General features: G+C 74.0%; 95 protein-coding genes and 1 pseudogene (1 of these 96 cut by a window edge). 47 read left to right on the forward strand and 49 right to left on the reverse strand.

Annotation, left to right across the window (positions count from 1 at the left end; all coding sequences use genetic code 11):
• Positions 1-131 precede the first annotated feature (131 nt).
• From ACFXGN_RS22355 to ACFXGN_RS22365, 3 genes are all read right to left on the reverse strand, one after another.
• Positions 132-506 carry a hypothetical protein gene (locus ACFXGN_RS22355; protein WP_384861899.1) on the reverse strand — a complete coding sequence of 125 codons (375 nt, stop codon included), beginning with the start codon at positions 504-506 and terminating at the stop codon, positions 132-134.
• A 235-nt stretch (positions 507-741) separates the two neighbouring features.
• Positions 742-1,290 (reverse strand): hypothetical protein, encoded by a 549-nt coding sequence (locus ACFXGN_RS22360; RefSeq protein WP_384861902.1) that lies wholly within the window; start codon positions 1,288-1,290, stop codon positions 742-744.
• Between the two features lie 551 nt (positions 1,291-1,841).
• Positions 1,842-2,054 (reverse strand): hypothetical protein, encoded by a 213-nt coding sequence (locus ACFXGN_RS22365; protein WP_384861905.1) that lies wholly within the window; start codon positions 2,052-2,054, stop codon positions 1,842-1,844.
• Between the two features lie 147 nt (positions 2,055-2,201).
• On the opposite strand from ACFXGN_RS22365, the gene ACFXGN_RS22370 reads away from it, so the two are divergent.
• Together ACFXGN_RS22370 and ACFXGN_RS22375 are read left to right on the forward strand one after the other, a co-directional pair.
• Complete coding sequence (locus tag ACFXGN_RS22370) at positions 2,202-2,666, forward strand: MarR family transcriptional regulator (RefSeq protein ID WP_384861908.1); 465 nt, start codon at positions 2,202-2,204, stop codon at positions 2,664-2,666.
• Between the two features lie 357 nt (positions 2,667-3,023).
• On the forward strand, positions 3,024-3,833 hold the full coding sequence (locus ACFXGN_RS22375) for an inositol monophosphatase family protein (protein ID WP_384861911.1): 810 nt from the start codon (positions 3,024-3,026) through the stop codon (positions 3,831-3,833).
• A gap of 286 nt (positions 3,834-4,119) precedes the next feature.
• On the opposite strand, the gene ACFXGN_RS22380 is transcribed toward ACFXGN_RS22375, so the two are convergent.
• The 3 genes from ACFXGN_RS22380 to ACFXGN_RS22390 form a co-directional block, all read right to left on the reverse strand.
• The gene (locus ACFXGN_RS22380; RefSeq protein WP_384861915.1) at positions 4,120-4,626 is read right to left on the reverse strand and encodes a pyridoxamine 5'-phosphate oxidase family protein; all 507 of its coding nucleotides are present in this window, start codon (positions 4,624-4,626) and stop codon (positions 4,120-4,122) included.
• Positions 4,627-4,706: 80 nt separating this feature from the next.
• The gene (locus ACFXGN_RS22385; protein ID WP_384861918.1) at positions 4,707-5,732 is read right to left on the reverse strand and encodes an acyl-ACP desaturase; all 1,026 of its coding nucleotides are present in this window, start codon (positions 5,730-5,732) and stop codon (positions 4,707-4,709) included.
• A 228-nt stretch (positions 5,733-5,960) separates the two neighbouring features.
• Entirely contained in the window at positions 5,961-6,365 is a 405-nt protein-coding gene (locus tag ACFXGN_RS22390) for a hypothetical protein (protein WP_384861921.1), read from the reverse strand.
• 297 nt (positions 6,366-6,662) lie between these two features.
• On the opposite strand from ACFXGN_RS22390, the gene ACFXGN_RS22395 reads away from it, so the two are divergent.
• The 4 genes from ACFXGN_RS22395 to ACFXGN_RS22410 all read left to right on the forward strand — a co-directional run bounded on the left by ACFXGN_RS22395 (position 6,663) and on the right by ACFXGN_RS22410 (position 10,539).
• Positions 6,663-7,988 carry a globin domain-containing protein gene (locus tag ACFXGN_RS22395; protein ID WP_384861924.1) on the forward strand — a complete coding sequence of 442 codons (1,326 nt, stop codon included), beginning with the start codon at positions 6,663-6,665 and terminating at the stop codon, positions 7,986-7,988.
• Positions 7,989-8,175: 187 nt separating this feature from the next.
• Positions 8,176-8,763 carry a hypothetical protein gene (locus ACFXGN_RS22400; protein WP_384861927.1) on the forward strand — a complete coding sequence of 196 codons (588 nt, stop codon included), beginning with the start codon at positions 8,176-8,178 and terminating at the stop codon, positions 8,761-8,763.
• Positions 8,760-9,449: a vitamin K epoxide reductase family protein gene (locus ACFXGN_RS22405; RefSeq protein WP_384861930.1), complete on the forward strand. Its 690-nt coding sequence runs from the start codon at positions 8,760-8,762 to the stop codon at positions 9,447-9,449. Before ACFXGN_RS22400 ends, ACFXGN_RS22405 begins: the two co-directional genes overlap by 4 nt.
• Before the next feature lie 388 nt (positions 9,450-9,837).
• Positions 9,838-10,539, forward strand: a complete 702-nt coding sequence (locus ACFXGN_RS22410) for a response regulator (RefSeq protein ID WP_384861933.1) — start codon at positions 9,838-9,840, stop codon at positions 10,537-10,539.
• A gap of 511 nt (positions 10,540-11,050) precedes the next feature.
• Here the strand turns inward: ACFXGN_RS22410 and ACFXGN_RS22415 are convergent.
• Positions 11,051-12,667 (reverse strand): GAF domain-containing protein, encoded by a 1,617-nt coding sequence (locus ACFXGN_RS22415; RefSeq protein ID WP_384862329.1) that lies wholly within the window; start codon positions 12,665-12,667, stop codon positions 11,051-11,053.
• Between the two features lie 375 nt (positions 12,668-13,042).
• On the opposite strand from ACFXGN_RS22415, the gene ctaD reads away from it, so the two are divergent.
• The 3 genes from ctaD to ACFXGN_RS22430 all read left to right on the forward strand — a co-directional run bounded on the left by ctaD (position 13,043) and on the right by ACFXGN_RS22430 (position 15,868).
• Entirely contained in the window at positions 13,043-14,659 is a 1,617-nt protein-coding gene (gene ctaD / locus ACFXGN_RS22420) for a cytochrome c oxidase subunit I (RefSeq protein WP_384862332.1), read from the forward strand.
• The gene (locus ACFXGN_RS22425) at positions 14,659-15,096 is read left to right on the forward strand and encodes a hypothetical protein (protein WP_384861936.1); all 438 of its coding nucleotides are present in this window, start codon (positions 14,659-14,661) and stop codon (positions 15,094-15,096) included. The genes ctaD and ACFXGN_RS22425 overlap by 1 nt, the downstream gene beginning before the upstream one ends.
• Before the next feature lie 118 nt (positions 15,097-15,214).
• A complete protein-coding gene (locus ACFXGN_RS22430) occupies positions 15,215-15,868 on the forward strand; it encodes a hypothetical protein (protein ID WP_384861940.1) in 654 nt (217 codons plus the stop codon).
• Positions 15,869-16,021: 153 nt separating this feature from the next.
• Here the strand turns inward: ACFXGN_RS22430 and ACFXGN_RS22435 are convergent, their stop codons facing one another.
• Positions 16,022-17,374, reverse strand: a complete 1,353-nt coding sequence (locus ACFXGN_RS22435) for a low temperature requirement protein A (RefSeq protein ID WP_384861943.1) — start codon at positions 17,372-17,374, stop codon at positions 16,022-16,024.
• Positions 17,375-17,836: 462 nt separating this feature from the next.
• On the opposite strand from ACFXGN_RS22435, the gene ACFXGN_RS22440 reads away from it, so the two are divergent.
• Positions 17,837-18,124, forward strand: a complete 288-nt coding sequence (locus tag ACFXGN_RS22440) for a WhiB family transcriptional regulator (protein ID WP_384862334.1) — start codon at positions 17,837-17,839, stop codon at positions 18,122-18,124.
• A 476-nt stretch (positions 18,125-18,600) separates the two neighbouring features.
• Here ACFXGN_RS22440 and ACFXGN_RS22445 read toward each other — a convergent pair whose 3' ends face one another.
• Positions 18,601-18,747, reverse strand: a complete 147-nt coding sequence (locus tag ACFXGN_RS22445) for a hypothetical protein (protein WP_384861946.1) — start codon at positions 18,745-18,747, stop codon at positions 18,601-18,603.
• A gap of 593 nt (positions 18,748-19,340) precedes the next feature.
• Here ACFXGN_RS22445 and ACFXGN_RS22450 point away from each other — a divergent pair.
• On the forward strand, positions 19,341-20,927 hold the full coding sequence (locus ACFXGN_RS22450) for a GMC family oxidoreductase (RefSeq protein WP_384861949.1): 1,587 nt from the start codon (positions 19,341-19,343) through the stop codon (positions 20,925-20,927).
• Between the two features lie 43 nt (positions 20,928-20,970).
• Here ACFXGN_RS22450 and ACFXGN_RS22455 read toward each other — a convergent pair whose 3' ends face one another.
• Positions 20,971-24,345 (reverse strand): pyruvate carboxylase, encoded by a 3,375-nt coding sequence (locus ACFXGN_RS22455; RefSeq protein WP_384861952.1) that lies wholly within the window; start codon positions 24,343-24,345, stop codon positions 20,971-20,973.
• Positions 24,346-24,788: 443 nt separating this feature from the next.
• On the opposite strand from ACFXGN_RS22455, the gene ACFXGN_RS22460 reads away from it, so the two are divergent.
• A complete protein-coding gene (locus ACFXGN_RS22460; protein WP_384861955.1) occupies positions 24,789-26,393 on the forward strand; it encodes an alpha/beta fold hydrolase in 1,605 nt (534 codons plus the stop codon).
• 64 nt (positions 26,394-26,457) lie between these two features.
• Here the strand turns inward: ACFXGN_RS22460 and ACFXGN_RS22465 are convergent, their stop codons facing one another.
• Complete coding sequence (locus ACFXGN_RS22465; RefSeq protein ID WP_384861957.1) at positions 26,458-28,134, reverse strand: acyl-CoA dehydrogenase family protein; 1,677 nt, start codon at positions 28,132-28,134, stop codon at positions 26,458-26,460.
• Positions 28,135-28,400: 266 nt separating this feature from the next.
• A pseudogene (locus ACFXGN_RS22470) lies at positions 28,401-28,937 on the reverse strand (TetR/AcrR family transcriptional regulator); the annotation flags it as partial.
• A 163-nt stretch (positions 28,938-29,100) separates the two neighbouring features.
• Here ACFXGN_RS22470 and ACFXGN_RS22475 point away from each other — a divergent pair.
• A complete protein-coding gene (locus ACFXGN_RS22475; RefSeq protein WP_384861960.1) occupies positions 29,101-31,257 on the forward strand; it encodes an NAD-binding lipoprotein in 2,157 nt (718 codons plus the stop codon).
• Positions 31,258-31,338: 81 nt separating this feature from the next.
• Here the strand turns inward: ACFXGN_RS22475 and ACFXGN_RS22480 are convergent, their stop codons facing one another.
• The 8 genes from ACFXGN_RS22480 to ACFXGN_RS22515 form a co-directional block, all read right to left on the reverse strand.
• Positions 31,339-32,583, reverse strand: a complete 1,245-nt coding sequence (locus tag ACFXGN_RS22480) for a cytochrome P450 (protein WP_384861963.1) — start codon at positions 32,581-32,583, stop codon at positions 31,339-31,341.
• A complete protein-coding gene (locus tag ACFXGN_RS22485; RefSeq protein ID WP_384861965.1) occupies positions 32,580-33,809 on the reverse strand; it encodes a cytochrome P450 in 1,230 nt (409 codons plus the stop codon). The genes ACFXGN_RS22480 and ACFXGN_RS22485 overlap by 4 nt, the downstream gene beginning before the upstream one ends.
• Entirely contained in the window at positions 33,806-34,435 is a 630-nt protein-coding gene (locus ACFXGN_RS22490) for an ATP/GTP-binding protein (RefSeq protein WP_384861968.1), read from the reverse strand. Before ACFXGN_RS22490 ends, ACFXGN_RS22485 begins: the two co-directional genes overlap by 4 nt.
• Positions 34,416-34,769 carry a DUF742 domain-containing protein gene (locus tag ACFXGN_RS22495; protein ID WP_384861971.1) on the reverse strand — a complete coding sequence of 118 codons (354 nt, stop codon included), beginning with the start codon at positions 34,767-34,769 and terminating at the stop codon, positions 34,416-34,418. Before ACFXGN_RS22495 ends, ACFXGN_RS22490 begins: the two co-directional genes overlap by 20 nt.
• Positions 34,766-35,167, reverse strand: coding sequence for a roadblock/LC7 domain-containing protein (locus tag ACFXGN_RS22500; protein ID WP_351790508.1), 402 nt, complete (start codon positions 35,165-35,167; stop codon positions 34,766-34,768). The genes ACFXGN_RS22495 and ACFXGN_RS22500 overlap by 4 nt, the downstream gene beginning before the upstream one ends.
• Positions 35,164-36,948 carry an ATP-binding protein gene (locus tag ACFXGN_RS22505; protein WP_384861973.1) on the reverse strand — a complete coding sequence of 595 codons (1,785 nt, stop codon included), beginning with the start codon at positions 36,946-36,948 and terminating at the stop codon, positions 35,164-35,166. Before ACFXGN_RS22505 ends, ACFXGN_RS22500 begins: the two co-directional genes overlap by 4 nt.
• Positions 36,949-37,435: 487 nt before the next feature.
• Positions 37,436-37,660, reverse strand: a complete 225-nt coding sequence (locus tag ACFXGN_RS22510) for a ferredoxin (RefSeq protein WP_384861976.1) — start codon at positions 37,658-37,660, stop codon at positions 37,436-37,438.
• A 13-nt stretch (positions 37,661-37,673) separates the two neighbouring features.
• Positions 37,674-38,864, reverse strand: coding sequence for a cytochrome P450 (locus tag ACFXGN_RS22515; protein ID WP_384861979.1), 1,191 nt, complete (start codon positions 38,862-38,864; stop codon positions 37,674-37,676).
• A gap of 572 nt (positions 38,865-39,436) precedes the next feature.
• Here ACFXGN_RS22515 and ACFXGN_RS22520 point away from each other — a divergent pair.
• Genes ACFXGN_RS22520 through ACFXGN_RS22540 form a run of 5 tightly spaced genes read left to right on the forward strand, consistent with a single transcriptional unit; the run spans position 39,437 to position 43,768 of the window.
• A complete protein-coding gene (locus tag ACFXGN_RS22520) occupies positions 39,437-40,936 on the forward strand; it encodes a sensor histidine kinase (RefSeq protein WP_384861982.1) in 1,500 nt (499 codons plus the stop codon).
• A 1-nt stretch (position 40,937) separates the two neighbouring features.
• The gene (locus ACFXGN_RS22525) at positions 40,938-41,345 is read left to right on the forward strand and encodes a roadblock/LC7 domain-containing protein (RefSeq protein WP_351790494.1); all 408 of its coding nucleotides are present in this window, start codon (positions 40,938-40,940) and stop codon (positions 41,343-41,345) included.
• Positions 41,342-41,698 carry a DUF742 domain-containing protein gene (locus ACFXGN_RS22530; RefSeq protein WP_384861986.1) on the forward strand — a complete coding sequence of 119 codons (357 nt, stop codon included), beginning with the start codon at positions 41,342-41,344 and terminating at the stop codon, positions 41,696-41,698. The genes ACFXGN_RS22525 and ACFXGN_RS22530 overlap by 4 nt, the downstream gene beginning before the upstream one ends.
• Positions 41,679-42,302, forward strand: coding sequence for an ATP/GTP-binding protein (locus ACFXGN_RS22535; RefSeq protein WP_384861989.1), 624 nt, complete (start codon positions 41,679-41,681; stop codon positions 42,300-42,302). Before ACFXGN_RS22530 ends, ACFXGN_RS22535 begins: the two co-directional genes overlap by 20 nt.
• Entirely contained in the window at positions 42,299-43,768 is a 1,470-nt protein-coding gene (locus tag ACFXGN_RS22540; protein WP_384861992.1) for a cytochrome P450, read from the forward strand. The genes ACFXGN_RS22535 and ACFXGN_RS22540 overlap by 4 nt, the downstream gene beginning before the upstream one ends.
• Before the next feature lie 57 nt (positions 43,769-43,825).
• On the opposite strand, the gene ACFXGN_RS22545 is transcribed toward ACFXGN_RS22540, so the two are convergent.
• Positions 43,826-44,854 carry a hypothetical protein gene (locus tag ACFXGN_RS22545; RefSeq protein ID WP_384861995.1) on the reverse strand — a complete coding sequence of 343 codons (1,029 nt, stop codon included), beginning with the start codon at positions 44,852-44,854 and terminating at the stop codon, positions 43,826-43,828.
• 329 nt (positions 44,855-45,183) lie between these two features.
• On the opposite strand from ACFXGN_RS22545, the gene ACFXGN_RS22550 reads away from it, so the two are divergent.
• Complete coding sequence (locus ACFXGN_RS22550) at positions 45,184-46,596, forward strand: amidase (RefSeq protein ID WP_384861998.1); 1,413 nt, start codon at positions 45,184-45,186, stop codon at positions 46,594-46,596.
• A gap of 279 nt (positions 46,597-46,875) precedes the next feature.
• On the opposite strand, the gene ACFXGN_RS22555 is transcribed toward ACFXGN_RS22550, so the two are convergent.
• Positions 46,876-47,388, reverse strand: coding sequence for a DUF6328 family protein (locus tag ACFXGN_RS22555; protein WP_384862001.1), 513 nt, complete (start codon positions 47,386-47,388; stop codon positions 46,876-46,878).
• Between the two features lie 968 nt (positions 47,389-48,356).
• Here ACFXGN_RS22555 and ACFXGN_RS22560 point away from each other — a divergent pair.
• Positions 48,357-48,797, forward strand: a complete 441-nt coding sequence (locus ACFXGN_RS22560; protein ID WP_384862004.1) for an ATP-binding protein — start codon at positions 48,357-48,359, stop codon at positions 48,795-48,797.
• 349 nt (positions 48,798-49,146) lie between these two features.
• Here ACFXGN_RS22560 and ACFXGN_RS22565 read toward each other — a convergent pair whose 3' ends face one another.
• From ACFXGN_RS22565 to ACFXGN_RS22575, 3 genes are read right to left on the reverse strand one after another with little or no spacing between them, the layout of a single operon-like run.
• Positions 49,147-49,641, reverse strand: a complete 495-nt coding sequence (locus ACFXGN_RS22565) for a hypothetical protein (protein WP_384862006.1) — start codon at positions 49,639-49,641, stop codon at positions 49,147-49,149.
• On the reverse strand, positions 49,638-51,161 hold the full coding sequence (locus ACFXGN_RS22570; protein WP_384862010.1) for an ATP-binding protein: 1,524 nt from the start codon (positions 51,159-51,161) through the stop codon (positions 49,638-49,640). Before ACFXGN_RS22570 ends, ACFXGN_RS22565 begins: the two co-directional genes overlap by 4 nt.
• Positions 51,158-51,853 carry a response regulator transcription factor gene (locus ACFXGN_RS22575; RefSeq protein WP_384862013.1) on the reverse strand — a complete coding sequence of 232 codons (696 nt, stop codon included), beginning with the start codon at positions 51,851-51,853 and terminating at the stop codon, positions 51,158-51,160. Before ACFXGN_RS22575 ends, ACFXGN_RS22570 begins: the two co-directional genes overlap by 4 nt.
• A 133-nt stretch (positions 51,854-51,986) precedes the next feature.
• On the opposite strand from ACFXGN_RS22575, the gene ACFXGN_RS22580 reads away from it, so the two are divergent.
• The 4 genes from ACFXGN_RS22580 to ACFXGN_RS22595 are packed head-to-tail and all read left to right on the forward strand — an operon-like array spanning position 51,987 to position 55,685.
• Positions 51,987-52,634, forward strand: coding sequence for a hypothetical protein (locus tag ACFXGN_RS22580; protein WP_384862016.1), 648 nt, complete (start codon positions 51,987-51,989; stop codon positions 52,632-52,634).
• Positions 52,631-53,731, forward strand: a complete 1,101-nt coding sequence (locus ACFXGN_RS22585; RefSeq protein ID WP_384862019.1) for a peptidoglycan-binding protein — start codon at positions 52,631-52,633, stop codon at positions 53,729-53,731. Before ACFXGN_RS22580 ends, ACFXGN_RS22585 begins: the two co-directional genes overlap by 4 nt.
• Complete coding sequence (locus ACFXGN_RS22590) at positions 53,728-54,477, forward strand: ABC transporter ATP-binding protein (protein WP_384862022.1); 750 nt, start codon at positions 53,728-53,730, stop codon at positions 54,475-54,477. Before ACFXGN_RS22585 ends, ACFXGN_RS22590 begins: the two co-directional genes overlap by 4 nt.
• The gene (locus ACFXGN_RS22595; protein ID WP_384862025.1) at positions 54,474-55,685 is read left to right on the forward strand and encodes an ABC transporter permease; all 1,212 of its coding nucleotides are present in this window, start codon (positions 54,474-54,476) and stop codon (positions 55,683-55,685) included. The genes ACFXGN_RS22590 and ACFXGN_RS22595 overlap by 4 nt, the downstream gene beginning before the upstream one ends.
• 38 nt (positions 55,686-55,723) lie before the next feature.
• Here ACFXGN_RS22595 and ACFXGN_RS22600 read toward each other — a convergent pair whose 3' ends face one another.
• The 4 genes from ACFXGN_RS22600 to ACFXGN_RS22615 all read right to left on the reverse strand — a co-directional run bounded on the left by ACFXGN_RS22600 (position 55,724) and on the right by ACFXGN_RS22615 (position 59,974).
• Entirely contained in the window at positions 55,724-56,164 is a 441-nt protein-coding gene (locus ACFXGN_RS22600; protein ID WP_384862028.1) for a MazG-like family protein, read from the reverse strand.
• A gap of 434 nt (positions 56,165-56,598) precedes the next feature.
• On the reverse strand, positions 56,599-57,972 hold the full coding sequence (locus tag ACFXGN_RS22605; RefSeq protein WP_384862030.1) for a DEAD/DEAH box helicase: 1,374 nt from the start codon (positions 57,970-57,972) through the stop codon (positions 56,599-56,601).
• Positions 57,973-58,052: 80 nt separating this feature from the next.
• Entirely contained in the window at positions 58,053-58,256 is a 204-nt protein-coding gene (locus ACFXGN_RS22610; protein ID WP_030218719.1) for a cold-shock protein, read from the reverse strand.
• 272 nt (positions 58,257-58,528) lie between these two features.
• Positions 58,529-59,974 (reverse strand): glyceraldehyde-3-phosphate dehydrogenase, encoded by a 1,446-nt coding sequence (locus ACFXGN_RS22615; protein ID WP_384862033.1) that lies wholly within the window; start codon positions 59,972-59,974, stop codon positions 58,529-58,531.
• 142 nt (positions 59,975-60,116) lie between these two features.
• On the opposite strand from ACFXGN_RS22615, the gene ACFXGN_RS22620 reads away from it, so the two are divergent.
• Entirely contained in the window at positions 60,117-63,023 is a 2,907-nt protein-coding gene (locus ACFXGN_RS22620; RefSeq protein ID WP_384862036.1) for a BTAD domain-containing putative transcriptional regulator, read from the forward strand.
• A 189-nt stretch (positions 63,024-63,212) separates the two neighbouring features.
• Here ACFXGN_RS22620 and ACFXGN_RS22625 read toward each other — a convergent pair whose 3' ends face one another.
• The 3 genes from ACFXGN_RS22625 to ACFXGN_RS22635 form a co-directional block, all read right to left on the reverse strand.
• Complete coding sequence (locus tag ACFXGN_RS22625; RefSeq protein WP_384862039.1) at positions 63,213-64,088, reverse strand: peptidoglycan-binding protein; 876 nt, start codon at positions 64,086-64,088, stop codon at positions 63,213-63,215.
• 191 nt (positions 64,089-64,279) lie between these two features.
• Entirely contained in the window at positions 64,280-65,311 is a 1,032-nt protein-coding gene (locus tag ACFXGN_RS22630; RefSeq protein WP_384862042.1) for a serine hydrolase domain-containing protein, read from the reverse strand.
• A gap of 302 nt (positions 65,312-65,613) precedes the next feature.
• Positions 65,614-67,353 (reverse strand): VanW family protein, encoded by a 1,740-nt coding sequence (locus tag ACFXGN_RS22635; RefSeq protein ID WP_384862045.1) that lies wholly within the window; start codon positions 67,351-67,353, stop codon positions 65,614-65,616.
• 515 nt (positions 67,354-67,868) lie between these two features.
• Here ACFXGN_RS22635 and ACFXGN_RS22640 point away from each other — a divergent pair.
• From ACFXGN_RS22640 to ACFXGN_RS22680, 9 genes are all read left to right on the forward strand, one after another.
• A complete protein-coding gene (locus tag ACFXGN_RS22640; RefSeq protein ID WP_384862048.1) occupies positions 67,869-69,479 on the forward strand; it encodes an alpha/beta hydrolase in 1,611 nt (536 codons plus the stop codon).
• A 76-nt stretch (positions 69,480-69,555) separates the two neighbouring features.
• Positions 69,556-70,317, forward strand: a complete 762-nt coding sequence (locus tag ACFXGN_RS22645) for an IclR family transcriptional regulator (RefSeq protein WP_384862050.1) — start codon at positions 69,556-69,558, stop codon at positions 70,315-70,317.
• 45 nt (positions 70,318-70,362) lie between these two features.
• A complete protein-coding gene (locus ACFXGN_RS22650) occupies positions 70,363-70,692 on the forward strand; it encodes a putative quinol monooxygenase (RefSeq protein WP_384862052.1) in 330 nt (109 codons plus the stop codon).
• 270 nt (positions 70,693-70,962) lie between these two features.
• Complete coding sequence (locus ACFXGN_RS22655; RefSeq protein ID WP_384862055.1) at positions 70,963-71,997, forward strand: LacI family DNA-binding transcriptional regulator; 1,035 nt, start codon at positions 70,963-70,965, stop codon at positions 71,995-71,997.
• A 171-nt stretch (positions 71,998-72,168) separates the two neighbouring features.
• The gene (locus ACFXGN_RS22660; RefSeq protein ID WP_384862057.1) at positions 72,169-72,462 is read left to right on the forward strand and encodes a hypothetical protein; all 294 of its coding nucleotides are present in this window, start codon (positions 72,169-72,171) and stop codon (positions 72,460-72,462) included.
• 513 nt (positions 72,463-72,975) lie between these two features.
• A complete protein-coding gene (locus tag ACFXGN_RS22665) occupies positions 72,976-74,049 on the forward strand; it encodes a phosphatase PAP2 family protein (RefSeq protein ID WP_384862060.1) in 1,074 nt (357 codons plus the stop codon).
• Positions 74,050-74,092: 43 nt separating this feature from the next.
• Positions 74,093-76,318 (forward strand): NADP-dependent isocitrate dehydrogenase, encoded by a 2,226-nt coding sequence (locus ACFXGN_RS22670; protein ID WP_384862063.1) that lies wholly within the window; start codon positions 74,093-74,095, stop codon positions 76,316-76,318.
• A gap of 94 nt (positions 76,319-76,412) precedes the next feature.
• Complete coding sequence (locus ACFXGN_RS22675; protein ID WP_384862066.1) at positions 76,413-76,697, forward strand: hypothetical protein; 285 nt, start codon at positions 76,413-76,415, stop codon at positions 76,695-76,697.
• 106 nt (positions 76,698-76,803) lie between these two features.
• Positions 76,804-77,331 (forward strand): RNA polymerase sigma factor, encoded by a 528-nt coding sequence (locus tag ACFXGN_RS22680; RefSeq protein ID WP_384862069.1) that lies wholly within the window; start codon positions 76,804-76,806, stop codon positions 77,329-77,331.
• A 362-nt stretch (positions 77,332-77,693) separates the two neighbouring features.
• Here the strand turns inward: ACFXGN_RS22680 and ACFXGN_RS22685 are convergent, their stop codons facing one another.
• On the reverse strand, positions 77,694-79,631 hold the full coding sequence (locus ACFXGN_RS22685) for a BTAD domain-containing putative transcriptional regulator (RefSeq protein ID WP_384862071.1): 1,938 nt from the start codon (positions 79,629-79,631) through the stop codon (positions 77,694-77,696).
• Between the two features lie 111 nt (positions 79,632-79,742).
• Here ACFXGN_RS22685 and ACFXGN_RS22690 point away from each other — a divergent pair, with 111 nt between their 5' ends.
• From ACFXGN_RS22690 to ACFXGN_RS22700, 3 genes are all read left to right on the forward strand, one after another.
• Complete coding sequence (locus ACFXGN_RS22690) at positions 79,743-80,621, forward strand: alpha/beta fold hydrolase (protein ID WP_384862074.1); 879 nt, start codon at positions 79,743-79,745, stop codon at positions 80,619-80,621.
• 115 nt (positions 80,622-80,736) lie between these two features.
• On the forward strand, positions 80,737-80,997 hold the full coding sequence (locus ACFXGN_RS22695) for an SDR family oxidoreductase (RefSeq protein ID WP_384862077.1): 261 nt from the start codon (positions 80,737-80,739) through the stop codon (positions 80,995-80,997).
• Positions 80,998-81,487: 490 nt separating this feature from the next.
• Entirely contained in the window at positions 81,488-81,766 is a 279-nt protein-coding gene (locus ACFXGN_RS22700; protein ID WP_384862336.1) for a CAP domain-containing protein, read from the forward strand.
• On the opposite strand, the gene ACFXGN_RS22705 is transcribed toward ACFXGN_RS22700, so the two are convergent.
• The 4 genes from ACFXGN_RS22705 to ACFXGN_RS22720 form a co-directional block, all read right to left on the reverse strand.
• Complete coding sequence (locus tag ACFXGN_RS22705; protein ID WP_384862080.1) at positions 81,717-82,652, reverse strand: CAP domain-containing protein; 936 nt, start codon at positions 82,650-82,652, stop codon at positions 81,717-81,719. The two genes, ACFXGN_RS22700 and ACFXGN_RS22705, sit on opposite strands and share 50 nt — an antisense overlap.
• A 150-nt stretch (positions 82,653-82,802) precedes the next feature.
• Positions 82,803-83,675, reverse strand: a complete 873-nt coding sequence (locus ACFXGN_RS22710) for a universal stress protein (protein ID WP_384862083.1) — start codon at positions 83,673-83,675, stop codon at positions 82,803-82,805.
• A 147-nt stretch (positions 83,676-83,822) separates the two neighbouring features.
• Entirely contained in the window at positions 83,823-85,067 is a 1,245-nt protein-coding gene (locus ACFXGN_RS22715; RefSeq protein WP_384862087.1) for an acyl-CoA dehydrogenase, read from the reverse strand.
• Positions 85,068-85,382: 315 nt separating this feature from the next.
• Entirely contained in the window at positions 85,383-85,838 is a 456-nt protein-coding gene (locus tag ACFXGN_RS22720; protein ID WP_384862089.1) for an RrF2 family transcriptional regulator, read from the reverse strand.
• 427 nt (positions 85,839-86,265) lie between these two features.
• Here ACFXGN_RS22720 and ACFXGN_RS22725 point away from each other — a divergent pair, with 427 nt between their 5' ends.
• Positions 86,266-86,388 (forward strand): hypothetical protein, encoded by a 123-nt coding sequence (locus ACFXGN_RS22725; RefSeq protein WP_384862092.1) that lies wholly within the window; start codon positions 86,266-86,268, stop codon positions 86,386-86,388.
• A gap of 311 nt (positions 86,389-86,699) precedes the next feature.
• Positions 86,700-87,590, forward strand: a complete 891-nt coding sequence (locus tag ACFXGN_RS22730) for a glutathione S-transferase C-terminal domain-containing protein (RefSeq protein WP_384862095.1) — start codon at positions 86,700-86,702, stop codon at positions 87,588-87,590.
• A gap of 424 nt (positions 87,591-88,014) precedes the next feature.
• Here the strand turns inward: ACFXGN_RS22730 and ACFXGN_RS22735 are convergent, their stop codons facing one another.
• Both ACFXGN_RS22735 and ACFXGN_RS22740 read right to left on the reverse strand, forming a co-directional pair.
• Entirely contained in the window at positions 88,015-88,551 is a 537-nt protein-coding gene (locus tag ACFXGN_RS22735) for a GNAT family N-acetyltransferase (RefSeq protein ID WP_384862098.1), read from the reverse strand.
• A gap of 997 nt (positions 88,552-89,548) precedes the next feature.
• Positions 89,549-90,118 carry a YdeI family protein gene (locus ACFXGN_RS22740; RefSeq protein ID WP_384862101.1) on the reverse strand — a complete coding sequence of 190 codons (570 nt, stop codon included), beginning with the start codon at positions 90,116-90,118 and terminating at the stop codon, positions 89,549-89,551.
• 209 nt (positions 90,119-90,327) lie between these two features.
• Here ACFXGN_RS22740 and ACFXGN_RS22745 point away from each other — a divergent pair, with 209 nt between their 5' ends.
• Positions 90,328-91,242 (forward strand): squalene/phytoene synthase family protein, encoded by a 915-nt coding sequence (locus ACFXGN_RS22745; RefSeq protein WP_384862103.1) that lies wholly within the window; start codon positions 90,328-90,330, stop codon positions 91,240-91,242.
• 133 nt (positions 91,243-91,375) lie between these two features.
• Here the strand turns inward: ACFXGN_RS22745 and ACFXGN_RS22750 are convergent, their stop codons facing one another.
• The 4 genes from ACFXGN_RS22750 to ACFXGN_RS22765 all read right to left on the reverse strand — a co-directional run bounded on the left by ACFXGN_RS22750 (position 91,376) and on the right by ACFXGN_RS22765 (position 96,104).
• The gene (locus ACFXGN_RS22750) at positions 91,376-91,966 is read right to left on the reverse strand and encodes an RICIN domain-containing protein (protein WP_384862106.1); all 591 of its coding nucleotides are present in this window, start codon (positions 91,964-91,966) and stop codon (positions 91,376-91,378) included.
• 327 nt (positions 91,967-92,293) lie between these two features.
• Positions 92,294-94,927, reverse strand: coding sequence for a class IV lanthionine synthetase LanL (lanL, locus tag ACFXGN_RS22755; protein WP_384862109.1), 2,634 nt, complete (start codon positions 94,925-94,927; stop codon positions 92,294-92,296).
• 2 nt (positions 94,928-94,929) lie between these two features.
• Positions 94,930-95,112, reverse strand: a complete 183-nt coding sequence (locus ACFXGN_RS22760) for an SflA family class IV lanthipeptide (protein WP_384862111.1) — start codon at positions 95,110-95,112, stop codon at positions 94,930-94,932.
• Between the two features lie 425 nt (positions 95,113-95,537).
• Positions 95,538-96,104, reverse strand: coding sequence for a DUF4291 domain-containing protein (locus tag ACFXGN_RS22765; RefSeq protein ID WP_384862114.1), 567 nt, complete (start codon positions 96,102-96,104; stop codon positions 95,538-95,540).
• A 351-nt stretch (positions 96,105-96,455) separates the two neighbouring features.
• Here ACFXGN_RS22765 and ACFXGN_RS22770 point away from each other — a divergent pair, with 351 nt between their 5' ends.
• On the forward strand, positions 96,456-96,698 hold the full coding sequence (locus tag ACFXGN_RS22770; RefSeq protein ID WP_384862117.1) for a DUF5133 domain-containing protein: 243 nt from the start codon (positions 96,456-96,458) through the stop codon (positions 96,696-96,698).
• 246 nt (positions 96,699-96,944) lie between these two features.
• Positions 96,945-99,326 (forward strand): ATP-binding cassette domain-containing protein, encoded by a 2,382-nt coding sequence (locus tag ACFXGN_RS22775; protein ID WP_384862120.1) that lies wholly within the window; start codon positions 96,945-96,947, stop codon positions 99,324-99,326.
• A 383-nt stretch (positions 99,327-99,709) separates the two neighbouring features.
• Here the strand turns inward: ACFXGN_RS22775 and ACFXGN_RS22780 are convergent, their stop codons facing one another.
• A complete protein-coding gene (locus ACFXGN_RS22780) occupies positions 99,710-100,966 on the reverse strand; it encodes a D-alanyl-D-alanine carboxypeptidase family protein (protein WP_384862123.1) in 1,257 nt (418 codons plus the stop codon).
• A gap of 747 nt (positions 100,967-101,713) precedes the next feature.
• Between ACFXGN_RS22780 and ACFXGN_RS22785 the strand changes: the two genes are divergently transcribed.
• The 3 genes from ACFXGN_RS22785 to ACFXGN_RS22795 all read left to right on the forward strand — a co-directional run bounded on the left by ACFXGN_RS22785 (position 101,714) and on the right by ACFXGN_RS22795 (position 106,066).
• On the forward strand, positions 101,714-103,657 hold the full coding sequence (locus ACFXGN_RS22785; RefSeq protein ID WP_384862339.1) for an NAD-binding protein: 1,944 nt from the start codon (positions 101,714-101,716) through the stop codon (positions 103,655-103,657).
• Between the two features lie 249 nt (positions 103,658-103,906).
• On the forward strand, positions 103,907-105,208 hold the full coding sequence (locus ACFXGN_RS22790) for a cytochrome P450 (protein ID WP_384862125.1): 1,302 nt from the start codon (positions 103,907-103,909) through the stop codon (positions 105,206-105,208).
• A 105-nt stretch (positions 105,209-105,313) separates the two neighbouring features.
• Positions 105,314-106,066, forward strand: a complete 753-nt coding sequence (locus tag ACFXGN_RS22795) for an SMI1/KNR4 family protein (RefSeq protein ID WP_384862128.1) — start codon at positions 105,314-105,316, stop codon at positions 106,064-106,066.
• A 182-nt stretch (positions 106,067-106,248) separates the two neighbouring features.
• Here the strand turns inward: ACFXGN_RS22795 and ACFXGN_RS22800 are convergent, their stop codons facing one another.
• From ACFXGN_RS22800 to ACFXGN_RS22820, 5 genes are all read right to left on the reverse strand, one after another.
• The gene (locus ACFXGN_RS22800; RefSeq protein ID WP_384862131.1) at positions 106,249-106,512 is read right to left on the reverse strand and encodes a hypothetical protein; all 264 of its coding nucleotides are present in this window, start codon (positions 106,510-106,512) and stop codon (positions 106,249-106,251) included.
• 117 nt (positions 106,513-106,629) lie between these two features.
• Positions 106,630-107,106 carry an NUDIX domain-containing protein gene (locus ACFXGN_RS22805; protein ID WP_384862134.1) on the reverse strand — a complete coding sequence of 159 codons (477 nt, stop codon included), beginning with the start codon at positions 107,104-107,106 and terminating at the stop codon, positions 106,630-106,632.
• A gap of 53 nt (positions 107,107-107,159) precedes the next feature.
• Positions 107,160-108,362 (reverse strand): FAD-dependent oxidoreductase, encoded by a 1,203-nt coding sequence (locus ACFXGN_RS22810; RefSeq protein ID WP_384862137.1) that lies wholly within the window; start codon positions 108,360-108,362, stop codon positions 107,160-107,162.
• A 109-nt stretch (positions 108,363-108,471) separates the two neighbouring features.
• Complete coding sequence (locus ACFXGN_RS22815) at positions 108,472-109,908, reverse strand: FAD-dependent oxidoreductase (protein ID WP_384862139.1); 1,437 nt, start codon at positions 109,906-109,908, stop codon at positions 108,472-108,474.
• The gene (locus ACFXGN_RS22820; RefSeq protein WP_384862142.1) at positions 109,905-111,464 is read right to left on the reverse strand and encodes an FGGY family carbohydrate kinase; all 1,560 of its coding nucleotides are present in this window, start codon (positions 111,462-111,464) and stop codon (positions 109,905-109,907) included. The genes ACFXGN_RS22815 and ACFXGN_RS22820 overlap by 4 nt, the downstream gene beginning before the upstream one ends.
• 303 nt (positions 111,465-111,767) lie before the next feature.
• Here ACFXGN_RS22820 and ACFXGN_RS22825 point away from each other — a divergent pair, with 303 nt between their 5' ends.
• Together ACFXGN_RS22825 and ACFXGN_RS22830 are read left to right on the forward strand one after the other, a co-directional pair.
• Positions 111,768-112,742, forward strand: coding sequence for a hypothetical protein (locus ACFXGN_RS22825; RefSeq protein WP_384862145.1), 975 nt, complete (start codon positions 111,768-111,770; stop codon positions 112,740-112,742).
• Between the two features lie 72 nt (positions 112,743-112,814).
• Positions 112,815-114,280 carry the 5' portion of an amino acid permease gene (locus ACFXGN_RS22830; protein WP_366444482.1) on the forward strand. 64 nt of this gene lie beyond the right edge of the window, so the window shows 1,466 of its 1,530 coding nt (coding positions 1-1,466); the start codon lies at positions 112,815-112,817; its stop codon lies off the right edge, out of view.

Here is a 114,280-nt window from a genome sequence, read left to right on the forward strand (position 1 = left end):
AGCTACCTCGCCGGCCTCCACCTCCGCGCCGCGATGATCTGGATCGACGACCTCCTGAAGGTCGCCGACTGATCACAACATCACACAGGCCCTAGACGAGTCATTCCGATGTGATCAGTGGTCATAAGCGGTTAAGGCTCGTATAACGGGCTTGGAGGCGAAGCCTTGTCCGTGATCACGAGCAGGCTCGGCCGGTCCGTGGCCAGGTGCGGTTCGCGGTCCGGCATCGCCGACAGCACCTCCCGCTCGTCCAGCTTCGGGTTCGCCAGTGCCCACAGGACGGGCATCCCGGTCGGGGTGCACACCAGGAACAGTCGCAGGCCCCAGAAGAACCGGGAGTGCGAGGCGCAGTACCCGTATCCGGCCCAGCCGGCCATGCCCGAACGCTTCACCGCCGGACGCGAGCGGCCACACTCCACCGGCGTGGAGTCGATGATCCAGCGGTTGTCGAACCAGAAGTACGTATCGACGGCCAGTAGCCATATTGCCTTCTTGACCAGCGGCAACGCTGCCCGCAGTCGCTTGTTCCAGCCTGGCTGCCCTGCCTGGGCACGTACGGGAACATCGCGCCCAGCCGGGAGTTCACGAACCGCAGCCAGCACGACTCCGATGTGAAGCCCAGCAGATCCCGTCGTCGATCTTCACCTACAGTGCGGTCAGCAGGGCGTCCAGGTTGTTCGTCACACAACGATCTTGGACGCCCGGTCCGCGTTCCCGGACACACCATCAGCAGAAGCCCGTTTACAGGCGGGTGGCGGGGAGTGGTTCCACATCGAACGGGCGGGGCCCGAAAGAGCCGATGGATCGATCGCGCACCAGCGGTAGCACCGCGCGGAGGTCTGCGCCGAGGTAGTGCAGGGAGCCGAAACCGCGTGACTCCCAAATGGGGAACTCCCCGCCCGTGTCGCGTGACGCGCTGTTCCACAACAGGGCATCACCGTTCTCACTCCACGCGAAGACTTCCAAGGTGGCAGCCAGGGACCAGTTGCCGTCTGGTTCCACCATCCAGTCGAACGCTTCGCTCTCTCCGTCCCGATAGCTCGCGCGGAAACGCCTCGTTAGCTGGGCGCCCCGACCGTGCAAGCCGTCGGCGTATCCCGGGCGGACCGGCGGGTAAACCAACCACAGTCCGAAGGCGCGCCCCCACCCCACGTGGCGAACGAACGCACGATAGGAAGCGGGGAATCCCTCACCATCGGCGAAGCGGTATCCATCGAGGGACTCGAAGTCGATGTGCTCGATCGTCGGTGAATCCCGAAGACGCAGCTCGGCCATCGCATCACTGATCATGTCGTGGATGCTAGCGATCGCACAGAACCGGAGCAGCAGTTGCCGGACACTTCCTCAGCTTCGCGGACCAAGACAAGACAGCGGATGACCGCCTCAAAACGAGTGATGACCGCGAGAGCGCCAGGCCATACGCCAGCATGGGGAACAACTCGTCCAGGCGAGATCGCTGCGCTCGCCCGGCCCTGACGCCGCCCGTGGAAGCAGCAGTAGGCCTGCCTCGACCGGCTCCTGCCGTCTGCCGTCCGGCCGTACCCGACGGCGCACCCATCCACGTGATCCAGGGCAACCTGTTCGCGCCCAAGGCGAGACGATCCGCCGCTGAGGGAAGAGGGAAGAAGAAGCGCGTCGAGCTGTGCTCCGCCCCGACCTGCCGACGCGGCTCGACCGGCCCGGCCGGGGCCCGGCGGTAGCCGTCCACCCTGGTGGCGGCTGGAGGGGTGTTGGGCCAGGGGCGCCCGGCTCTGTCGGAAGCAGCGGACCGCAGGAGGCCGGGAGAGAGTGCCCCGGGTAGTCCCGAAAACGCCTGTAGGTGCGCACGGTAGTGGCAGGCTTCAGTAGCTCACGACCTGCCGTTGAGTGCGTGCGGAGTAAGCGGAATCGTCCACGATGAGCTGCCCCGTGAGCGAGGTGGCCGCAGGTGTCCGGCGCGGCGACTCACGGAGCTCGTCGCGGGTGACGACCAGGGTCTCCAAGGCGTACTCGACGGTCAGCCGCGCGACGATGGGGACGACCCATGGGTCCGTGGAACCGACGGCCCTTTCCACGTGACGCTGCCTGACCGCCCCGTCGCAGTGCCTTGAGCGCAGGGCAGCGCAGGAGCTGCTGCGGACGATGCCTCATCCGTCTTGACCTCAGTCGAACTTGAGGTTTTACGGTGATCCCGTTCTGTCGGTCGCCAGAAGGAGGGGCACGTGAACGTCACGCTCAGGGAGTACTCGCAGGAGGAGCTGGCCGCGCAGCCCGTCGCCGCGTGGACCGGTCAGGCAAGCCGGTTGGTGGTGGGAGCCATCCGCGCGCAGTTGGCGGTGGAGGACCTCACGCAGCCGCATTGGTGGACGCTCAACCACGTTGCCGCGACGCCCGGCAGGTGGACGCGCGCGACTCTGATCGAGCGGCTGGCGAAGTGGGACGACCTCGGGATCGACTTCAACGGTGTCTTCGACGACCTCGTCGCCCGTGGCTGGCTGACGGAGGACGCGGGGCTCATGACTTTGAGCGAGGCGGGGGAGGACGGGCGCGTCCGGGCGAGGGAGCGCCACGCGCGCGTGCTTCAGCAGGTGCACGAAGGCATCGGAACGGCCGACTTCGTGACCACGATCAACGTCCTGCGCCGCATGGTCGCCAATCTGGGCGGTGACGGCAACCTGCCCGACTGACGGGAGCCTCGGGCTGCCGCGCGTGGGAACGTCGGTCCTCCCGCTCGGCGGTGACCGGTAGGCCGTCTGCCGCACGCGCGCGTGGGAGCGTCTCGGAGCGACTGGTGCGATCACCGCGTCGGGGCGGTCATGGGCGGCCCCGCTCACCGGGCTGGTTCCGCCTCGGTCCCGTAAGGCTGATCACGGCACTGCGTCGGGAAGGGGCCCACCTGGTCCGTCTCGTGCCGTGATGACGAGGCGGGAGTTCACCGGACCGCGGCAGAGGCTGCCCGCATCGCTGGTGCGATCCTCCCGGCGTCTACGGGATCGGTCCGGCGGGCGCGGGTCCGCGCTCTTGCCGTCGATATCCTGCGCGGCATGGTCAACTCGTACGCAACCCTTGACGATGCCGAGGTCGCGATAGCCGCCGCGCGTGCCGGTGCGGACGTCGTGCGCGACATGTACGGCCAGCGGCTCACCCGTATCGACAAGGGCGCAGGGGACTTCGCCACCGCCGCCGATGTGGAGGCCGAGAGGGCGATTCTCGACGTCATCCACGCCGCCCGGCCCGATGATGCCGTCCTCGGTGAGGAGGGCGGGCGTCGGGGTGCCGCCGGGGCCGAGCGCCAGTGGTTGGTCGACCCCTTGTGCGGCACGCTGAACTACGCCGTCGGCAACATGCTGGTCGCCGTCAACGTGGCGCTGCGCGGCGGTGCGGCGGCGGTGGCCGACCCGTTCAGCGGCGAGGTCTTCTTCACCGACGGTGAGACCGCCCAGGTGCGGCACGACGGTTCGGACGCCCGGCTGGTGCCCACGCCCGACACTCGGCTCGTGGATGTCAATCTGGACCCGCCGTTCCCCGGCGCGCCCGGTTTCCGGGCCGTGGACCTGCTGGCCCACCCCGGGTTCGTCGAACGGTTCCGGCCCCGGGTCGTGTCCACGACGCTGGCGTTGGCCTGGGTCGCCGCCGGTAAGCGCGCCGCGTACGTCACGGACGGCGGAGACCTGTCCGGGAGCGTGCATTTCGCCGCCGGTATCGCCCTGTGCCGGGCGGCCGGCTGCGTGGTCACCGGGATCGACGGTGCCCCGACCGGACCGGCAGGCCACGGACTCGTCGTGGCCGCCGACAGCGAGACCCACCGGCTGCTGATGTCGATGATCCGCAGCCGGGGCCGGGACCGCGCCTGAAGGACCGGCCCCCACGTCGGCCGCACCGTCGGCGTTCCGGGTGGGAACCGTACAGAGCAGCCACGGCCACCTCCCGAGCCGACAGCCGACAGCCGACAGCGGGCAGAGCGAGAAGCGGCATCAGTCGCGGTCCGCTCAGAGCCAGCGCCGTCCGACCCGTACCTGGCGGGGACGGTCCCGTGGCGATCCCGTGGCGATGCCGCTGGAGCCGGTGCCCGGCCTGTCCAAGTGCTTCCGCCTCGGGTCCTGTCGTGGCGGGTGTGGTCCGCGCCCGGAGGCCTGCGGCTCATGGGGACGGTCGGAGGGCCTGGCCCGGGACCCCCTCCCGTGGGTCGATCAGCCGGATGCCGGTCACCAGGTCGGGGTGGATGCGGACGACCTGGTCCATGTGCTGGTCCGACCAGGGTTCCAGCAGGGAGCGGTAGCGGGCCGCCTCGGTAGGGTCGGTCACCAGGTGGCAGTAGCCCGTGACCACCGTGCTCCAGCCCAGCCGGGTGGCGGGGTCGATGTGGTCGGCCTCGTAGGCGACGACGACACCCGGAGTGCCCGCCTCCCGGGCGCCGAGCGTCAGGGCGGAGCCCTCGTGCGTACGGATGACGATGTCGCCGCCCTCCAGCAGATGGTTGACCGGACGGATCGCCGGAAGCGCCTGCCGGGTGAACACGATCCTGCCCAGGGGCACACTGCCCAGCAGGCGCAGCGCCTCGTCGGCGGCGAGTTCGATCGTCCGGCGCGGTCCGACCGGGGATGCCCCGGTCGTCCGGTCGTCCGGGTGGGCCGGTGCGTCGTTCAACGGGTGTCCTCGGGGAGTGCGGTGCGGGCGGAGGCTCCAGTAGACGGCGGGACCGGGAGCGGCGGAAGGGCCGTTCGGCCTCACGTGCCGCTGCCGCCGGGGGCCCCGGCACGCCCGGAGGATCCGGCCCGTCCGCCCCGCCCCGCCGCCTCGCGTCGCGTCATGATCGTGGCCCGGCGTTCGTCGAAGCGTGCCGCCCGCGTGTCCAACGAGCCCAGGAATTCACCCAGTTCCTGCTGCGCCCTGAGTCCCTCCGGGCCGAGACCGGACAGGCCCAGGACCTTGAGGTGGCGCAGGACCGGCTGGAGCACGTCGTCGTGGTGGACCCGCAGGTTGTAGACCCCGCCCAGCGCGATCTCCACGGCGGCCCGTTCGAAGCCGGGGAGGCCGTGGCCGGGCATCCGGAACCCGCTCACGACGTCGGCGACGGCACGCACGGCCCGGTCGGGGGCGATCTCCAGGGCCGCCGCGAGCAGATTGCGGTAGAAGATCATGTGCAGGTTCTCGTCGGCGGCGACCCGGGCGAGGAGGCGGTCGCAGACCGGATCGCCCGACCCGCGCCCGGTGTTGCGGTGCGAGACGCGGGTGGCGAGCTCCTGGAAGGCCACGTACGCCACCGTGTGCAGCGCCGAGTGCCGGTTGTCGGAGGCGAATCCGGCGGACATGTGGGTCATCCGGGCTCGTTCGAGCGCCACCGGGTCCACCGCGCGGGACGCGAGCAGGTAGTCCCGCATCACCAGGGAGTGCCTGGCCTCCTCGGCGGTCCACCGGTGGACCCAGGTGCCCCAGGCCCCGTCCCGGCCGAACAGGGCGGCGATCTCGTGGTGGTAGCTCGGCAGGTTGTCCTCGGTGAGCAGGTTCACCACCATCGACACTTTGCCCACCGGCGTGAGCGGCGACTGCTCCGGAGCCCAGGGTTCCCCGTCCAGGACGCCGTCGAAGTCCCGCCCCCGGCCCCAGGGAACGTACTCGTGGGGCATCCACTCCTTGAACACGCCGAGGTGGCGGTCGAGTTCCCGTTCCACCACCTCCTCCAGGTCCTGGAGGAGGCGCACGTCCGGCTTCGGGACGTCCTGGGCGGAACGGGACGGGGGAATCGTGGTCACGGGAGCATCCGGTCTGTCGCTGCGGAACTGAACCTACGATTCCGTAAGTTACGAGTCGGCGCGACGGTCCCGCTGGGGCCGTTCGGCCCCATGGAGGCCGGACGACCGGGGCCGTCCGGCCCCGGTCGATGCTCCCTGTCCCGGTCGATGCTCCCTGTCCTGGTGGGTGCTCCCCGCCCCGGTCGGTGTTCCCCGCCCCCGGTCGGTGTCCCCGCCCCGGTGGGCGGATCAGCGGCGCGAACGCGTCAGGGCGGTGACCAGGGCGCCCACGGCGAAGACGGCCCCCAGGCTGCCCAGCGCGACCATGCCCACACCGATGACGAAGAGTCCGCTGCTGTCGTCGGACCAGTCGACGGCGGACGCGACGGCCAGTCCCGCCGAAGTGCCGAACGCGGCGGCCGTGACCCGCCGCCGGTAGGCCGCCCAGCAGACCGGTACGAGCAGGGTCAGGACGAGCCCCGCGACCTGCCACACCTCGTACGGTCCGGACACCGACCCGTCGGGGTGCACATCACGGTGCTGGTCCCAGCCCAGCCACGCGGCCCATGCCGCGACCGCCACCACGGCCGTCACCACGACTGTCACCACGGCCGTCACGGCGAAGGGTACGGACTTCTTCGTCTTCTCTTCCATGGCCTGAGCTTCGCCTCTCGTCCGGCTCCCGGGCAGAGCGTTCGTACCCATGTCCATCTGAGTATCCGCCAGGGCCGAACGGCCCCTCCGCGCGGGCCGCCCGGCACCGGCCGGACGGCGCCGTCACGGCGGTGCGACACTGACGTGCCATCAGGTCGCGGCACCCCGCCGCCACCGCTCCCGCCGCCCGGTCGTGCCCCTCCGGCCCGCTCACGGCCCGGAGCCCGCGTGCCGCCCCCGGCCGCGCGCGCCCGCCGGGACAGGCGCGCCCCGACAAGATCGACAGAAACCACACCCATGCTCCGACAGCTGTCACCCCCGCCCGCGACACCGGGCGACGCGTACGACGAGTACCACGCCCTCCTCGCACGTCAGGACGCGATGCGGCTCCGGCGGCGACTGCTGGCCCCGGCCCGCCCGGCGGCGCCGGGGCCGGACCGTGGACCGGTAGACGCCGGACCACGGGGGCCCGGACGCGCCCACGACCACGACAGCGCCGCCGACCTGCGGACGATCCGTCACCATCTGCGGCTGGTGACCCCCTTCAGCACTCTCATAGGCCACCTCTACGAGGCCATGTTCGACCAACACCCCTATCTCCGGGGCCTGTTCCCCGAGTCGATGGACTTCCAGCGCGCCCATCTCGAACGGGCTTTCTGGTACCTAGTCGAGCACCTGGACCGGCCGGACGAAGTGGCCGCCTTCTGCGCCCGCATGGGCCGCGACCACCGCAAACTCGGCGTCAGGCCAGTGCACTTCGAGGTCTTCGAAGCGGCCCTCGCCCAGGGTCTGCGCCGCAGCGCGGGCGACCGGTGGACCGAGGAGCTCGAAGGGGCCTGGCTGCGGATGGTGCGGTTCGCCGTCGCGGCCATGGTGGACGGTGCGGACGAGGCCATGGGCGAACCCGCGTACTGGAACGCGACGGTCACCGGGCACGAACCGCGCGGCCCCGGCGTCGCCGTGCTCCGGGTCCGCACCGCCGAGCCCTTCCCCCACCGGGCCGGGCAGTACACGAGGGTCGAGTCCCCGCTGCTGCCGCACACCTGGCGGCCGTACTCCCTCGCCCGCGCTCCCCGGCCCGACGGAGAGCTGGAGTTCCACGTCCGCCAGACCGGTCCCGGCGGGGTCAGCGAGGCGCTGGTGGCGGGGACCCGCGTCGGCGACCCGCTGCGGCTGGGCCCCGCGCAGGGGGTCATGACCCTCGACGCGGACCTGACGCGGGACGTGCTGATCGTGGCGGGCGGCACCGGCTGGGCCACCGCAAAGGCCCTCCTGGAGGAACTGGCCGGGCGCAGGCCCGCCGGACTCTCCGCCCATGTCCTGCTCGGCGCCCGGACGGCGGCCGAGCTGTACGACACGGCCGCCCTCGCCGAACTGAGCCGTACCTGCCCGTGGTTGAGGATCGTCCCGGTGATCGGAGAGGGCCCAGGGGTGGGCGAGGACCGTTCGGTCGCGGAGGCGGTCGCCCAGTACGGCGACTGGTCGGAACACCTCGCCTATGTGAGCGGCCCGCCCGCGATGGTGACCGCCACCGTCCGCCGTCTGGCCGCCATGAACCTGCCCGCCGACCGCGTCCGCCACGACCCGGTCTCCGACATGGCGCCGCTCCCTCCCCTCGGATGACGGATCGTCAAGAGGGTGGGGGAGATCGTCAGGGGGTGGATCTCCTTCTGGCAAGTGGCCCGTATCCGGGGGCCGTTCGGCCCCTGCCGGGCCCCACGCCCGTGCCTGTTCACTGGGCGACGGCCTCGCGGGGCCCCTGGGACGGCAGTCGACGAACGCCCGGACGGCCGGGCGGCGAGGAGGAACGATGATCACGGCGGTGGGGCACGAGAACCTCCCCCCGGACACCTTGGCCCTGGTGGAGCGGGAACTGCGCGTCCGCGTGGAGCGGTACGCGGGCCCCGCGCCCGGCCTCGTACGGGCGGGGGCGGGGCTGCCCGCCGCCTTCGGACGCGCGGTCCGCGCGTCGGGACGACGGCTCGTCGTCGTCCTGCCCGCCTGCGGACTCGTCCCGGCGGCCGTGCCGCCCGGCCGACCGGACCCGCTGCGGGAGGTGACGGAACTCGCCGACGAGGTGAGGCCGCTGGCCTACGACCCGGCCGACCGGGACGCCCGGGTACGCGCCGACGAGACGCTGGTCGCCCACAGCGAACGGCTCCTGGCCGTCTGGGACGGTTCCCCCACCGACGGGCGCGACGCCACCGCGCACCTGGTCGCCTACGCGCGGGCACACGGAGTGCGGGTGGAGGTCGTGTGGCCGGTCGGCGCGGTACGCGGGACACCGGGGCCCGCCACCCCCCGCCCCGCCCGTCCTGACGCCCCTCGCCCCGCCGCCCCTCGATCCGCCTCCTCTCGCCCCGCCCGTCCCGCCGCGCCCACGGAGGGCACACGATGACCAGCGTCCTGCACTCCGCACCCACATCCGCACCCACATCCGCACCCACATCCGCACCCGTCCCCGCTCCCTCCATCGACGACGAGCACCTCCCGCCCCTCCGGGGGACGGGAGCCACCCGCGCCTTCGCCTGGCTCCTGGTGGTCACCGGCGCGCTCGGGCTGCTCGCCTCGTGGGTGATCACCCTCGACAAGTTCCTGCTGCTCATGGACCCCGGCTTCGCCCCCTCCTGCGACATCAGCCCGGTGATCTCCTGCGGCGGCGTCATGCGCAGCGAGCAGGCGTCGGTGTTCGGGTTCCCCAACCCGATGCTCGGCCTCGTCGCGTACGGGATCGTCGTCGTGATCGGGGTCGGCGTGCTCTCCGGCGCGCGGTACGGGCGCTGGTTCTGGCTCGGACTCCAGTTCGGCACGCTGCTCGGTGCGGGCTTCTGCATGTGGCTGATGAGCCAGGCGCTGTACGAGATCGGCGCCCTGTGCCTGTGGTGCTGCCTGGCCTGGGCCGCGACGATCGTCATGTTCTGGTACACGACGGTGCACAACCTGCGGCACGGTGTGCTGCGCGCGCCGAGACCGCTGGTCGCCGCCGTGGTGGAGTTCCACTGGTTCGTGCCGGTCGTCTGGTGCGGTGGCGTCCTGATGCTGATCGGGACCCGTTTCCAGGACTACTGGACCACCCTGCTGTGAGGTGGTCGGCCCGGGAGCCCGAGCGCCGTCCGGTCCGGGGGACGCCGGGCCGCGCCGGGGCGGACGTCCCGGGTCGCGCGCTTGAGCCGATCATGGACCGTGCCCGGCCGGACAGGGCCGTTCGGCCCTGGGGACCGGGGCCGAACGGCCCGGAGGCCCTGTTGCCATACTGACGCTCGTTCCGTGCACGGCCGCCCTGTCGTGGCCCGGCCCGACGGCCGTCGGCCCCACGGCGTCCGTCCTGCCCCTGCCCAGGAGTTCCGGTGAACCGTCACCTGCCCCGTACGACCTCCCGCGCGGCCCTCGCCGCGCGCCCGCCCGCCGCGCGCGGCTCCCTGACCGGCCCTGCGGCGTCCGTCCCGTGCCGTGCGCCGCTGGCGGGGACGACGTGCTGACCGCCGAGGCGCCCGCGCCGGTGCGGGTCTTCCTGCTGGACGACCACGAGGTGGTACGCAGGGGAGTCCGGGACGTCCTGGAGGCGGAGCCGGACATCGTGGTCGTCGGCGAGGCGGCGACCGCCCGTGAGGCACTGGCCCGCGTGCCCGCCTCGCGGCCGGACGTGGCGGTGCTCGACGTACGGCTCGGCGGTGCGACCGGCGGTGACCACGAGGGCGTCGAGGTCTGCCGCGAACTGCGGGCCGAACTCCCCGGGCTCGCCTGTCTGATGCTGACGTCGTTCGACGACGACGAGGCCCTGTTCGACGCCATCATGGCCGGTGCGGCCGGATACGTCCTCAAGCAGATCGGCGGCTCGGACCTGGTCGCCGCGATCCGCACGGTCGCGACCGGTACCTCGCTCCTCGACCCCCGGATGACGAGCCGGGTGATGGCCCGGATCCGCGAGCCCAAGCCGGAACCGAAGTCCACCCGGCCCGCCGAACTCGACCGGCTCTCCCCGCGCGAACTGGAGATCCTCGACCTGATCGGCCTCGGTCTGACCAACCGGCAGATAGCCGAGCGGCTCTTCCTCGCCGAGAAGACGGTGAAGAACCGGGTGTCGTCGATCCTCGGCAAGCTGGGCGTGGGCCGACGCATCCAGGCGGCGATGATCGCCGAACGGCTCCGGGAGACACCGGGCGGTCACGCCTGATACGGGAGACGCCGGGCGGCCCCGTCCGATCCGGGCGGGCTGATCCGGGAGTGGTCCGATCGGCCGGAGCCGGAGCCGGAGCCGGAGCCGGAGCCGGAGCCGGTCGGCCTGGACGGCCCGTTACGTTTGCGGCCTGTCGTCCGGTCCATCGGGTGCCGTCCGCGAAGTGGCGGCCCGTCTGACGTGGCCCACTCGACCGGGCCCGTCCGCCTGGTCCGCCCCAGGGCTTCGCCCACTCGACGTGGCGCGCGACTGGGGACGTAACGTCTGGCCCGCTGGACCGGGGCGCCCGGTCGGCGTGCCCGACGCGGACCGCCCGACGGGGGCGCTTGCACCGCCCCGGTCGGCCTGGTCCGTCCGATCCGGCCCGTGACACCGGGCCCGTCCGCCCCGGGCCCGTACGACCACCCGCCCCCGTCCGTACACCCGCCCGCCTCGGCACGGCGGAGCCGGAGCCGCCCCGGCCCCCGCCGCTTCCGTCCCCGCCCCCGGGCCGGGCGTCGCGGTGGTGTCACTCCGTGGGCAGCGGCGCGCTCCAGGTGATCCGCGTACCGCGCTCCCCGGCCGTGTCGAGGCGGACACTGCCCCGGCACTGCTCCGCGCGCGAGCCCATGTTGAGGAGTCCGCCGGTCGGCCGGGCCGACCCCAGGCCGACCCCGTCGTCCGTGACGGTGAGGACGAGCCGGTCGGCGGTGTCCGGGACGGAGAGCGCGACCTCCGCGCGGCTCGCCCCCGCGTGCCGCGCGGTGTTGCTCAGCGCTTCCCCGGCCACGGCCAGCACATGCTCGGCGAGCGCCTCGGGAACGGTGCTGTCGACCGGTCCCGTGATGCGCAGCGCGGGCGTGAACCCCAGGTGCTGGGCGGCCAGTTGGACCGTCTCCGCCATGCGTCGGCGCAGTGCGGGACCGGCCCGGTCGTCGTCCGCCGTGCGCAGTTGCAGGATCGTGGAGCGGATGATCTGGATGGTGGCGTCGAGATCGTCCACCGCCCGGGTGACCCGCTCGGCGGCCGGGGCGTCGGCGATGGTCCGGGTCGCGCTCTGGAGGGTCATGCCGGTGGCGAACAGACGTTGGATGGCGACGTCGTGGAGGTCCCGCGCGATGCGGTCGCGGTCGTGCAGGACGGTCAGTTCCTCCGACTCCGCGCGCCGCCGGGCGAGTTCGAGCGCGATGGCCGCCTGATCGGCGAAACCGCTGAGCAGTTCGGTCTCGGTGGCGTCGAAGCCCTGTCTGCCCGCCGTACGGCTCAGCCGCAGCGCCCCGCACACGGCGTCGTCGACGGGGAGCGGTACGGCCACCACCGGCCCGTGCCCCGACCCGGCGGCCCCGTCGAGGGGCAGCGCCCGGGGATCGGTCCGTACGTCCGTGGTCACGACCGGCAGCCGGGTCCTGGCGGCGAGCCCGGCCAGCGAACCGGTGGCCGGGAGGACGGCTCCGCGCACGGCGTCGGCGGTGTCGCCGTACGCCACGTGGACGGTCAGGTCACCGGCGGCGCCGGAGGGCAGCAGCACGGCGGCGAGGTCGGCGTCGGCGACCTCCATGGCGCGCCGGGCGATCAGCCGCAGGACGTCGTCGGGTCCGGTGCCCGCGAGCAGGGCGCGGGTGATCTCGCCCAGCGCTTCGAGACGGCGCTCCCGGCGTCGGCTGTCCCGGTAGAGCCTGGCGTTGTCGATGGCCACGCCGGCGGCGGCCGACAGGGTCGTCAGGACGGCCTCGTCGTCCGCGTCGAAGGCGCCGCCACCGCGCTTCTCGGTCAGGTAGATGTTGCCGAAGACCTCGTCGCGCACACGGATGGGGGCGCCCAGGAAGGTCCGCATCGGCGGGTGGTGGGCCGGGAAGCCGAAGCTGCTCGGGTGCCGGGTCAGGTCGTCGAGGCGCAGCGGCGCCGGATGGTGGATCAGCTCGCCGAGGATGCCGTGGCCGCAGGGCGCGGGGCCGATGAGGGCCGCCAGTTCCTCCGCCATGCCGACGGGCAGGAACCGGGAGAGCCGCTCGTCGTCACCGATCACGCCGAGCGCCCCGTACTCGGCGTCGGTCAGGCCGACGGCCGCCTCCACGATGCTCCGCAGCACCTGGGGCAGTTCCAGGTCGCGGCCGAGGTCCATGACGGCGGCGAGCAGCTCGCGCATCCGCTCGGGGACGTCGATCCCCGGCCACGCGGGGGCCGGGTGCGGGGGTGTGTCGGGCATGTCCGCAGCCTACGGGCCCCCCGGACGGCGCGACCGGCCGGGGCCGAACGGCCCTCCCGGCGCACCGGGGTCGGGTACCGGTCGGCCCTGCCGGGCCGTGCCCGGGGCGCGTGAACATGGCCCGGCGGCCGGGAAGCGCCGAGGAATCCCCCGTACGCGGACGCTTCCCGGCCGCCTGTTCTGAACGTGAGCGGAAGTGGAGGTCGTCGTCCGGTGGACGAGGCACAGAGCACGCAGGTCGAGGCCGAGACCCGGGCGGGTCGCCCGGAGCGCCCCGACGAGGGCGGTTCCCGCCCTCCGGCCGGACCCACCTGGGTGGCCTGGCTGACCACCACCGACCACAAGCGGATCGGGACGCTCTATCTGTGTTCCGCGCTGTTCTTCTTCGTCGTCGGGGGTGTCATGGCCCTGATGATGCGGGCGGAGCTGGCCCGCCCCGGCACCCAGATCATGTCGAACGAGCAGTTCAACCAGGCGTTCACGATGCACGGCTCGATCATGCTGCTGCTCTTCGCCATGCCGCTGTTCACCGGCTTCGCCAACTGGATCATGCCGCTCCAGATCGGTGCCCCCGACGTGGCGTTCCCCCGTCTCAACATGCTGGCGTACTGGCTCTACCTCTTCGGCTCGCTGATCGCGGCGGGCGGCTTCCTGACCCCCGGCGGGGCGGCGGACTTCGGCTGGTTCCTCTACGCCCCGCTCTCCGACGCCGTCCACTCGCCCGGTCTCGGCGCCGACATGTGGATCATGGGCGTCGCCCTGTCCGGTTTCGGCTCGATCGCGGGCGCGGTCAACTTCATCACCACGATCATCTGTATGCGCGCCCCCGGCATGACGATGTTCCGCATGTCGATCTTCACCTGGAACGTGCTGCTGACCTCGCTGCTCGTGCTGATGGTCTTCCCGGTGCTCGCCGCGGCGCTGTTCGCCCTCGAATGCGACCGGAAGTTCGGCAGTCACGTCTTCGACGCGGCCAACGGCGGCGCTCTGCTCTGGCAGCACCTCTTCTGGTTCTTCGGCCATCCCGAGGTGTACATCCTGGCGCTGCCGTTCTTCGGCATCGTCTCCGAGGTCATCCCGGTCTTCAGCCGCAAGCCGATGTTCGGCTACATCGGTCTGGTGGCCGCGACCATCGCCATCGCCGGTCTGTCCCTGACGGTGTGGGCCCACCACATGTACGTCACCGGTGGCGTGCTCCTGCCGTTCTTCTCCTTCATGACGTTCCTCATCGCCGTACCGACCGGTGTGAAGTTCTTCAACTGGATCGGAACGATGTGGAAGGGCTCGCTGTCCTTCGAGACACCGATGCTCTGGGCCGTCGGCTTCCTCATGACGTTCACCTTCGGTGGTCTGACCGGCGTCATCCTGGCCTCGCCGCCGATGGACTTCCACGTCTCCGACTCGTACTTCGTCGTCGCGCATTTCCACTACACGCTGTTCGGCACGGTCGTGTACGCGATGTTCGCGGGCTTCCACTTCTGGTGGCCGAAGTTCACCGGCAAGATGCTCGACGAGCGCCTCGGCAAGATCACGTTCTGGACCCTCACGGTCGGCTTCCACGCGACCTTCCTCGTCCAGCACTGGCTCGGCGCCGAAGGAATGCCCCGCCGCTACGCCGACTACCTGGCCGCCGACGGCTTCACCGCCCTCAACACCGTGTCCACCGTCGGGTCCTTCCTCCTCGGTCTGTCCTTCCTGCCGTTCTTCTACAACGTCTGGCGGACCGCCAAGTACGGCGAGAAGACCGAGGGCGACGACCCCTGGGGCTACGGCCGCTCCCTCGAATGGGCCACCTCCTGCCCGCCGCCGCGCCACAACTTCCTCACGCTGCCCCGCATCCGCTCCGAATCGCCCGCGTTCGACCTGCACCACCCCGAGGTCGCGGAACTCGACCGGCTGGAGAACAGGCCGCACGAGACGGCGGCCCCCTGATGGGCGCGGCCGTGCTCGCCCTCGGCGTCGGAGCCTTCACCGCCTCCGGCTGCGTCTGGTACGTCCCCGCCCTCGTCGACCTCCGGGCGGGCGCCGACCGCCCGGTCTCCCGCCGCCTCGCCGCCGCGTCCTGCGTCACCGGCTGGGCCACGGCCGCCGTCCTCGTCCCGCTGCTCCTCCTGGGCACCCCCGTCCGGCCCCTGCTGGCCCTCGCGGCGGCGGGCGTCGGCGGGGGCGTGGCCCTCCGCGTCCGGGCGGCGGCCCGCCTCCGGCACGAGACGCGGGAGACGGCCGTGTGCTGGGCGGCCCTCGGCCCTCCGGCACTCCCGCCCCCTCCCCTCCGCCGCCGGATTACCACCCTCCGCTGGACCGGAGCGGGCCTCCTGGCCGCCGTACTCACAGCCACTCTGGTGATGGCCCGGGGCCTCCTGGCCTGAACGACGCCGGGCCGTACGAGCACGGGGCCCGCCCCCGGGCCCCGTTAGGCTCGTCCGGACCGGTCCCGTCCTCTCGGCGGGAGGGGCGGGGAGACAGAGGGGCGGGTGGACGACGGTGGTGGAGTCCCATCCCCTCCTGGCGTTCTTCCTGGACGCCGCCGACGGACGGTTTCCCCCGGCGGACGGCGGAGTGACGGTGCTTCCCGCGCTGGCCGGGGGACTGGAGTGCTCGGTCGCCTTCACCGGACACGCCGTCGTCGCCACGGCACTCACCGAGCGGGCCGTGCGCGAGCGCGGGCCGGACGGTTTCGGCGGATCGCTCGCGCCGGACTTCCTGCGGGGGCTCGCCGGACCCCGGGGCTGGATCGACACCGTCGACGTCACCCTCATCGCCCGTGGCACCGGCGGCCCGCCCCGCCTGCCCGGACTGACCGGCGCGGACGACCACCCCCGCGTCCGGCACGCCCGGGACGTACGGACCGGAGTCGGGGTCCACGGTGACGAACGCGGCCTCGTCACCCTCGCCGACGGGCTCGCGGGGCGGCGCGAACTGAGCGTCGAACTCCACCACGGGCCGGACGGCGGCCGGGGCCGTGGACGGTCCCTGATCGCCGACGCCCTCTCCCTGGTCCCGGCGGGCGCACCGCTCTTCGCCGCCGTGGCCCCGGGCAATGCCCGCTCCCTCCGCGCCTTCCTCGCCTGCGGATTCGTCCCGGTGGGCAGTGAGGTCCTGCTGCGCCCCGAAGGTGCCAGGGGCCTGGACGGCACGTAGGGGCAGCCGCCGACCCCGATCGGACGGGCCTCGATCAGACGGCCTCGATCGGACGGGCCTCGGGGAGATGGAGCCGTCCCAGGCCGAAGGAGGCAGGCCCGGCCCCCGACGTCCGCCCCGGAGCGCGTGCCGTGAGTGACGGCCTCCCCTCCTCTACGGCCCTTCCGGGGCCTCTCGCCGCTCCGTCGGCCGGTCGTCGTCGCCGGTGCCGTTCCGGCGGCGGGCGCGGCGCTCGTAGAACCAGGGCCAGCGGGTCACCAGGACGAGGGACCAGACCAGGGTCGTGGGCGACCAGTCGGCGCCGGACGCGGCGAGCGGGAGCGGGACCACGACCATGGGGAGTCCGACCGCCAGGGCCCAGCGGGTGCCCCGGCCCGACACCACCCCGGCGAGCAGACCCACCGCGAGGAACACCGCGATCCCGCCGCACAGCAGCCACCGCGTCCCGTGCGGCAGCCGTCCCTCCGCGTGCTCCACGGCGCCGCCGAGCGAGGCCGCCACGGCGGCGAGCGCACCGGTGGAGACACAGTGCAACGGCAGCGCGAAACGCGGGGCCAGCACCCCGAAGCCCAGCAGCGGCACCCCGCACGAGCGGCGCACCGCGAGCGCCCACAGCGACAGGAGCAGGGCGAAGGAACCCGCGGCCATCGTGCACAGCCCGCGGTCCCACTCCGCTTCCGAGGCCGCCTCCACGCCCAGCGCGATGCCCTCGCCCAGCACGATCAGCGTGAACAGGCCCAGCCGCTCGTCCAGATGGCCCGGATCGAAACGAGCGGCCACCGGCCTCGGCCGTGACGCCCGGTCGTGTCCCCGCTCCCGGCTCCCGCCTCCGGCCTCGTCCCTGCCTTCACCCCCGTCCCGCTTCCCGGTCCGGGTCCGGGTCCGGTTCCGGATCCGGCCGTCGTCCCGGGCACGGCCCCCCTCGTGCTCCTCCCAGTCCTTCTGGGCCCGTGCGAGGACCTGGCTCCGCGACCGCGCGAACGTCAGGGCCAGGTCGACGGCGAGTCCGGCGGCCCACAGCCAGTAGCGGGCCGGTGCCCCGGCCCACACCGACACGAACCACGGGGTGACGCCCGCCGTCACCTGGGCCGCGGGCCAGTCGGCGACGACCTCGCCGCGCCTCCGCCACGCCCGTGAGGCGAGCACCCGGACGATCACATAGGCGAGCGCGAAGGCGGTGGCGTGGTCCGTCCGGACCCCCGGGACGGCGGCGGCCATCACCGCGAGCCCGAACATGCCGGTCAGGACGGTCCGGGTGTGCACCTTCTCGGCGGCGACGTTCCCGTAGGTCGTGAAACACATCCACGCCGTCCAGAACGCCAGGTACAGCAGGCAGTAGAGCCCGAGGTCCGCCCGGCCGGGGCTGCCGTGCAGCAGATGGGCCAACTGGGCGACACCGGCGACCGCGATCAGGTCGAAGAACAGTTCCAGCCAGGAGGCGTGCCGCTCGGACAGGGCGGGGGAGTCCGGATGCCGCTCGGACGGGGTGGAAGGCGCGGAGGTCATACCCGCGCATATCGGCGGAACGCCCGTCGACCTTCAATGAGCGCCTCTTGGCCCCCCGCCCGGCGCGTCCGACCCCGCTCGCCTCCCGCTCGGTCCCGAGTAGTCCGTGCGCGTCCCCGCCCGAACGTCCCTGTCTTTCAAGGCCCTTGTTCGACCCCGTTCGGCTCTGCCCGGTCGTACAGGTGGAGTTGGGTGTCCGTACGGCCGGAGGGCGGGCAAGGGCGCCGGGCGCCGGGGGGAGAGAGGGAGGGAATCGGGTGTCGAATTCGTCCGCCGATATCGGTTTTGATCCCATGTCACGCCTCCCGAGGTGACGGATATCGACTCTAGGTGTCACCCGATGTGGCGAAGTACGGGGCGAGAAGTGGACCTGTGGCACGTGCCTCCGTAGCGTGCCTGCTCTGTCGGACGCCGTCGGGGACGGCGCATCGGAGGAGGGGGAGCGGAGTGGAAGGCACCTGGATGTCGTCCGGGTCGTGCCGCGCGGTGAGCGCGGACGATCTCTTCGTCGAGGGGGCGGCCCAGAACCGGGCCAAGGCGGTGTGCACGGGATGCCCCGTGCGCGCCGAATGCCTCGCGTACGCGCTGGACGGGCGGATCGAGCACGGGGTATGGGGCGGGATGACCGAGCGCGAACGCCGGGCCCTGCTCAAGCGCAGGCCCACGGTGGGGTCCTGGGCCGGACTCCTGGAGGCCGCCCGGCGCGAACACGACACCGGTTCCGCCGGTGCCGAGCGCTACAGCGCCTGAGCGGGTGCCACGACCGGCCCGAACCCGTCGTCAGCCGTTCGTGAGGAACTCCCGGGCCCATGGGGCCCGGTGCTCGGCCACCACGGGGTGGCGGTGCCGTCGAGACGCGCGTCCAGCGCGCCCGGCACCCCGGACCCGCCGGACGGCCGGAGGGCAGCAGCCGCGCCGGATCGATGCCGTCGCGGCGGGCGACGAGGACCACCGGGTGGGACGGCGTCGGCGCCCGCGAGGCGGAAGGCACCGGTCGCGCCGGACACCGCCGGTCCCAGCGGGCGGATACCGGACCGGCGACATGGACCGGGCGGCGGACCTCGTCCGCGAAGGGGATGCCGTCCCGGGTTCCGGAGGCGAGTTCACGGACGAGACGCCCGTACGGGCAGCCGCCTTCTTCGTTCTTCGCGCTCGGCGTTCCCAGACAGGGCGAGACGCAGGTGCGCGGAGCCGCCGTCGCCGATGAGCCGACGAGCTACGGGCCGTCACCGCGTCGGCGTGGGGACACGTACCGCCGTCTCGGCCATGGCCTTCGCCACCCCGTACGGCATCACCGGATCGGGTGAATCCGCCTCGGCACACCATGCGTACGTATGTACGTCCCGCCCCGAGAACACCGCGTCGCCCGACATGTGCACCAGACGGATGCCACGCTCGGCGGTCAGCCGGGTCAGCCGGGTCAGCCGGGTCAGCCGGGTCAGCCGGGTCAGCCGGGTCAGCCGGGTCAGCCGGGTCAGCCGGGTCAGCCGGATCGGCCGTACGCCCAGTCGGCCCCACCGCTGGAGGCGTTGACCACCGCGCCGGGTCCCGCCGCGTCCCCGAACCGCGCCGGGGCGTTCCCGATCACGCGGGTCGAGAAGGTGCCAGGACGGGCGGGCGGGCTCACCCGGACGGGAACGGAAGGCCGGGGCCGTGATCCGGTCGGCGGGCCCCGGTCCGGCGTACCGGCTCGGCGCCCGGGAAACCCTTGGCCCCGACGACCAGCACCGTCACGTGCGTACGAGTGGGCGGACGAAGAGGCAGACCCGACGGCGGACAGGGTCAACCGGACGAGACCAGGGGTCATCCAGCCGCTGACATAACGTCAATCCGCTGTGCCGACACGCCCCGACACGCCCGCCGGACCGCATTCACCGCCTTCCCGCCCTGCCGGTACCGCCCCCTAGGATGCGGTCGACATCGCCCGGACCTCGCCACGCCGAGGCAGAGTCGTGCAGGAGCCGCCATGCCCACCCTCGACGTCGACTACGTGGTGGTCGGAGCAGGCACGGCCGGATGCGTCCTGGCCGAACGCCTCTCGGCCGACCCCGGGGTCACCGTGGCCGTGCTCGAAGGGGGCGGCCCCGACCGGCACCCCGCGATCCGCGTCCCGCTCGCCTTCTCCCGGCTCTTCGGCACCCGCTACGACTGGCAGTACCGCACCCTCCCGCAGACCGGACTCGACGGCCGCTCCCTGCACTGGCCGCGCGGCAAGGGCCTCGGCGGCTGCTCCCTCCTCAACGCGCAGGTATGGGCCCGCGGCCACCGGGACGACTACGACTCCTGGGCCGCCGAAGCGGGCCCCGCCTGGTCCTACCGGGAGACGCTCCCCTACTTCCACCGCGCCGAACGCCGGTCCGGCACCAACTCCGACCGCGCCTACGGCGACACCGGAGCCCTGTGGATCGAGGAACTCCGCTCGCCCAACCCCACCACCACCGCCTTCCTGCGGGCCTGCGGGGAAGCGGGCCACACCCGGCTCCCCGAGACCAACGCCGCCGACAACACGGGCTACGGCCCCAGCCCGGTCACCCAGCACACGGGCCGCCGGTTCAGCTGCGCCGACGCCTATCTGCGCCCCGCCCGCCGCCGCCCCAACCTCAAGATCCTCACCCGGGTCCTGGTCCACCGCCTCACCCTGGACGGCGACCGGGTCACCGGAGTCACCGCGACCGACCGGCGGGGCGGGGAACTGCACGTGACCGCGCGCCGCGAAGTCGTCCTCACCGCCGGGGCCGTCGGCAGCCCCCACCTGCTCCAGCTCTCCGGGATCGGCGACCCCGAGGCCCTCACCGAGGCGGGCATCACCCCGCGCGTCCCCCTCCCCGGCGTCGGCCGCAACCTCCAGGACCACCTCTCCGTCATGCTGGTCTCCCGCTGCCCCCAACCCGTCACGCTGGCCGCCGCCCAGTCGCCCCGGGCCCTCGCCGCCTACCTGCTGCGCCGCAGGGGCCCCCTCACCTCCAACATCGGCGAGGCCCTGTGCTTCGTCCGCACCCGCCCGGACCTCTCCGCACCCGACATCGAACTCGGCCACATCCCCGCCCCCTACCTCAGCCGCGACGCCGAACCCTCGACCGAACACGGCACCTCCCTCGCCGTCGTCCTGCTGCGGCCCCACAGCCGGGGAACCCTCCGGGCGACCTCCGCCGACCCCACCGTCCCTCCCGCGATCGACCCCGGCTACCTCACCGACCCCGCGGGCGCGGACCTCGCCACCCTCATCAGGGGCGTACGGGCCGCCCGGCACATCCTCGAAGCCCCGTCCCTCGCGCCCTACATCGGCGCGCCCTGGGCACCCGGGCCCGACCTCGCCGACGACGAGACCCTCACCGCCCACATCCGGCGTACCGCGGACACGACCTTCCACCCGGTCGGCACCTGCCGGATGGGCACCGACGACTCCACGGTCGTCGACCCCGAACTGCGCGTCCACCACCTCCGGGGGCTGCGGGTGGCGGACGCCTCCGTCATGCCGTCCCTCGTCCGGGGCCACCCCCAGGCCCCCACCGTCATGATCGCCGAGCGGGCGGCCGAGCTGATCGCACGGTGACCGCCGGGGCGCCCGGAGCACGGGGCTCCGGGCGCCCCGGGGTTCAGACGATCTCGACGAGCAGGTCGCCGCCCTCCACCTGCTGGACCCGGGTGACGGCCAGCCGGGACACCCGGCCGCCCCGCACGGCCGTGATCGAGGCCTCCATCTTCATCGCCTCGATCGTGGCCACCGTCGTACCGGCCCCGACCTCGTCGCCCTCGGCGACCGTCAGGGTGACCACGCCCGCGAACGGCGCGGCCACGTGCCCCGGGTCCGACCGGTCGGCCTTCTCGGTCGCCGGGAGGTCCGCCGCCGCGGCCCGGTCCCGTACCTGGATCGGCCGCAACTGCCCGTTCAGGGTGGACAGGACCGTGCGCATCCCGCGCTCGTCGGCCTCGCCCACCGCCTCCAGCTCGATGAGCAGCCGCACGCCGGGCCCGAAGTCGACGGCGTACTCCTTCCCGGGGCGCAGCCCGTAGAAGAAGTCCTTGCTGTCGAGCACACTGGTGTCGCCGTACGCCTGCCGGTGCGCCTCGAACTCCTTCGCCGGGCCGGGGAAGAGCAGCCGGTTCAGCGTCGTCCGCCGGTCCTTGTCCAGTCCCTCGCGGTCCTCCGGGGTCAGCTCGCGCACCGGCCTGGGCCCGGCGCGGCCCTCCAGCGCCCTGGTGCGGAACGGCTCGGGCCAGCCGCCGGGCGGGGTGCCCAGCTCGCCGTGGAGGAAGCCGACGACCGAGTCGGGGACGTCGTAGCGGTTCGGCGCCGCCTCGAAGTCCTCGGGCGCCACCCCGGCGCCGACGAGGTGCAGTGCCAGGTCGCCGACGACCTTCGACGACGGCGTGACCTTCACCAGCCTGCCCAGCATCCGGTCGGCGGCGGCGTACGTCGCCTCGATGTCCTCGAAGCGGTCGCCGAGCCCGAGGGCGACGGCCTGGGTGCGCAGGTTGGAGAGCTGCCCGCCGGGGATCTCGTGGTGGTACACCCGCCCGGTCGGCGAGCCGAGGCCCGCCTCGAACGGGGCGTAGACCTTGCGGACGCTCTCCCAGTACGGCTCCAGGTCGCCGACCGCCCGCAGCCCGAGGCCGGTGGGCCGCGCGGAGTGGTCGGTGGCGGCGACGATCGCGGACAGCGAGGGCTGCGAGGTGGTCCCGGCCATGGACGCCACCGCGCCGTCCACCGCGTCCGCCCCCGCCTGGACCGCCGCGAGGTAGGTGGCGAGCTGGCCGCCCGCGGTGTCATGGGTGTGCAGGTGCACCGGCAGGTCGAACTCCCGCCGCAGCGCGGAGACCAGGGTGGCGGCGGCGGGCGCGCGCAGCAGCCCGGCCATGTCCTTGACCGCCAGGACGTGGGCACCGGCGGCGACGATCTCCTCGGCCAGCCGCAGATAGTAGTCCAGGGTGTAGAGCCGCTCCGCCGGGTCGGACAGATCGGCCGTGTAGCAGAGCGCGACCTCGGCGACCGCCGTCCCCGTCGCCCGTACGGCGTCGATGGCGGGCCGCATCTGCCGGACGTCGTTCAGCGCGTCGAAGACGCGGAAGACGTCGATGCCGGTGGTGGCGGCCTCCTGCACGAAGGCGTCGGTCACCTCGGTCGGATAGGGGGTGTAGCCGACGGTGTTGCGGCCCCGCAGCAGCATCTGCAGGCAGATGTTCGGCACGGCCTCGCGCAGGGCGGCGAGCCGCTCCCAGGGGTCCTCCGCGAGGAACCTCAGGGCGACGTCGTAGGTGGCGCCGCCCCAGCACTCCAGGGACAGCAGTCCCGGCAGGGTGCGCGCCACGGTCGGGGCGACGGCCAGCAGGTCCTTGGTGCGCACCCGGGTGGCCAGGAGCGACTGGTGGGCGTCGCGGAAGGTGGTGTCGGTGACGCCCAGCGTCGGCGACTCGCGCAGGTCCCGCGCGAAGCCCTCGGGGCCCAGCTCGGCGAGGCGCTGCCGGGAACCGGCCGGGGGCTCGCCCGGGGGCAGCGGGGGCAGCTTCTCGGTGGGCGCGATCAGTTCGGGCCGGGGGCCGTGCGGCTTGTTCACGGTGACGTCCGCGAGGTACGTGAGCAGCTTCGTGCCCCGGTCGGCCGAGTGGCGCGCGGTGAGCAGGTGCGGTCGCCGCTCGATGAACGAGGTGGTGACCCGTCCGGCACGGAAGTCCGGGTCGTCGAGGACGGCCTGGAGGAAGGGGATGTTCGTGGACACGCCCCTGATGCGGAACTCTGCCACGGCCCGCCGCGCCCGGCCGACGGCTGACTCGAAGTCCCTTCCCCGGCAGGTGAGTTTGACCAGCATCGAGTCGAAGTGGGCGCTGACCTCCGTACCGGCGTGGGTGGTGCCGCCGTCGAGGCGGATGCCCGAGCCGCCGGGGGAGCGGTAGGCGCTGATCATGCCGGTGTCCGGGCGGAAGCCGTTGGCCGGGTCCTCGGTGGTGATCCGGCACTGGAGCGCGGCGCCGCGCAGGACGACGGACTCCTGGGTCAGGCCGAGGTCGGCGAGGGTCTCCCCGGCGGCGATGCGCAGCTGCGACTGCACCAGGTCGATGTCGGTGACCTCCTCGGTGACCGTGTGCTCGACCTGGATGCGCGGGTTCATCTCGATGAAGACGTGACGGCCCTCGGGGTCGAGGAGGAACTCGACGGTGCCCGCGTTGCGGTAGCCGATGCGGCGGGCGAACCGTACGGCGTCGTCGCAGATCCGCTGCCGCAGCTCCGGGTCCAGGTTCGGGGCGGGCGCGAGTTCGACGACCTTCTGGTGACGGCGCTGGACCGAGCAGTCCCGCTCGTACAGGTGGATGACGTCGCCCCGGCCGTCGGCGAGGATCTGCACCTCGATGTGCCGGGGGTCGACCACCGCCCTCTCCAGGAAGACGGTGGCGTCTCCGAAGGCGGACTCGGCCTCGCGGGCCGCCGCCTCGACGGCCTCGCGCAGCGCGGCAGGGTCCGCCACCCGGCGCATCCCGCGCCCGCCGCCGCCCGCGACGGCCTTGACGAAGAGGGGGAAGCCGATGTCCCCGGCGGCGGCGACCAGTTCGTCCACGTCTGTGGAGGGCGCCGAGGAGCCGAGCACGGGGACGCCCGCCTCCCGGGCGGCGGCCACGGCCCGCGCCTTGTTCCCGGTCAGCTCCAGGGTCTCCACGGACGGGCCCACGAACGTGATGCCCGCCGCCTCGCAGGCGCGGGCGAGTTCCGGGTTCTCGGACAGGAAGCCGTAGCCGGGGTAGACCGCGTCGGCGCCCGCCCGGCGGGCCGCCCCGATGATCTCCTCGACGGAGAGGTAGGCCCGCACCGGGTGGCCCTGCTCCCCGATCTCGTACGCCTCGTCGGCCTTCAGCCGGTGCAGCGAGTTGCGGTCCTCGTGGGGGAAGACGGCGACGGTGCGCGCCCCCAGTTCGTAGCCCGCGCGGAACGCGCGAATCGCGATCTCGCCGCGGTTGGCTACCAGCACTTTGCGGAACATTTCTGATCCCTTCACCCTGCCGGTGACGAGCCCCACGGTGTCGGCGACACCTCCGCGCGGGCGCGTACGGCTGGTCGTTCCCGTGTCGCGTCCGGCGGGCGGCCGGCTCGTTCCGTCACGCTACGGGCTGCCCGAGGGCCGTCTGAAGGTTCCGGTGAAGTGACATGGATCATCGCGCCCGGCGTCCCCCGAACGGCGCCCGGGAGAACGGCGCGGGCGCGGGAGCGGGACCGCCCGGTGTCCGCCCTCCCCGGCGGACCGTCCGTCAACCCCGATGAGGATCGGGCCAGTTGGGTTCTCCGTCTCGGGGACCATTCCCCCGGACCTGGTCTACTCCTCTGGTCGGAGAGGAAGGAGGACCGCCGGGGGATTACCTCCCACCACCGGATACGAAAAAGTGTGCGGGACCGATCCATCCGTCCGTCGCAAGGATCTGACCCACTGTGCGAAGCAGACGAATAGCATCCGTCGTGGCCATCAGCGCCGTCGCCGCGCTCGTACCCGCGCTCACGCCCGCTGTCGCCTCCGCGAACGCCCCGGCCGCCACGATCTCTCCGAGGACCGCCGCCGCCGCGTCCCTGGCCGACTTCACGGGGCAGAAGCCGCGCTGGAAGCGCTGCAACCCCCAGGACCCCGCCGCCTACCAGTGCGCCACGATCAAGGTGCCGCTCGACTACACCCGGCCGAACGGCAGGACCCTCGACATCGCGATCTCCCGGGTCAAGGCGACCAGCGCCCGGGACCGGCGCGGCGTGCTGCTCCTGAACCCCGGCGGCCCCGGCGGCTCCGGGCTCGACATGCCCCTGTACATGGGCTCCGAGCTGCCCGACTCGGTCAAGAAGCAGTACGACCTCATCGGCTTCGACCCCCGGGGCGTCGCCCAGAGCTCCCCCGTGAGCTGCGGCCTCACCGCCGAGGAGGGGAACTGGCAGCGCCCGTACAAGGCCGAGAAGTTCGCCGCGGACGTCGCCTGGGCGCGGACCGTGGCGGAGAAGTGCCGGGCGAAGAGCGGCGCCGTCCTGCCCCACCTCACCACCCGCAACACCGCCCGCGACATGGACGTGATCCGCGCGGTGCTCGGCGAGAAGAAGATCTCGTACCTGGGGTACTCGTACGGCACCTACCTGGGCGCCGTCTACACGCAGCTGTTCCCGCGGCGGGCCGACCGGTTCGTGCTCGACAGCGCGGTCGACCCCGCGCGGATCTGGCGCGGCATGATCCAGGTGTGGGCCGAGGGCGCGGAGCCCGCGTTCACCCGCTGGACCGGCTGGACCGCCGAGCGCCACACCACGTACGGGCTCGGCGCCACCCCCGCCGCCGTCCGCCAGACCTTCTGGGACCTCGTCGCCCGCGCCGACCGCGAGCCGATCGACGTCGAGGGCACCCTGCTGAACGGCGACGACATCCGCTCCATGCGGGCCGCGTTCTTCAGCCCCGAGTGGGCCGCCGACCTGGTCATGCAGCTGAAGCGGGCGGCGGAGAAGGGCACCCCCGTGACGGCCCCGCTGCGCCCGGCGGCGGCTCCCGCGCGGGCCGCCTCGGCGTACGCGGTCACCGTGCCCGAGGACAACATGTACGCCTCGTTCTGGTCCGTGGTCTGCGCCGACACCCGCGCCTGGCCGCGCGACCCGGAGCAGTACCGCCGGGACGCGATCCGCGACAAGGCCAGGTACCCGCTGTACGGCGACTTCGTGTCCAACATCATGCCGTGCGCGTTCTGGCAGCAGGGCGCCGAGCCCGCCACCAAGGTCGACAACAAGGTCGGCGCGCTCATCCTGCAGAACGAGTGGGACTCCCAGACCCCGCTGGTCAGCGGGCAGGGCCTGCGCCGGGTCATGAAGGGCGCCCGGATGGCCACCGTCCTCGACGGCCAGGGACACGGCGTCTACGGCACCAAGTCCTGTGCCGACGCGTACGCCACGTCCTATCTGACGACCGGTCGGCTGCCCGCCTCGGACGTCACCTGCCGGACGGTGCCGCAGCCGGTCAGGAACGACCTGAGGGCGCCCGTCGCCCCGGTCCTGCCGATCCCGCAGGACCGCTTCTGAGCACCTTCCGGTGACCAGCCCTGACGCGGGGCCCTCCCTTCCGGGGGAGGGCCCCGCCTCCGTTTCAGCCCGTGGCCCCCGGCAGCCGGGCGATCACGCCCGCGAAGTCCGTGCCCGGGGACAGGGTGCCGAACGCCAGACCCCGGTCACCGGCCAGCCGGGAGGCGCAGAACGCGTCGGCCACCGCGTGCGGCGCGTGCCGCACCAGCAGCGCGCCCTGGAGGACGAGCGCCAGCCGCTCCACCACACGGCGGGCGCGCAGCTGGGCGTCCTCGGTGAGGACCAGTTCGCCGCGCAGCTCGCGCCAGGCCGCGTCCAGCCGGGCGTCACCGCCCGAGGCGGCCCCGACCTCCGCGCGGAAGGCCTCCAGGGACTCCGGCTCACGGGCCAGCGCCCGCAGCACGTCGAGGGCGTTGACATTGCCCGAACCCTCCCAGATGCCGTTCAGCGGGGCCTCGCGGTAGAGGCGGGGCATCCCGGAGGCCTCGTCGTAGCCGTTGCCGCCGAGACATTCGAGCGCCTCGGCGACGGCGGGAGGCTGACGCTTGCACACCCAGTACTTGCCGACGGCGGTGGCGAGCCGCAGGAAGGCCCGCTCGCCCTCGTCGCCCCGCTGGGCCCGGTCGGCGGCCCCGGCGAGCCGCAGGGCCAGCGTGGTCGCCGCCTCGGACTCGACGCCCAGGTCCGCGATGACATTGCGCATCAGCGGCTGGTCGACGAGCCGGGCGCCGAACACCTCGCGGTGCCGGATGTGGTGCGCGGCCTGCGCGAGCGCCGCGCGGGTGCCGGACGCGGAACCGAGGACGCAGTCGAGCCGGGTCATCGTCACCATGTCGATGATGGTCCGCACGCCCTGGCCCTCGGCCCCGACCGCCCAGGCCACGGTGTCGTCGAACTCCGGCTCGCCGCTGGCGTTGCTGCGGTTGCCCAGCTTGTCCTTCAGCCGCTGGACGCGGAAGGTGTTGCGGGAGCCGTCGGGCAGCACCCGGGGGACCAGGAAGCAGGACAGACCGCCCGGCGCCTGCGCCAGTACGAGGAAGAGGTCGTTCATCGGGGCGCTGGTGAACCACTTGTGGCCGCGCAGCCGCCACGTGCCGTCCGCCGCCTCCACCGCCGTGGTGCTGTTGGTACGGACATCGGTGCCGCCCTGCTTCTCCGTCATGCCCATCCCGGCGAGCAGCCCCCGCTTCCTCGCCGGGGCGCGCAGCCCGGGGTCGTACACCCGGCTGGTCAGCAGCGGCTCGTACAGCTTCGCGAGCGCGGGCGCGGCCCGCAGGGCGGGGACGGCGGCGTACGTCATCGACACCGGGCAGCCGTGGCCCGCCTCGGCGGTGCTCCACACCATGAACCCGGCGGCACGGGCCACATGGGCACCGGGCCGGGGGTCGGCCCAGGCGGCGCCGCCGAGGCCCTCGCCGATCGCCTCCCGCATCAGGGAGTGGTATGCGGGATGGAAGTCGATCTCGTCGACCCGGTTGCCGTACCGGTCGTGGGTGCGCAGCTCCGGCTCGTGCCGGTTGGCCTCCTCCGCCCACCGCTGGACCTCCTCGGAGCCCGTACGGCGGCCGATCCGGTGCAGGTCGTCCAGACACCAGCCGGCGCCCTCGCGGCGCACGCCCTCCAGGAGGACGGCGTCGTCGGCGACGTCGTGTCCGACGAGCGGCGGGACCTGGTTGGTGACGTCATGGGTGCGCGCGGTGGGCTCGCTGCGCGGCGGGGGTGTGCCGGTGGTCGCGGTCATGACGGGTCCTCCTGGTTCGACGGGCGCGGTGGGACGGGGCGGGCACCGGCGCAGCGCAGGGCGAGGGCGGTGAGTTCGGCGAGGAGCGTGTCGAGGGCCGCGCCGGTGGCGGCGCCGTGGCCGGAGGGGCCGCCGGTCGTGCGGCCGTGGGTGGTGGAGCGGCCGGGGGTCGGGCCGTCGGCGGTGGGGCGGTCGGTGGTGGGGCCGGGCGGGGTGACGGGCGCGCCGAGGCCGGGCGGGGCGAGGCCGGGCGGGGCGCCGGGCGCCTCGCCGACCGCGCCGAGCGGGTCCACGAGGACCTCGCCCACGGCGCCGGTCAGCGCGGCGGCCGTGATGTGCGGGTCCTGCGGGGGCAGCAGCCCGGCGGCCACGCCCTCGCGGACCACTTCGGCGAAGAGCGCGCGATAGCGGCGGCGGAACTCCAGCCGCTCGGCGCCGAGCGCCGGTTCGGCCGGTGCCGCGAGCAGGGCGTAGGCGAGACCGGGGCGTTCCAGGGCGCGCTGGGCGAACACCCGGACGCCGCGGGCCAGTCGCTCGACCGGATCGCCCTCGCCCCGCAGCACCTCGCCCAGCACCTCGGCCTCACGGCCGGAGGCGCGCCGGAACACCTCCACGGCGAGGGCCGCCTTGGAGGGGAAGTGCTGGTAGACGGAACCGGCGGCGATGCCCGCCGCCTCGGCGACCGCGGTCACCGAGGCGCCCGCCCAGCCCGCCCCGGCCACGACTTCGGTGGCCTGGGCGACCAGACGCTCACGGGCGGCCCGGAGCCGTTCGAGCTCGGCGGGTGTCTTGCGGTAGGCCACATCAAGGAGTGAACCACCGTTCAGTCCTTCGTGCCAGCCCCCGGACCACCCCGCTCGCACGCCTGACCGGGCCGTCCCCCGGTCCCTCGTCCGGTGATCCGAAGGGATGAATGTGCCCCGATGGCGCTTTCGCCGGACCGGGACGGGGCGCCACCCTGCTGACGTGCGCAGACAAGGCAACAAGGTCGTCCCCGCCCAGCGGAGCGCCGCACCGCCGACCGGGGGACGCCCGGACCGGGACCCGGCCGCGCCCCCGGAACGCCCCGCCCCGCGCGGCCACGTCGAAGCCCGGCTCCGCTACTGGTTCGACAGCACGCTCACCCGGGGGACCCCCGCGCTCGTCGGCTGGCTCGCCCTCGCCTGCCTCGCCCTCGTGGTCCCCGTCAGCGCCCTGCTCGTCTGGACCGACCACCGGACCCCCGCCACCTTCGGCAGCCGGGTCGCGGCGGTCTGGCGGAACACCGGACAGACCCTCCGGCTGGGCGGCGAGGTCGGCCCCCCGCTCCGCGTCGCCCTCACCGTGGTCCTCGCGCTCATCGCGCTCTTCTACGTCTCCACCCTGGTCAGCCTCATCACCACCGGGATCACCGAACGGCTCCTCGCGCTCGACCGGGGCCACGCCCGGGTCGTGGAGAGCGGCCACACCGTCGTCCTCGGCTGGTCCGAGCAGATCCCGACCGTCGTCCGCGAACTCGTCACCGCCCACGCCCACCGGCGCCGGGGCGTCATCGCGGTGCTCGCCGACCGCCCCAAGGCCGAGATGGAGGAGGAGTTCCGCGCCACCCTCGGCTTCACCGGCCGCACCCGGCTCCTCTGCCGCAACGGCCGTCCCACCGACCCCGTCGCACTGGACCGGGTCAGCCCGGCCACCGCCGAGTGCGTCCTCGTCCTGCCCCGGGACAGCCCCGGCGACGACGCCGAGGTCGTCAAGACCCTGCTCTCCCTCACGGCGACCGTCGGCGAGGACCACCCGGTGCGCGTCGTCGCCGCCGTACGGGGCGACCGGTACCTCGGCGCCGCTCGGCTCGCGGGCGGCGCCCGTACCGTCGTCCTGGACGCGGACGACATCTCCGCGCGGCTCCTCGCCCAGTGCGCCCGGCAGCCCGGACTCTCCCTCGTCTACGAGGAGTTGCTCGACTTCGCCGGACACGAGTTTCACACCGCGCGGGAACCGGGACCGCCCGGCCTGAGCTTCCGCGAGGCCGCCGCGCTCTCCCCGGTGTCGGCCGTCGTCGGCATCGCCCGCGCCGACGGCACGGTCGCCCTCAACCCGCCCGGCCGCACCCCGCTCCTGGACGGCGACGCGCTGATCGTCCTCGCCGAGGACGACGACACCACGTACTGGACACCCGCCCCCGCCCCGTACGACCCGACGGCGATCCTCACGCAGGACCCCGACCCGGCTCCGTACGACCCGGCGGCGATCGGTACCGGAGACGCCGAGTCCGCTCCGTACGACCCGGTGGCGATCCGTACCGGGGACTCCGTGCCCTCCCCGTACGACCCGGCGGCGGTGCGCGTCGGCGTGCCCGCCCCCGTCCCCGTGCCCGCCCCGGCGGGCCGTCGTCCCGAACGCTTCCTGCTGCTCGGGTGGAACCGCCGCGCCCACCGGATCGCCACCCGCCTCGCCCGGCACGCCCCGCCCGGCTCCCGTCTCGACGTGGTGGCCGAACCGTGCGCCGCCTCCGGGGTCGGGGACCTCGCCGGGACCGTAGGCCCGGGGCTCTCCGTCCACCACCGGCCCGGCGACCCGACCTCGGGGACCGTCACGGACGCCCTGGACCTCACCGGGTACGACGCCGTGATCGTCCTCGCCCCCGAACCCCGCCCCGGCCACGACGACCCGGACGACCGGACCCTCGTCACCCTGCTCCATCTGCGCGCGCGGGAGCGGACCGGGGAGCCCGGGGAGCGGAGGACGGGCGGCCTCCGGCACGTGCCGGTCGTCACGGAGATGGCCGACGACCGCAACCGGCGCATCGCCCCCCTCGCCCCCGGGGCCGACTACGTCGTCAGCGGCAGACTGATCGGGCTCCTGATGACACAGATCTCCCAGAACCCGCGACTGGCCCCGGTCTTCAGGGAACTGCTCGGCGAGGGCGACAACGCCCTCCACGTCCGTCCGGCGGACGCCTATGTCGTCACCGGCCGGGAGTTCTCCTTCGCGACCGTCGCCGAGGCGGTCGCCCGCCGGGGGGAGTGCGCCCTCGGCTACCGCACCCGCGGCCTCGCCCACGGCGTACGCGTCAATCCGCCGAAGTCCCTGGTCCGTCACTGGTACCCGGACGACCAGATCGTGGTCCTCGGACCGGAGGAGTGAGCGCCACCGGCCGGGAAGGGACCCGGCCGGTGACACCCACCCCGCCGCCGTATGACTCCGGGGGCGGCGCTCCCGGGACCGTCAGCCCAGCAGGACCGGCAGGTCGAACAGGTCGTTCTGGGTGACGACCGGCTTGTTCCGCAGCTCCTCGCGCGGCACGGCGAGCCGCAGACCGGGGAAACGCGCGTAGAGCGCGGGCAGCGCCACCGACGCCTCCAGACGGGACAGCGCCGCACCGGGGCAGACGTGCGGGCCGTGTCCGAAGGAGATGTGCCGGTTGGGCGTCCGGGTGACGTCGAAGTCGCCCGCCGTCGGGCCGTGCTGCCGCTCGTCCCGGCCGATCGCGCCGTGCGAGACGATGATCGCCTCGCCCTTCGGCAGCACCCGGTCGCCCACCTCGATGTCCTCGGCGGCGAACCGGATCAGCACGTGCGAGGTCGGCGTCGCCCAGCGCAGCGTCTCCTCGATGACGTCCTCCCACGGCACCTCGCCGGCGAGCACCCGCTCCCGCTGCTCGGGGTGGGTCTCCAGGGCGACGACCGCGTTCACGATCAGACCGATGGTCGTCTCGTGACCGGCCGCCACCATCAGCTGGAGGGTGTTGGTGATCTCCTCCGTGGTGAGCCGGTCGCCGTCCTCCGACGCCTCGATCAGCGCGCTCGTCAGATCGTCGCCCGGCCGCTCCTTCTTGTCCGCCACGATCCCGGCGAAGAGCGTGCCGAGGTCCGCCATCATCCCCGGCACCTCCTCCGGCGGCGTCTGCGTCGAGAAGAACTTCTCGAACAGCGCCTTCATCCGGGGGTGGTCGGCCGCGTCCACGCCCATCAGCTCGCCGACCACGTTCATCGGCAGCGGGTACGCGAACTCCGCCTTCAGGTCCACGACCTCGCCCGCCGGACGCTCCGCGAGCCGGTCCAGCATCCCGGTCGTCAGCGCCTCGATCCCGGCGCGCAGCCGCTCCACCCGGCGCGCGGTCAGCGCCTGCGCCACCAGGCTCCGCAGCCGCCGGTGCTCCTCGCCGTCCACCGTCAGCATGGACCGGCCCGGGTTGGCCAGGCCGATCAGCGGCCAGTCCAGCGGGATCTCACCGCGCTGCCAGGCACCCCAGACCTCGATGTCCTTGACGAGCCGGGAGTCCGTGAGCAGCTTGCGCGCCTCGGCGTGACGGGTGACGGCCCAGCAGGGCACCCCGCCCGGCAGCACCACACGGGCCAGCGGCCCGGCCGCGCGCAGCCGGGCGCCCTCGCCGTCCAGGTCGGTGACGAACGGGTCCAGGGTGATGACCTCGTCGCCGGGCGCGGCGGTGGGATCGTACGGGCAGCTCATCCGATGGCTCCAAGCGCGGGGGTCGGGGTGTACGTCACGGGGAGCGCGGTCAGACCGCGCAGCCAGGGGGAGGGGCGGCGGGACAGGGCGTCCGCCGGGACGGCGAGGTCCACGTCCGGCAGCCGGTCGAGCAGCACCTCGATCCCCGTCCGGGCGATGGTCTCGGCCACCTCCTGGGCGGGGAACGGGCAGCGGTGCTCGCCGTGTCCGAAGGACAGATAGGCGTTGTTGCCGCCGGTGAGCGCCCCGGCGTCGGCGCGCACGTGCGGGTCGGAGTTGGCGGCGGCCAGGCCCAGGAGCAGCAGGTCGCCGCGGCCGATCCGGCGCCCGCCGAGGTGGGTGTCGCGGGAGGCCCAGCGGCCCGCCACGTTCTGGGTGGGGGTGTCCTCCCACAGGACCTCGTTCATCGCCTCGCCGACGCTGTGCCGGCCGCCGGAGAGCGAGGCGGCGAACCGGTCGTCGGTGAGCATCAGGCGCAGCGAGTTGCCGATCCAGTCGGCGGTGGGCTGGTGCCCGGCGGCCATCATCACCATGAGGTCCTGGGCGACCTCCTCGGTGTCGAACCCGGCGGTGTTGCCGATCATCCGGGAGGCCACGTCGTCGCTCGGCTCCGCCGCCTTGGCGGCGAGCAGCGCGAACATCGACTCGCCCAGGTGGCGCTGGCCCTCCAGGGCCCCCTCCTGGCCGTTGATCATGTCGTTGAGGGCGGTGACGAGTCCGGGACCCTGCTCGTCGGAGAAGCCGTAGACGCTGGCGAGGACCCGGACCGGGAGGAGCGTCGCGTACTCGGCGACGATGTCGCACGAGCCCTTCCCGCAGAGCCCGTCGATCAGTTCGTCGGCGAACCGTTCGGCGCGCTCGCGCAGGACGAACGGGTCGATCGCCTCCAGCGCGCCGGAGATGACGGCGGCCCGCTCGCGGTGCCGTTCGCCCACGGTGTAGAGGATGGACCGCTGCTTGCGGCCGATCATGGGGAGCAGCGGCCAGTCCGCAGGGATGGCGTCCCACTGGTTCCACAGGTCGGAGTCGCGGGAGAAGAGCACCGGGTCGCTGGTGACCTGGTGCAGTTCGCGGTAGCCGAGGACCAGCCAGGCGGGCACGTCGCCGTCCAGGACGACCGGGGCGACCGCTCCGTGGTCACGCCGGATCTGCCGGTACAGCTCGGCGGGGTCGGTCTGGAACCGGGGTCCGCCCAGGGGGACGGGCGGGGGCTCGGGATGGGTCACGGGGCGGGCTCCGGTATCGGCGGGGACGTCGGCCGGGGGGTCGAGGCGACGACGGTGCGCAGGTGCTCGACGAGCGCGATGAGGACCTGCTTGCTGGACTCGCGGGAGCGGGCGTCGCAGAAGACCAGCGGGACCTCGTCGGCGAGGTCGAGGGCCTCGCGGATCTGGTCGGGGGAGTGGGTGCTCCCGCCGAAGTCGTTGCAGGCGACGACGAACGGTGTCCCGTGGTGTTCCAGGCGGTCGATCGCGTACCAGGAGTCCGCGAGGCGACGGGTGTCGACGAGGACGACCGCGCCGAGGGTGCCGGAGAACAGCCGGTCCCACAGGAACCAGAACCGCTCCTGTCCCGGCGCGCCGAACAGATAGAGGATGTTGCGGACGTCCAGCGAGATCCGGCCGAAGTCGAAGGCGACGGTGGTGGCCGTCTTCGCGGCCACGCCGACGGTGTCGTCGACGGCCTCGCCCGCCTGGGTCATGGTCTCCTCGGTGTTCAGCGGACGGATCTCGCTGACCGAGCGGACCAGGGTGGTCTTGCCGACGCCGAATCCACCGACGACGACGATCTTCAGTCCGTTGTCGGCGGTGCTGTGCAGGGTCTGGCGCTGTTCAGAGGTTACGGAGTCCAACGAGCACCTGCTCCAGGATGTCGTGATCGGGAAGGCGGTACGACGAGCGGGGGTGCCGCACGTGGATACGGCCGGTGTCGTGCAGGTCTGCCAGGAGGATCCGGGTGATCGACACGGGCAGTCCGAGCTCGGCGGCCACTTCCACCACGGCGGTGGGGAAGCGGCACATGCGGAGTATCGCGGCGTGCTCGGACTGCATACCGGGCGCCGGATCGCTCTCGGAGACCACCAGGGTCACCAGGTCGAAGGAGTCCGAACCGGTCCTGCTCCGGCCGCCGGTGAGGGTGTAGAGCCGGTCGGGGGAGTCGTCCCTGCCCGGCCTGCCGCGGCTCATCCCCGGGGCCTTGCCACCAGGTGCTCGCCGAGCTGTTCGACGAGTTCGGACATGTTGTGGCCGACGAGTCCGGCGTCGGCGTCCTCGTCGGCGACCAGCGCGAGATGGGCGCCCTCGCCCGCCTCGACGATGAACAGGATGCCGCCGTAGAACTCGGCCATCGCGGAGCGGACCCCGCCGGTGCCGTCGCCGAACTCCACGGAGGCACCGTGCGACAGGCTCTGGATGCCCGCCGCGATGGCGGCGAGCTGGTCCGCCTGGTCGACGGAGAGCTCGGCGGTACGGCAGAGCTTCAGGCCGTCTCGGGAGAGCACCAGGGCGTGACGGGTGCCCGGGGTGCGTTCCAGCAGGCCCTCCAGGAGCCAGCTGAGCTTCTCGTCGGTGGTGGTGCCGGTCATCGGGAGGTGCCTTCCGGGTGCGGGGAGTTCGGGGTGTCGTGCGCGGCCGGGGCTTCGTCGCCGTCGGCCGGGTGGGCGGCTCCGGCCGGGGAGACGCCGTCGGTCCCGGGGCCGTCACCGGGGGTGGGGGCGCCGGGGCTCTCCGGGCGGTCGCCGGTCTCCGCCGCGCCGTCACGCTCGCCCCCGGTGGGGGCGTCCGGCTGGGCGGCGGCGCGGACCGCCTGACGGAAGCTGCCGAAACGGGTGGCCGCCCCGGCCGCCGCGCCGGTGCGGGGCGCCGCGGCCTTGCGCGGCTTCGGGGCGGCGTCCGGCCCCTCGGGGTGGGCGGCGGCGAGGGCCCGGCCGCGGCGGCGCTGCGGCAGTCCGCTCTCGCCGAAGCGCGGGTGCTCGCCGGTGTTCTCGGCACCGGCGTCGGGCGTGCTGCCGGGCTCGGTGCGCGGCGCGGGTATCCGGACGACGGGCGCGGCCGGGTCCGGGGCGGTGCGGCTGCTCGGTGCCGGGGTCCCGGCGGTCTCCGGGGCGGTGCTCAGGGCGGTGCCCGGGGCCGGGCTTGCCTGGGTCTCCGGGGCGTCGGCCGGGTTCCCCGCGGCCTCCGGCGCGGTCCGCGTCTCGGCGGAGGCACGGCTGATCAGTTCCTGGGGGAGCATCAGGAGGGCGCCGGTGCCGCCGCGCGCGGAGGGGCGGAACGACACGGTCAGGCCGTGCTTGCGGGCCAGTCGGCCGACGACGGCGAGGCCGAGCCGGGTGCCGGAGAGACCGGCCAGGTCCTGGGTGACCGCTCCGACGGCCGACTCGGCACGGCGGAGCTGGACGTCGCTCATGACGAGGCCGCTGTCCTCGACGGCGATCATGACACCGGCCGGGACCTCCTCCACGTACACATGGACCTCGGCGGTGGGCGGCGAGAAGTTGGCCGCGTTGTCCATGAGTTCGGCCAGGGCGTGCATGACGCCCTCGGCGGCGTGTCCGGCGACGGCCGCGTCGCTGCTGGAGTGGAGACGGACGCGCTGGTAGCCGCCGATCCGGCCCATGGCACCGCGCAGGATCGACTCCATGACGATGGGACGGGCCCAGCGGCGGCCGGACCGGGCGCCGGTGAGGACGGCGACGGAGTCGGCGAGACGACCGGCCTGGGCGGTGCGGTGGTCGAGGTGGAGCAGGTCGGTGAGGACGTCCTCGTCCGCATGACGGTGCTCCATCTCGCGCAGGTCGGCGAGCATACTGGTGGCGAGGGCCTGCATACGCCCGGCGGCGTTGGCGGACGCGGCCATGGCGGCGGAGCGGCCGGACTCGGCGCGGCGCAGCCGGAGCCGGGCGCCTTCGGCGTCGGCGGCCCGTGCGCGGGCGAGCGCGGTGGTCTCGGCGGTGTGGGCCCGGACGAGTTCCTCCAGGCGGGCCGCCTGGGCGGCCGACGCGTCGGCGGTCTCGGACCGGTGGCGCTGTTCGAGCCGCGCGGTCTCCGCCTCGAACCGTTCCTTGAGTGCGGTGGTCTCGCGTTCGGCGGACGCCTTGGACTGGGCCGCGTACGTCTCCCAGGAGGAGAGTTCGGCGGCGAGCCCGGCGGCGCGGCGGCCGTGCGCGCGTGAGGTCCGCGCGTACCAGGTGACGGCGAACGCCGCCGCCGACAGCAGCAGGACGCCGCAGGCGGCGATCCAGGCGAGGGCGGTGCGGACACCCGGCGGCGCGGCGGTGACCGCGGCGGCGGCGATGGCACCGCCCGCGGCGGTCGTCAGCGACGAGGTGATCAGGGCGGGGCGAAGGGGGGTGGGTGACGCCGACATCAACCAGACTCTCGGGGGAGCGGGCACACGGGGAAGGGAGTCGCAATGTCGGCACTATAGATGCGTTGTTGATCAATACGGAACTCGATCGACCGGATCGACGCCCTTTGCTTGGCCTATGTTTCCCCTATGCGTCCAAGAAGGTCCGCACTTGTTCATTCCATGCTGAAGTTCCTGCTCAGGGAGGGTTCCTGAGCCCTCGTCCGGCCCGTTGGTACGGACCATCGGAAGGCTCCGGCCGGTTCGGGGCCCGGTCCCGCCCACGTACGAGACGGCCCGCCCCGTGTGCGGCGCGGCCCCGCCCCGTGTGTGACACGGCCCCGCCCGGCCCACGGGCGCGGTTCCGCCCGGCGCACGGCGTTCCTCCCGCCCGCGCACGCGGGGGTGCGCGGGGCGGGACCCGGAGAACGGCCGGGATCAGACTCCGGGGAACGGCCGGGATCGGGCGGGGAGAACGGCCGGGATCGGGTACGGAGAACGGCCGGGATCAGGCCCCGGGGGCCTCGGCCTCCTCCTCATCCAGCGTGATCGCCTGCACCGGACAGGCGCGGACCGCCTCGTCGAGCAGGGCGTCGTCGGGGTCCGGCCCGCCGCCCTCCCGTTCCGGCAGGACCGTGCCGAACCCCTCGTCGTCCTGGGTGAAGAACTGGGGCGACGTCAGGGCGCACTGCCCGGCGCCGATGCAGAGACCGCCGTCGATCGAGACGCGCATCGGGGAGCTCCTCTCACCAGGTGACGGGGAGCGCGAGCATCCCCTGGATCGTGTCCCCCGGTTTGAAGGGGATCTCCTCGGCGGGCGCGTCGAGCCGCAGCCCCGGCAGCCGCCGCAGCAGCGTCCCCAGCGCGATCTCCAGCTCCGCCCGCGCCAGGTTCTGCCCCAGGCACTGGTGGATGCCGAAGCCGAACGCCACGTGATGGCGGGCCGAGCGCCCCCAGTCGAGGGCGTCGGGATCGGCGTAGGCGGCGGCGTCCCGGTTGATGACCGAGGTCGAGAACACCACGCCCTCGCCCGCGCGGACGACCGTTCCCCCGACCTCCACGTCCTCGCGGGCCACCCGCAGCAGCCCGTCGGCGATCGACAGGAACCGCAGCAACTCCTCGACGGCGGTGGGCAGGAGCGAGGGATCGGCCCGGAGCTCGGCCATCCGTCCGGGATGCCGCAGCAGGGTGTACGTGCCCAGCGAGATCATGTTCGCCGTGGTCTCGTGCCCGGCCACCAGCAGGATCGAGGCGAGCTGCACCAGTTCGTCGCGGTCGGGCCCGCCGTCCGCGCCGCCCAGCGAGACGAGGTCGTCGAGGACGCCGTCGCCGGGCTTCGCCCGCTTCTGGTCGATCAGATCGCCCAGGTACTCCTCCAGCCGGGCGAGGGCGTCGGTGGTGTCCTCGCCGGTGGGCCCGCGCAGCAGCCGCCGGGACTGCTCCTCGAAGAACTCGTGGTCCTCGTACGGGACGCCGAGCAGCTCGCAGATGACGATCGACGGCACCGGCAGCGCGAAGGCGCTCACCAGCTCGGCGGGCGGACCCTGCGCCTCGACGGCGTCGAGCAGCCGGTCCACGGTCTGCTGGATGCGGGGCCGCATGTTCTCGGCGCGCCGCAGCGAGAAGCTCGGGATCAGCATCCGGCGCTGGGTGTTGTGCTCGGGGTCGTCCCAGCCGAGCAGGGCCGCGCGACGGCGGCGGCGCACCGTCTCGGCGCGCTCGGTCGGCAGCGGGAAGCCGGGCCGGGTGGAGTCGCTGGAGAGCCGGGGGTCCGCCAGGAGGGCGCGGGCGGCGCTGTGACCGGTGACCAGCCACACGGAGCGGCCGTCCCAGAGCGTCACCCGGGACAGCGGGCTCTCCTCGTCGGCGCGGGGGTAGGCGGTCGGGGGGTGGTAGGGGCAGGTGCGGTTCTGCGGGAACGCGACGGCTTTCGTCATGGGAGGCCTCGCTCGGTGCGCATCGGTGACTCTGACGTGGTGCCGTCTCCACTACATGCCTCAGGCATCTAATTGGTCTACGGCAAGTTCGGCCAATCCGCCGCACGCCCGACAGTGAGCGAAGGCGTGGCACGGACGGCGATTCTCCGCCATTGATTGGCCGGATGGCGGTATGGACGGCCCGGACGCCACCCCGCGCGTCCGGAACCCCGCGCTCCGGAGTGCGGATCCGCACGCCCCCGGAGAAACGGCCGTGCGTTCGGGCGATCGGGGCCCCGGTCTCTCTCTGTCGCTATGTGATCGGTTCATTGCATTTTCGGAGCGGCAGTTGGTCACTTTCGAGACCTCAAATGACCGGTGCGGGGAGCCATTCCCGCTCGGTCACATGGTGAACCCGAACTGACTATGCTCCCCAATGTGTTGCGAAGCGATCACAGCGAGTCATGACCGCTGTGGTGCTCGCGGACGGAACGCGCCCGCGCAAGGACGCCCGCACGGCGTGATACCGACGGGCCCGCCCTCGCACCACGTCACCCCAGTCCGCTCATTCCAGTCTGCTGAGGGACCCCTCGATGGTTCGTGCAGGATCGACTTCCAGAGCCCGGCCGCCCGCGCCCGGCCGGGCTTGGCTCCTCCCCCCGGGAGTCCTGGCCGGCGCCCTGGCCACGGCGCTGCTCCTCGCCCCGGCGGACATACGGGCACCACTGGCCTGGTACGGCTCCGGTGCCCTCGTGCTGGTGCTCCTCACCTCCCTGGAGACCGCCCGCAGACTCCGCGCGGCCGACGCCGTCCGCACCGCGCGGGCCGAGGCGGAGGCCCGGGAGCGCTTCGCCCAGCGCGAGGCGGCGCTGCTCGACCGGCTGGCCGATCAGCGGACCAGCACCGTCTGGCTCGCCGAGAAACTGCTCCCGGCGGCCGTCGCCCGGCTCCGCAAGGGCGACCAGGCCTCCGACATCCTGCACTCCGTCTCCTTCGGGGCCCACATCGACCCGGAGTTCGCCGACGCCCTCAAGAGCGCGCTGGGGACCCTCCTGGAAGCGGTGGAGACCGAGGAGAACACCCGGGACGCCTCCCAGCGGGCCCTCGTCGCCGTCGCCCGAAGGGTGCAGGCGATCGTCCACCAGCTCGCCAAGGACCTGCACACCATGCAGATCGTCCACGGCACCGACCTGGTGGTCTCCCGGGGCCTCCAGGACATCGACCACCGCAACGCCCTGATCGGACGCCTCGCGGCCAGCATCGCCGTCCTCGGCGACGCCCGCCCCGGACGCCAGTGGTCCAAGGCGATCCCGCTCTACGACGTCCTGCGCGGCGCGATGTCCCGGATCGTCGACTACCCGCGCGTGAAGCTGACCTCGGTGACCGAGGTGGCCGTGGTCGGCCCCGGCGCCGAGCCGCTGATCCACCTCCTCGCCGAACTCCTCGACAACGCCACGACGTTCTCGCCGCCGCACACCCCCGTCGAGGTGACCGCCAGCGAGGTGCCCTCCGGCATCGCGATCGAGATCGAGGACCGGGGCGTCGGACTCACCGAGGAGGTCCGGGAGCGCATCGAGCGCATCATGCGCCAGTCCATGTCCGGCATCCAGCTCGCCAGCCTCGGCGAGGTCACCCAGCTCGGCCTGCCCGTGGTCAGCCGACTGGCCCACGAACACGGCTGCGACGTCGATCTGCGCACCTCCGCCTACGGGGGCGTACGAGCCGTGGTGCTCGTACCCCGGCGTCTGATCACGACGGTCCCGCAGTCCGTCCTCAGGTTCCCCGAACCGCCCCGCAAACGCCCCGTCGGGGGAGGTCCGGTGCAGCCCAGAGCCGTACCGCCGGTCACGGCGTCGAACGACACCGGAGAGATCAGGAAGACCCCCAACGGGCTCCCGCAGCGCCGCCGCGAGTCGCCCGTCCCCACCCCGGTCGTCGTGGCGACCACGACACCGCCCACCCCGCTCCCGTCCAGGGGTTCCTCCGGCCCCGCGCGCCAGCCGGGTCTCATGTGGGAGGCGTTCAACGGGGACAAGCGCAACGCCCCCCAGCCCACCACTCCCCACCACGAGCCGTCAGATGAGGTTGAGTAACATGCAGCCACTGCCCAACATGGACTGGATGCTCAAGGAGCTCGTGGGCGGCGTCCCGTACGTGCGCCACGTGGTCGTCCTGTCGTCCGACGGGCTGTGCATCGGTCAGGCCAACACCGAGCCCGACGCGGCCGACGCGATCGCCGCCGCCTGCTCCGGCATCCAGAGCCTGGCACGCGCCATCGCGCAGATGTTCCCGCACGGGGACGGCTCGACGCACATGGTCGGCATCGAGGCCGACGGCGGTTACTTCTCCCTGATGGCCGCCGGTCCCGGCGCCTACCTCGCGGTGCTCGCCGACGAGGAGGTGGACGCCGGGCTCCTGGGCGCCCGGATGCGGACGCTCGTGGTGCGGATCGGTCAGCACATGACCAGTCCGCCCCGCGATGACGTCGGGCAGGCGATGTGACATCAGAGAACCCCCACCCCTGGGAAGAGGGCACCCCCGTCCCCCTCTATGTCATCACCGGTGATCCGGGCTCCACGGCCGGGACCTTCAACCTGGTCACGCTCATCGTCACCCGGGCCACCCCCGACCCGGCGATGCAGCCCGAACAGGCGTCCATCCTCTCGCTGTGCACGTACCCGCTGTCGGTGGCCGAGCTCTCGGCGTACCTCAGTCTCCCCTTCAGCGTCGTCACCGTGCTCCTGTCCCAGCTCGTCGACGACGGGAAGGTCGAGGCCATCGCGCCCGTCCCCGTCGCGGCGTACCCCGAACGCGGCCTACTCGAGGCGGTGATCCATGGACTACGTAAGCTCTGACGCCCCCGGCGTCGGACCCCGCGGCACCGACATGCTGCTGCCCCACGGTGCCAGAGGTGTCAAGGTCGTCGTCGTCGGAGGCTTCGGCGTCGGCAAGACCACGATGGTCGGCACGGTGAGCGAGATCCCGCCGCTCACCACCGAGGAGACCATGACGCAGGCGGGCGTCGGGATCGACCACAACCCCGGCGCCCAGGGCAAGAGCACCACCACCGTCGCCATGGACTTCGGGCGGATCAGCATCGACCAGGAGCTGATCCTCTATCTGTTCGGCACCCCCGGACAGGAGCGCTTCTGGTTCCTGTGGAACGGCATCTTCGAGGGCGCGCTCGGCGCCGTGGTGCTCGTGGACACCCGGCGGATCGAGGTCTGCTTCGAGGTCGTCACCCGGCTGGAGGACCGCCGGGTCCCGTTCGTCGTGGCCGTCAACACCTTCCCGGAAGCCCCGCAGTACCCCCTAGAAGAACTGCGCACTGCCCTGGCCCTCAGCGATTCCGTGCCCATCGTCACCTGTGACGCACGGGACCGGGCGTCCTGCCGGGACGCCCTGCTCTCGCTGATGGTCTACCTGTGCACCCTCGCAGCCGCCCAGGAGACCGCATGACCCTCCCGCCCGCCGACCACGCCACCGGGCTGCCCGGACAGGCGACCGCCCCGCCCGGACCGACCCCGCCGCCCGGCTGCCCCGCGCACGCCGTCGGCGCGGGACCCGGCGGAGCGACCCGGCTCTACGGCCCCGCCGCCGCGACCGACCCGATGGGCCTGTACGAGGAACTCCGGTCCACCCACGGCCCGGTGGCGCCCGTCCTGCTCGACGGCGACGTCCGCGCCTGGCTCGTCCTCGGCTACCTGGAGAACCGGGACGTGGCCAGCCGCCCCACCCAGTTCTCCCGCGACCCGCGCGTCTGGCACGGCTGGACCAGCGGGGAGATCGACCCCGCCACTTCACCGCTCATGCCGATGATCGGCTGGCGGCCCGACTGCGTCTGCGCGGACGGGGAGGAGCACCAGCGGCTGCGCGGCGCGGTCACCAACAGTCTCAACCAGTTCGACCACCGGGGGCTGCGCCGCCACATCACCCGCTTCGCCCACGAGCTGATCGACACCTTCTGCGAGGACGGCGACGTCGAACTCGTCGAGCGGTTCGCCGAGCACCTGCCCATGCTCACCCTCACCCACCTCCTCGGCATGTCGGAGGATTCCGCCCCCGGGCTGGTGCACGCGGCCCGTGACCTCTTCAAGGCCACCGAGACCTCGCTCGCCAGCAACGACTACGTCCTGGAGAGCCTCGCCGGACTCGTCGCCGAGAAGCGCTCCCGGCCGGGGCACGACATCGCCTCCGCGCTGATGGCCCACCCCGCCGGGCTCACCGACGAGGAGGTCCAGCACCACCTGCGGCTCATCCTGCTCGCCGGGTACGAGACCACCGCCAACCTGATGTCCAACGTGCTGCGCATGGTGGTCACCGACCCCCGGTTCAGGGGCTCGCTCGCGGGCGGCCAGATGACCCTGCCGGAAGCGGTGGAGCAGGTCCTGTGGGACGAGCCGCCGCTGATGGTCTGCCCGGGGCGCTGGGCCAACGGCGACACCTCGGTCGGCGGGCAGCAGATCAAGGCGGGGGACATGCTCCTGCTCGGTCTGGCCGCGGGCAACGTCGACAAGACGATCCGCCCCGACCCCTCCACCCCGGTGCACCACAACCGCGCGCACCTCTCCTTCAGCGCGGGCACCCACGAGTGCCCGGGGCAGGACGTCGGCCGCATCATCGCCGACACCGGCATCGACATCCTGCTCACCCGGCTCCCGGACATCGCGCTGTCCGTGCCCGAGCAGACGCTGAGCTGGCGTTCCTCCACCTGGGCCCGGCACCTCACGGCGCTGCCCGTGGACTTCGTCCCCCGCGCCCCGCAGTCCTTCGACCAGCCCGCGCCGCTTCCGCCCCCGCCGCCGAGGGCCAGCACGGAGCCGTCGCCGCGACCCTGGCCGGAGACGGTGACCGAGCCGTCCCGGGCGTCCGCGTCCCGCGCCACCTGGCGGGCGCGCCTGCGGAGGCTGCTGGGGAAGCGGTAGCCGAGCCGCGCCCCCGGTGACGAAGGACCGGCCCCTCCCGGGGCCGGTCCTTCGTCGTCACTCGGGGAACGGGACGTCGGAGGGGGCGTACCGGGGGGCGCCGGTGTACCAGGCGTGGATCCCGGAGAGGAATCCGCAGGCCCCCCGGAGCCAGGTGTCGAGTTCGGCGCGCTCGGCGGGGTCGAGCCCCGCAGCCTCCACGATGAGGGGGAGGTCGGCGAGACGGAGGTGCTCGAAGTCCCGCAGCCGGCTGTTGACCAGGTTCAGCGCGGCTATCACGGCGTCGTGCAGCGAGATGCCCAGGGAACTGCCGAGCACCACCACGAGGTTGTTGACATCGTTCTCCTCGTGGACCTCGCGCTCGTAGGAGGCGATGTCGTTGGCCAGCCCCATGAAGTCCATGAAGGCGTCGAGGAGGGCGCGCACGGTCCGGGTGCGGCGGATCTGTTCGGGTATTCGCGCGCCGGTGGCCAGCTCCACGGAGTACGGGGCGGTGTGCGCGGCGAAGCTGTCCCGCCGGAACGGCGCGTACTCGATCAGATGGGGGACCCGTCCGTCGAGGCTGTTGGACAGTTCCTCGACGCCCGCGTCGACGTACCGCACCAGGGCCCGGTTGAACTCGGCCCGCCAGTGGGCGAGCCGGGGCGGGAAGAGATGCCGCTGGAGGTCGGCGATGCCCCGCTCGACGGGGTTCGCCGGTTCCGGGAACCGGTCGGGCTCCGGGCCCAGGAAGCGGTGCAGCCGAGTGGTGAACGCCCGTGCGCCGGGCAGGTCGCCGGTCTGCTTGAAGGCGGTGGCGAAGTAGTCGTCCCAGGCCAACGCCCATATGTTGAAACGGTGGTTGAGCCGCAGGGCGGCCGGTGGGGCGTCGGGCAGGGTCCACGCGGTCAGCTGGTCGACGGTCATGGCGTGGAACTGGGACCGGGTCCAGACCGGGCCGTCCGCCGTGGGTCCTCTCTCGCCGCCCAACATGCCCATGTCGCGCGCCCATGTCTCGCTCTCCTGACGGAGGGCGGACAGGAAGGGGTTCACCCGCAGGGGGTGGGGCATCCACAGTTCGGGGAGCTCGACGGCGTGTACGGTCATGGGGACCGATCCCCTCCTCTTCGGCCCGCCCGGACACGTCCTGCCACCCGGGCGGTGCACGATCGCTAAACCACCAACGCCGAGGACGGCCGATTCCCGCCCCACGGCTCTGCAAACCTGCCCGCCTTGGCCGACCGGCAACCCCTCAAAACAAGCCGATCGATGATCAGAAACCGGTTTCCCCGGAAGGCAAGGCGAAAGAAACGGTCCTTCTCTCCTCGGGGAACAGCCGTCGCTCCTGAAACAGGGGTATCGGGGTCTCGCGTGTTACTCACTGGTACGTCATGCTGGCCGTCCACCATCCACGAGGCCGGGGGGCTGAGACAGCCGTGTCGACATCCGAGGAACCGACCAGGGTGCACGCCTTCCGGGACGACGCCCTGGGCGAGCACGACGCCGTGGGGCTCGCCCGGTCGATACGGAAGGGTGAGGTGAGCGCCGCCGAAGCGGCCAGGGACGCCGCCGCGCGGGTACGGGCCGTGGAAGGACGCCTGCACGCCGTCCAGACGCACATCGACGTCCCCGGATCCGTATCCGGCGGCGGTGCGCTCGCCGGGGTGCCGACCTTCGTCAAGGACAACACCGAGCTGCGCGGACTGCCCACGGGCCACGGCAGCGCCGCCTTCGTCCCGCGCGCCGCCCGCCGCCACGCGCCCTTCACCCGGCAGTTCCTGAGCAGCGGCGTCACCGTGCTCGGCAAGACGCGCCTCCCCGAGTTCGGGTTCAGCCCCTCCACGGAGTACGAGGACGCCGAACCCGTCCGCAACCCGTGGGACACCGGCCGCTCGGCGGGCGGTTCGTCCGGCGGCAGCGCCGCCCTGGTCGCCGCCGGAGCCGTGCCGATCGCCCACGCCAACGACGGCGGCGGCTCCATCCGCATCCCCGCCGCCTGCTGCGGACTCGTCGGACTCAAACCGACCCGGGGCCGGGTCGTCGGCAACGCCCAGAGCCGCCGACTGCCCCTGGACCTCGTCTCCGACGGCGTCGTGAGCCGCTCCGTCCGGGACACCGCCGCGTTCCTCGCCGCCGCCGAGACGCACTGGCGCAACCCGAAGCTGCCGCCCGTCGGCCTCGTCGAGGGCCCCTCCGGGCGTCGGCTGCGCGTCGGTTTCCTCCTGGACTCGCCGAACGGGGTCCCCACCGACCCCGCCACCCGCGCGGCCGTCACGGAGACCGTGGCCACCCTCGAACGCCTCGGCCACAGCGTCAGCCCCGTGGAACTCGCCCTCGACCCCCGGTTCACCGACGACTTCCTCACCTACTGGGGCATGTTGTCCTATCTGCTCGGCGCCACCGGCCGCACCCTCGGCGCCGACTTCGACCGGCACCGCATGGACGGCCTCAGCAGAGGACTGCGCGAGCAGTACCTGCGGAACTGGCGCGGCACCCCCGGCGTCCTGTGGCGCCTCAAGCGCACCGGCACGGCGTACGCGGCGGCCTTCCGGGGGCTCGACCTCGTCCTCTCGCCCGTCCTCGCCCACACCACGCCCCCGCTGGGACACCTCAGCCCGACCGTCCCCTACGGGACCCTCATCGAGCGCATCCTCGCGTACGTCGCCTTCACCCCCGTCAACAACGTCGTCGGCACCCCGTCGCTCTCCCTGCCCGCCGCCCGCCCGGCCGCCGGGGGGCTGCCCGTCGGCATCATGTTCTCCGGCCGTCCCGGCGCCGAACGGACCCTCCTGGAACTCGCGTACGAACTGGAGGCCGACCAGCCGTTCCGGCGCGTGCAGGACCTCTGACCAAGGCCTCTGACCAAGCTCTCCGACCATGACGCCCGACCATGACGCCCGACCATGACGCCCGACCAGGACGCCTGGGCAGAACCTCCGGCCAGGACTTCCGGTCAGGACGCGGTACGGCCCCGGGACCACCGCCCGGTGGCCGTGCCCGTGCTCAGCCGCCGCCCAGGGCGCACCCGTGTGCGCCGGACGACGTGTCCTCCCGGGGCAGCCCGCTGGAGGTCCTGGCCTCCCGTGCCGGGCCCGTTCCCGGCGCGGCCACCCGCCGTCCCTCCGGGATCACTCCTCCGGCTTCGCCGTGTGCCTGGTACGGGCCCACAGCGGCAGCGCGAACCAGCACAGCACGTACCAGGTCAGCACCCCGGCCACCAGCCACGGGACGAGCGGGCCCGCCGTGGCCACCCGCAGGATCAGGACGAGCGCGCTGGTCAGCGTGGCGAGCAGCAGCAGGATCCCGGTGAAGACCAGCCGGGAGGCCCAGGCGACCGCCCGCGGTTTGATCCGCCGCCCGTGGACCAGCCGGTGGAAGGAGACCGGGCCGACGAGTGCTCCGGTGGCCAGCGAACCCAGGACCACCGTGAGGACGTAGACCGCCCGGTCGGTCGCGCCCAGGGACGCGTACCGGGGGGTGAAGACGACGGTCAGCAGGAAGCCCAGCAGGATCTGCACCCCCGTCTGGACCACCCGGGTCTCCTGGAGGAGCTCCTGCCACTGCCGGTCGGCGCGCTGCTCGGCGGTCTCCACCCGGCCCCGGGCCGTCGCACCCGCTCCGCCGTCCCCGCGCTCGCCCATCCTCCGCACCTCCAGGCCCGCACCGTCCCCGGTGTCCTCGCAGCATCACATGGAAACGCCCCGGTCCGCCCGATTCGGTCCGGTCCGTGCCGTGTACGCCGGGCCGGGCGGGGAACCGGCCCGGAGAGGGGCCGTGAACGGAGGTCCTGCTCGTCGTCCCCGAGGCCGTCACCGACGCCTGTCCGCGCGCCGGAGGGCCGACGGGCCGTCGTCCGCCCGGCCCCGGTTCCGGCTCCGGCGGCGGGGCGCGGATCGAGGCGGGCGACCGGAGCGACCAGGTCCCGCGCCCCCGGCCGCGCGGCGCCCCCGGCAGGCCTGGCAGCAACGGCCTCGTCATCATCGAGCTGCTCACGCGCGCGCGTGGAGCGCGATTCCCTGGGAGGCGGCAAGTAGGTCCGGAGGGAGACAGCGGCCCCGGGACCGAGACGGCCCCGGGACCGGGCGCCCGCTCCTCCAGCACCCCGCTCCTCCAGCACCCTGCCCCTCCGGCACCCCGGCGCCGGGCTCCCTGACGCCGCCCCCGGAGCCAGGGAAACCGCACCCGGGACCCCCACCCGAGGCTCCGCCCCGGAGCCGGACACCCCGCTTCCGGGACCACACCATTCCGGCCGATCCCACCGGTATAGACCTGGCTGGTATGGACCGGTGGAAACCGGACATCGATGAGAGGGGTTCGGACGGTGAACAGCCCCGGACGGGGTCCTGCGGGGCCTCAGATCTCATCGCACGGGCTCAGTCGCGACGGCACATCGATGCCACTCGCGCCGCGACCGCGCGACTTCTCGGCGGGATCTTCCCCTGCGGGTGCCGACGGTTCCGGGCGGTCCGGTCCGGGGCGGACCGGTCGATCGTTCGGCGTGTGTCCCCTGGTCCCCTCACCTCCGCGCGTACGGGGGCGACGGGAGGAATGCGAGCGGTGCGCCGGGGAAGGCGCACCGGGAGCGAGGAGAGAGGACGCGGTGGGGACGGTGACCACAGGGAACGGCGTACGGCGGGAGTACCGGCCGGGGGTGCCGCGCGACGCGGCCGAGGCACGGGCGCGGGTGGCGGCGGTACTGACGGGGCGCACCACGGGCGCGGGCGGCGCGGGGGACGGGGGCGGGCCGTCGTCCATCGCCGTGGGCGACGCGCTGCTGGTGACGTCCGAGCTGGTGACGAACGCGTTCCGGCACGGTGGCGGGCTCACCGGCTTCGACGTGGCGCTCGGTCCGGCGGCGGTGACGATCTCGGTCGCCGACGCCAGCGACGAGCTGCCGCGCCGCGCGGAGCGCTGGAGTCCGGAACGGGCCGTCGAGCTGGCCGAGGGCGGCTTCGGCTGGCCCCTGGTCAGACTCCTCGCCCTGGAGGTCCGGCTGCGCCTGCCCCCGGAGGGCGGCAAGACCATAGAGGTCCGACTCCCCCTGAACTGACCGGCGAACGCCGGGGCGGGGCAGATCCGGAGCCGGACGGCCCTCGGCCCCGGGCCGGACCTTCACCCGGCTGTGGGCCCCCGGGCCCGGGGCCTCCGAAGCCGGACGGGCGGATTCCGGGCCGGGGCACGGACAGGGGGCGGATGGCCTCCGGGACGTGGGCCGTGGGCCGGATGCTCGTACGGACACGGGCGGACGGCCTCCTGCGCTCAGCCGTGTCCCTCCGGGCGGGTACCGCCCCCGTCCCCGCCCCGTCCCCACACCCAGCCGTGTCCCTCCGGGCGGGCCCCGGCCCCGGTACCGCCCGTGTCCCCGGCGTCCCCGGACCGTCCCGGACGGGACCCCCGTCTCAGCCGTTCAGGAATTCCGCGCACCGGTAGGGGCCGAACGACGGGCCCTCGTCGGGGCGGAGGGTGACCTCGACGTCCTCCGCCCTGACCCGGGGGTCGAGGACGGACTGGGCGCGGGCCAGTGTGCACACCAGTTGACCGGTGCCCTGGTCGCGCCCCGTCGCCCGGTAGGGATCGCTCAGCCACAGTGTGACCTCGGTGCCCCGGCCGCTCACCGTGTAGCCGCCGATCTCCACGAGGTTGGTGAGTCCGTCGCGCTGTTCGGCGGGCGGCAGACCGGCCGCGAGCATCTTCAGTACGGAGGCGAGGTTCTCGATCTTCTGGTCGACCGCGGGCACGGCCCGCAGCCCGCTGCCGGACGCGTAGTACAGCCGGATGCCCCGGGTCAGTCCGGTGGCCGGTTCGCCCGCGCCTATCACCCCGGTCGGCTGGACACCGCACCCCACCAGGACGATGCCGAGGGCCGCGACGGCTCCCCGTCTCCGTACGCTCATTCCGCTTCCCCTTCCGCGCGCCGCAGGGGCAGCCGCAGGGTGAACACCGCGCCGCCCCCGGGCCCCTCGGTGACCTCGATCGTGCCGCCGTGCAGCCGTGCGTTCTCCAGCGCGATGGCCGTGCCCAGGCCGCTGCCCTGGCCGCCGCCGTCGACCGCGCCCCTGGTGCGGGCCGCGTCGGCCTTGTAGAACCGGTCGAAGACCCGTTCCCTCACCTCGGGCGGCAGCCCGGGACCGTGGTCGGCGACCTCCACCGTCACCCACGGGCCGTCCGGCCCGGGGACGGTGCCGAGCGTCACGACGACCGGCGGGGCACCGTGCCGCAGCGCGTTGCCCACCAGGTTCGCCACGATCACGTCGATCCGGCGCCGGTCGACGACCGCCCGCAGCCCTTCGTCGAGCCGGGTCTCCACCCGGTCCGTCCAGCCGCGCAGCGCGAGGGAGGCCCGTACCGTCTCGGCGAGGTCGGTCTCGGCGGCGTTCAGCCGGACCGCGTGGGCGTCGAAGCGGGAGATCTCCATCAGGTCCTCGACGAGCCGGGAGAGCCGGGCGGTCTCCGCGCCCACGGTGCGGGCCGCGTGCGCCGCGTCCGGCGGGAGCTGGTCGGCGTCCTCGTCGAGGACGGTCGCGACCATCGTCATCGCCGCGAGGGGCGTGCGCAGCTCGTGCGACACGTCCGCGACGAAGCGCCGGGCCCTGGCCTCCTGCTCGCGCAGCCGCGCGTCCGAGGACTGGAGGGCGTCCGCCGTCTCGTTGAACGTCCGTGCCAGCTCGGCGAGTTCGTCGTGGCCCTTCACCACGACCCGGCTGCTGAGGTCCCCGGCGGCGAGCCCCCGGGTGGCCCGCCCCAGCTTCCGTACCGGACGCAGGACCGTCCCGGCCGCCAGGAGCGCCAGCAGCGCGGCGAGGACCACCACGGGCAGGAGGCCCGTACGGACGGACGCGAGGAGCGAGGCGGTGTCGTCGCGTTCGGCCCGCAGATCGGTGATCACGAAGACCTCCAGGCCGGATTCGCGCCGGTCGCCGTCCGCGTACGTCACCGGCGTCCCGACGACCAGGTACGGCTCGCCCCGCCACTCGACGCGCTGGAACCGGGCCCCGTCCCCGGCCCGTACGGCAGCGCGCAGCTCCGTCGTGACACGGCCCTCGACATCGGCGTACGCGTCGGAGACCGCCGTCAGGTCCCGGTGGCGGGCGACCACGATCCGGGCGCCGAGCCCGTCCGAGACGCGGGCCGCGAAGCGGGCGAGCGTCCGCTGGTCGGGCGGCAGGTCGAAGTCGGCGGCGACCGACGCGACCCGGTCCCGTACGTCGCTGACGGCGGCGTCCTGGGTGCGCTGGAGGACGGCGGTGCGCGCCTCCCGGTAGGCGAGCGCGGTCGCCGTGACCGCGCTGACCAGCGCGACCAGCACGAAGGTGACGACGAGCCGGGTCCTGAGGCCGACGACGAGCCGCCACGGACGCCGCCGCTCGGGCCCGGGACCGGTGTCGGCGCCGGAGCGCCCCGCCCGGCGGCTCACAGCGGTCCGAAGCGGTAGCCGAAACCCCGCACGGTCTGCACGTACAGGGGTTTCGCCGGTACGTCCTCCAGTTTGGCCCGCAGCCGTCCCACGGCCGCGTCCACCAGCCGTGAGTCCCCGAGGAAGGTGTGGTCCCAGACCGAGGCCAGGAGCTGTTCACGGCTGAAGACCCGCCCGGGGGAGGCGGAGAGCTCCAGGAGCAGCCGCAGTTCGGTGGGGGGCAGCGGGACCGGGGCGCCGTGCTTGGTCACGGTGAGCCCGGCGCGGTCGATGACCAGGCCCGCCAGGTCGGCGTCCTCGGGCCGGTTCCGCGCCGCCGGTTCCGCGCGGCGCAGCGCGGCCCGGATACGGGCCTCCAGGACCGGCGCGGTGACCGGTTTGACGACGTAGTCGTCGGCGCCCGCCTCAAGACCGGTCACGATGTCGTGGTCGTCGCCGCGCGCGGTCAGCATGATGACCGGCAGGGTGGCCGTCCGGGCACGGATGCGGCGGCACACCTCGAAGCCGTCCATGCCGGGCAGCATCAGATCGAGGACGGCCAGCTCGACCCTCGCGCCGCCCGGACCGGCGAGCAGCGCGAGTGCCTCCTCGCCGGTGGCGGCCGTGTCGACGCCGTACCCGTGCCTGCGCAGCACGAGCTCCATCCCGTCCCGTACGGACGCGTCGTCCTCGATCAGCAGTACATGCGGCATGGGCTCGATTATGGGTGCCGCGCGCACCCGCCCGAAGCCGTGGTGACGGGTGGAGACGCAGGTCGGGGGCATTGTTACGTTCCCATCATGTCGTCATGGACCCGCCATCACCTGCTCCGGCGAGGGTGGTGGCATGACCACGAAGACGCCCTCCCGCGTTCCCGCCCGGCTCCGGCTCGTCGCCCTCGCCGCACTGCCCGTCCTCACCCTCACCGTCGCGTGCGGCGGAGGTGACGGCGTCCGCGCCGAGGGTGCCGACGCCATCGCCACCGCCCCCGCCACGACCGCGCCGTCCAAGGCCCCGAGCACTCCGGACACCGCCTCCGCGAAGCCCGGGGGGAAGAGCGCCTTCTACGACGCCCAGCTCGCGTACGTCCGCTGTATGCGCGTCAAGGGCGGCTACAAGGACTTCCCCGACCCCAAGCTGAGCGGCCACCTCGACTGGAGCAAGGTCGAGGAGATCTCCTCCAAGCCCGGCCAGATGGAGGCCGCCAAGGGCGGGAAGAACGGCGTCTGCGTCCCCGAACTCCGCACCGTCATGGACGCCGAGCCCCAGCGGGACCAGCAGAAGTCCTACGAGTCGATGCTCGCCCACGCCAAGTGCATGAGGGACAACGGCGTCTCCCGCTTCACCAACCCGACGATGAGCGGCGGCAACGCGCAGCCGGGCGGCGAGCCGAACCCCGGCTCCCCGGTCATCGACCAGGAGTCCCCCTCGTACAAGCAGGCCCGCGAGGCGTGCAGGACGAAGCTGCTCGACGGTCTGGACGGAATGCAGTGAGGCGCCGCACAGCCCGCGCGGTCGGCGCGGCCGTGGTCGTCGCCGCCGTCACCGGCGGAGCCGCCCTCCTCGGCGGCTTCGGTCCGATCGGCGGTCGGGACGGCGACGGCCCGGGCGGCTCGGGGAAGGACGGCCTGCCGCCCGCCACCGCCACCGTCGTCCGCACCGACCTCGTCCAGTCCAAGACCGTCGACGGCAGGCTCGACTACGCGCAGCGCCGGGTCGTGAAGTCCGCCGTCGACGGGACCGTCACCGTCGCCGCCCCCGAGGGGAAGATCCTGAGCCGGGGGGAGGCCCTCTACGAGCTGGACGACAAGCCCGTCACCCTCCTCTACGGGCCGGTCCCGATGTTCCGCGAGATGAAGAAGGGCGACCGGGGCAGCGACGTCCTCCAGCTGGAACGCAATCTGCGCGATCTGGGATACGGCGCCGGGGTCTACGTGGACCCCCGGTACGACGAGGACACCGAGCGGGCCGTCAAACGGTGGCAGAAGTCCCTGAACCGGGAAGCCACCGGCCGGGTCGGCAAGGGCGACGTCGTCTTCCAGCCCGACCGGCTGAGGGTGGTCACCGCCGACGCGTCCCTCGCCGACCAGGTCGGCTCCGACACGGCCGTCCTGACCGTCGCCTCCACCCACCCCGTGGTCCGTGCCGCGCTGGACCAGTCCGACGGCGCGCTCACCTCGCGGAACACCCGGGTCGAGGTCACCCTGCCCAGCGGGAGGACCGTGCCGGGCCGGGTCGCCGGGACCGTACGTCCCGAGGACGACAGCGCTTCCGGCGGGGCCTCCGCCTCCCAGGAGGGCATCGTCGTCGAGGTCGTCCTCGACGGCGGCGCGGGGGCCGCGTCCGGCGAGGACGCCAGGGCGACGGCCAGCGTGCGGTTCGTCAGCGAGGCCCGCAAGGGCGTCCTCGCCGTCCCCGTCGAAGCGGTCATCGCCCTGCGCGGCGAGAACGGGGGATACGGCCTCCAGGTCGTCCAGGGCACGACCACCTCCGTGGTCCGTGTGGAGACCGGGATGACCGCCGACGGAAAGATCGAGATCAGCGGCCCGGACATCCGCGAGGGCCTCAAGGTCGGGGTGGCCGCCTCATGACCGCCGCCACCGCGACCGGGGATCCCGGCAGCCTCGCCGGGACGCCCGCCACCGTGATCGAACTGCGGGACGCCACCAAGACGTACCCCGGCGGCGTCCACGCCCTGCGCGGGGTGGACCTCACCGTCCACGCGGGCGAACTGCTGGCCGTCGTCGGCCCGTCCGGCTCCGGCAAGTCCACGATGCTCCATGTCATGGGCACCCTGGACAAGCCCACCGGCGGCACCGTCCGCATCGCGGGCCACGACGTGTCCGCGCTCTCCGACGCGCGCCTGTCCGCACTGCGCGCCCGGCACATCGGCTTCGTCTTCCAGCACTTCCACCTCGCGGCCGGCCGCGACGCCGTCGACAACGTCGCCGACGGACTCCTCTACGCGGGCGTCCCGGCCCGGCAGCGCCGGGCACGGGCCCGCGAGGCACTGGCCAGGGTCCGGCTCGACCACCGTGCGACCCACACCCCCGACGAACTGTCCGGCGGCGAGAAACAGCGGGTGGCCATCGCCCGCGCGCTCGTCGGGGAACCGAGCCTGCTGCTCGCCGACGAGCCCACCGGGGCCCTCGACACCGCCTCGGGCGGGATCGTGATGGACCTGCTCCACGAACTGCACGCCTCCGGCACCACGATCTGTGTCATCACCCACGACCAGGCGATCGCCGACTCGCTGCCGCGCCGCGTCCGCTTCAAGGACGGCGAGATCGTCTCCGACGAGCGGGGCGTCCGGACGGCGGAAGGGGCCGCCGAGTGAAGGCCGCCCACGCGGCGGGCGGCGGCCTCCGCCCGGCCCGGCTCGCCCCCCTGGACGTGCTCCGGGTCGGCGCGGTGGGACTGCGCGCGCGCCGCGCGCGGGTGGTGCTCTCCGCGCTCGGCATCGCCATCGGCATCGCGACCATGGTCGCGGTCGTCGGCCTCTCCGAGTCGAGCCGCGCGGACCTGATGGCCCGGCTCGACCGGCTCGGCACCAACCTCCTCACGGCGGAGGCGGGCAAGGACCCCCTGGGCAAGGAGATCAGGCTCCCCAAGAACGTGGTCGCGATGGTCGAACGCATCGGACCCGTCCAGCACGCCACCGCCACCGGGGACGTCGACGCCCGCATCCGGCGCAGCGACCTCGTCCCCGAGGAACGCACGGCGGGGGTCACCACCCAGGCCGTACGCACCGATCTGCTGGGCGCGCTCGGCGGCGAGGTCGCCCGGGGGAAGTGGCTCGACCCGGCGGGCGAGCGGCTGCCGGTCACGGTGCTCGGCGCGGTGGCCGCCGACCGTCTCGGCATCACCGGCCCCGGCGAGACGATCATGATGGGCGACACCCGGGTGGTGGTCGTCGGCATCCTCCGGCCGATCGAACTGGTCCCCAACCTGGACCGGGTCGCCATGGTCGGATTCCCCGCCGCCGAACGCCACTTCGGCTTCGACGGACACCCCACCACCGTGTTCGAGCGCTCCACGGACGCCTCCGTGGAGGACGTGCGGGCCGTCCTCGCCCGCACGATCAGCCCGGGGAACGAGGGACACGTCAAGGTCTCCCGCCCCTCGGACGCGCTGGCCGCCAAGGCGGCGACCGACGAGGGCCTGACCGCCCTGATGCTGGCGCTCGGCGCGGTGGCCCTCCTGGTCGGCGGCGTCGGCGTCGCCAACACCATGGTCATCTCCGTCCTGGAACGCCGCCAGGAGATCGGGCTCCGCCGCTCCCTGGGCGCGACCCGGGGCGCGATCCGGCTCCAGTTCCTCACGGAGTCGCTGCTCCTGTCGGCGCTGGGCGGCGCGGCGGGCGCGGTCCTCGGCACGGCGGCGACGTACGGCTTCGCCCGGGTGCAGCAGTGGACGCCGGTGGTCCCGCCGTGGGCCCTGGCGGGAGGTCTGGGCGCGACCCTGGTGATCGGGGTGGTCGCGGGCCTCTACCCGGCGGTCCGCGCCTCGCGCCTGCACCCGACGGTGGCGCTGAACGCCGCCTGAGCCACCGGTGACGTGGCCGTGGCCCCCGGGCCCTCGCCTCAGGAGCGTCCGGAGTGCGGGAGGAACTTCGCGGACTTCTCGGCGAGCACGGAGGCGAAGTACTCCGGGGCGTCGTCCGGGCGCATCCGGGCCAGGGTGACCATGCCGGTGATCACCACATCGGCGACCTCCTCGGCCACCTGGTCCCAGCTGTGGCTGCGGCCCTTGCGCGGATTGGTCCCCCGGACGCCGACGACCGCCTGAGCGGCCTCCCCGACCTCCTCGGTGAGTTTGAGCACCTGGAGCGTCCACTGCTCCTCGGCCGAGATCCCCCGTCCGCTGTCGAAGCCGGAGAACAGCGCGGCGAGCGCGCCGACGGTCTCCCAGGCGGCGCCCCCGCTCACCGACCGGTGAGCGGGGGCGCCCGAGGCCATGGCCGCCGGGTCGGGACCGGTGCCGACGGCGTTGGCATTGGCGTTGGTGTCGACGGTGTCGCCCATGGTTCCTCCGAAAGCGTCTGGATGCGTCACGCCGCTCAACGACGGAGGGACACGTGAGGATCCACGGTTTTCGGACGGGAAGGGCAGTTTCCTTACGGGGGAGGCGAATTCCGCAAGGGACACCCGTTCCGTTCCCGTACGGAAAGGGGGCCTGCGGGCTCGCGGGAACCCGCCCGGTGAACAGGCCCTTACGGGGGCCGGAATTCCCTACGGACGAAGCGTCCCCCACGGGCCTGGAACTCCCTTGAGGGATGCCTTGGCCCCCTGAGGGCTCTCATACCCTTACGGGGCCCGGGAACCCGTAAGGGTATGAGAGCCCTCAGGGGTCAGAGAAGGCCCCCGGTCCTCCCTGCCGGACGGCTCGGGTGCAGGCGGACCCCCGGGTGCCCAGGCGGGCGTCCGGGGGTCCGTGCGGGGCCCCCGCACCGGGTGGTTCAGCTGCCCCGGCGGACCCTCGCGGCTCTGCGGGCCTCGGCCGCCTGGCGGGCTTCGGCGGCCTTGCGGGACTCGTTCTTCGCGCGGCCGGGGCGGCCCGGGACGGTGCCCACGCCACGGAAGGCCGCGCCGCCGCGACGTGCGCCCTCCGCGCTCGGCGCGGCGCCGTCGACGGGGACGCCCGACGGGGCGCGGGCGCCGGTGATCCGGGTGAGTGCGGCCTCGCCGGAACGGACCCGGGTCTCCTCGGGACGGATGCCCGCGTCGGCCATCAGCCGGGCCACCTCGCGCCGCTCCTCGGGGGTGACCAGGGTGACGACGAGACCGGACTCCCCGGCGCGGGCGGTGCGCCCGCCCCGGTGGAGGTAGTCCTTGTGGTCGGCGGGCGGATCGACGTTGACGACGAGGTCGAGTTCTTCGACGTGCAGGCCGCGCGCGGCCACGTTCGTCGCGACCAGGACCGGCACCTCGCCGTTCCGGAAGCGCTCCAGGGTGCGGGTCCGCAGCGGCTGGGACTTGCCGCCGTGCAGCGCGGCGGCGCGGACGCCGCTGCCGAGGAGGTGCTTGGTGAAGCGGTCGACGGCCGCCTTCGTGGCCAGGAACATGAGGACGCGCCCGTCGCGGGCGGCGATCTCCGTGGCCGTGGCGAACTTGTCGGGGCCGTGCACGAGGAGCACATGGTGGTCCATCGTGGAGACGGCGGCGGCCGAGGGGTCCACCGAGTGGTCCGCCGGGTCGTTCAGGTACCGCTCGACCAGCAGATCGACATCGCGGTCCAGAGTGGCGGAGAACAGCAGCCGCTGGCCGTCGGGCGTCAGGTCGAGCAGCTCCGTGACCTGGGGCAGGAAGCCCAGGTCGGCCATCTGGTCGGCCTCGTCCAGGACGGTCACGGCCACCCGGTCAAGGCGGCAGTCCTTGCGCTCGACGAGGTCCATGAGACGGCCGGGGGTGGCGATCAGGACCTCGGCGCCCTCGCGGAGCGCTGCGGCCTGGCGGCCGATCGACATCCCGCCGACGACGGCGGCCGTGCGCAGCTTCAGGGCCCGTGCGATCGGATCGAGCGCCTCGGTGACCTGCTGGGCGAGTTCACGGGTGGGTACGAGGACCAGCGCGAGGGGCCGCCGGGAGTCGGCGCGGCGGCCGGCGGTGCGGACGAGCAGGGGGAGGCCGAAGGCGAGGGTCTTGCCGGAGCCGGTCCGGCCGCGTCCCAGGACGTCACGGCCCGCGAGGGCGTCGGGAAGGGTCGCGGACTGGATGGGGAACGGCTCGTCGACGCCGAGCCGGGCGAGGGCCGCGAGGACCTCCGGCGGCAGGCCGAAGGCGGCGAACCCGGTCGCGCCGTCCTTGTCGTCCGTGCTGCTCGTGCTGTTCATGGGGACCTTCCTGGAAAACGCGACGAGCCGGAGCTCTCACCACGTGGGTGAGGGCTCCGGCTGCGTCGGACGTGTGAACGTCAGGCGGGGAGGATGTTCTCCGCCTGCGGGCCCTTCTGGCCCTGCGTGACGTCGAAGGTCACCTTCTGGCCTTCCTGGAGCTCACGGAAGCCAGAGGTGGCGATGTTGGAGTAGTGGGCGAACACGTCCGGGCCGCCACCCTCCTGCTCGATGAAGCCGAAGCCCTTTTCCGCGTTGAACCACTTCACGGTGCCGTTGGCCATGTCTAAATCTCCTTCGGGGCGTAGCCCAGGGGGACGCACTGTGCGCCACCCGGAGTCGCCGTGATGATTGCCCCGTCCGGAAAACTGCACCGAAAACACAGAAAGCGCCCGACGATGTCGAATCGTCAAAGGCACTTGTAAGTTTCTTTGGGAACCACGACTGCAACTTCTGATGACTATAGCAGGTTCCGCTTCGATGTGTCGGAAGGGACCGGAACGACGGCGCGCCGCACCCCCGGGGAGGTGCGGCGCGCCGTCGTCGGGCCGGGCGGTCAGACCGCCGGGGACGGGAAGGTCGGGTACTCCACGCCGGAGACGTGCTGGACGACCCGGATGACCTGGCACGAGTAGCCGAACTCGTTGTCGTACCAGAGGTAGAGGATCGCGTTGTCGCCGTCGACCTTGGTCGCGCCCGCGTCGACGGTGGACGCGTGGCGCGAGCCGACGAAGTCCATCGAGACGGCGTCGGGGGCGGTGGTGAAGTCGATCTGGCGCTTCAGCGGCGAGTGCAGCGAGACGTCGCGGAGGTACTCCAGAACCTCCTCGCGGGTGGTCTCGCGGCCCAGCCGCAGGCTCAGGATCGCGATCGAGACGTCCGGGACGGGCACGCGGATCGAGCTGCCGGTGATCGGCGCCTTCAGCTCCGGCAGCGCCTTGGCGACGGCCGAGGCGGCACCGGTCTCGGTGATCACCATGTTGAGCGGCGCGGAACGGCCGCGGCGGTCGGCCTTGTGGTAATTGTCCAGGAGGTTCTGGTCGTTCGTGAACGAGTGGACCGTCTCCACGTGGCCGCGCAGCACGCCGTACTCGTCGGCCATCGCCTTGAGCGGCGGCACGATCGCGTTCGTGGTGCAGGAGGCGCAGGACAGGATCCGCTCGTCCGGCTTGATCGTGTCGTGGTTGACGCCGTGCACGATGTTCGGCACGTCGCCCTTGCCGGGCGCGGTCAGGACGACCTTGTCGATGCCGGGGCGCAGGTGCTTCGACAGGCCCGCGCGGTCACGCCACTTGCCGGTGTTGTCGATCAGGATGGCGTTCTCGATGCCGTACGCCGTGTAGTCGACCTCGGAGGGGTCGCTGGCGTAGATCACCTTGATCGTGTTGCCGTTGGCGACGATGGTGCTGTTCGCCTCGTCGACGGTGATCGTGCCCTGGAACTGGCCGTGGATCGAGTCCCGGCGCAGCAGCGAGGCGCGCTTGACCAGGTCCTGGTCGCCACCGCCCCGGACGACGATCGCGCGCAGGCGCAGGCCGTTGCCCGAACCGGCCTTCTCGATGAGGAGCCGGGCGACGAGGCGGCCGATGCGGCCGAAGCCGTACAGCACCACGTCACGCCCGTCGCGGCGCTCGATCTTGTTCTCGCCCGTGGCTCCGGCGACGGCCTCGGCGGTGAACTCCTCCACCGTGAGGCCGCGTCCGTCGTTCTTGTACTCGGCGGCCAACATGCCTATGTCGATCTGGGACGGGCCCAGGTCGAGCGTCGTGAGCGTGCGCAGGAACGGGAGCGTCTCGGTGACCGACAGCTCCTCGCCGTCGATCTGCCGGGCGAAGCGGTGGGTCTTGAGGATGCTGACCACCGACTTGTTCACCAGGGAGCGGCTGTGGACCAGAACGGTGACGTCCTGCTCCCGGTGCAGCTTCCCGATGATCGGGATCATCGACTCCGCGATCTCCTCGCGGTTCTTCCAACTGGTGAACGAGTCGTCATTGACAGTCACAAGAGTATCTTTCGAGCTAGGCGGCGCTCATATGGTAACCCCCAGGTGGTTTGATCAATCAAGGGGTGCCGAACCGTACGATGGGGCCCGTCGGGAACCGCCACGGGCAGGCGGGCCCGCCTACCTTGACGCAGGGGGCATCGTGGTGAAGTTCGGGCTGCTCGGGTCGCTCGTCGTCCACGACGGGACGGAGCTGCGTCCGGTGACCGGCCCCAAGGTCCGGGTCCTCCTCGCCGCGCTCCTCCTCCAGGCCAACCGCGCCGTCTCCCGCGACGCCCTCAAGGAAGCCCTCTGGGGCGCCTCCGTGCCCGCCAGCGCCGACGCCTCCCTCGCCAACCACCTCACCCGGCTGCGCCGCACCCTCACCACCGTCGACGACGGCCCCGAGGAACGCCTGCGCACCGTCGCCCCCGGCTACCAGCTCGTCGTCCACGAGGGCGAACTCGACGCCGACGTCTTCGAGACCCGCGTCCGGGCCGTCCAGCAGGCACACCGACTCGAGGACTGGGAGGGCGTCCGCCGGGAGGCGGCGCTCGCCGTACACCTGTGGCGCGGCACCCCCCTCGCCGACCTCGCCCCCTTCTCCGAGACCGAGGGGCCCGCGCTCCGCGTCCACCAGCTCGCCGAGGCCCGCCTCCAGGCCCTGGAGTGGAGCTTCGACGCGGAACTCTGCCTCGGACGGCACCACGAGGCCGTCGCCCCGCTCAGCACCCTCGCCGCCGAACACCCCCTCAGGGAGGGCTTCCACCGGCGGCTGATGCTCGCCCTCCACCGGTCGGGGCGCCAGGCCGAGGCCTTCGCCGTCTACCACCGGCTGCGCCGCAGCCTCGTCGACGAACTCGGTACCGAACCGAGCGCCGCCGTCCAGCGCGCCCACCAGGACGTGCTCACCGGCGAACCGGGCCCCCGGCCACGGGACCGGGCCCGTACCGCCGTCTCACGCCCGCCCTTCCAACTCCCCTGGGAGGCCGACTCCTTCACCGGCCGCGCGGCCGAGGTGGCCGCGATCCGCGCCCTGCTCGGCGCCCCCGAGCCGGCCGGGGAACACCCGCGCGCGGGCACACCGGACGCCTTCCCCCACCCCGCCGTCCCGGGCCCGCCCGGGCACATACGTCCCGTCGTCATCTCCGGCATGGGCGGCATCGGCAAGACCGCGCTCGCCGTCCACGTCGCCCACCGGGTCCGCGAGGCGTTCCCCGACGGCGCCCTCTACGCCGACCTGCGCGGCTACTGCGTCGGCGGCGCCCGGTCGGCCCACGAACTGCTCGCCCGCTTCCTCTCCGACCTCGGCGTCCAGCGGGACTCCCTGCCCGAGGACACCGACGACCGCGCCCTGCTCTTCCGCACCGCCCTCGCCGACCGCCGCGTCCTGCTCCTCCTCGACAACGCCCGCAACGCCGCCCACGTGGCACCCCTGCTGCCCGCCGGAGGACGCAGCGCCGCCCTGATCACCAGTCGGCAACTGCTCGCCGACCTGCCCGACGCCGTCAAGGTGCCGCTGTCCCCGCTGCCCGCGCCCGACCAGCACGCGCTGCTCGCCAGGCTCGCGGGCGCCGAACGCGTCCGCGACGAGCCGGAGGCGCTCGCCGACATCATGGACGCCTGCGGCGGCCTGCCGCTCGCCCTCCACATCGTCGGCGGCCGTCTCGCCTCCCGCCCGTCCTGGCCGCTCGCCCTGCTCGCCAAACGCCTCACCCCGCACCAGGGACGCCTGGAGACCCTCGCCATGGGCGACTTCGACGTCCAGCGGACCTTCGCCATGAGTTACGTGGCCATGCGGGACAGCGACCAGCCGCTGGAGCGCGAAGGCGCCCGCGCCTTCCGGCTCCTCGGCCGGATCTGGTCCGGTCACCAGGTCACCCCGCAGTCCGCCGCCGCCCTGCTCGACGTCACCGAGGCCCGCGCGGCGGCCGTCCTCGACGTCCTCGCCGACGCCCACCTCGTCCTCACCCCGGAACCCGACCGGTACGTGCTCCACGACCTCCTCGGCGAGTACGCCTGGCAGCGCGGCGAGGAGGAGGAGACCGAGGCCGAACGCACCGCGGCCGTCCTCCGGTTGCTCTCCTGGTACGTCACGGCCCTGCTCCGCGCCTCCCGGGCCGCCACCCACGAGACGCAGTCCCCGCCGCCCCTCGATCCGCCCGCCGGGACGCCCCCGGCACTGCCCGAGTTCGCCGACGACGACCAGGCCATCCGCTGGACCGCCAGGGAACTCCCCGCCATCCGGGAGGCGCTGACCCGCGCCGGGGAACTGGGCCGCTCCGACATGGCGTGGCGGCTCGCCGTGGGACTCTTCGGATACGCCGGTACGCACTGGTGGACCGCCGAGTGGGACGCCTGCCTCGGGCAGGCCATGGAGATCGCCCGCGCTCACGACGACACCCTCGGCCAGGCCTGGCTGCACCGGCGCATGGCCGTCGCCCACGGCATGGCCTTCCGCAACGAGGCCTGCCTCGCCCACCTCAGGATCGCCCTGGAACTCTTCACCGGCCGTGGCGACGTCCTGGCCCAGGCCTCGATCCTCGGCAACATGTCGTCCCTCTACTCCCAGATCGAGGACGCCGAACGGGCGCTCACGCACGCCGAACTCTCCCGCGACCTGTACCGCGAGGCGGGCAACACCCAGGGCGAGACGCTCGTCCTCAGCCGGATCGCGGACGCCCGGCAGCTCCTCGGCGACCTCGACCAGGCGGCGGCGGACGCCCGTCGCGTGATCGAGCTGCTGCGCACCGACGGACAACGCCTGTTCCTCGCCACTTCTCTCACCAAGTACGGCGACATCCTCCGTGCCCTCGGGCGCCGCGACGAGGCCTTCGCCTCCCTCGCGGAGGCGCTGGGCATCCGGCACCGGATGAACGACGTCGGTGGTACGGCCGACTGTCTGGTCTTCACCGCGCGTGCCCATCACCACTTCGAGGAGTGGGACGCCGCCCGCGCGACCTGGGAAACCTGTCTGGAACTGGCCCGCGAGCACAATCTGGGCAAGCGGATCGACGAATGTCTGGAAGGTCTGGACGCGCTGCCCGCGAGGACACCGCCCGCCGGGTAGGAAAATATCAACGGGAGCCGGTGGGGACACCGCGCCCCGCGCCGTCCCAGACCCTCCGGGACCCCTGTGGGACGCCATCGGCGCAGCTCTCCGGGGGTGCGCGGGCCCCCTTCCCGCATCGCGTCCCGAGGCGTCCCGGACCGCTGGGCCCCACCGCGCGGGCGCCGGGCAGGGCCCGAAGGGGACGGTCTAGCGTCGGCCGCTGGTCTCGACCCGCAGGGCGGCCCGGGTGGCGGGGCCGTACACGCCCGGCGCGTCCGGGACGTTCCGCGCGATCTGGAAACGGCCCAGGGCCTGCGCCACGTCCTGGCTGAACACCCCGTCGGCCGAGCCGAGGTAGAGGGACAGCTCCTGGAGCCGCACCTGGAGCTCGGCGACGTCGGGGCCGGTGCTGCCGACCGAGAGGTCCCGGGGCGACTGCTGTCCGTCCTGGTGCGGGCGCTGCGAGGACGGCGGGCGGGTCGTCCCGGGGCCGAACGCGGGCGGGGTGGTGGCCGGGGCGGCCGTGGCGGGCACCACCGGGGCCGGGTCCTCCGGCGGCGCGGTGGTGGCGGAGGGCGTCGGCGCGGGGGTGCGGGACGGGGTGGCCGCGGTCCGGGCGGGCGGTGTCGCCGGTCCGGCCGACGTACCCGCGTCGGGGGTGTGATCCGCCGTCGCGTGGGGCGCCGCGTCGGGCAGGGCGAGCGGTGTCGTCGGTGCCGTGGTGGGGGAGTGCTCGGGGGAGAGCCAGACCGACAGGGCCATGCCGAGGCCCGCCGAGAGGGCTCCCGCCAGGGTCAGGGGGAGCGCCATGGACCTGCGCGCCGGGGACACCGTCCGGGCGTGCCGGGACCGGCGGGGCGCGAGGGGTGCCACCGGGGCGCCGCCGACCGGGTCGTGGGCCGGAACCGGCGGCAACCGGAGGGTGGCGTCGAAGAGTTCGACGTCCTGCCCGCGCGCGCCCGCGCCGTCGTGGCCCGGTCCCGCGAGCTGCCCGAAGACGTGGTCGCCGGGGGGCGGCTCGGGAGGCGCGGTCTCGGGGGCGACGGAGGTGACCGCTGTGATCGGGGCAGCCCTGTTACGCATCGAGTGCTCCGGATGAGGGGTAGCCGAGGGGGGTGTGACAAAGCTGTGGAGATGTTGACCGGCGTTCAAAGCGGGCGTCAACTCGCCGTAATGCGGGCGATAGCGGAAGCTTCGTGGCCTTGCTCCTTAAAGGACCTTTAACAGGTGACGTACGTCACAGCACCTTCTGTCGGGGGGTGCGGACGAAGGCGTCACGGGAAGGCGAGGGCCCGGAAGCCGTCCCGGACGCGGGCCAGCGGCCCCGGATCGCGGGTGAGCCGCAGTCGATTGGTGAGGAGCACCGCCCAACGGCCGTCGGCCGGGGACACCCAGGCGCCCGTGCCCGTGAAGCCGAAATGCGCCCAGATGTCCCGCGCCGGGTCCGTCTCCGGCGCCGGGTGCCAGAACAGCCCGCGCGGCGGCAGGAGTTCACCGGTGCGGACGCGCAGTGACGCGGCCGTCCAGGCGGGCGGGAGCGGGCCGGGTCCCGGGTCGAGCAACCGGCGCAGGAACCGTCCGGTGTCGGCGGTGGTGGTGAACACCCCCGCGATCCCGCAGGCCCCGCCGAGCAGACGGGCCGAGAAGTCGTGGACGGTGCCCCGGAGCGGACCGCCGGACTCCTCGTCGTACTCCGTCGGCGCGCACCGCTCCCGCAGCCGGGGCGGCAGCGGACCGAACCGGGTCTCCGTCATGGCCAGCGGGCCCCAGACCCGCTCCTCGGCCAGCCGGGGGAGCGGCTCGTGGGTGAGGTGCTCGGCGAGATAGCCGAGGATCAGCGCCGCCCGGTCGGTGTAGGTGACGGCGTCCCCCGGCGGGTGCCGCAGCCGCTCCCCGAGGACACCGTCCCTGACGTCCTGCGGATCGGAGCCGTACAGGTGCCGGAGGTTGGCGCGCGGCGGGAGGCCCGCGGTGTGCGTGAGGAGGTGGTGGGCCGTGGCCCCGGCGAGGGGCCGCCCCGCCGCCTCGGGCCAGTAGGTGCCCAGCGGTGCCGTCAGGTCCAGCTTCCCCGCGTCGACGAGGGTGCCGATCACCGCCCACACCGCGAGGATCTTGGTGAGGCTCGCCACGTCGAACAGTGTGTCCGGCCGCACCGGCTCCCCGGGGTGCGAGGGGTCGAGGACCCCGACGGCACCCTCCGTCAGGACGCCGTCCGCGTCTCCCACGGCCCACGCCGCGCCCGGGTACACCCCCGCCCCCGCCGCGTCGCCGAGGAGCCGCTCGAAAGGATCGCTGCGCACGGCCAAGGCGGGCCTCCGGCGGGTCGGCGTGACGGGCCCCGGAGCCTGCGGGCCGCGCTCCGGAGTCATGCCCCTGCCGTACGGGAAGACACCCTTCCGGCCGGGGAAGACACCCGTACGGCCCGGGGGACGTCCTGCGGCGGGGGCCGTCCGGGCGGCGTTCGCCCCGGGGCCGCCCGGCGGTCGCCCGGTGGACACCCGGCGCTCCCGCCGCCGCTTCCGTCGCCCGCTCTCGCCCTCGTCCCCGCCTTCCCCGCGCCCGCGGGGTCGGCTTCGCCGTCTCCGCTCAGCCCTCGGTCACTCGCGGGTCACTTGCAGATCACTTCGTCACGCGGGGTGTAGTGCGTCTTGAACGTCTCGCGCTTCACCTCGGCGCCGCCGTTCTTGAACACCCGGTCCACCGAGATGTCGAAGCCTTCGAGCGGCTGCTGCGGCATACACGCCTCGCCGGTGCCCTCGCGCTTCGCGGGCTCCGTGAGATTGGTGCGCGGACCGGCGACCGCCTCCACGGAGTCGTACTTCTTCGTCCCGAGGAAGCTCACCGTGACCGACGAGTCCGTCGCGCCCGCCTTGATGTAGATCGGCTTGTCCGTGTCGTTGCGGAACTTCAGGTCCAGCGAACCCCAGGCCACGGTCGCCTCGCGGCCGGCCGGATAGCGCTCGATGTAGAAGGAGTGGGCGCCGTACTCGACGGGCTTCACCCCGGCGAAGAACATGGCGTTGAAGACGGTGGTCGCCATCGCCGACACGCCGCCGCCCGGCGCGGACCGGTACTGGCCGTCCAGGATCATCGTGCCGTCGACGAAACCGTTGTCCGCGGTCCGCTCGCCGACCGTCTGGTTGAAGCTCCAGACCTCGCCCGGCCGCACCAACGAGCCGTTGATCAGCTCGGCCGCCCGGCCGATGTTCGTCGTCCGGTAGGGCGCGACCGGGAAGTCCACCGTGAAGGACGACATCTGCTCGGTGATGCCGAGCCGGGCCAGCGAGTCGCCGGTCAGCTCGGGCTGGGTGACCTCGGTGGCCACCGGCGCGGTCCGCGCCTCCGCGCCGGTCTTCGTGAGCAGCGGCCGTACGGCGTCACCGAGGGCCTTCGCGGTGACCTCGCGGCCCGGCTTGCCCTCCCGCTCCACCACGACCTGGCCGTTCTGGACCCCGAGGCGCGCCTCGACCGGCGCACCCGTCATCGAGGCCAGCGGACGGGACACGTCCGGGTCGCGCAGCAGCGCCTCCGCGTCCAGCGCGGCCGTCAGCCCGCCGTCCTGCGGCTTCACGGTGAGGTGGTCGCTGAGCGTCGAGGCGGAGATCCGCAGCCGCTCCTGGCCCGCCGTGAGCGTCACGGGACCGGAGACGGCGGGCTTCGCGTACGCGTCGAGGAAACGGTTCAGTTCCGCGGCGGGCAGCTTCGGCTCGGTCATCGTCACGGGCAGCACCACGGGCGCGGCGCCGGTGGCGGCCGGGTAGGCGGCGCGCAGGTTCTCCACGGCCCGCCCGGTGTCCAGCTTCTGGCCGGTGACGGGCTGTGTCGAGACGGCCTTGCCGTCACGGAAGGCGACGGAGCCCTCGCGGACCGCGCGGTCGTTCTTCTTCGCGAGGTCGGCCACGGTCGCCTTCGCCTTGGCGTCGTCGTACGCCAGGACGGGCCGTATCTCCCGCTCGCCCGAGGAGAAGAGCCGCCCGATGACGGTGAAGGGGTCGCGGGACGGGTCGGCCGCCAGCTCGGCGGTCCTCGCCGTGTCCACGGTGAGGCCCGCGGCGGCGGGCGGCACGGTCATCGCGCGGTCGCCGACCCGTACGGGGATCGGGGCGCTCCACGCGGCCGGAGCCTCGGCCGACAGCTTGGTCTCGGCCGCCGCGCGGCTCATGCCGCCTATGTCCACGCCGCCGACACGGGTGCCGGCGGATATGTCGTCGCCGACGGTGAGGAGCCCGGCCGTGTACAGCCCGCCCGCGACGACGGCGACCACACCCGTCGCGATCGCCGCCGTCCTCAGACGCGGACGGCGCCCCCGGTGAGTCGTCGGGGCATGATCGGTACTGGAGCGGGGCACACGCTCTCCCGTGGCGTCGAGGGTGGGAACCACTCGACGGTACGCCGAAAGAGTGTCTTGTGCACATAAAGACCGTTTGACCTGCGGGGATACGGAGAGCAGCGCGGGTAGTGCGGAGCGTGGCGGCCCGGGCGGGTGCCGGGTGCGGCCCCGGATCCGTCTGGGAGGGGGCGGGGCGTGTCCGGCGGATCCCGGACTCGCGCCACGGGCCGCCCGCACCGAGCCCGTGGGCCCTCCCGAGCTTCTCCCGGGCCTTCACGGCTCGCGCGTCCCGGCGCTCGGAGGGGGACCGCGTCGGCCCCCGTCCGCTGACCGTGCCCGCCCGGCTCCGGACGGCACCGGGCGCCACCGGGTCGTCGGCCGTCCCGGAGCTCCGTCGCCCCGCGGCCCCTGGCGAAACGTGGATCCCAACTCCCGTACGCCATAAGGTGGTCAGCTGATCGACGACCTCGCGGTCCGTCCCTCCGGACCACTGAAGAGCGCCATTCACCATCCCAGCGAACGAAGGCACTCCCTTGCTCCTGAGACGAAGAGCGACCTCCAAGACGGCGGCCCTGGGCGTCGCCGCGGTCCTCACCTTCACGCTTCTCGGCACCACGGCGGCGGCCACCCCCGCGGCCGGCCCCGGTTCGCCGGTGGCGGCTCCGCCCTCCCCCCTCTCGGCCTGGCGGAGCTGCGGCGGTGACACCCCCGCGACCGTCGAGTGCGCGACCCTGAAGGTGCCCCTCGACCACCGCGAGCCGCGCGGCAGGAAGATCGATCTGTCGCTGTCCCGGATCAAGGCCGCCGATCCGGCCGCGCGCCGGGGCGTCCTCCTGTTCAATCCGGGTGGACCCAGCACCTCCGGGCTCTTCTACCCCCTCGCGCTCAGCGGTCTCCTGCCGCAGTCCGTGAAGGACCGGTACGACCTGATCGGTTTCGACCCCCGAGGGGTCGGCGCCAGCACTCCCCTCGCCTGCGGGACGACCACCGCCGACGAACGGCGGACGTACCGGCCGTACAAGGACGCGACGTTCGCCGAGGACGTCGCCTGGGCGCGGGACATCGCGGAGCGGTGCCGGAGGCTCGGCGGGGAGACGCTCCCGCACATCAGCACCCGCGACACCGCCCGCGACATGGACGTCATCCGCGCGGCCCTCGGCGAGCGGAAGATCTCGTACTTCGGGCTGTCGTACGGGACCTACCTCGGTTCCGTGTACACCCAGCTGTTCCCGCGCCGGGCCGACCGGTTCGTCCTGGACAGCGCGGTCGACCCCGGACGGGTCTGGCGGGGCATGGCGCGGTCATGGGCGGAACAGGCCGAGACCACCTTCGACCGGTGGACGGAGTGGACCGCTCGCAACGCGGCGCGGTACGGACTCGGCGACACGCCCGCCGAGGTCGAGAGGCTGTTCTGGGACATCGTCGCGCGCGCCGACCGGGAGCCGCTCGACCTCGGCGGGACCAGGTTCGACGGCGCCGCGATCCGCGAGTACATACGCTGGGAGATCAGCCATCCGCCGGTCGCCGCCCGGACCCTGGGGCTGCTCCGGGACGCCGCCGAGGGCCGACCGGTCCCGGCCTTCCCGACCTTCGTGCCCACCGACAACGAGCTGGCGAGCTACCTCGCGATCATGTGCGGTGACGCGAGCTGGCCCACCGACCCGGCCGTCTACCGGGCCGACTCCCGGCGCGACAGCGTCCGCTACCCCCTGTACGGCGACTCCGTCTCGAACATCTTCCCGTGCGCCTACGGGGACCGCCCGGCCGAAGCGGCCACCAAGGTCGACAACAAGGTCCCCGCGCTCATCGTCCAGAACGAGTGGGACCCGCAGACCCCTCTGGCCGCCGCGCTCGGACTGCGCCGCGCGCTGAAGGCTTCCCGGCTGGTGACCGTGGACGAGGGGCAGGGCCACGGCGTGTACGCGCTCGGGATCAGCGCCTGCGCGGACGCTCTCGCCACGACGTATCTGACCACCGGCAGGCTTCCCTCCCGGGACGTCACCTGCGCGGCGAACCAGCCCCCGGCGGCCGACCCCCGTCCGGCCTCGCCGAACCTGAACCCGAACCCGAACCCGAACCCGAGCCCGAACTCGACCCCGGCCCAGGCGTCGGCCCGCCTCCCCTTCCCCTTCCCCGGCCGCTGATCCCCGGCCCACGACCGCCCCAGCCGGGTGGCCGGGCCACGGCGACGTGCCCCGGCCACCCGACTACGCTGGACCGGTGTCCGCGTCCTCCCCCAGCCCGGGGCCCCAGTCCGTCGACCGGGCCCTCGCCGTCCTCGACGCCGTCGCCGACGCCGACCGGCCCGTCGGGGCGAAGGCGCTGGCCCGGCGGCTCGGCTGCGCGCTCTCGACCGTCTACCACCTCACCGGCCCGCTGCTCGCGCGCGGCTACCTCGTCCGCACCGCCGAGGGGTACGCGCCCGGCCCCCGCGTCCCGGCCCTGCACCGCTCCCACCAGCGCCACCACGGACTCGGCGCCGGGACCGGTGAACTCCTCGGCCGACTGCGCCGGGCCACCGGAGCGGAGGCGTACCACACCGCGTACCGCGACGGCCTGATCACCGTCGTCGACACCACCGCCCCGGTCACCGACGCCGCCCACCCCTTCACCCCGGGCCCGGAGGTCCGCGCCCACGCCACCGCCCACGGCAAGGCACTGCTCGCCGCCCTCCCGCGCCCGTTGCGCCGCCGCTATCTGACGGAGCACGGGATGGCCCGGTTCACCGAGCGGACGATCACCAGCGCCGAGCGCTTCGAGGCCGAGACCGACCGGGTGCGCGGCCAGGGCTTCGCCGTGTCGGTGGGCGAGGCGGACCTCGCGTACACCTGTGTCGCCGTGGCGCTTCCCGAGCGCGGCGACGGCATCCTGCACGCGCTGTCCGTCTCCCTGCCGACCGCCGACTTCGGGCGGCGGCACGGGGAGATCAGAGCCGCCCTGGTCCGTGCCGTACCGGACTTTCCGGCGCTGCCGGAATCCTGACCGCGTCGCCTTGCGGCCCCCGGCGGGCCCCCGCACGCTGGACGCATGATCTTCATCGCCGTCCGTTTCACCGTCCGCCCCGACCACGCCGACCGCTGGCTCGACCTGGTCGCGGACTTCACCCGCGACACCCGGGCCGAGCCCGGCAACCTCTTCTTCGACTGGTCCCGCAGCGTCGACGACCCGAACGTCTTCGTCCTCCTGGAGGCCTTCGCCGACGCCGACGCGGGCGCCGTCCACGTCGCCTCCGACCACTTCAAGGCCGGTCTCGCGGCCATGGCCGGAGCCGTCGCCACCACACCGGAGATCATCAACGTCGAGGTCCCCCAGCAGGGCTGGGGCGCCATGGCCGAACTCGCCCCGGCCGAGGACTGACCGGCCCCGTACGAGGATCGATCGGACCCGGCCGAGGACCGACCTGACCGGTCGAAGGGTTGTGCGGAGGACCGGCCGAGGGCTGCCGGGGAGCGGACCGGGGGCCGGTCGAGCGGTGGACGCGGGGCCTGCCCGGGGGGCCGTGGACGGGTCCCCGGGGACCCGCGCCGCTCCCGCCCGGACCGTCCCGCCGCGCCCCGGGCGCCCGGGGCCCCGCCTGGTAGGTTCGCACGCAGGCGGGGCGCGGCGGCCCGAGGGGAGGAGCGGCACATGGCGGCGAACGGGCGGCAGACCGGCAGGCCCACCTTGGAGGAGGTCGCGGCCAGGGCCGGGGTCGGCCGGGGCACGGTCTCCCGGGTGATCAACGGCTCCCCCCGGGTGAGCGAACAGGCCAAGGCGGCCGTCGAGCGGGCCGTCGCCGAACTCGGTTACGTCCCCAACCGGGCCGCCCGCGCACTGGCCGGAAGCCGTACGGACGCCGTCGCCCTGGTCATCCCCGAGACCGAGGCCCGGCTCTTCGCGGAGCCCTACTTCCTCGACATCATCCGAGGCGTCAGCAGCGAACTCGCCGACGCCGACAAGCAGTTGCTGCTCACCCTGATCCGCAGCGAGCAGGAGCGGCAGCGGTTCGAGCAGTACCTCGCCTCACAGCGCGTCGACGGCGTCCTCCTCGTCTCCGTGCACGGACGGGACCCGCTGCCCGACCAGGTCAGGGCCCTCGGGCTGCCCGCCGTCATGAACGGACGCCGCACCGAGGACGAGCGCGTCGCCTTCGTCGACTCCGACAACACCGGCGCCGGGCGCGCCGCCGTCGCCCACCTCGCGGGCCGTGGCCGACGCGGGATCGCCACCGTCACCGGCCCCCTCGACATGTACGTGGCCCGCTGCCGTCTGGACGGCTACCGGGAGGGCCTGGCCGAGGCCGGTCTCGCGCCCGACGAGGGGCTGGTCGCGGTGGGCGACTTCACCGAGGAGGGCGGGCGGCGGGCGATGCGGGAGCTGCTGGACCGCAGGCCGGGGCTGGACGCGGTGTTCGCCGCGTCCGACGTGATGGCGGCCGGGGCGCGCGGGGTGCTGCGGGAGGCGGGGCGCCGGGTGCCGGAGGACGTGGCCCTGGTCGGTGTCGACGACTCGCAGGTCGCCCGGCTGATGGACCCGCCGCTGACCAGCGTCCGGCAGCCCATCGAGGAGATGGGCCGCACGATGGCCCGGATGCTCCTGGAGGAGATCGCCGACCCCAGCGGACCGGACGGCCAGCCGCGCCGGATGCTCCCGACGGAACTCGTGGTCCGCGCGTCCTCCTGAGCGCCCCGATCCGGCCACGGGGCCCCTGCCCGGAGACGCCGTTCCCTCCTGCCCGTGTCCCGTTCCTTCCCGAGCGTCCCGCACTTCTCCCGGGATCTCGTTCCGGACACTTTTCCATGGCATGATCGCGCCGAACTTCCGGCGGTGAGCCGGACGACACGGAGGTGGACCATGTCCTGGTACCTCGCGGTGCCGAGCGCCCTGCTCGCGGTGCTGCTCGCCGCTGCCGGGACGGCCGCGCTCCGCTCCGGCTGGGTGCCGCCGTGGCAGCGCCGACACGTCCACCGCACCGCGCTCTTCGGCCGGGCCCTGCTGGTCCTCGCGGTCGCCTTCGCGATCCAGGCGTGCGGCCCGCTCCTCGACGACCCGGGGACCGACTCCGCGATCGGAGTCGTGAAGCTCCTCGTGATGCTCGGCGGATTCGTCCTGATCGTCGTCTCACAGCGCCCCCACACGGACCGCTGAGCCGAGGGGGGACCGGCGGGGCCTGCGGCACCGCCGAGTGAGCGGGCCGGGGCCGCCGGGACGCGGGGGACTGCCGAGTCCTCTGGGATCACCGGGACCCGTGAACCGCCGAATCCTCTGGCATCACCAGAACCCGTGAACCGCCGGGGCCCGACGGGATCACAGGGACCCGGACGGCTGCGGAGCCCACCAGGGCCGCCAGGGCCTGTGTGAGGGCTGAGCCCCTCGTGCCCCTCGCCGACCGCGCCCGCCCGGTCCGGCCCGGCCCGATCCAGCCACTGAACGAGGCCCGGCCCACCCCCCCCGGTCGACATCGGCGGTCGGCGTAGGCGTCCGATCCCGGCCCCGGCCCCGGCCCCGGTCCCGAGCGCCGGTCACGACACGGCAGACGCCCCCCGAGGAAGCGCGCGGACTCCCTGGTGCGCACCCGCCCCTCCGACCGCGCCCCGTCCCGGTGTGCCGTTCGGGTGAGTCCAGCGGGCAGGCCCGCCGCTCGTGGGTTCGAATCAGGGCATGGCTTCCTACGACAGGCCCCGCGCGGGCGGCTTCCCCGTGCCGCTGGAGTCCGGAAACACCTGGTGGTACGCGGCGGTGGCGGGCGAGGCCGCCGGATCGTTCAGCGCCCGGGTCCGCACCCGCGCCCGGCGCGCCTGCCTCGGGGCCGTCCTCCTCCTCACCGTCGTCTACGCGGGCCTGGTGCTCACCGCGACCGGCCGTCGCTGGGGCGACGCCGCCCTGACCGGCCGCCGCGCCGACGGCGCCGCCGTCACCCTGCTCCGCGACCACCCCTCGGCGGCCGGGCTCACCACCCTCTCCCTCGTCACCGGCGGTGTGCTCCTGGTCGCCGTGGGCCTGATAGGCAAGCGGTACGCCCTCACCGGGCTCGCCGCCGGAGGGGTGGTCACCGCCCTCGCCGTCACCGGGCTCCTCCAGTGGTACGCGCCCCGCCCCCGGCTCCTCGACACCGGCGGCGCCCTCGTCACCAGCGGCTTCCCCAGCGCCCAGACCACCCTCGCCCTCGGCCTGGCCTTCGGCCTGGTCCTGGTGACCCCGTACCGGCTGCGCGCCCTCGCGGTCGGCGGCGGAACCCTCTGGGCCGTCGCCGTCGGCGCGTACACCCTCGCGGACGGACGGCACCGCCCCGGCGACGTCATCGCCGCCGCCCTCGTCGTCCTCGCCGTCTTCAGCGGCCTCCTCGCGGTCCGCGCCCGCAAGGGCAAGGTGCGGCCCGGCCCCCGCCGGGGCGCCGTCCTGCCGGGGCTCCCGGTGACCGTGCCGCTCGTCCTGCTCGCCGTCGCCGGACTCGGCACCGGCCTCTGGCTCCTCGGCGGCACCCTCGCCCTGCCCGCCACCGCCCCCTACGACCCGGCCGGACTACGGCTCGCCCACCGCTGCGGCCAGGCCCTCGCCGCCGGGGTGACCGCCGCGGTCGGGCTGCTCCCGCTCCTCCTGCTCCGCCGCGTCGACATCGACGGCGCCCCCACCCCGTACCGCCTCGGCGGACCCTTCGTGGAAGCCGCCGGAGCCCCGGGTGACGGAGAGCTGGTGGGCCCCTTTACCGATGACCACGGTCACGAGATATCTTGATGTCGAGCAATCTCGCATACGCAGACGTGGAGCGGAGCACCCGGTGACTGACTCGACCATCATCTACACCCACACTGACGAGGCGCCTGCCCTGGCGACGTACTCGTTCCTGCCTGTGGTCCAGGCGTACGCCTCGCAGGCCGGCGTCACGGTCGAGACGCGGGACATCTCCCTCGCGGGCCGTATCATCGCCGTCTTCCCCGAGTACCTGGAGGAGGGCCAGCGCATCGCCGACGCCCTCTCCGAGCTCGGTGACCTCGCCAAGACGCCCGGCGCCAACATCATCAAGCTGCCGAACGTCTCGGCGTCCATCCCGCAGCTCAAGGCCGCCGTCGCCGAGCTCCAGGCGCAGGGCTACGCCCTCCCGGACTACCCGGACGACCCGAAGACGGACCAGGACAAGGACGTCCGCGCCCGTTACGACAAGATCAAGGGCTCGGCCGTCAACCCGGTCCTGCGCGAGGGCAACTCCGACCGGCGCGCGCCCGGCTCGGTGAAGAACTACGCCAAGAACCACCCGCACCGCATGGGCGCCTGGACCGCCGAGTCCCGGACCAACGTCGCCACCATGGACGACAACGACTTCGCCGCCACGGAGAAGTCCGTCGTCATCGCCCAGGACGACACCCTCCGCTTCGAGTTCACCGCCGCCGACGGCACCGTCAGCGAGCTCCGCGAGCCGCTGAAGGTCATCGCCGGTGAGGTCGTCGACGCCGCCGTCATGCGCGCCGCCGCCCTCCGCACCTTCCTCGGCGAGCAGGTCGCCCGCGCCAAGGCCGAGGACGTGCTCTTCTCCGTGCACCTCAAGGCCACCATGATGAAGGTCTCCGACCCGATCGTCTTCGGCCACGTCGTCCGCGCCTTCTTCCCGGCGACCTTCGCCAAGTACGGCGAGGTGCTCGCCGGTGCCGGTCTGTCCCCGAACGACGGCCTCGGCACCGTCCTCAAGGGCCTGGAGTCCCTCCCGCACGGCCTCGGCGAGGAGATCAAGGCGTCCTTCGACGCCGAGCTCGCCGACGGTCCGGCGCTCGCCATGGTCGACTCCGACAAGGGCATCACCAACCTGCACGTGCCGTCCGACGTCATCGTCGACGCCTCGATGCCCGCCATGATCCGCACCTCCGGCCACATGTGGGGCCCGGACGGCAAGGAGGCCGACACCCTCGCCGTCCTCCCGGACCACAGCTACTCCGGCGTGTACCAGGCCGTCATCGAGGACTGCCGCGCGCACGGCGCCTTCGACCCGTCGACCATGGGCTCCGTCCCGAACGTCGGCCTCATGGCGCAGAAGGCCGAGGAGTACGGCTCCCACGACAAGACCTTCGAGATCGCCCAGGCCGGAACGGTCCGCCTGGTCGACTCCCAGGGCGCCGTCGTCCTGGAGCAGGAGGTCTCCGAGGGCGACATCTTCCGCGCCTGCCAGACCAAGGACCTGCCCATCCAGGACTGGGTCAAGCTCGCCGTCACCCGCGCCCGCGCCACCGGCGACCCGGCCGTCTTCTGGCTGGACGCCGCCCGCGCCCACGACGCCCAGCTGATCGCCAAGGTCGAGAAGTACCTGGCGGAGCACGACACCGAGGGCCTGGACATCCGGATCCTGTCCCCGGTCGAGGCCACCGCGTTCTCCCTGGAGCGCATCCGCCGCGGCGAGAACACCATCTCCGTCACCGGCAACGTCCTCCGCGACTACCTGACCGACCTCTTCCCCATCCTGGAGCTGGGCACCAGCGCCAAGATGCTGTCGGTCGTCCCGCTGATGGCGGGTGGCGGACTCTTCGAGACCGGCGCCGGAGGCTCCGCCCCGAAGCACGTCCAGCAGCTCGTCAAGGAGAACTACCTCCGCTGGGACAGCCTCGGCGAGTTCTTCGCCCTGGCCGCCAGCTTCGAGCACCTGGCCACGTCCACGGGCAACACCCGCGCCCAGGTCCTCGCCGACACTCTCGACCGCGCCACCGGCACCTTCCTCAACGAGGACAAGTCGCCGACCCGTCGCCTCGGCGGCATCGACAACCGCGGCAGCCACTTCTACCTGGCCCTCTACTGGGCCCAGGAGCTGGCGGCGCAGACCGAGGACATCGAGCTGGCGAAGGCCTTCGGGCCGCTGGCCGAGACCCTCGCCGCCGACGAGGGGAAGATCGTCGACGAGCTGGTCGCCGTCCAGGGCTCCCCGGCCGAGATCGGCGGCTACTACCAGCCCGACCCGGCCAAGGCCGCGGCCGTGATGCGCCCGTCCGCCACCTTCAACGCGGCCGTCGCCTCCCTCGGCTGACCGACGCGCGCCCCGTACCGCCCCGGCCGGAACTCCTCCGGCCGGGGCGGTCCCGTCGGTGGCGCATCCGCCGTCCGGGTGTGAACCTGGATGGATGAGCTGGGCATCTTGGACGACCGCCGGTGTCTACACCGGGCGAGGTGGGGTGCTGACCGACGAGGCGGGAGTGGTCACGGGCGATCTGACCGTGCACACGACCTGGGCCGAGCGGGAAGCACGCGTGGCCGTGCAGTACAGCGGCGCATCCGACTGGTTCACCATGTCGGGCAGTCCCGTCCCCTGCGATTCGGAGAGGGAGAGCAGAGACCTGCACGACGCCGTCGTGGCCGCCGTCCGGGAGGGCGCCGGAGCGACCGTTCCCCGTCTGCCCGCCCCCTGACCTGGACGGCCGCCGACGCGCGGGGTGGCCGGATCGGTGTTATGCCTCCCGCTCCCACGGATCTCCCACCGGCGGGGACCCGGACCAGGGGCGGGGGAGCAGATCCATGCACGGCGACGAGCGCCGCACCACCGCACTGGTGGAGGCGGCGAGGGCCGGTGACGCGCACGCCGAGGACACACTGGTACGCGCGTACCCGCCCCTCGTCCACGACATCGTCGGACGCGCCCTCGACGGGCACGCCGACACCGACGACACCGTCCAGGAGGCGATGGTCCGCGCCCTCGACGGACTGCCCGCCCTCCGCGACCCGGCCCGCTCCAGGTCCTGGCTCGTCGCCATCGCCATGAACGGGATACGGCGCCGTCGGCGCGAGCGACGGCACGCCCCCGTGCCCGGTCTCGACCGGGCCGCCGACCTCGTCGACCCGGCGGGCGCCTTCACCGGACCGGCCATCCTCCGGCTCGGTCCGTCGGGGCGGCGCCGTGACGTGGCCCGCGCCACCCGGTGGCCCGACGAGGACGACCGGGAACTCCTCGCCCTGTGGTGGCTGGAGACCACCGGCGAACCGACCCGGGCCGACCTCGCCGAGGGCCCCGGCGTCTCCCCGCGGCACGCGGCTCGCGGACGGTGAGGATCACCGTCCGGCCGGGCGCCGCCTCCTTGGAGTCGTGGGCCAGTCCGAGCGACTCCGCCAGCTCGGTCCTGCCTTGACGCGGGTACTGGTCTTCTCGGGGAAAACGCGCTTCCGGTCGGCACCTGGGGCAGTCGTGGCGTTCTACCGCGTGTGCCGCTTGACCGGACGTCAGCTCCCATCGGGAAGTCATCGCCGAGCGTCACACCTGTTGCCGAGAGTCGCGGACGGACCGCTCGGCACCCCCCCCCACGATGCGGTCGCCAACAGGGACCACCGAGGCCGTCGCCCAGATCGCCACGACGGCCCTCACCTACGGGCAGTGGATCACCACGGGCTCGGGGTTCGCGTATCGCGGTCTCTTACCCCGCTCCGGCGCACGCCTCCGCCTCAGCCAGGTAGCGCGCCACGGGGCCCAGGGTCAGCATTCCGCTGGCGGCGCCCGCGTGTTCGGCACGGGCATCGCGCAGGGCGGCCCCGGCGCGGGCGGCGATTCCGCGCTCGCCGAGGCGTGCGGCGGCGCGGGCGGTCAGGCACCACAGCGCTTCCTGCATGTGGTCACGCGGCGGTTCGGGCACCGCGCCGAGGGCGGCACGGGCCTCCTCGACCCGGTCCTGGGCGAGCAGTACGAGGGGGCGCGCCCAGAGTCGGTACGGGCCCCAGTCGAGGTGCGGGTCGGTGGGCGCGGGCCGGTCGTGCAGCAGGCGCATTCCCAGGAGGGCGAGCGGGAACAGACCCCGGTGCAGCCCCGGCATTCCGGCCGTCCGGAGGGCGTCCTCGGCAGCGCGGTAGCGCGCCGCGGCTGTGGCGGCGGTCGGTCCGCCGGGTTCGGTGCTGCGGGCGGCCGTGGCCCGTGCTCTGAACCAGCTGGTGAGGACGGCGACGAGCGGCGCTTCGGTGGTGGCGGCGAGCTGTTCGGCTGCCTCGGCGTGCGAGGTCGCGGCGTCGAGGTCGCCGAGGGCCGAGGCGGATTGCAGGCGGACGAGCCGGCCGAGTACGGCGAAGTTCGGCAGCTCGTGACGGGTGGCCAGGTCGAGGATCTCGGCGCCGGTCCGGTCCCTTGCCGCCGCGAGCCCGGGGCGGGTGAAGGACTGCAAGAACACCCCGTTGAGGGCGAAGGCCAGCAGGGCGGGATCGGCCAGGTCCCGTGCCAGTGCCTCGGCCCGCAGTGCCGCCTGCTGCGCGCGCTTCAGCTCGGTCCCGGACAGATCGGCGCTGCGGCTCTCGACGGCGATCGTGGCCAGGAGGCGGGCGGTCAGGTCGGCGGAGCCGTCGGGGCCGAGCTCGGTGAGCGTCCGCTCGGCGGCCGCGACGACGGCGCGGGACTGCTCGGGGTCGTCGGCACGGCTCCAGAGGGCGGGCACGTCGTAGGCGCCGATGATCCGGGCGGTCAGGGAGAGGTCTCCCGTGCGTTCCGCCGCCCGGACGGCGGCGAGGCGGTCGCGCCGCGAGTGGACGAGGGCGTCGCCGCCCGCCAGTGCGAGGGTGCGGGCCAGATCCACGGTGGTGCGTGGGCCGAGACGGACACCGGGGCCGGTCCACGCGGTCCGTGCTCCTTCGGGGCGCACGGACCCGTTGAGGATGTCCGTCTCCAGGCGCTGGAGGTCGGCACCGGGGTCGAGCCCGAGTTGGTCGACGAGCACCGTGCGGGCGCGGCGGAGGGAGGCGAGCGCGTCGGCCCGGCGGCCCGCGCGGTACAGCGCGCGGGCGAGCAGTCCCCAGGCAGGCTCGCGCCACGGATGTTCGGCGACATGGGCACCCAGTTCGGCGACGAGACCGGCCCCTTCCCCCGAGTCGAGGAGGATCCGGGCGCGCAGTTCCACCCCCTCCAGCCTCAGCTCCTCCAGTCGGGTCCGCTCGCGCTGTGCCCATGGGGAGCCGGTCACATCGGCGTAGGCGGGTCCACGCCAGTCCGCGAGTACCGTGCCGAGGTCGCCCGCCGCGTCGGGGTCGCGGCGGGCTCGGGCCAGGGTGTCCTGGAACCGGTGGACGTCCACGTCCTCGCGCGGCAGGCACAGCGCGTAGCCGGGACCTTCGGTGACGATGACGCGCGGCGGACGGCGGGGCGGCCGGTCGGGTTCGAGGGCGCGGCGCAGCGCGGCGACGAACGTACGCAAAGCGCCCACGGCGCGGGTGGGCGGATCGGTCCACAGGTCGTCGACGAGGGTGTCGGTGGTGACCATCCGTCCCTCGGCGGCGACGAGCCGGGCGAGTACCTCACGATGGCGGGGTCCGCCCAGGTCGACCGGACCGCCGTCGTTGCGGAAGGCCCGCACGGCACCGAGCACGTCGATTCGCATGGCCCCATCCTCCGTGCCGGGGTCCGGCCGCGCCCAACCGTACTGATCGGTTGCTGATCGCCGTCGCCCAAGCTGATCCGGTCCGGTCCCCGACCCGAAGAGACGGCCTTCATGACGCTCACCATTCCCGGCTTCGAACACCTCCGCCTGCCCGGTGCGGACGGTGTGGAGCTCGCTGCGGCTGTCGGCGGCAGCGGCAGCCCGGTCGTGCTGTTGCACGGTTTTCCCCAGACCCACCTGATGTGGCGGCACGTGGCCGAGCGGCTCTCCGACGAGCACACGGTGATCTGTCCTGACCTGCGGGGCTACGGCGCCAGCGACAAGCCGGCGGCCACCGGCCCCGATGTGTACGCCAAGCGCACCATGGCCGCCGACGCCGTGACCCTGGCGGCGGCCCTCGGCCACGAGCGCTTCGCCCTCGTCGGCCACGACCGAGGCGCTCTGGTCGCCTTCCGGGCGGGGCTGGACCACCCCGAGACCGTCACGCACCTGGGCATCCTCGACATCGTGCCGACGCTCGACATGTGGAACGTCCTGCGCGGTGTCCCGGCGGCGGTCGGCTACCACCTCTTCCTCATGGCGCAGCCGCCAGGTCTGCCGGAGGCGATGATTGCAGGCAGCGCGGACGCGTTCTTCGGCTCGTTCCTCGACGCCTGGGGCAACGACCTGACCGCCCTGCCGGAGGACGTGCGTGCCGAGTACCTGCGGGCGAGCGCCGCGGCGGTGACATCGATCGTCGCGGACTACCGGGCCTCGGCGGGCGTCGACGTCACCCACGACCAAGCGGACCTGGACGCCGGGTCGCGGCTGGCCATGCCCGTGACGGTCGTCCAGCAGGACTGGGGCGCGCGGCTGGGCTATGACGCTGCCGCGGTGTGGAAGGCGTGGGCGCCGGACCTGGACCACCGGCTGACCCGAGCGGGGCACTTCATGGCCGAGGAGGCACCCGACGAGATCGCCGAGGCGATCCAGGACCTGCTGGCCCGCTGAGCCTCCTGTTCCCGACTCGTCGGCTGGGCCACGTCGGGTCGGCGAGTCCTGGGTTCTCGGTGTCGCCCGGCCGCGCGCAGGTGAGCAGTTCGCCGAACTCCGGTCGCTGGAGCTGGTGGAGGCTGCTGGAGGTGCCCGGGCCTTCCTCGAAGACGTCCGGGTCAACTCCGTCGCCCTGGGGCCGACCGCCACCGATTTCAACGGTGGAGCGATGCGGGACGAAGCAGAGATGCGCCAGGTTCTGGCCGGACAGACCGCGCTCGGCCGCGTCGGCGAACCTGAGGAGATCGGCGACGCCATCGCCACGCCGGCCTCCGAGGGCCTGCGCTGGGTCACGGCCCAGCGCATCGAGGTCTCCGGTGGCGCCCTCCTCTGAGCGGCCGGGCGACGCCCTGGAGAGAGCCACCAGGTCCTCCGGCTGCTTCTGCTTGCCGCGCGGGGAAACCCGAATCCACGGCTCACCGTGCTTCTTCACGATGGCCACCCCGCCCGCCGTGTCCTCCGCCGGGCGCTCTCGAAACGGTCCAGCGAGATGGGGAGCCGCTCTTGCGGGGCGGTGATGAACTCGGTGGAGTCCTGCGGCTGTCCCAGCGTGGCGTAGGGCACGTCCCGGTTGTCCTCGAAGTCGGCGGGCAGGTCGTCCTCCGGGTTGCGCCACCGGTTCGCCCCCCCACCACCCAGATCCCCCGCCGACGCACCGCGTCCCGTAGCGCCACCAGCACGCACGGCTCGTACGCCGCGGACGGCGGCGGGCTGCGCGCCGCTGCGCGTCGATCCCCGCCTCGCCGGGGCGGCCCGCGCCCACGCGCGGCTACTACGGTCACGCCGGTCACGCCAGTCCCGAGGGCGCGTACGCGGACTCGCGGATCTCCGCCGCCGGGTACGGCCGGAGCGCCTGGGCCGAGAACCCGGACCGGGGACCGGCCGACCCGGCGTCCGTCGTCGCGGACTGGACGGACGGGGCGGTCCACCAGGAGAACATGCTCGACTGCCGCCACCGGGACACCGGAGTGGCGCGGGTGCCCACCCGCGGCGGCCCCCGTTCCCTGACGCGTACGGGGACGAAGGCGGGGAGACCGGGGGCCGCCGGGGGCCTCAGGACCTGGCGCCGAAGTTCTGCACCCACCAGGGGCCGTTGGCGGTGAGGGTGACGCCCACGCCGATGTCCTTGAAGGAGCAGTTGAGGATGTTCGCCCGGTGGCCGGGGCTGTTCATCCAGTCCTCCATCGCGAGGGCCGGGGTCTTCGGGCCCCGGTGGATGTTCTCCCCCCAGGTCGACCACGCGTACCCGGCGCCGCTCATCCGGTCACCGGCGTCCCGGCCCTCCGGGCTGTCGTGCTCGTAGTAGTCCCGGGCCGCCATGTCGTCGGCGTGCCCCTGGGCGGCGGCCCGCAGTCGCTTCTCGGTCCGCAGCGGACCGCAACCCGCCTTCTCCCGCTCCGTGTTGGCGAGGGCGATGACCTCCTGGACGAAGCGCTTGGCCTTCCCCACCGCCGGTGCCTCCGGCGCCGCGCCCTGCTGAGGGGCCTTCTCGCGCGGCTGCGCGGGCCGCCGCCCCGACTCGGCCTTCGGTGCCGTCGTCGCGGGGCGTGCGGGCGCGGTCGTGGCGGCGCGGGGGGACGGGGTGGCGGCGGTCGCGGGCGTGACCGGGGGCAAGGGGGAGGGCGTGCGCACGGCCTCCCGTACGGCCACCGGAGCGGCGGACGCCGTTCCGGCACCGTCCGGGGCGTCCGGGGCGGTCCGGGGGGTGGTCGGGAGCCCGGCCGCCGGGGCGGCGGACACCGCCCCCGGGCCGGGGGAGGCCAGGTGGACGCCCGTCGCCACCGTCAGGATCGCCGCCGTCGCTCCCGCCACGGTGACGCCGGTGCGGAAGGACGGGCGGCGGGGCGGGCGGCGCCGCGAGCCGCCGTCCCCGCGATGCCGTCCGCCCGCCCGCGCCGGGGCCTCCTGCGGCGCGGTCTCCCGCACGGGGCCGTCGGGCCGGGCGCGGTCGGGTTCGTGGGAGTGGCCGGGGTGGTCGTGGTGCCGCATGGAGTTCCGCTCTCTCGCCTGGTCGCCGGACGGTCCGGCGCTGGGGGAGCCACCGGGGCGACGGCGATAACACTTTCCTGCCCCGGGCCCCCCGACACTCCTCGTCAACCCGACGCGTCAACCGGGTACTCACGTCCTTCCGGCACCCTTTCAGCCCTGCGGCACCACCGCCACCGGACACGGCGCGAGGTGCAGCGCCGCGTGCGCCACGGAACCGACGCGCGGTCCGGCCGCCCCGCGCTTCGCCCGCCGCCCGACCACCAGGAGCTGCGCGGTCCCCGAGGCGGAGAGCAGCACCTGCCCGGCGCTGCCCAGCTCGACGTGCTCGCTAACGGGCACGTCCGGGTACCGCTCCCGCCAGGGCGCGAGGGCTTCCCGCAGCGCCTTCTCCTCGTACGGGACGAGCCCCCCGGCCTCGTCCGCGAGCCGCATCGACGCGGGACTGTACGCGTACAGCGGGGGCAGGCTCCAGGCCCGTACGGCCCGCACGGCGGCCCCCCGCGCGGCGGCGGTCCCGAACGCGAAGCCGAGGGCCGCGGCGCTGTCCTCCGGGCTGCCGAGCTGACCGACGAGCACGTCCCCGGCGGGCGGCTCGGCGGGTTCGCCGTCGCGGGACCTGACGGCCACCACGGGCCGGGTGGCCCCGGCGATGATCTGCTGCCCGTACGAGCCCAGGAGGAAGCCGAGGACCGGGCCGTGGCCGCGCGAGCCGATGACGAGCAGCTCGGTCCGCTCCTCGGCGCCGAGGAGCGCGGCGACCGGGGTGTCGGGGAGCACCTCGGAGGTGACCGTGAGCCCGGGGTGGCGCTCGGTGACGGCGGTCTCCGCGTCCCGGAGGAGGTCCAGCGCCGCCTTCTCCTGGGTCGCGCGGTCCTGGACCAGGGGGAGGTCGAGCGGTTCCCAGCGCCAGGCGTGCGCGAGCCGGAGCGGGAGTCCCCGGTGGAGGGCCTCGCGCGCGGCCCAGTCGGCCGCGGCGAGGCTCTCCGGGGAACCGTCCACTCCTGCGACGATCTCACGACTCATCAGGCTGCCTCCGTCGGTGCGGTGACGGGCCCGCCCGGTGATCGGGCCCTGCTGCTCCCAGCTTGGGCCAAACAGCCGTGCCGCGAGAGGGCCGGACGTCCCGACATGCCGGTCCTTCCGGCCTTTCCGCCCCTCGTGGCGGTGGTGTCAGGCCAACAGGGTGAGCCGGGCGTGGGTGGAGTTGAGGTAGTGGTCGCCGATGTCCCGCAGCCGGTGGGCCGCCTGGGTGGGGGCGGTGAGCGCACGGGCGTTGCGCCAGAAGCGGTCGAAGCCGGGACCGCCGTCCCCGGCGCCCGCGCCCGCCACGCCGTCGACGAGTTCCAGGACGCGGGTCGTGATGAGGACGGCCGCCTGCCCGGCGACGGCCTCGGCGGCGGACACCAGGACGGCGACGTCGGCGCGCTCCTCCACGCCGAGCGTCCACCCGGCGAGCAGTCCGCGCGTCAGGGCGTCCGTGGCCCGCTCCACCACGGCAGCCGCCGTGTGCGCGGCGGTCGCCAACTCCCCGTAGGCCAGCAGGAGATAGGGGTCGTCCCCGGCGCCGTCCGTGGCGGGGAGCCGTGCGGGGTGCCCGGCGGGCGCGGGGCCCGCGTGCCCGGCGCGGCTGATGTCCCGGGCCTCGGCGAGCGCCCCTTCGGCGATCCCGAGTCCGACGTGGACCAGGAGCAGCCGCAGGGCGACCGGGGCGAGGGTGGTGAAGGGGGCGACGGCGTGCTCGTCGTGGGGGAGGGAGCCGAGGACCTGCCCGGGTGCGACGGGCACCCGCTCGAAGGTCACGGTGCCCGCCCCCGCGAGCCGCTGTCCGACGCGGTCCGTCCCCGCCTCGGTGAACACTCCCGGCGCGCCGGGGTCCACCAGGACGACGAGCTGGTCGCCGGTGCCGCCGGGGCGGGCCCCGACGACCAGTCGGTCGGCCACCGTGACGGCGGAGGCGAAGGCGCGGGTCCCGTCGAGGAACCAGCCGCCGTCGCCGGTGTCGGACGGTGTCAGGACGAGCCCGGGGTCGGACTCGGCGCGCGGCGGTTCCACGTCCCCGGCCAGCAGCCAGTTCTCCTCGGCGGCCCGCGCCAGCGGGTCCCGCGCCGCGCGGAGCGGGTCGAGGAAGCGGCCAGTCCAGGACAGGGCGTAGTGGTGGGCGAGGAGTTCGCCCACAGAACTGTCGGCGGCGGAGATCTCCCGGACGACCGCGCAGGCGGCGCGCCAGTCGACGCCCCGCCGGTCCGGCCCCGGCGCGGTGAGCAGGGCGGGCAGTCCCGCCTCCTGGAGTCGGGCGACCTCGTCGGACGGGACCTTGCCCGCACGGTCCCTGACCAGGGCGTCGACGGCGAGGTCGTCGGCGAGTTCGCGGGTGACGCGGGGCCAGAAGTCGTCCTCGACGGGCCGGTCGGCCACCGGGACCGCCGGGCGTCCGCCGTTCGGGCCGGATGGTGCGGGGGCGGTGCGGTTCGCTGGTCTCTTCGGCGATTTCCTCGGCGTACTCACGTCACCTCACCTGATTCCTAATCCCCAGTGGAACAGTAGGGATAGTGACAGAGGAGGTTCCCTCGCCCCAAGAGGCGTCCGATGCGCGGACGAGGGCGTCCTGAAGGGTGAGACATGGGTAAGTAGCCCCAGGTCACGAATGGTTGGACATGGCGATCATGGTGGGGTCCGGTTCCCGCTCATGGATGGCCGGACATGATGATCACGGTGTGGTCCGGGTCCCGCTCACGGATTGGTCCATGCCTCCGGGTCCTTCGCGCGCTCGACGATCCCGTCCGGCAGCCGGGCCGCCGCTACCTCCGCCAGCGAGACCCCCAGCACCTCCCGGACCCCGGACCGCAGCGCGATCCACAGGGTCAGCAGCGACTCGGCGGGCCCCGTGTACGCCAGGTCCGGCGGACGCTCCCCGCGCACCGAGACCAGCGGACCGTCCACACACCGGATGACCTCCGCGACGGAGATCGTCTCGGCGGACCGGGCCAGCCAGTAACCGCCGTTGCCGCCGCGCTGGCTCAGCACCAGACCGCCCCTGCGCATGTCGCCGAGGATGCTCTCCAGGAACTTGTGCGAGATGCCCTGGTCCTCCGCGATGGCCTCGGCCTTCAGTGGCCCCGTGTCCTGGGCGGCGGCGAGCTGGAGGGCGGCCCGCACCGCGTAGTCGGCCCTGGCTGAAATGCGCATGTGCGCATTATTCCGTACGGGAGGCGGGGGGCCGGTGTGCCGCGATCGACACCGGAGCGGAGGCCATCACGGGCCGCGTGTGCCACGGGGGCCAGGAGCCCGAGGGCTTTGTCCCCCGTGCGGAAGCCCGGGGAGCCCGCGAGCCCTGGAGCCCGCGAGCCCGGGGAAGTCCAGAGAGGTCCAGGCAAGTCCATGCAAGTCCGGGGAAGTCCGGGCAAGTCCGCGAGGTCCGTCCGCCGCGCGGCGACGGGCCGGGCGGCGGCGCCCCCGGCGCGGCCCTTCCCTCCGGCCTTTCTCCGGGCGGAGGCGGACGGTCCGTGGGACGCTCTTTGAGACAGTCCGTGAGACGGCCGTACCGCACCCTTGACGCCGCTCCGGGCCGGTCGGACACTCAGGACGGGGAAACCGAGCGAACGGGTAGGGAATCATGGGACGCACCGACGGGCGGGGCACCGCGGTCGACGCACTCCTCCCGCGCTCCCTGCCCCTCACCTCGCGCCGCCACATCGATCTCCTGCGGGTCTGCAGCGCGGCGAGTCGCTCCGCGTGAGGCGCCCTCCGGCGCGCCGTTCCGCCACGAGCCGTCGCCCGTCCGGCCGCCCCGCACCAGGGTGACTTCCGCCGGGCCGCGCCCCCGTGGCGCCGCCGCGGCCGGGTCCGCCTTCCCTGAGCGCCGCTCCGCGCGGCACCGTTCCCGGCCGGGTGACCGTCCCGCCCGCTGAGACGACCGTCCACCGGAACGGCCCCGCGCCCCGTGCCCGCCTCCTCCTTCCCGTACCCCTGCTGCCCTCGGGCCCCGAGCCGCCACCGGCGCCACGGCACGCCGCCCGACCCAGCACCGAGCACCCTCAAGGGAGAAGCATGTCCGTCGTCCCGTCCTCGCTGCTGCCCGTCTCCGCCCTGCCCGCCTTCCGGGGCCGCATCGGCCGCGACGTGGGCAGCGGCCACTACGCCGCACCGCACCGCTACCGCCTCCATGTCGCACCCTCCGATCCCGACTGTCTGAGGATCGCCCTCACCCACGCGGTCCTCGGCCTCGACGACACGCTCCCCCTCACCGTCCTCCCCGAGGAGGCCGACACGCCCGACGGTGGATACGCCCTCCTCCGCCCGCTGTACGAGGCCAGCGCTCATCTCTACGCCGGCCCCGCCGCCGCCCCCGTCCTCAGCGACGACTGGACCGGACGGATCGTCAGCACCCATGTCCCCGACATCCTCCGCGACCTCGCCCTCCGCTTCCGGGGCGACGGCCCCGACCTGCTGCCGGAGGAGCACCGGAGCGCCATCGAGGCACTCTCCGACCTGTGCGAACGGAGCATCAACCGGGCCGCCCAGCGCGCCGGGGAACTCGGCATCGACGGCGAGTCCGCCCACCGCGAACCCCTCACCGTCCTCTTCGCGGCCCTCGACTCGCTCGAACGTGGGCTGGCCCGCAACCCGTACGTCCTCGGCGACGCGCCGACCGCCGCCGACATCCACGTCTGGGTCACCCTGGTCCAGCTCGACACCATCCACCGCTGGCACCTGGACGCCACCGCCATGGACCGGGTCGCCGGATACACCTCGCTCTGGGCGTACGCCCGACGGCTCGCCGCACGACCCGAGTTCGGCCGCTGCCTCGACATCGACGCGCTCCTGCGCCGCCACCGCGCCCACTGCCGGGGCCGCGAGGCGGCGGGCGGCGGGATCCGCCTCGTCGACTGGCCGACGACGACACCGACGACGACGCAGAGGTCGGCGCCGATCGGCTGACGGACCGGCCTCCGGCCGACGATCCGGGCGCGGGCCCTCCACCGCCGGTGACGGCGCTACGGGCCCGCGCCACGGAGCCGGTCACGGGCGGGTCCGGGCCTCCCTCCGATACGGCGGCTGCCGGACTCCACAGAGGCCGGACGGGTGCCGGACTTCCGTACGGGCCCGGTGGACGTCCGGCTTCCGTACGGCCCGGTGGGGGTCGGAGCCCGCGCGGGCCCCAGCCGGTGTCGAGCCGCCGCACCCGTAGGGCCGGTGGCTCGATCCGCGTACGGCCCTCACCGCTCTCCGGAGCGGGCGTCCGGGCTCCCCGTACCGCCACCATGAGCCCCGCCCCCGCCTCCTCGCGTCCGGCCGCGCGGAGGGGAGGCCCCTCGTACCGCCCGGCGCGCCGAAACCCGCCGAACCACTCGGCGCGCCGGGCTCAGCCGGAGGACCCGGTGCCGGTCCGGTCCGCGCGGAGCAGCGAGTAGAGCACCGCGTCGTGCCAGCGTCTGCCCTGCCACACGGCGGACCGCAGCAGACCCTCGCCGAGGAATCCCGCCTTCTCCAGGGCGCGCCGCTCGGCGACGTTCTCGGGGTCGGTCCACGCCTGGACCCGTTCGGCCCGCGTGTGGTCGAAGAGGTATTCAGCCACGAGCCGTTGGGCACGCGTGCCCACGCCCCGGCCGCGCGAGGCGGGCACGAGGCCGATCGCCAGGCTCCACCCCGCGAGGGCGTCGGGACCCCAGCCGCCGGGGAACCATTTCACCCGGCCGACCGCGATCCCGTCCTCGGCGACCGTGAGCGTCCCGCCGTCCGGGCCGAGCAGACCGTTCTCCGCGAAGCGGCGGCGCAGGTCTGCCGTCGACTGGAAGCCGAACCACGCGTGGACGCCCCAGCCCTCGGGGCCGTTGAACTCCCGCTCGAACAGATCGAGATCGTCGGCGGTGACGGGACGCAGTGTGACTTCGGCGGGCATGAACGGCTCCAGGGGCTCTCGGCCGCACGGTCGGCCCCGTACGGCGACAGGGGGAGACGCCTTCCGGCGCGTCCCACCCGCAGACACGCGCGCCACGGGGACGCCGGTTGCGCGAGCGACCAGGGGCGCCCGTCCGGCCGACCCCCGGCGAACCGTCGAGGTCTCGCGGATCTCGGCGGCGTCCGCCGCGCTGCCGGTGCCAGGCGGTGAGGGACGTGGGCCCGCCCGCGAGCCGGTCCGCCGAGGCCCGGACCCAGGGCCGCGCGCTTCGTCGGGGAGGGACCGTACGACGACGACCACGCCCGTCGTGCGGCCCTGGTCGTCGTCGGTCAGGTCGGCCACGAAGCGCAGTCGGCCGTCCTGCTCCGCGCCCGGGAGCCCCGGCCCGGCGCCGCCCGGGGCACGGACACGCGGAGGCCACCGGGCCGTGACGAGCGGGTACGGGACGCCCGGCGCCGGTTCGCGGCCCGGCGGCGGCACCGTCGCCGGGGCGGTGGTGAACTCCCGGTGGAGACCGGCCCGCCAGTACGGTTCCTCCGTCGCGAACCGTACTGGCGGCGGCGCGGTCGGGGAGGACGGTGAGGCGCCCGCTTCCCGTGTGCTCCTCCCCGTCCTCGGACGAGGTGGGGCCCCGCGGCATCGGCCGTCCGTCGAAGCGGTCCGTGGCGGACCAGTGCTCCTCGACGGACCGGAAAGCAACTGCTCGGCGGCCCCCGGCTCGTCTCGCGCGTGAACGCGGAACACCCCGCGCGGACGGTACGCCACGGCTCCCGTGCCTGATGGGAGATGGGGGAGGACCCCCGTCCGGGCCCGAGGCGCGGGAGCCCGCGCCCGCCGCCGCACCCTTCACGTCCCGGGGACGAAGGGGCCGCCCCCCCCGGCGACGCGACCATGAGCGGCCGGGGAGCCCGCGACGGGTCCTGCCGCCGGGGAGCGGAAAGGATGCCTCCCGGCCCGTACGCGAGCCGGGTGTCCCGGGCCGTCCCCGGCGCCGTGGCTACTCGTCGGCGGCCAGCGCCCGCACCGCTCGCTCCACGGCGCTCCGGCGCCCCTCGGGGGTCCGCGCCTGGAGCAAGGGCAGCAGGACCAGGTACTTCGCGGTCTTCTCCAGCGCCTCGAAAGCCTTCGCCGCCCGGTCGTTCGCCGCCAGCGCCGCCGTCAGCTCGTCGGGCATCCCGGCGGTGGACTGCGGAGCGTACGCGGCGTCCCAGCGCCCGTCCGCCTGCGCCTTGCGCACCTCCTCCAGACCCGGCTCGCGCATCCGGCCCTCGGCCGCGAGGACGGCGACCTTGTCGACGTTGACCTGCGACCACAGGCTCTTGGGACGCCGGGGAACGTACTTCTGGAGGTAGTACGTTCCGTCGAGCGACCGGCGCTGACCTGAGATCCAGCCCCAGCACAGCCCGACGTCGACCATTCCGTCGGATGTCACGGACGCGATCCCCGAGCCCTTCTTGGCGACCTTGACCCACACGCCCGCGTGCCGCCCGTGGTGAGCCGCCAACCAGCCGTCGAACGCCTCGTCGTCAGCGAAGGCCACGACCTCGACACCATCGATCTCGTCCATGCCCCCATGCTATGCGGCCACGCACCCGCCCCGGTCCATCTGCCCTGCGGGGAACCGCACTTGGCCGGAACGCCCCGGCCCGCGCCGGTCGTGTCCGGGTACGGGTTCCCGGACCCGCCCCCGACCACGGGAGAGCGGTACGTGGGGGCCGGTCGGGGCCTCCGGCGGGAGGCCCGTAGGCTCGCGACCGACGACGACAGGAGACCGGCATGTGGAAGCGGGCCCTCGACCGGGCCGGGGCCGGAGAGCGGCGGCTGCGGCGGGACTACACGGAGCAGCGGCGGGCGGTGCGGAGGTTCGCGGCGGCGGAGTACGCCGCCGCCCGGCTCCTGCTCCCCGCCGATCTGCTGCCGCACGTCGTGGCCGCCGTCGCGTTCATGCACGACACCGACGACCGGGTCGACCGGGGGACACCGGACGAACGGGCCGCCGCTCTCACGGAATGGGACGCGCTCGTACGGAAGGCCCTCGCCGGAGACGGCTCCGAACTGCCCGTGCTGCGCTGCCTGGCGCACACCGCCGAGCGGCACCCGGACGTGCGCGCCCACGGGGAGGAGTTCCTGCGGGGCTGCGCGCGCGAGGTCGCCTGGCGGACCCTCGCGGACGACGAGGAACTGGACCGGTACGTACGGGAGTACTCGCTGCCCGCGCTGATGCTGACGGCCTGTCTGCTGGCGCCCGGGGAACCGTCGGCGCGGGCGGAGTTCACGGACGGCTGCCACCGGCTCATCCGCGCCATGCAGCGCGTCGACTTCCTGGAGGACCTGGCCGAGGACGTGCGCGCCGGACGGCCGGGGGTCCCCGCCGACGCGGTGGCGCGCCACGGCGCGGACCTCACCCGGCCCGGCCCGGCACTGGGCGCGCTGGTCGAGGAGCAGACGGACCGCGCCGCCGCCGACCTGGCGTCGGCCGCCCGCCTCGCGGACGTGGTGGCCCCCTCGTACCTGCCCTTCGTACGGGCCCTCATCGGTGTCCAGCGGCTCCGTCTCGACGCGGTCCGCCGCGCGGGCGCGTCCCTGGCGACCCGGGGTTCCGGCCCCCGGCCGTCGGCGGCCGTCCTCCTGCTGCTGCGCGAGACGGCGGCGCGCCGCCGGGGACGGGGAAGGGCGCGGCGAGGGGCGTAGACGGGGGGAAGGCCATCGGGGCCGCCCCTCGTCCGCCGCCCGCGCCCGCCCCGCCGCGTGGGCGCCGGGCCTCCGGTCGTGCGGCGACGCGCGGACGGGGGCTTTCGGACGCGATGCGGGACGCCGTCCGTGGTCAGTCCTGCCAGACGTCCCACCACTGCTGGGACTGGAAGTTCTTCTGCCAGAGCTGGACGCGGGCGCCGTTGCCCAGGACGTTCGCGTCGCGGTCCACGACGGTGTTGCCGTTGTCGTAGAAGCGGGCGTTGTAGATCGCGCGGTCGCCCGCGGGGTGGGACCAGCTCTGCTGGGGGGTGTTGTTGCAGTCCCAGATCTGGAGCTTGGTGCCGTTGCGGCCACCGCCGTTGAGGTCGGCGTCCAGGCACTTGCCGGGGAACCGGTAGCTTTCGAGGGCGCCGTTGTTCCAGAGGTACCAGCGCTGCTGGCTGGTGCCGTTGCACTGCCAGATCTGGACGACCGTGCCGTTGCCGCCGCCGTTCGCGTCGACGTCCAGACACTGGGTGGTGGGACGGTTGGCGAAGTCGTTGGTGATGCGCACGGGCAGGTCCAGCACCTTCTGCGGCGCCGGAGGGACCAGACCGGGGGCGGGGGCCGTCCAGTACACGGGCTGGGAGGCGTGCTGGGGGAGCGCGTCGGCCATGGAGGTGCCGGCCAGGGCGAAGGCGACGGCGGCGGTCGCCGTGGCCCGACGTCCGATGTGGGGCATGTCTTCTCCTTGCTGCTCGGTGGTCGGTCCGTGCCGCACGAGTCGATTCCCGTACGGCAGCCACCTCAGCACAGTGCGGCGAGCACGCGTCACTCCGGAACAAGCCACTCCCCGGGATGCCGGGTCCGCCCCTTCCGTCCCTCGCGTCGATGGGGCCCCAGAGGGCGGCCGGAGACGCCGCTGAGCCCCGTGACCTGTTTCCCGAAGCTCCGACCGGGAAGGCCCGCCGGTCGGGTACGGCCGTCCCCGAACAGGGGTGAGGAGCGCCCCGGAGACCTCTGTCGGACCAGGCCCGGGGCCACCGGGGGCCCGACGCCGGGGCGGCGGTCAGGCGAGGAGGCCGAGCCGTGGGCCGCCCGGGTCGCGCAGTCGTCTGAAGAAGGCCAGCACGCCCGCCGAGCCCCCGGCCCAGGTGGCACTCGGCCCGGTGAGGCCGGTGTCCGGGAACACGGGCCGGGACCAGGTGCCGCCGCTGCGGCTCAGGATGAGCAGGGCGACGGTCTCGGCCGCGTCCCGGAACTCCTCGGACCCGGACGCCTCCGCGACGTCCACCATCAGATCGCCCACCCCCGCCAGCCCGCAGCACTGCGAGACCAGCGGCATCCGGGGTGCCAGCTCGGCGCAGGTCCGCGCGGCCCGCCGCGCCAGGTCGAGGTACCCCGGCTCGTCGAGACGTTCGGCGGCCCGCACGAGTACGGTCCCGATCCCGGCCAGGCCCCGGCACCAGGAACCGTAACGGCGGGTCGCCCCCGGCCGGGTGGCCGCCGCGATGATGTCCGGCGTCACGGCGGCCAGACGCGCGGCGGCCCTCTCGGAACGGCTGAGCGCGTCCGGGTCCCCGGTCGCGCCGCCGTACGCGAGCAGGAAGCAGACGACGCCCGCGTCACCGTGCGCGATGCCCTCGCGGAGCGCCGCGTCGCCGGACCTCCCCGCACCGGCCGGGGTCAGCCGGGCGGTGCCCGACGCCAGCATCCGCTCGCAGTCGGCGGCGACGGCGAGGTGCCGGTCCGCGGCGAGCCGGTGACCGGACCGGAGGGCGTGCCGGGTGAGCAGCAGCCTGCCCATACCGATTCCGGCGGCGCCCGCGATCAGGTCGGCCTCCGGAGGCCCGCCGTCCGGGGCGCGGTCCGGCAGCACGGGGTACCCGGACCGTGCGTCCGCCTCCGGGCCCGCGTCCGCCTCCGGGCCCGCGCCCGCCTCCGGGCCCGCGCCCGCAGTCGTGCCCGTGCCCGCGCCCATGCCCGCGTCCGCAGTCCCGCTCGCCGCCGTGCCCGCCTCCGTGAGGAAGAGTTCGACGCCGGTGCGCCCCGTGTAGAAGGCGGGCGGCAGGTTCCTGGACTGTCGCGCCGTCCAGTGGGCCAAGGAGGTGACGGCCGACCGCACCTGCGGCCGGTGCGCGTGGTGGAGGAGTTCGAGGCCGAGCCCCGAACTGCCCCCGTAGACGTCGATCGAGGTGGGGACGTTCCGCCGCGCGGCCCGTTCCGGGTCCACGATCGCCCGCGCCTCGGCGACACAGAACGCGGTCGTGTGCTCGATGATCCCGTCCAGCAGGTCGCCGTCGACCCTGGGACGCGCGGGCCGCCGCACCGGTCCCGCCGTGCCGGTGCGCAGCCGGTCGGCGGCGGCGGTCCTCACGGCCCGGTCGAAGCTCAGCAGACCGGTGATCGACGACCGGACCCCCCGGTGGGCGCGGCCGGGCAGTGCCCACGCCAGACAGGCCAGGGTCCGGTCCCGGTTGACCCGGCGGTCGGTGTCGACGATCACCGGGTCCATGCCCGTGGCGGCGAAGAACAGGGTCGCGCCGAGGGCGTAGTGGTCGTCGGCGGGGACGGCCGGTCCGGTCGCGGACAGGACCGGCTCGCCGTATCCGGGGGTCGCCCCTCCCGGTCCCGCGCCGTTCCACTCGCTGATCCCGAAGTCGATCACATGGCAGTGGGCGGGTCCGGAGCCGTCGAGCACGACGTTGTCGGGCTTGAGGTCGCGGACGACCACGTTCCGGTGGTGGATCGCGTCCAGGACGCGCAGCAGCCGGGCGGCGAGGACGGACAGGGCGCGCGCCGGGGCGTCGGCGTCGTCCCGGTAGGGGCCGTCGCGCAGGACGTCCTTGCGCAGGTCCCGGTCGCCGCAGGCGCTCGTCACCAGGTACTCGTCCGACCGGTGGGCGAAGTAGTCCAGTGCGCGGGGCACGCCCGTGACGCCGTCGAGCGCGGTGAGGACCGTGCGCTCGTTGCGCAGCCGGTGGCGGGCGTCCGTACCGGCTTCGTCCTCGCCCACGTAGGCCCTCGCCTGTTTGACGACCACCGGCTGCCCGAGCGTGCGGTCGAGCGCGCGGTAGACGTTGCCCCGGGCGGCGCGCGCGATGCCTGCGGTGACCTGGTAGCGTCCGCCGCCGAAGCCCGGCGCGGACGGTTCGTCACCGGGTGCCGAGCCGTCGGCGAAGGGGTCCTCGGCCCAGGGCGGGCAGCGGTAGCGGCCGACGGCCAGACCGTCGAAGACCAGGCCGCCCGGCCCGGTCATGACGGATTCGAGCCGACCGCTCCGGCCGGTGCGGTAGTCCCCGGTGAAGGGGCCGTAACGGTAGTAGACCGGGGCCCTCGGGTCGGCCCGCCGGTCGCTGACGACCCGGGGGCCCTCCCGGTCGCGCAGCGCGGCGGCGAGTTCCCGGGCGACCTCGACCACGGTCCCGGCCAGGGGATAGACGGTGACCGCCTTGCCGACGGCCCCGGCGCTCACCACCCCGGAGTTGAGGCGGCGCAAGGTCTCCGGGTCGCGGGCGAACTTCGCGTGGCAGACGTGCCGGGACAGCACCGGCAGGACGAGCCGGGTCACGGCGTCGAGGTCCCCGGGGCGGGTCGAGACGTGCAGTTTCCAGCCGTGTTCCATCGCCGGCATCCGCGGATCGTTCAGGTACGACCAGGTGTCGTCGGACCAACCGCTGCGGCCGGCGATGGAGACGGCCACCCCTACGCGTTCAGGTCACAGGAGAAGCGGGTGGTGGCGGTCACCCAGGGGTCGGAGAGACACGCGGTGTGCTCGCGGTCGGCGCGGTCGTCGTCCTCGAACACGATCGTGTCGTCGTCGATCTCCAGCGGACCCGCGTCGCGGAATCCTTCGGCTTCCAGAAGATCCGGCACGGCTACGGGCATGTGACGCCTCCATGGTCGATCGTGCGCTGAGGAGCGGGAAAAGGGGCCGACACGGGCCGGTGGACCCGCTGGGCCGTGACTCGCTGCACCAAGGTAGGGAGGAGCGAACTCGCTGACAAGAGGTCTGATAACACTGCTCTCGGAGACCTCGCGGGGAGGCCGGGCCGCCCCCGGGACCGGACGCGGTCCCTCCGGCGGGGCCCGCGTCGGCACGGGGGTGACGGCTCCACGGCCGGGACACGGCCGGGGGCATCGCGGTGGGCCCGCCCGCCCCTCGCCGTGGGGGGCACCGTCACCGGGGCCGTCGGCGCTTCAGGCCGTGCCGGACGCCCACGGAGGACGACGGCGCCCCGGCCCTCGTACGCTCACCGTCCCGCAGGTCCCGCAGGTCCCGCAGGTCGCGCGGGGCTCCGGCCGGTCGGTCGTCATCGGCCGGGGGAGAGGGCGTCCTCCAGCGCGCGGGGCAGCGGGTAGGCCCGTTCCGGGGGAAGCAGCCGCTGGGCTTTGGCCGCGTGCCCGGTCTGCAGGAGCGACGCGGCCTTGCGGACCTGAGGAGTGAGGTCGGTGAGGCTGACGATCCACTCGTCGGTGAAGGCGCGGATCAGATGGCGGCCGATGCCGACCTGGATGCTGTAGTGGTTCAGCGCCGCCCCGCGCGGCGAGCGCTCGGGATCCCACTGCACGTGCACGGCAGCCTGGGCCACGGCCGCCGGGTCGGCGGTCGTCAGCACGGCCTGGGACAGGGCTTCCTCCCACCCCTCCCGGGTGATCCGCACCGCGAGAACGCGTTCCTGGCCGGACTTGCGGCCCCAGTTGCTGCGGTGCATGAGCCAGGCGAACGACGGCTTGATCCACGTCATCCGCTGGAAGGAGAAGGGCGCGACGAAGCGGCCCGCCGACAGTGCCGGGTCGGCGATGGCGGGTGCGTACGCCTGGTAGACCACGATCGTGCGGGCGTCGTAGTCGGCACGGATCTGATGTTGGGGTGCCATGTGCCGCACCCTGCCATCCGGCTCGCGGACGGGGCGACCCCATTTTCTCCGGACACCGGGGCGCCGCCCTTCGGCGTGGGGCCCCGAAGAGGTCCGTACCGGAGCCGGTACCCATGACGCCGTCAGGCCTCGAAGCCCCGTGCCGCGCCCGGCGGCACTGGTCCGCCGGCTCGTACGGCGGCGCGCCGGACGCGCCACCGCCTCCGCCCCGGCGACGTACTCCGCCGCACGGGCCGGAACCGCGCCCCGGGAGGATGCCGGACCCCGGGTCGTCACGCAGTGTGTCCGTGCCGGTCGCGTGCGTGGCGGACGGCCGGGAGTATGGAACGAGCCACGAGACAGGAGGGCCCCATGCTGCTGCCCGACACGAAGACGGTCGACCGGCTGCTCCGGCACTACCGCGCCCAGGAGCGGACCGTCCTGGCCAGGCCGCTCGACCTGTCGGCCCGCAGCCGCTTCGAGGACACGGCCTACACCCTGTGCGTCCTCATGGGAGAGCGGACCGCCCCCGCGGCCGTCCGCGCCGCCGAACGCCACCTGGCCGAAAACCGCCCCACCCCCCGGCGGCCCCTCGAAGGCCTCCCCGGAGCCTGAGCCGACGCCCCCGGGGGCCCCCGTACGGGGAAAGGCGCCGAGCCTCACGAGTACGCCCCCGGAGCCGTACGGGAACGGTGTTCCGGGCCGTCCGGCGGCGGGCGTCCGACTTCGGTCAGGATGTGAGAAGCGTCGAGCTCCGGCCGCGACTAGCGTGGCAGCCATGGACCTCGCGATACGTCCGCCGTCGGACACGGCAGGACGCGCCGGTCCGTGTCCCGGACCCGTGCGACAGCTGGAGAGACGATGAGCAAGGCCCCGAGAGCGGACGAGCGGACGCCGCACCCGGCCGACCGGCACGATCTGATCCGCGTGCACGGAGCACGTGAGAACAACCTCAAGGACGTCAGCATCGAGATCCCGAAGCGCCGTCTCACGGTGTTCACCGGGGTCTCCGGTTCGGGCAAGAGCTCCCTCGTCTTCGACACGATCGCCGCCGAGTCGCAGCGGCTCATCAACGAGACGTACAGCTCCTTCGTCCAGGGATTCATGCCCACCCTGGCCCGCCCCGAGGTGGACGTCCTCGACGGGCTCACCACCGCGATCATCGTGGACCAGCAGCGGATGGGCGCCGACCCCCGCTCCACCGTCGGCACCGCCACCGACGTCAACGCGATGCTCCGCATCCTCTTCAGCCGCCTCGGCAAGCCGCACATCGGCCCGCCCAGCGCGTACGCGTTCAACGTCCCCTCGGTGAAGGGCAGCGGCGCGATCACCGTCGAGCGCGGCGACAAGAAGGCCGTCAGGGCGACCTTCCAGCGCACCGGCGGCATGTGCCCCCGCTGCGAGGGCCGGGGCACCGTCTCCGACATCGACCTCACCCAGCTCTACGACGACTCCAAGTCGCTGAACGAGGGCGCGCTCACCATCCCCGGCTTCACCCCCGGTGGCTGGAACTACCGCCTCTACGCCGAGTCCGGTCTCGTCGACGCCGACAAGCCGATCCGCCGCTACACCAAGAAGGAACTCCAGGACTTCCTCCACCACGAGCCCGCCCGGATGAAGATCGCGGGCATCAACATGACGTACGAGGGACTCGTCCCCCGCATCCAGAAGTCCTTCCTCGCCAAGGACAAGGAGGGGATGCAGCCGCACATCCGGGCCTTCGTGGACCGGGCCGTCACCTTCACCACCTGCCCCGAGTGCGACGGCACCCGCCTCTCCGAGGGAGCCAGGGCGTCGAAGATCCGGAAGATCAGCATTGCCGACGCCTGCGCGATGCAGATCAGCGACCTCGCCGCCTGGGTCCGCGCCCTCGCCGAACCGTCCGTCGCGCCCCTGCTCACCGCGCTCCAGCTGACCCTGGACTCCTTCGTCGAGATCGGCCTCGGCTACCTCTCCCTCGACCGGCCCGCGGGCACCCTGTCCGGCGGCGAGGCACAGCGCGTCAAGATGATCCGGCACCTCGGCTCCTCGCTCACCGACGTCACGTACGTCTTCGACGAGCCCACCGTCGGCCTGCACCCGCACGACATCCAGCGGATGAACGACCTCCTGCTCCAGTTGCGCGACAAGGGCAACACGGTCCTCGTCGTGGAGCATAAGCCGGAGACCATCGCCATCGCCGACCACGTCGTCGACCTGGGCCCCGGCGCCGGTACGGAGGGCGGCACGGTCTGCTTCGAGGGCACCGTCGAAGGGCTGCGCGGCGCGGACACCGTCACCGGGCGCCACCTCGACGACCGGGCGTCCGTCAAGAGCGAGGTCCGGCGGCCGAGCGGAGCCCTGGAGATCCGGGGCGCCCGCGCCCACAACCTGCGGGACGTGGACGTCGACATCCCGCTCGGGGTCCTCACCGTCGTCACGGGCGTCGCGGGCTCCGGCAAGAGCTCCCTCGTCCACGGCTCGATCCCGGCGGGCGAGGACGTCGTCTCGATCGACCAGAGCCCGATCCGGGGCTCGCGCCGCAGCAACCCGGCGACGTACACCGGTCTCCTCGACCCGATCCGCAAGGCGTTCGCCAAGGCCAACGGCGTGAAGCCCGCGCTGTTCAGCGCCAACTCCGAGGGCGCCTGCCCCACCTGCAACGGCGCGGGCGTCATCTACACGGACCTCGGCATGATGGCCGGGGTCTCCTCCACCTGCGAGGACTGCGAGGGCAAGCGGTTCCAGCCCGCGGTCCTCGAATACCTGCTCGGTGGCCGGGACATCAGCGAGGTCCTCGCGATGTCCGTGACCGAAGCCGAGGAGTTCTTCGGCTCCGGCGAGGCGAAGACTCCGGCGGCGCAGCGCGTTCTGGCCCGGCTCGCCGACGTCGGTCTGGGGTACGTCAGTCTCGGCCAGCCCCTCACCACGCTCTCCGGCGGCGAGCGCCAGCGCCTGAAGCTGGCCACGCACATGGGCGAGAAGGGCGGCGTCTACGTCCTGGACGAGCCGACCACCGGACTCCACCTCGCCGACGTCGAGCAGCTCCTCGGACTGCTGGACCGGCTCGTGGACTCCGGGAAGTCGGTCATCGTGGTCGAGCACCACCAGGCGGTCATGGCCCACGCGGACTGGATCGTGGACCTCGGCCCCGGCGCGGGCCACGACGGCGGCACGGTCGTCTTCGAGGGCACCCCCGCGGAACTGGTGGCGGCCCGCTCGACCCTGACCGGCGAGCACCTGGCGGCCTACGTGGGGGCGTGACACCTGACGGCTCCCGCCCGAGGCGCCCGGCGGAGGGACGGTCCGGGGTTCCACGCGCGCGCGTGGAACCCACGACACCGGAGCTGACATGACCTTCGACGCCGCCGTTCCACGCGTGCGCGTGGAGCCCGCGCCCGGGGGCCCGCCGACCCGGGCTTCCCGGGCGGGCGGGTGGAGGACCGATCGGGAAGCGTGGCCGCTGTCCCCGCGCGGGCTCTCGCCGCGCTGGCTCGCCGTGCGGGCTCCCCGTGCGGGCTCCCCGCGCTGGCTCCCCGCGCTGGCTCCCCGCGCTGGCTCCCCGCGCTGGCTCCCCGCGCGCGGGAGAGTCCCGCCCGCGCTCACCCTGTCGGCCGGTGCCCGGCACCGAAGGGGCCCACGCCCGGTCAGTCCGTGCGGCGCGCGGCCCTCCGGCGGCGGCCCCAGAGCGCCAGGGCCGCCGCGCAGGCCGAACCCACGAGCGCCAGCGGCAGACCCGCCGAGATGCCCGAGGGGGCCGCGCCGTGGCCCGTCTCCCTGCCCGGCGCCGCCCCGGCGCGCGCCTCGGCGTCGTCCGTGCCGACCGGGTTGCCGCCGTGGGCCACCGACACCGCGCGCGTGCCGCCGGTCTCCGGCGCCTTCGCCCTCTCCGGCAGCAGCGACCCCACCGGCCGGACCCGGCCCGCCGCCCGGAAGCCCCAGTCGAGCAGCTCGCGGGCTTCCTCGTACACCGCGAAGCCGCCCCCGGACTGCGGGTTCATCACCGAGACGACCAGGGTCCGGTCGCCCCGCCGGGCGGCGGAGACCAGCGTGTTGCCCGCGCCACTCGTGTAACCGTTCTTGATCCCGATGAGCCCCGGATAGTGCGCGACGCCGTCCGCGCCGGTCAGCAGCCGGTTGGTGTTCGCGATGCCGAACGACCAGGCGCCCGCGGGGAAGTCCGCGTAACGGGTCGAGCAGTACCGGGTGAACTCCGGGTCCTGCAGCCCCGCCCTGCCGAACAGCGCCAGATCGTACGCGGACGAGACCTGCCCCGGCGCGTCGTAGCCGTCGGGGGACACCACGTGCGTGTCCCGGGCGCCCAGGGACCTGGCCTTCTCCTGCATCTGCCGGGTCATCGAGTCCCAGCCGCCGTTCATCGCGGCCAGCACGTGCACGGCGTCGTTCCCCGAGCTGAGGAAGACACCGTTCCACAGGTCGGAGACCCGGTACGTGTACCCCTCCTTCACCCCGACCAGGCTGCTGCCGTCCCCGATCCCGGTCAGCTCGGAATCGGCCACGGTGTGCTGCTCGGACGGCTCGTGGCGGGGGAGCGCGGTGAGCGCGAACAGCGTCTTCAGGGTGCTGGCGGGCGGAAGCTTCCGGTGCGCGTCCCGGGCGGCGAGCACCTCGCCCGTGGAGGCGTCCGCCACCACCCACGACAGGGCGGAGACCGACGGCGCGGCGGGCGCCCCCGGCAGGACCCGCACCTGGGTGCCCGTCCGGTCGAGCAGCGCCGGGTCGACGTACTGTCGCGCGGGCGGCGTCGGTTCCGCGAGGGCGGCGCCCACCCCGAGCGCCGGGGCGGAGGTGACGGAGGAGGCCGAGGCCGCCGGAACGGGCAGCACCAGCAGCAGCGCCGTGGTACCGGCGGCAGCGTGACGGACAGCTGACGTGACGATCATTCAGCCACCCTAGGAACCGGGCGGCGCCCGCGCAGATCGGAGTGCGCCGACCGGCGTAGCGCACGTGCCGTACGGGTGGGGCACACCGCCCGGCCGCCCCTGCGACACCGCCCGCCAGGGCCTCCGCACCCGCCCGGGTCCGGTGCGGACCCGCCTCGGAGCCGTACCGGATCTGCCTCCGGAGCCATGCCCCGGACCCGCCCCGGATTCGTGCGGACCCGCCTCGGATCTGCCCCGGTCTCGCCCCCCCGGGGCCACCCCGAGACCCGCCCCGGCCCCCCGGGCCCCGACCCGCCCCGACCCGTTCGTGCGGGCTCCGTACGCCCGTCCCGAGCGAGCTTCCGTCCGGCTCGTACGCCCGCCCCCGGGCGAGCCGTCCGGCGCTCGTACGGCCATTCCGGGGCGGGGCCCCGTACGCGCTCCTCCCGAGCCGCCCGTACAGCCCCCTCCACACCCCCCTCCACACCCCCCTCCACACCCTCCTTCACGCCCTCCTCCCCACCCGGCGGGAACGGCCGCTCCCGCCCCCTCAGGACCGCTGTCGGTGCCGCAGGGCATCCTGGTGACGTGCCCTCATACCCGAACCAGAGCAACACCGTTCCGGCCGGGAGCGTCCCGGCGCCAGCAGCCGCTCCGGCCCACCGGACGGTCCCGGGACCCGCCCGGACCTCCGGCCTGTCCGGCGGCCCCTTCGGCGCGCCCGCGTCCCGGCCCGAGCGGCAGCCCCGTACCGACCCCGACGGGCACATGATCGTCTGCGGCGGGGACGCCCTCGCCCACCGACTGGCGGGTGAGCTGCACGAGGTGTACGGGGAGCGGGTCACCCTCCTCGTCCCCGCCGGGGCCGACGCGCCCCGGACGCCCACCGCGCGGCCGGGCCGTGCGCTGGCCCTCTTCGGACGGGTCACCGCCGCCGTCACCCGCACCACGGCGCCCGCCACCGTCCCGGACCCCGCCCCCGGCGACGACGGCGAGACCACCGGCGCCCTACGGGTCGTGGCGGCGGCCGAGGCCGACGACCGGGCCCTCACCGAAGCCGGTGTCGAGCGCGCCGCCGCGCTCGCCCTCGTCCACGAGGACGACGAGACCAACATCCGGGCCGCGCTCGCCGCCCGCCGCCTCAACCCCCGGCTGCGCCTGGTCATCCGGCTCTACAACCGCAAGCTCGGACAGCACTTCGAGACCCTCCTCGACCAGGCCGCCGCCGTCGCTGAACCGGGCCTCGACCCGGAGAAGTTCGACGCCGCCACCACCGTCCTCTCCGACGCGGACACCGCCGCGCCCGGCCTCGCAGCCGCCGCCGTCGCGGGCACCAGCAAGGTCGTGCAGGCGGGCGGACTGCTGCTGCACGCCGTCGAACGGCCGCCCGCCGCCGGACAGACCCCCGACCCGGGCCGCTGCACCCTCGCGCTGCTCTCCGCGACGGCCCGGGACCCGGCGGGCTGCGAGGGCTCCGAGCGCAGCGGCGAGGACGGCCCGCGCCTGCTCCCCGACGACCGTACGGTCGCCGCCGCCACCGGTCGCGCCGCCGTCACCCTCGAAGCGGTCACCGCGGCGGGCCCCGCCGCGCCCGCCGCCCGGCTCGCCGCGTCCGCGCTGCCCGTCGCCTCCCTCTTCTCCCGCAGGCTGCGCTGGTCCCTGGCCGGAGCCGCCGCCGCCGTCCTCGCGCTGGCCCTCGCCTCCACCTTCACCACCGGCGACCACCCGCTGCACGCGGCCTATCTGACGCTCCTCGACATCTTCGCCATCGGCGATCCGGCGGTCGGCGAGTCGACCAGCCGTCAGGTCCTGCAGATCCTCGCCGGGTTCGTCGGGCTGCTCCTGCTGCCGGTGATCGTCGCCGCCCTGCTCGAAGGGCTCGGCACCTTCCGCTCCGCCACCACCCTGCGCCGCCCGCCCCGGGGGCTCTCCGGCCATGTCGTCCTCCTCGGCCTGGGCAAGGTCGGCACCCGGGTCCTCGCCCGGCTGCGGGGGCTCGGCATCCCCGTGGTGTGCGTCGAGTCCGACCCCGAGGCCCGGGGCATCGCGGTCGCCCGCAGGCTCCGCGTCCCCACCGTCGTCGGAGACGTCACGGAGGAAGGAGTCCTGGAGGCCGCCCGCATCCACCGGGCGCACGCCCTCCTCGCCCTCACCAGCGTCGACATCACCAACCTGGAGGCGGCGCTCTCCGCCCGCGCCGTCACGCCCGACCTCCGGGTCGTCCTGCGCCTGTTCGACGACGACTTCGCGACCGCCGTCTTCCGCACCCTGCGGACCGCGCACCCCGCCGCCCTGACGCGGAGCCGCAGCGTCTCCCACCTCTCCGCGCCCGCCTTCGCGGCGGCCATGCAGGGACGGGAGGTGCTCGGCGCGGTCCCCGTGGAGCGCCGGGTGCTGCTCTTCGCCGCCGTGGACGTCGCGGACCATCCGCTGCTCGACGGCCTGACCGTGGCGGAGGCCTTCCGGCCGGGCGCCTGGCGGATCCTCGCCCTCGACGGGAGCCCCGGGGCCCCGGCGGCGGACCGGCGCCGGGACGGGAACCGGACGTGGCGCCTGGAACCCGACCGGATCCTGCGGCCGGGGGACCGGGTCGTGGTCGCCGCCACCCGCCGGGGTCTGGCCGAACTCCTGGGCCGGGGCGGACCCGGCGGCCGTACGGAGGGAAGAGCGACGGAGGACGAACTGGTACGCGCGGAGGGGAGCCGACCGTAGGATCGGACCGCCCGGACAGCACCGCGCCCCTTCCTCCGCGCGCACTCCACCACGGGCGCTCGACTGCGCCTGTTTCACCCCGCCTGCCCCACCGGGCCCGCTCCACCTGGCCCGCCCGCCGACGACCCGTCCCGCGACGCCCCGCCGCACAAGGCCCCGTCCCACCGGCCCTCGTGAGTCTGCCGCCCCGCACGACCGTTCCACCGCACCGCCGTACCGGACCGCTCCCCGTAGTCAGGAGTCCTCTCCGTGAACACGACACCGCACCGCTCCGCATCCGGCCGCACCCCGCACCGTCTGGACCCCGCGGGCGGCTGTCCGCACGCCGACAACGCCCGGCTGCTCGCCGGAGGGGCCGTCGTCCCGGTCGTCCTGCCCGGCGGGATCGAGGGCATGGCGGTCCTCGGCCATGACGCCCTCCGCGAGTTCCTCGCCCACCCCGACGTCGCCAAGGGCCCGCGGCACTTCGCCGCCCTCGCCGAGGGACGCGTACCCGAAGGGTGGCCGCTGCGGACCTTCGCGACCGTCCCGGGGATGACGACCGCCGACGGCGCCGACCACCGCCGGTTGCGGACCCTGGTCAGCAGCGCCTTCACCGCCCGCCGGGTCGAGGAGCTGCGCCCCCGTGTCGAGGCGGTCACCGCCGGACTCCTCGACGGACTCGCCGAGGCCGCCCGGAACGGCGGCGGTGTCGCCGACCTGCGCCGGAACTACGCGCTGCCGCTGCCGCTCGGCGTCATCTGCGAACTGTTCGGCGTGGACCCGGCCCATCAGGAGCGATTGCACGACCTCTCCAACCTGGTCGTCGCCACCGACACCGAGCCCGCGCGGGCCGTCGCCGCGAACCGGGAACTCGCCGGAATCCTCACCGCCGTCGCCGCCGAGAAGACCGCCGCACCCGGCGACGACCTCACCAGCGCCCTGATCGCCGCCCGCGACGAGGGCGGCGACCGCCTCGGGCAGGCCGAACTGATCGGCACCCTGCTGCTGATGATCGTCGCGGGGCACGAGACGACCCTGAACCTGGTGACCAACGCGGTCCGGGCGCTCTGCGCCCACCGGGACCAGCTGGCCCTGGTCCTGGAGGGGCGCGCCGACTGGGCGGACGTGGTGGAGGAGACCCTGCGCTGGGACAGCCCGGTCAGCTACTTCCCGTTCCGCTATCCCGTCCGGGACCTGACGCTCGACGGCACCCTGATCCCCCGGGGCACCCCCGTGCTGGCCGGATACTCGGCGGCCGGCCGGGACCCGAAGGCCCACGGCCCGGACGCCGACCGCTTCGACCTCACCCGTACGCCGACGGCGAAGCACCTGTCGCTCGGTCACGGCCCCCACTACTGCCTGGGCGCGCCGCTGGCCCGGCTGGAGGCGACCGTGGCCCTGCGGGCGCTCTTCACCCGTTTCCCGGAACTCGACCTCGCCGCGCCGGAGTCCACGCTGCGCCGCCACGCGGGCTTCGTCGGCAACAGCGTCGGTGAGCTGCCGGTCCGGCCGCTGCCCCGGGCCCCCCGGCCGGAAGGCGGCGGCCTCGCCCCGGGGGCCCGCCCGTGAGGCGCCCTCCGGACGGCGGGGCCCGACGCGAGCCCGGCCACGGGGCTCTCCACGGGTGCCGCGACCGGAGCCGGGCCGTCGTACCCCCGTGCGAGACTCCCGGTCATGAGGGCTGACCCAGAGCTGCTGCGGGACCTGATCGCCATGACGCCGGGGATGGTGACCCGGCCGGGCCGTGGCCGCCCGGAGGCCGTGATCCGCGCGGCGGAGTCCGTCACCGGTCCGCTGCCCCGCTCGTACCGGTGGTGGCTGGCCGAGTACGGCGAGGGTTCGCTGCGGGGCCGCCCGATCGCCACGGTGGACCCCGTGCCCGGCCTCGGCGAACCGGGGCTCACCGAGGGCCGGGACGGCGGCGACCGGCTCTGGTTCCACGAGGACGACGACCACGAGTGCCACGGATTCGCCCTCGACCGGCCCGCCGACGGGGAGTGGCCCGTCGTCGTGCGGAGCCGCGTCACCGGCGAGGAGCAGCCGTACGCCGACTCCTTCGCCGGGTTCCTCACGATGTGGGCGGCGCTCGCTGCCGGACTGCGGGAGGGCCCGAACCCGGCCGTCGCCCGGCTGTGGCGCGCCACCCCCGGGCTCAGGCTGCCGGACGGCGGCACCCTGTACGGGCCGCACGTCCTGCGGGCCCGCAACGACGCCTGGGAGGTGCGGACGCACGCGCCCCACTGGGTGCTGGTCGGTGAGGAGGGCGGCGGAGCGGGCCTGTTCATGCGGCGGCACGGCCGGGACCGCTCGTCCCTGTACCGCCTTGCGCCCGGCGCCCTCCGGGGCGGCGGCGCCGACCACGGGGAGCCGCTGGCCGCAGACCTCTTCGTCTGGATCGACCGGATCACCGGACCCGCGAGCCGCTGACACCGGGACCGGTGGTCCCCCCGGCCGGGAGACCACCGGCCGGGACGGACCGTCCGGCGACCCGACCTGCCGACCGGTCACCGGGCCCGGTCCCGCCGGGGTCACCCGGGGTGACCCCGGGGCCGGTCCCGTCGCGGGCGGACATGACGGGCCGTCGGCTCCGACGTGGCTCCGGCGGTCCGTCATCCCCGGGGCGGTGGAGGGCCGTCGTGGTCCGCCGGGAGCACCGGGAAGCTCCGCAGGGACGACACCAGACGCAGCAGCCGGTCCTCGTTCCCCTCCAGACCCGCCGCGCGGAGCGCCTCGTCGACCTCGGCCATCGGCCGGGTGAGCATCTCTCCCGCGTACGGGGCGAGGCGGGGATCGGTCAGCACGGCCCGGGCGGACTGGAGCAGCCGCAGATAGGCCTGGGCGGCGGCGCGTTCCGGGGCGGTGATCGTCGTCATGTCGGGGCTCCCTCTCGACCGTTCGGCACCCACCAGCCTCGCCCACGGGTCTGACAACGAGACCGAGAGGCCCGGCCTCGGGGCCCGGTCCGCCTCCCGGCACAGGGCGCGTCGTGCTCAGGCCCGTTCTTCGAGCCGTGCCGACAGGCGTTCCAGGAACACCCGCTGGCCCTCGACGAGGAGCGGGGCGGCCCTGTCCGGCGGGTACCAGGCCACCCGGTCGATCTCGGGGAACTCCGCGCGGACCCCGGACCGGGGCGGCCACTCCATGGTGAACGTGCCCGGTACGACCGCCGCCGGGTCGAGGGTGCCCTCGACGGCCCAGACCGTGACGACCTTGCCGCCGCGCTGCCGGGACTCGCCCAGATCGAGCCACGGGCCCTCCGGGGCGGGAAGGCCCAGTTCCTCCTGGAACTCGCGGCGCGCCGCCGCCTCCGGCGGTTCGTCCGGCCCGTACTCCCCCTTGGGGATCGACCAGGCCGCCTGTTCACGGGAGGCCCAGAGGGGCCCGCCCATGTGGCCGATGAGGACGTCGACGCCCCCGTCCGTCGTACGGCGGAAGACGAGGAGGCCCGCGCTGCGTTTGTCCGGCATGTCGTCAGTGTGACCGAAGGCCCCGGCCCTCGCGGTGGCGCCGCCCCGGGGGCTCACTCCTCCGCGCGGAGCACCACCGGGCCGCCCGCAGGGTCCACGCCCTCGGTCCACCCGGGTGCCAGCCGCAGCGGACGCCCGGGGTCGAGCGTCCCCCGCAGCCGCTCCCGCCGCAGCGGGGAACCGTCCTGGCCGACGGTCAGGAGCGGCCGTACGAGCCGCCGCTCGGGCCGTACGAGGAGGGTGACCGGTTCCGCGCCGAGGAGCCCCGGCGTCACCCGGCGCAGCGGTCCCGCCGTCGTGACCGGCACTCCGCCGCCGGGCCAGGGCCGTCCGGCGAGCCGGTCGAGCACGGCGTCCGCGACCGCCCGGCCCTCGGCGGCAGCCGTCTGCGCCGGTTCCCCGCCGTGCAGCAGGTTCCCGATGGCGAAGACGCCCGGCTCGGCGGTGCGGAAGGAGCCGTCCGTCACCGGCCCCCGGGTGCCGGGGGCGAGCGGCAGCCCACCGGCGCGGGCCAGTTCGTGGTCGGGGATCCAGTCGCCGGTGAAGACCACCGTGTCGCAGCGCAGCAGGTGGGCGCGTCCGTCGCCGCCCCGGACCGCGACCCCGGTGAGCCGCCCGCGCCCGCGCAGTTCCGTCACGACCGTGTCGGTGAGCACCGGCACCGGTCCGAAGGCGTCTGGGCGCGCCGGGCGTTCACTGACGACCGCCACGACGTGGACCCCGGCCGCGCGCAGGGCCCGCACCGCGCCACGTGCCACGGGTTCGCCGCCGACGACCAGGGCCCGGCGGCCGACCGGCTCCCGCCGGGTCCGGCCGGGCAGGAGCAGGCGCTGGAGCTCTCCGGTGGTGAGCACCCCGGCGGGCCGTGAGCCCGGGACGAGCCGTGCGCCGCGGGGCCGTTCGCGGGCGCCGGTGGCGAGGACCAGGGCGCGGGCCCGGATCTGTTCGAGGCCGGTGGGGGCGGTGACGTCGAGGGTGAGGGGACCGGCCCAGCCGGTGGCCGACACGCCGGTGCGGACGGTCGCCCCGGCGGTGAGCGCGGCGCGCAGCGCGCGCCGGGCGTATCCGGGGCCGTCCAGGGCGCGGCCCCGGGCGTCCGCGCCGAAGCCGGGGCGCGCGCAGTGCCGGGGGACACCGCCCGCGGCCCGTTCCCGTTCGAGGACCTCGACGCCCGCACCGGCCGCCGCGAGCCGGGCTGCGGCGGCGAGCCCGGCGGGTCCCGCGCCCACGACCAGGACGTCGACCGTACGGTTCACCGGGTCCCTCCCCGTACGCCCGTCACGGTCCGCGCGCCACGGGTCCGGCGCACCGGAGTCCCTCCCCGTACGGGTGCCTCCGTACGCGCGAGTGCGGCGGGAGCGCCGTTCACCGTCGTTCCTCCCGGCCCCGCCGAGGGTGCGCGTGCTCCTCGAAGAGCGCGCGCACCTCCGCGCCGCAGTAGTGGCCCTGGCAGCGACCGCCCCGCGCGCGGGTCCTGCGGCGCAGACCGTCGAGACCGCCCGGGGGGATCGTGGAGGCGAGGGCGGCGCGGATCTCGCCCCGGGTGACCCGCTCGCAGTGGCAGACGATCGAGCCGAACTCGGGGTCGCGGGCGATCAGCCGGGCGTCCCGGTAGGGGCGGGGGAAGGACTCGCCGAGGTTCGGCATCGTGATCCCGGCGAGCGGCCGTTCGGGGCCCGGGTCGAGGCCGCAGTCGGCGAGCAGCCCCCGGACGTGTTCGGCGACGGCCAGGGAGGCGGTGAGGCCGGTGGAGCGGATCCCGCCCACCGTCACGTACCGCAGCTCCGGGTGCGCGGCGATCTGGTAGTCCTCCTGGCCGGTGGCGGCGCGCAGTCCGGCGTAGACGGCGGTGACCTCCTCGTCGAGCAGGGCGGGCAGGACGCGCCCGCCCCGCTCGCGGAGTCCGGCGAGCCCGTCCGCCGTGGTGCCGGTGGCGGTCTTGTCGGTCAGGTCCTCGGCGGTGGGGCCGAGCAGGACGTTGCCGTACACCGTGGGGGTGATCAGGACGCCCTTGCCGAGCGGACCGGGGACGGGCAGCAGGATGTGCCGTACGAGGTCCCGGGCGAACTTGTCGAAGACGAGGAGCTGGCCCCGGCGCGGGGTGACGGTGAAGTCCTCGCGTCCGACCAGCGCGTCGAACGCGTCGGCGTGGAGTCCGCAGGCGTTGACGAGGTAGCGGGTGCGCAGGACACCGCGCCGGGTGCCGAGCCGGTGGTACGGGTCGCCCGGCCGGACCTCCTCCACCCGGCAGCCGAGGTGCAGGTCCACCCCGGAGCGGACGGCCTGGGTGGCGTACGCGAGGGTCGTCGTCCACGGGCAGATCACCGACTCGCCCGGCACGTCGAGCGCTCCCAGGGCGCCGGGTCCCAGGTGGGGTTCACGGGACCTGAGCGCTTCGGCGGAGAGCGGCCGGGTGGTGCGGTGGCCGTTGCGCACGGCCTTCGCGGCGAGGCGGGGGAGGGCGGCGAGCTGCTGCTCGTCCCAGGCCACGAGCAGGGCGCCGAGGGGCTCCACGGGGATGCCGGTCTCCCGGGCGTACGCGGAGAGCAGCCCGTGGCCCTCGCGGACGAGGCGGGCCTCCAGGGTCCCGGGGACGGCGTCGAAACCGGTGTGCAGGATGGCCGTGTTGGCCTTCGACGTGCCGTCGCCGACGTCGTCCGAGGCGTCCACGAGCGCGATCCGCAGCGGGTGGCGGGCCAGCGCGCGGGCCACGGCGGAACCGACGACCCCCGCGCCGACGATCACGACGTCGTACACGTCGTCGTGCCCGCCGGGCGGCGCCCCCTTCCGCGTGACGCTCACCGGACCCCACCGGGAACGGCCCCACCGGGCACGACTCCACTGGGCGTGCCCCCTCCGGGCGCGACTCCTCCGGATACGGCCCCGTCAGGGACGGCCCCGCCGGAGCCCGTCCCGCCGGGACCCGTCCGTCCGGCCAGTGACGCGACCTCGGCGCGGAAGCGGGCCAGGCGGGTCTCGGCCTCGTCGCGGGAGATCCGGGGTTCGTACACCGCCGAGGGCTTCCACCGCGGCACGGCCCGGTCGAGGGTGAGGTGCGGGTCGTGGCCGAGGCGGGCCACCGCGCCGACGCCGAGGGCCGTCGCGTCGGGGGACGCGGCGACCTCGACGGGCAGTTGGAGCAGATCGGCCTGGGTCTGCATGAGCAGCGCGGACCGGGTGAGCCCGCCGTCGGCGCGCAGCGCGGTCGGCGGCGCGCCCCGTTCCGCCGTGACGGCCGCGGTGAGGTCCACGACCTGCGCGGCGATCCCCTCGCAGAGGGCGCGGACCAGATGGCCCCGGGTGGTGTCCAGACCGAGGCCGGTGAGAGAGCCGCGCACGTCCCCGCGCCACCAGGGCGCGGCGAGTCCGGCGAGCGCCGGGACGAAGGTGACCCCACCGGTGTCGGCCACGGTGCCGCCGACGGTGTCGATCTCCCCGGCGCCGGTGAGGACCCCGAGGTCGGTGAGCCAGCGGACGGCGGAGGCGACCGTGTAGACCTGTCCGTCCAGACAGTGGGTGACCCGGCCGCGGAGCCGCCAGGCGACGCAGCCGACGAGGCCCGAGGTGGTGCGGTGGGGCGCGGGCCCGGTCCTGGCGAGGAGGAAGGCGCCGGTGCCGTACGTGCACTTGGCGGCGGCGGCGTCGTCGGCGCTCTGGGCCAGGAGCGCGGCCTGCTGGTCCACCAGGAGGCCGGTGAGGGGGAGCGGTGGGCCGAAGGCGCGGGTGGTGCCCACGGGGGTGTCGCAGTCCACGATCCGGGGGAGGCGTTCGCCGCCGAGGCCGTAGTGGTCGAGGGCGGCCCCGGACCAGGCGAGGGTGTCCAGGTCGAGGAGCCCGGTGCGGCCCGCGGTGGCCGCGTCGGTGACGAAGGCGCCCGTGAGCCGGTGGACCAGCCAGGCGTCGCTGGTGGTGACCACCCCGGCGCCGGTGGCGTGGCGGCGGATCCAAGCCATCTTGGGCGCGGCGAAGTAGGGGTCCACCGGAAGCCCGGTGATGTGTCTCAACTCGTCTTGATGGAGGGCGAGTTCGTCGCAGAGCGCGGCGGCTCTGCGGTCCTGCCAGACGAGTGCGTCGGTGAGGGGCTCGCCCGTCGCGGGGTCCCAGGCGAGGACGGTCTCGCCCTGGTTGGCGAGGCCCACGGCGACGACCCGGGTGCCCGCCTCGGCGAGTGCCGCGCGTCCGGCGGCGACCACGGAGTCGTACAGCTCACGCGGGTCGGCCTCGACCAGACCGCCGGGCAGGTAGCGGGGCCGCACGGGCGCCGTGCCGCTGCCGATGACCCCGCGCTTGGGGCAGAGGACGAGGGCCTTGGTGCCCGAGGTGCCCTGGTCGACGGCGAGTACCGGGCCGCCCGTCATCGTGCCGCTCCTGTCCTGGTGACCGCTCGGTGATCACCCGATCACCGAAAAGGGTCAGGGTGTCGTTCCGGCCGGGCTTCGTCAAGCCCCGGGCCGGGAGCCCGTCACCTCCGCCGGGCTACCTGACAGTAAGTCAAATTCAGTCGCTGGCTGAATAGTTACCGTCACGGAGGAAAGTGGACCGGTCACGTCCAGAGACCTCTATAGTGATCGCCGATCAACGGCCGGGACGCCCGCCGGGGGACTGACCACCCCCACCAGCCACCGAGGAACCATGTCACCGACACCACCCCCCACCCCCTGATGGCCGCCCAGGGCTTCCGCCCCGTCTACCACCCGGCGGGCCACGACCACGCCCTGCGCCACGCCCTCCAGGACCTGCGCACCGGGCGGTGGGTGGCGATGGCCCGGCTCCTCGACGAGACGGCCGACTGGGACGGCTGGACCCGGCGGACCCAGGTCCTCGCCGCCGTCGCCGCGGGCACCGACGTCGTCCACGCCTGGCGCACCGAACAGCCCGACAGCCAGGCCGCCACCGTCATGCACAGCCGTGTCGCCGTCGAACGGGCCGTACGCGCGCACCGCGGCGCCCACCCCCGCACCAGGGAGCTGTGGCAGGAGGCGTGGACCGCCTGCCGGGAGGCCGCCGAGCGGGTCCCCGAGGACCCCGTGCCCTGGGTCGGGCTGATCGCCCTCGCCGCCCTCGACGGACGCCAGCGGATGGCCGAGCACCGCGCCACCCCGCCCGCCCCCATGCTGCCGCCGGGGCCCTGGGGACTGCTCGCCGAGGCGGAGAAGCGCGACCCGCACAACCGCGAGGCGCACCACCGGATGCTCCAGTTCGTCTACGCCCGGCGCCCCGGACCGCTCTCCGAGGCCGTCAACTACTCGCACTGGGCGGCCTCCTCGGCCCCCGTCGGCTCCGCCCTGCACGCCCTCCCGCTCTATGTGCGCGTCGAGCGCTACCGGCGCGAACGCGGCCATGAACGCGCCCTCGACCTGCACTGGGTCGGCGAGGACGCCGTGCGCGACGCCCAACGCGCCCTCGACACCTGGTTCTTCTTCTGCGCGACCGAAGACGCCTCGCTGCTGGACCTGAACCATCTCGCGCACGCGCTCTACGGCGCCCTGCGCTTCACCGACGCGGCCCGGGTCTTCGAAGCCCTCGGCCCCTTCTACACCACCCTGCCCTGGGCGTACCGGACCCCCCATCCGGACGATCGCGCCCTGGCCGAAGAGGTCTTCCTGCGCGCCCGCGCCCGCTGTCTCAGCGGCTGAGCCGGCCACGGCCGAGAGCCGCGCGCCCGACCCCTTCCGCCCCACCGCTCACCCCCGTCCCCGGAGGAACCGATGCCCCGCACCGCAGCGCCCGACGCCATACGCACGCCCCCACCCGTCCATGACGAGGAGGCGCGGCTCAGGGAGCTCGGCTACCAGCCCGTCCTGGCCCGCCGGATGGGCGGTTTCGGCAACTTCGCCATCAGCTTCTCGGTCATCTCCGTCCTCTCCGGCTGCATGACCCTGTACGGCTTCGGTCTGGGCACCGGCGGGCCCGCCGTGATGCTCTGGGGCTGGGCGGGCGTCGGTCTCTTCGTGCTCTGCGTCGGCCTCGCCCTCGCCGAGGTCACCAGCGCCTATCCGACCTCGGGCGCGCTCTACTACATGGCCGACCGGCTCGGCGGGCGCCGCTGGGGCTGGTACACGGGCTGGCTGAATCTGCTCGGTCTGCTCGGTGCCATCGCGGGCATCGACTACGGCGCCGCGCTCTTCACGGGGGCGTTCCTCAACCTCCAGTGGGGCTTCGTGCCCACCCCGGAGTCCACCTTCCTCATCTTCCTGGCGATCCTGCTGCTCCACGCCACCCTGAACCTCTTCGGGGTGCGTCTGGTCAGCGTCCTGAACTCGATCAGCGTCTGGTGGCACCTCGCGGGCGTCGCCGTCATCGTCGGCGCCCTCGCGTTCATCCCCGACCACCACCAGTCCGTCGACTTCGTGTTCACCGAGTTCGTCAACGACACCGGATGGGCGAACCCCTTCTACGTCGCCGCCATCGGACTGCTGCTCGCCCAGTACACCTTCTCCGGCTACGACGCCTCGGCCCACCTCTCCGAGGAGACCTCCAACGCCTCCGTCACCGCCGCCAAGGGCATCGTGCGGGCCATCTGGGTCTCCTGGATCGCCGGATTCGCCCTGCTCGCCGGGCTGACCTTCGCCATCCAGGACTACACCGCCACGCAGAACAGCGCCACTGGCGTCCCGCCCGCCCAGATCTTCCTGGACGCGCTCGGCACCGGCGGCGCCACCGCGCTGCTCCTCGTGGTCATCGTCGCCCAGCTCTTCTGCGGCAACGCCGAGGTCGCCGCCGCCAGCCGCATGGTCTTCGCCTTCAGCCGCGACAACGCCCTGCCCGGCTCCGCGATCTGGCGGAAGATCAGCAACCGCACCCAGACCCCGGTCCCCGCCGTCTGGCTCTCGGTGGCCGTGGCCGCGCTGCTCGCCGTCCCCTCGCTGTACTCGGCCACCGCCTACGGCGCCGTGACCGCGATCAACGTCATCGGCATCACCCCCGCCTACGCCATCCCGATCTATCTGCGGCTGCGCGCCGGAGACCGGTTCACGCCCGGCCCGTGGAGCCTGGGCCGCTGGAGCAAGCCGATCGGCTGGACCGCCGTGGTCTGGGTGGCGCTGGTGACCGTGCTGTTCTGCCTGCCGCAGAAGTCCCCCGTGACGGTCGACAGCATGAACTACGCCGTGATCGCGCTGGCCGTCGTCCTCGTCCTGGCCAGCGTCTGGTGGTACGTCGCCCGCCGCTCGTA

This window comes from Streptomyces sp. NPDC059247, from assembly GCF_042754005.1.
GTDB lineage: Bacteria > Actinomycetota > Actinomycetes > Streptomycetales > Streptomycetaceae > Streptomyces.

What these genes read in the sequence shown, in the direction of transcription:
- ACFXGN_RS22580 (WP_384862016.1), top strand. Translation starts at nt 51,987, where the DNA reads ATGACCACGAAGACGCCCTCCCGCGTTCCCGCCCGGCTCCGGCTCGTC.
- ACFXGN_RS22820 (WP_384862142.1), bottom strand. Translation starts at nt 111,464, where the DNA reads ATGACGGGCGGCCCGGTACTCGCCGTCGACCAGGGCACCTCGGGCACC.
- ACFXGN_RS22745 (WP_384862103.1), top strand. Translation starts at nt 90,328, where the DNA reads ATGTGGAAGCGGGCCCTCGACCGGGCCGGGGCCGGAGAGCGGCGGCTG.
- ACFXGN_RS22400 (WP_384861927.1), top strand. Translation starts at nt 8,176, where the DNA reads ATGATCACGGCGGTGGGGCACGAGAACCTCCCCCCGGACACCTTGGCC.
- ACFXGN_RS22465 (WP_384861957.1), bottom strand. Translation starts at nt 28,134, where the DNA reads ATGACCGCGACCACCGGCACACCCCCGCCGCGCAGCGAGCCCACCGCG.
- ACFXGN_RS22660 (WP_384862057.1), top strand. Translation starts at nt 72,169, where the DNA reads ATGTCCTGGTACCTCGCGGTGCCGAGCGCCCTGCTCGCGGTGCTGCTC.
- ACFXGN_RS22525 (WP_351790494.1), top strand. Translation starts at nt 40,938, where the DNA reads ATGCAGCCACTGCCCAACATGGACTGGATGCTCAAGGAGCTCGTGGGC.
- ACFXGN_RS22775 (WP_384862120.1), top strand. Translation starts at nt 96,945, where the DNA reads ATGAGCAAGGCCCCGAGAGCGGACGAGCGGACGCCGCACCCGGCCGAC.
- ACFXGN_RS22535 (WP_384861989.1), top strand. Translation starts at nt 41,679, where the DNA reads ATGGACTACGTAAGCTCTGACGCCCCCGGCGTCGGACCCCGCGGCACC.
- ACFXGN_RS22555 (WP_384862001.1), bottom strand. Translation starts at nt 47,388, where the DNA reads ATGGGCGAGCGCGGGGACGGCGGAGCGGGTGCGACGGCCCGGGGCCGG.
- ACFXGN_RS22415 (WP_384862329.1), bottom strand. Translation starts at nt 12,667, where the DNA reads ATGCGCGAGCTGCTCGCCGCCGTCATGGACCTCGGCCGCGACCTGGAA.
- ACFXGN_RS22770 (WP_384862117.1), top strand. Translation starts at nt 96,456, where the DNA reads ATGCTGCTGCCCGACACGAAGACGGTCGACCGGCTGCTCCGGCACTAC.
- ACFXGN_RS22575 (WP_384862013.1), bottom strand. Translation starts at nt 51,853, where the DNA reads ATGCCGCATGTACTGCTGATCGAGGACGACGCGTCCGTACGGGACGGG.
- ACFXGN_RS22500 (WP_351790508.1), bottom strand. Translation starts at nt 35,167, where the DNA reads ATGACCGGCACCACCACCGACGAGAAGCTCAGCTGGCTCCTGGAGGGC.
- ACFXGN_RS22440 (WP_384862334.1), top strand. Translation starts at nt 17,837, where the DNA reads ATGTCGTCCGGGTCGTGCCGCGCGGTGAGCGCGGACGATCTCTTCGTC.
- ACFXGN_RS22680 (WP_384862069.1), top strand. Translation starts at nt 76,804, where the DNA reads ATGCACGGCGACGAGCGCCGCACCACCGCACTGGTGGAGGCGGCGAGG.
- ACFXGN_RS22505 (WP_384861973.1), bottom strand. Translation starts at nt 36,948, where the DNA reads ATGTCGGCGTCACCCACCCCCCTTCGCCCCGCCCTGATCACCTCGTCG.
- ACFXGN_RS22445 (WP_384861946.1), bottom strand. Translation starts at nt 18,747, where the DNA reads ATGTCGGGCGACGCGGTGTTCTCGGGGCGGGACGTACATACGTACGCA.
- ACFXGN_RS22750 (WP_384862106.1), bottom strand. Translation starts at nt 91,966, where the DNA reads ATGCCCCACATCGGACGTCGGGCCACGGCGACCGCCGCCGTCGCCTTC.
- ACFXGN_RS22805 (WP_384862134.1), bottom strand. Translation starts at nt 107,106, where the DNA reads ATGCCGGACAAACGCAGCGCGGGCCTCCTCGTCTTCCGCCGTACGACG.
- ACFXGN_RS22730 (WP_384862095.1), top strand. Translation starts at nt 86,700, where the DNA reads ATGTCCGTCGTCCCGTCCTCGCTGCTGCCCGTCTCCGCCCTGCCCGCC.
- ACFXGN_RS22425 (WP_384861936.1), top strand. Translation starts at nt 14,659, where the DNA reads ATGGGCGCGGCCGTGCTCGCCCTCGGCGTCGGAGCCTTCACCGCCTCC.
- ACFXGN_RS22685 (WP_384862071.1), bottom strand. Translation starts at nt 79,631, where the DNA reads ATGCGAATCGACGTGCTCGGTGCCGTGCGGGCCTTCCGCAACGACGGC.
- ACFXGN_RS22545 (WP_384861995.1), bottom strand. Translation starts at nt 44,854, where the DNA reads ATGACCGTACACGCCGTCGAGCTCCCCGAACTGTGGATGCCCCACCCC.
- ACFXGN_RS22405 (WP_384861930.1), top strand. Translation starts at nt 8,760, where the DNA reads ATGACCAGCGTCCTGCACTCCGCACCCACATCCGCACCCACATCCGCA.
- ACFXGN_RS22760 (WP_384862111.1), bottom strand. Translation starts at nt 95,112, where the DNA reads ATGCCCGTAGCCGTGCCGGATCTTCTGGAAGCCGAAGGATTCCGCGAC.
- ACFXGN_RS22610 (WP_030218719.1), bottom strand. Translation starts at nt 58,256, where the DNA reads ATGGCCAACGGCACCGTGAAGTGGTTCAACGCGGAAAAGGGCTTCGGC.
- ACFXGN_RS22390 (WP_384861921.1), bottom strand. Translation starts at nt 6,365, where the DNA reads ATGGAAGAGAAGACGAAGAAGTCCGTACCCTTCGCCGTGACGGCCGTG.
- ACFXGN_RS22765 (WP_384862114.1), bottom strand. Translation starts at nt 96,104, where the DNA reads ATGGCACCCCAACATCAGATCCGTGCCGACTACGACGCCCGCACGATC.
- ACFXGN_RS22455 (WP_384861952.1), bottom strand. Translation starts at nt 24,345, where the DNA reads ATGTTCCGCAAAGTGCTGGTAGCCAACCGCGGCGAGATCGCGATTCGC.
- ACFXGN_RS22705 (WP_384862080.1), bottom strand. Translation starts at nt 82,652, where the DNA reads ATGCGGCACCACGACCACCCCGGCCACTCCCACGAACCCGACCGCGCC.
- ACFXGN_RS22395 (WP_384861924.1), top strand. Translation starts at nt 6,663, where the DNA reads ATGCTCCGACAGCTGTCACCCCCGCCCGCGACACCGGGCGACGCGTAC.
- ACFXGN_RS22375 (WP_384861911.1), top strand. Translation starts at nt 3,024, where the DNA reads ATGGTCAACTCGTACGCAACCCTTGACGATGCCGAGGTCGCGATAGCC.
- ACFXGN_RS22625 (WP_384862039.1), bottom strand. Translation starts at nt 64,088, where the DNA reads ATGCGTAACAGGGCTGCCCCGATCACAGCGGTCACCTCCGTCGCCCCC.
- ACFXGN_RS22605 (WP_384862030.1), bottom strand. Translation starts at nt 57,972, where the DNA reads ATGAACAGCACGAGCAGCACGGACGACAAGGACGGCGCGACCGGGTTC.
- ACFXGN_RS22785 (WP_384862339.1), top strand. Translation starts at nt 101,714, where the DNA reads ATGATCGTCTGCGGCGGGGACGCCCTCGCCCACCGACTGGCGGGTGAG.
- ACFXGN_RS22435 (WP_384861943.1), bottom strand. Translation starts at nt 17,374, where the DNA reads ATGACCTCCGCGCCTTCCACCCCGTCCGAGCGGCATCCGGACTCCCCC.
- ACFXGN_RS22740 (WP_384862101.1), bottom strand. Translation starts at nt 90,118, where the DNA reads ATGGACGAGATCGATGGTGTCGAGGTCGTGGCCTTCGCTGACGACGAG.
- ACFXGN_RS22650 (WP_384862052.1), top strand. Translation starts at nt 70,363, where the DNA reads ATGATCTTCATCGCCGTCCGTTTCACCGTCCGCCCCGACCACGCCGAC.
- ACFXGN_RS22710 (WP_384862083.1), bottom strand. Translation starts at nt 83,675, where the DNA reads ATGAGTCGTGAGATCGTCGCAGGAGTGGACGGTTCCCCGGAGAGCCTC.
- ACFXGN_RS22495 (WP_384861971.1), bottom strand. Translation starts at nt 34,769, where the DNA reads ATGAGCCGCGGCAGGCCGGGCAGGGACGACTCCCCCGACCGGCTCTAC.
- ACFXGN_RS22735 (WP_384862098.1), bottom strand. Translation starts at nt 88,551, where the DNA reads ATGCCCGCCGAAGTCACACTGCGTCCCGTCACCGCCGACGATCTCGAT.
- ACFXGN_RS22600 (WP_384862028.1), bottom strand. Translation starts at nt 56,164, where the DNA reads ATGGGCGACACCGTCGACACCAACGCCAATGCCAACGCCGTCGGCACC.
- ACFXGN_RS22520 (WP_384861982.1), top strand. Translation starts at nt 39,437, where the DNA reads ATGGTTCGTGCAGGATCGACTTCCAGAGCCCGGCCGCCCGCGCCCGGC.
- ACFXGN_RS22655 (WP_384862055.1), top strand. Translation starts at nt 70,963, where the DNA reads ATGGCGGCGAACGGGCGGCAGACCGGCAGGCCCACCTTGGAGGAGGTC.
- ACFXGN_RS22725 (WP_384862092.1), top strand. Translation starts at nt 86,266, where the DNA reads ATGGGACGCACCGACGGGCGGGGCACCGCGGTCGACGCACTCCTCCCG.
- ACFXGN_RS22795 (WP_384862128.1), top strand. Translation starts at nt 105,314, where the DNA reads ATGAGGGCTGACCCAGAGCTGCTGCGGGACCTGATCGCCATGACGCCG.
- ACFXGN_RS22540 (WP_384861992.1), top strand. Translation starts at nt 42,299, where the DNA reads ATGACCCTCCCGCCCGCCGACCACGCCACCGGGCTGCCCGGACAGGCG.
- ACFXGN_RS22690 (WP_384862074.1), top strand. Translation starts at nt 79,743, where the DNA reads ATGACGCTCACCATTCCCGGCTTCGAACACCTCCGCCTGCCCGGTGCG.
- ACFXGN_RS22825 (WP_384862145.1), top strand. Translation starts at nt 111,768, where the DNA reads ATGGCCGCCCAGGGCTTCCGCCCCGTCTACCACCCGGCGGGCCACGAC.
- ACFXGN_RS22780 (WP_384862123.1), bottom strand. Translation starts at nt 100,966, where the DNA reads ATGATCGTCACGTCAGCTGTCCGTCACGCTGCCGCCGGTACCACGGCG.
- ACFXGN_RS22665 (WP_384862060.1), top strand. Translation starts at nt 72,976, where the DNA reads ATGGCTTCCTACGACAGGCCCCGCGCGGGCGGCTTCCCCGTGCCGCTG.
- ACFXGN_RS22450 (WP_384861949.1), top strand. Translation starts at nt 19,341, where the DNA reads ATGCCCACCCTCGACGTCGACTACGTGGTGGTCGGAGCAGGCACGGCC.
- ACFXGN_RS22360 (WP_384861902.1), bottom strand. Translation starts at nt 1,290, where the DNA reads ATGATCAGTGATGCGATGGCCGAGCTGCGTCTTCGGGATTCACCGACG.
- ACFXGN_RS22800 (WP_384862131.1), bottom strand. Translation starts at nt 106,512, where the DNA reads ATGACGACGATCACCGCCCCGGAACGCGCCGCCGCCCAGGCCTATCTG.
- ACFXGN_RS22720 (WP_384862089.1), bottom strand. Translation starts at nt 85,838, where the DNA reads ATGCGCATTTCAGCCAGGGCCGACTACGCGGTGCGGGCCGCCCTCCAG.
- ACFXGN_RS22565 (WP_384862006.1), bottom strand. Translation starts at nt 49,641, where the DNA reads ATGAGCGTACGGAGACGGGGAGCCGTCGCGGCCCTCGGCATCGTCCTG.
- ACFXGN_RS22480 (WP_384861963.1), bottom strand. Translation starts at nt 32,583, where the DNA reads ATGAGCTGCCCGTACGATCCCACCGCCGCGCCCGGCGACGAGGTCATC.
- ACFXGN_RS22590 (WP_384862022.1), top strand. Translation starts at nt 53,728, where the DNA reads ATGACCGCCGCCACCGCGACCGGGGATCCCGGCAGCCTCGCCGGGACG.
- ACFXGN_RS22675 (WP_384862066.1), top strand. Translation starts at nt 76,413, where the DNA reads ATGAGCTGGGCATCTTGGACGACCGCCGGTGTCTACACCGGGCGAGGT.
- ACFXGN_RS22515 (WP_384861979.1), bottom strand. Translation starts at nt 38,864, where the DNA reads ATGACGAAAGCCGTCGCGTTCCCGCAGAACCGCACCTGCCCCTACCAC.
- ACFXGN_RS22510 (WP_384861976.1), bottom strand. Translation starts at nt 37,660, where the DNA reads ATGCGCGTCTCGATCGACGGCGGTCTCTGCATCGGCGCCGGGCAGTGC.